General features: G+C 49.4%; 99 protein-coding genes, 1 tRNA gene and 1 pseudogene. 37 read left to right on the top strand and 64 right to left on the bottom strand.

The features are described 5' to 3' along the window. Positions 1-204: 204 nt before the first annotated feature. The gene (locus tag QN379_RS11570; RefSeq protein WP_322239459.1) at positions 205-765 is read right to left on the bottom strand and encodes a gamma-glutamylcyclotransferase; all 561 of its coding nucleotides are present in this window, start codon (positions 763-765) and stop codon (positions 205-207) included. A gap of 275 nt (positions 766-1,040) precedes the next feature. Here QN379_RS11570 and QN379_RS11565 point away from each other — a divergent pair, with 275 nt between their 5' ends. Next, the gene (locus QN379_RS11565; protein WP_322239461.1) at positions 1,041-1,928 is read left to right on the top strand and encodes a 1-aminocyclopropane-1-carboxylate deaminase/D-cysteine desulfhydrase; all 888 of its coding nucleotides are present in this window, start codon (positions 1,041-1,043) and stop codon (positions 1,926-1,928) included. A 101-nt stretch (positions 1,929-2,029) separates the two neighbouring features. Here QN379_RS11565 and QN379_RS11560 read toward each other — a convergent pair whose 3' ends face one another. Together QN379_RS11560 and QN379_RS11555 are read right to left on the bottom strand one after the other, a co-directional pair. Further along, positions 2,030-2,923 carry an EamA family transporter gene (locus QN379_RS11560; protein ID WP_416186837.1) on the bottom strand — a complete coding sequence of 298 codons (894 nt, stop codon included), beginning with the start codon at positions 2,921-2,923 and terminating at the stop codon, positions 2,030-2,032. 292 nt (positions 2,924-3,215) lie between these two features. Further along, complete coding sequence (locus tag QN379_RS11555; RefSeq protein ID WP_322239463.1) at positions 3,216-3,506, bottom strand: HU family DNA-binding protein; 291 nt, start codon at positions 3,504-3,506, stop codon at positions 3,216-3,218. Between the two features lie 250 nt (positions 3,507-3,756). Here QN379_RS11555 and QN379_RS11550 point away from each other — a divergent pair, with 250 nt between their 5' ends. Continuing rightward, the gene (locus QN379_RS11550; protein ID WP_322239465.1) at positions 3,757-5,031 is read left to right on the top strand and encodes a DUF2863 family protein; all 1,275 of its coding nucleotides are present in this window, start codon (positions 3,757-3,759) and stop codon (positions 5,029-5,031) included. Between the two features lie 256 nt (positions 5,032-5,287). Here the strand turns inward: QN379_RS11550 and QN379_RS11545 are convergent, their stop codons facing one another. From QN379_RS11545 to QN379_RS11530, 4 genes are all read right to left on the bottom strand, one after another. Beyond that, positions 5,288-5,776 carry a hypothetical protein gene (locus tag QN379_RS11545; RefSeq protein ID WP_322239467.1) on the bottom strand — a complete coding sequence of 163 codons (489 nt, stop codon included), beginning with the start codon at positions 5,774-5,776 and terminating at the stop codon, positions 5,288-5,290. A gap of 296 nt (positions 5,777-6,072) precedes the next feature. Then, a complete protein-coding gene (locus QN379_RS11540; RefSeq protein WP_322239469.1) occupies positions 6,073-9,138 on the bottom strand; it encodes an efflux RND transporter permease subunit in 3,066 nt (1,021 codons plus the stop codon). 20 nt (positions 9,139-9,158) lie between these two features. Continuing rightward, positions 9,159-10,343, bottom strand: a complete 1,185-nt coding sequence (locus QN379_RS11535; RefSeq protein WP_322239471.1) for an efflux RND transporter periplasmic adaptor subunit — start codon at positions 10,341-10,343, stop codon at positions 9,159-9,161. Between the two features lie 187 nt (positions 10,344-10,530). Further along, entirely contained in the window at positions 10,531-12,060 is a 1,530-nt protein-coding gene (locus QN379_RS11530) for an efflux transporter outer membrane subunit (RefSeq protein WP_323506678.1), read from the bottom strand. 380 nt (positions 12,061-12,440) lie between these two features. Between QN379_RS11530 and QN379_RS11525 the strand changes: the two genes are divergently transcribed. The 5 genes from QN379_RS11525 to QN379_RS11505 all read left to right on the top strand — a co-directional run bounded on the left by QN379_RS11525 (position 12,441) and on the right by QN379_RS11505 (position 17,084). Continuing rightward, complete coding sequence (locus QN379_RS11525; protein WP_322239474.1) at positions 12,441-13,166, top strand: TetR/AcrR family transcriptional regulator; 726 nt, start codon at positions 12,441-12,443, stop codon at positions 13,164-13,166. Between the two features lie 178 nt (positions 13,167-13,344). Further along, positions 13,345-13,968: a paraquat-inducible protein A gene (locus QN379_RS11520; RefSeq protein WP_322239476.1), complete on the top strand. Its 624-nt coding sequence runs from the start codon at positions 13,345-13,347 to the stop codon at positions 13,966-13,968. Beyond that, on the top strand, positions 13,965-14,789 hold the full coding sequence (locus QN379_RS11515; RefSeq protein ID WP_322239478.1) for a paraquat-inducible protein A: 825 nt from the start codon (positions 13,965-13,967) through the stop codon (positions 14,787-14,789). The genes QN379_RS11520 and QN379_RS11515 overlap by 4 nt, the downstream gene beginning before the upstream one ends. Further along, positions 14,782-16,413 (top strand): intermembrane transport protein PqiB, encoded by a 1,632-nt coding sequence (locus QN379_RS11510; protein ID WP_322239480.1) that lies wholly within the window; start codon positions 14,782-14,784, stop codon positions 16,411-16,413. The genes QN379_RS11515 and QN379_RS11510 overlap by 8 nt, the downstream gene beginning before the upstream one ends. After that, positions 16,410-17,084: a PqiC family protein gene (locus QN379_RS11505; protein ID WP_322239482.1), complete on the top strand. Its 675-nt coding sequence runs from the start codon at positions 16,410-16,412 to the stop codon at positions 17,082-17,084. Before QN379_RS11510 ends, QN379_RS11505 begins: the two co-directional genes overlap by 4 nt. Positions 17,085-17,223: 139 nt before the next feature. On the opposite strand, the gene ampC is transcribed toward QN379_RS11505, so the two are convergent. From ampC to QN379_RS11490, 3 genes are all read right to left on the bottom strand, one after another. After that, a complete protein-coding gene (ampC, locus tag QN379_RS11500; protein ID WP_322239484.1) occupies positions 17,224-18,408 on the bottom strand; it encodes a class C beta-lactamase in 1,185 nt (394 codons plus the stop codon). A 302-nt stretch (positions 18,409-18,710) separates the two neighbouring features. Beyond that, entirely contained in the window at positions 18,711-20,063 is a 1,353-nt protein-coding gene (locus QN379_RS11495; RefSeq protein WP_322239486.1) for a TAXI family TRAP transporter solute-binding subunit, read from the bottom strand. Between the two features lie 4 nt (positions 20,064-20,067). Then, positions 20,068-21,258, bottom strand: a complete 1,191-nt coding sequence (locus QN379_RS11490) for an acyltransferase (RefSeq protein ID WP_322239488.1) — start codon at positions 21,256-21,258, stop codon at positions 20,068-20,070. A 222-nt stretch (positions 21,259-21,480) separates the two neighbouring features. Between QN379_RS11490 and QN379_RS11485 the strand changes: the two genes are divergently transcribed. Then, positions 21,481-21,705 carry a DUF3820 family protein gene (locus tag QN379_RS11485; RefSeq protein WP_322239490.1) on the top strand — a complete coding sequence of 75 codons (225 nt, stop codon included), beginning with the start codon at positions 21,481-21,483 and terminating at the stop codon, positions 21,703-21,705. Between the two features lie 101 nt (positions 21,706-21,806). Here QN379_RS11485 and QN379_RS11480 read toward each other — a convergent pair whose 3' ends face one another. The 5 genes from QN379_RS11480 to alkB form a co-directional block, all read right to left on the bottom strand. Continuing rightward, entirely contained in the window at positions 21,807-22,301 is a 495-nt protein-coding gene (locus tag QN379_RS11480; RefSeq protein ID WP_416186838.1) for an acyl-CoA thioesterase, read from the bottom strand. Positions 22,302-22,424: 123 nt separating this feature from the next. Further along, positions 22,425-23,525, bottom strand: a complete 1,101-nt coding sequence (locus QN379_RS11475; protein WP_416186839.1) for a lipocalin-like domain-containing protein — start codon at positions 23,523-23,525, stop codon at positions 22,425-22,427. After that, the gene (locus QN379_RS11470) at positions 23,525-26,107 is read right to left on the bottom strand and encodes an FtsX-like permease family protein (protein ID WP_322239492.1); all 2,583 of its coding nucleotides are present in this window, start codon (positions 26,105-26,107) and stop codon (positions 23,525-23,527) included. The genes QN379_RS11475 and QN379_RS11470 overlap by 1 nt, the downstream gene beginning before the upstream one ends. 19 nt (positions 26,108-26,126) lie before the next feature. Then, positions 26,127-26,807, bottom strand: coding sequence for an ABC transporter ATP-binding protein (locus QN379_RS11465; RefSeq protein WP_322239493.1), 681 nt, complete (start codon positions 26,805-26,807; stop codon positions 26,127-26,129). A gap of 228 nt (positions 26,808-27,035) precedes the next feature. Further along, positions 27,036-27,695 carry a DNA oxidative demethylase AlkB gene (gene alkB / locus QN379_RS11460; RefSeq protein ID WP_322240721.1) on the bottom strand — a complete coding sequence of 220 codons (660 nt, stop codon included), beginning with the start codon at positions 27,693-27,695 and terminating at the stop codon, positions 27,036-27,038. 492 nt (positions 27,696-28,187) lie between these two features. Between alkB and QN379_RS11455 the strand changes: the two genes are divergently transcribed. The 8 genes from QN379_RS11455 (at position 28,188) to QN379_RS11420 (ending at position 36,658) form a co-directional block, all read left to right on the top strand. Then, the gene (locus tag QN379_RS11455) at positions 28,188-29,669 is read left to right on the top strand and encodes an ABC transporter substrate-binding protein (RefSeq protein WP_416186889.1); all 1,482 of its coding nucleotides are present in this window, start codon (positions 28,188-28,190) and stop codon (positions 29,667-29,669) included. 28 nt (positions 29,670-29,697) lie between these two features. After that, positions 29,698-30,636 (top strand): ABC transporter permease, encoded by a 939-nt coding sequence (locus QN379_RS11450; RefSeq protein WP_322239497.1) that lies wholly within the window; start codon positions 29,698-29,700, stop codon positions 30,634-30,636. 9 nt (positions 30,637-30,645) lie between these two features. Further along, entirely contained in the window at positions 30,646-31,572 is a 927-nt protein-coding gene (locus QN379_RS11445; RefSeq protein ID WP_322239499.1) for an ABC transporter permease, read from the top strand. 13 nt (positions 31,573-31,585) lie between these two features. Continuing rightward, on the top strand, positions 31,586-32,545 hold the full coding sequence (locus tag QN379_RS11440; RefSeq protein ID WP_322239501.1) for an ABC transporter ATP-binding protein: 960 nt from the start codon (positions 31,586-31,588) through the stop codon (positions 32,543-32,545). Positions 32,546-32,626: 81 nt separating this feature from the next. Then, complete coding sequence (locus tag QN379_RS11435) at positions 32,627-33,592, top strand: oligopeptide/dipeptide ABC transporter ATP-binding protein (protein WP_322239503.1); 966 nt, start codon at positions 32,627-32,629, stop codon at positions 33,590-33,592. 48 nt (positions 33,593-33,640) lie between these two features. After that, complete coding sequence (locus tag QN379_RS11430) at positions 33,641-35,251, top strand: gamma-glutamyltransferase family protein (RefSeq protein ID WP_322239505.1); 1,611 nt, start codon at positions 33,641-33,643, stop codon at positions 35,249-35,251. Positions 35,252-35,528: 277 nt separating this feature from the next. Then, positions 35,529-35,738 carry a hypothetical protein gene (locus tag QN379_RS11425; RefSeq protein WP_322239507.1) on the top strand — a complete coding sequence of 70 codons (210 nt, stop codon included), beginning with the start codon at positions 35,529-35,531 and terminating at the stop codon, positions 35,736-35,738. Positions 35,739-35,830: 92 nt separating this feature from the next. Further along, the gene (locus QN379_RS11420) at positions 35,831-36,658 is read left to right on the top strand and encodes a GntR family transcriptional regulator (RefSeq protein WP_322239509.1); all 828 of its coding nucleotides are present in this window, start codon (positions 35,831-35,833) and stop codon (positions 36,656-36,658) included. Positions 36,659-36,700: 42 nt separating this feature from the next. On the opposite strand, the gene QN379_RS11415 is transcribed toward QN379_RS11420, so the two are convergent. Then, entirely contained in the window at positions 36,701-37,522 is an 822-nt protein-coding gene (locus QN379_RS11415) for a M55 family metallopeptidase (RefSeq protein ID WP_322239511.1), read from the bottom strand. Positions 37,523-37,891: 369 nt separating this feature from the next. On the opposite strand from QN379_RS11415, the gene QN379_RS11410 reads away from it, so the two are divergent. Beyond that, a complete protein-coding gene (locus tag QN379_RS11410; RefSeq protein WP_322239513.1) occupies positions 37,892-38,089 on the top strand; it encodes a hypothetical protein in 198 nt (65 codons plus the stop codon). Positions 38,090-38,155: 66 nt separating this feature from the next. Here QN379_RS11410 and QN379_RS11405 read toward each other — a convergent pair whose 3' ends face one another. The 7 genes from QN379_RS11405 to QN379_RS11375 all read right to left on the bottom strand — a co-directional run bounded on the left by QN379_RS11405 (position 38,156) and on the right by QN379_RS11375 (position 47,160). Further along, positions 38,156-39,229 (bottom strand): P1 family peptidase, encoded by a 1,074-nt coding sequence (locus QN379_RS11405; RefSeq protein WP_323506677.1) that lies wholly within the window; start codon positions 39,227-39,229, stop codon positions 38,156-38,158. Continuing rightward, positions 39,229-40,113 carry a glutathione ABC transporter permease GsiD gene (gene gsiD, locus QN379_RS11400; RefSeq protein ID WP_322240723.1) on the bottom strand — a complete coding sequence of 295 codons (885 nt, stop codon included), beginning with the start codon at positions 40,111-40,113 and terminating at the stop codon, positions 39,229-39,231. The genes QN379_RS11405 and gsiD overlap by 1 nt, the downstream gene beginning before the upstream one ends. 53 nt (positions 40,114-40,166) lie before the next feature. Then, the gene (gsiC, locus tag QN379_RS11395) at positions 40,167-41,087 is read right to left on the bottom strand and encodes a glutathione ABC transporter permease GsiC (RefSeq protein WP_322239516.1); all 921 of its coding nucleotides are present in this window, start codon (positions 41,085-41,087) and stop codon (positions 40,167-40,169) included. A gap of 260 nt (positions 41,088-41,347) precedes the next feature. Then, the gene (gene gsiB, locus QN379_RS11390) at positions 41,348-42,916 is read right to left on the bottom strand and encodes a glutathione ABC transporter substrate-binding protein GsiB (protein WP_322239518.1); all 1,569 of its coding nucleotides are present in this window, start codon (positions 42,914-42,916) and stop codon (positions 41,348-41,350) included. Positions 42,917-43,109: 193 nt separating this feature from the next. Beyond that, positions 43,110-45,020, bottom strand: coding sequence for a dipeptide ABC transporter ATP-binding protein (locus QN379_RS11385; RefSeq protein ID WP_322240726.1), 1,911 nt, complete (start codon positions 45,018-45,020; stop codon positions 43,110-43,112). A gap of 26 nt (positions 45,021-45,046) precedes the next feature. After that, a complete protein-coding gene (locus QN379_RS11380) occupies positions 45,047-46,060 on the bottom strand; it encodes an isoaspartyl peptidase/L-asparaginase (RefSeq protein ID WP_322239520.1) in 1,014 nt (337 codons plus the stop codon). Further along, positions 46,057-47,160 (bottom strand): MurR/RpiR family transcriptional regulator, encoded by a 1,104-nt coding sequence (locus tag QN379_RS11375; protein ID WP_322239522.1) that lies wholly within the window; start codon positions 47,158-47,160, stop codon positions 46,057-46,059. The genes QN379_RS11380 and QN379_RS11375 overlap by 4 nt, the downstream gene beginning before the upstream one ends. A 144-nt stretch (positions 47,161-47,304) precedes the next feature. Between QN379_RS11375 and QN379_RS11370 the strand changes: the two genes are divergently transcribed. Together QN379_RS11370 and QN379_RS11365 are read left to right on the top strand one after the other, a co-directional pair. Further along, a complete protein-coding gene (locus QN379_RS11370) occupies positions 47,305-47,952 on the top strand; it encodes a hypothetical protein (protein ID WP_322239523.1) in 648 nt (215 codons plus the stop codon). Positions 47,953-48,275: 323 nt separating this feature from the next. After that, positions 48,276-48,351: transfer RNA gene (locus QN379_RS11365), tRNA-Lys, on the top strand. 749 nt (positions 48,352-49,100) lie between these two features. Here QN379_RS11365 and QN379_RS11360 read toward each other — a convergent pair. Then, positions 49,101-49,745, bottom strand: coding sequence for a LysE family translocator (locus tag QN379_RS11360; protein ID WP_322239525.1), 645 nt, complete (start codon positions 49,743-49,745; stop codon positions 49,101-49,103). Between the two features lie 686 nt (positions 49,746-50,431). Between QN379_RS11360 and QN379_RS11355 the strand changes: the two genes are divergently transcribed. Further along, positions 50,432-51,502: a flavodoxin family protein gene (locus QN379_RS11355; RefSeq protein ID WP_322239527.1), complete on the top strand. Its 1,071-nt coding sequence runs from the start codon at positions 50,432-50,434 to the stop codon at positions 51,500-51,502. Positions 51,503-51,949: 447 nt separating this feature from the next. After that, entirely contained in the window at positions 51,950-52,279 is a 330-nt protein-coding gene (locus tag QN379_RS11350; protein WP_322239529.1) for a hypothetical protein, read from the top strand. A gap of 321 nt (positions 52,280-52,600) precedes the next feature. Here QN379_RS11350 and QN379_RS11345 read toward each other — a convergent pair whose 3' ends face one another. Further along, complete coding sequence (locus tag QN379_RS11345; RefSeq protein WP_322239531.1) at positions 52,601-52,969, bottom strand: DUF2784 domain-containing protein; 369 nt, start codon at positions 52,967-52,969, stop codon at positions 52,601-52,603. Between the two features lie 415 nt (positions 52,970-53,384). Between QN379_RS11345 and QN379_RS11340 the strand changes: the two genes are divergently transcribed. Further along, on the top strand, positions 53,385-53,453 hold the full coding sequence (locus tag QN379_RS11340) for a VOC family protein (protein WP_323506680.1): 69 nt from the start codon (positions 53,385-53,387) through the stop codon (positions 53,451-53,453). A 430-nt stretch (positions 53,454-53,883) separates the two neighbouring features. On the opposite strand, the gene QN379_RS11335 is transcribed toward QN379_RS11340, so the two are convergent. Then, the gene (locus tag QN379_RS11335; protein ID WP_322239534.1) at positions 53,884-54,156 is read right to left on the bottom strand and encodes a hypothetical protein; all 273 of its coding nucleotides are present in this window, start codon (positions 54,154-54,156) and stop codon (positions 53,884-53,886) included. A gap of 631 nt (positions 54,157-54,787) precedes the next feature. Here QN379_RS11335 and QN379_RS11330 point away from each other — a divergent pair. The 4 genes from QN379_RS11330 to QN379_RS11315 all read left to right on the top strand — a co-directional run bounded on the left by QN379_RS11330 (position 54,788) and on the right by QN379_RS11315 (position 56,661). Further along, on the top strand, positions 54,788-55,417 hold the full coding sequence (locus QN379_RS11330; protein WP_322239535.1) for a PEP-CTERM sorting domain-containing protein: 630 nt from the start codon (positions 54,788-54,790) through the stop codon (positions 55,415-55,417). Positions 55,418-55,662: 245 nt separating this feature from the next. Next, positions 55,663-55,917 (top strand): type II toxin-antitoxin system HicA family toxin, encoded by a 255-nt coding sequence (locus QN379_RS11325; RefSeq protein WP_322239538.1) that lies wholly within the window; start codon positions 55,663-55,665, stop codon positions 55,915-55,917. 217 nt (positions 55,918-56,134) lie between these two features. Then, positions 56,135-56,251: a toxin-antitoxin system HicB family antitoxin gene (locus QN379_RS23685; RefSeq protein WP_322239540.1), complete on the top strand. Its 117-nt coding sequence runs from the start codon at positions 56,135-56,137 to the stop codon at positions 56,249-56,251. Positions 56,252-56,469: 218 nt separating this feature from the next. Next, positions 56,470-56,661, top strand: a complete 192-nt coding sequence (locus tag QN379_RS11315) for a hypothetical protein (RefSeq protein ID WP_323506675.1) — start codon at positions 56,470-56,472, stop codon at positions 56,659-56,661. Positions 56,662-56,706: 45 nt separating this feature from the next. Here the strand turns inward: QN379_RS11315 and QN379_RS11310 are convergent, their stop codons facing one another. The 4 genes from QN379_RS11310 to QN379_RS11295 form a co-directional block, all read right to left on the bottom strand. After that, positions 56,707-57,108 carry a hypothetical protein gene (locus QN379_RS11310; RefSeq protein ID WP_322239542.1) on the bottom strand — a complete coding sequence of 134 codons (402 nt, stop codon included), beginning with the start codon at positions 57,106-57,108 and terminating at the stop codon, positions 56,707-56,709. 283 nt (positions 57,109-57,391) lie between these two features. Beyond that, positions 57,392-57,553 (bottom strand): hypothetical protein, encoded by a 162-nt coding sequence (locus tag QN379_RS11305; protein ID WP_322239544.1) that lies wholly within the window; start codon positions 57,551-57,553, stop codon positions 57,392-57,394. 63 nt (positions 57,554-57,616) lie between these two features. After that, on the bottom strand, positions 57,617-58,663 hold the full coding sequence (locus tag QN379_RS11300) for a nucleotidyl transferase AbiEii/AbiGii toxin family protein (RefSeq protein ID WP_322239546.1): 1,047 nt from the start codon (positions 58,661-58,663) through the stop codon (positions 57,617-57,619). Next, positions 58,656-59,252 (bottom strand): DUF6088 family protein, encoded by a 597-nt coding sequence (locus QN379_RS11295; protein WP_322239548.1) that lies wholly within the window; start codon positions 59,250-59,252, stop codon positions 58,656-58,658. The genes QN379_RS11300 and QN379_RS11295 overlap by 8 nt, the downstream gene beginning before the upstream one ends. A gap of 189 nt (positions 59,253-59,441) precedes the next feature. Here QN379_RS11295 and QN379_RS11290 point away from each other — a divergent pair. Continuing rightward, positions 59,442-59,801 (top strand): annotated as a pseudogene (locus QN379_RS11290) (helix-turn-helix transcriptional regulator); the annotation flags it as partial. Here the strand turns inward: QN379_RS11290 and QN379_RS11285 are convergent. The 3 genes from QN379_RS11285 to guaB form a co-directional block, all read right to left on the bottom strand. Next, the gene (locus QN379_RS11285) at positions 59,802-61,058 is read right to left on the bottom strand and encodes a tyrosine-type recombinase/integrase (protein WP_322239550.1); all 1,257 of its coding nucleotides are present in this window, start codon (positions 61,056-61,058) and stop codon (positions 59,802-59,804) included. It lies immediately after the preceding pseudogene. 299 nt (positions 61,059-61,357) lie between these two features. Next, positions 61,358-62,935 (bottom strand): glutamine-hydrolyzing GMP synthase, encoded by a 1,578-nt coding sequence (gene guaA / locus QN379_RS11280; protein ID WP_322239552.1) that lies wholly within the window; start codon positions 62,933-62,935, stop codon positions 61,358-61,360. 371 nt (positions 62,936-63,306) lie between these two features. Continuing rightward, a complete protein-coding gene (gene guaB / locus QN379_RS11275) occupies positions 63,307-64,767 on the bottom strand; it encodes an IMP dehydrogenase (protein ID WP_322239554.1) in 1,461 nt (486 codons plus the stop codon). Between the two features lie 190 nt (positions 64,768-64,957). Here guaB and QN379_RS11270 point away from each other — a divergent pair, with 190 nt between their 5' ends. Continuing rightward, entirely contained in the window at positions 64,958-65,485 is a 528-nt protein-coding gene (locus tag QN379_RS11270) for a DUF4124 domain-containing protein (RefSeq protein WP_322239556.1), read from the top strand. Between the two features lie 256 nt (positions 65,486-65,741). Here QN379_RS11270 and QN379_RS11265 read toward each other — a convergent pair whose 3' ends face one another. Together QN379_RS11265 and QN379_RS11260 are read right to left on the bottom strand one after the other, a co-directional pair. After that, positions 65,742-66,119, bottom strand: a complete 378-nt coding sequence (locus QN379_RS11265) for an RnfH family protein (protein ID WP_322239558.1) — start codon at positions 66,117-66,119, stop codon at positions 65,742-65,744. Between the two features lie 9 nt (positions 66,120-66,128). Beyond that, the gene (locus QN379_RS11260; protein ID WP_322239560.1) at positions 66,129-66,569 is read right to left on the bottom strand and encodes a type II toxin-antitoxin system RatA family toxin; all 441 of its coding nucleotides are present in this window, start codon (positions 66,567-66,569) and stop codon (positions 66,129-66,131) included. Positions 66,570-66,634: 65 nt separating this feature from the next. Here QN379_RS11260 and smpB point away from each other — a divergent pair, with 65 nt between their 5' ends. Continuing rightward, a complete protein-coding gene (smpB, locus tag QN379_RS11255) occupies positions 66,635-67,084 on the top strand; it encodes an SsrA-binding protein SmpB (protein ID WP_322239562.1) in 450 nt (149 codons plus the stop codon). A 134-nt stretch (positions 67,085-67,218) separates the two neighbouring features. Here smpB and QN379_RS11250 read toward each other — a convergent pair whose 3' ends face one another. The 3 genes from QN379_RS11250 to ppsA form a co-directional block, all read right to left on the bottom strand. Beyond that, positions 67,219-68,145: an SPFH domain-containing protein gene (locus QN379_RS11250; protein WP_322239564.1), complete on the bottom strand. Its 927-nt coding sequence runs from the start codon at positions 68,143-68,145 to the stop codon at positions 67,219-67,221. 17 nt (positions 68,146-68,162) lie between these two features. Further along, positions 68,163-68,630, bottom strand: coding sequence for an NfeD family protein (locus QN379_RS11245; protein WP_322239566.1), 468 nt, complete (start codon positions 68,628-68,630; stop codon positions 68,163-68,165). 144 nt (positions 68,631-68,774) lie between these two features. Continuing rightward, the gene (gene ppsA / locus QN379_RS11240; RefSeq protein WP_416186890.1) at positions 68,775-71,183 is read right to left on the bottom strand and encodes a phosphoenolpyruvate synthase; all 2,409 of its coding nucleotides are present in this window, start codon (positions 71,181-71,183) and stop codon (positions 68,775-68,777) included. 303 nt (positions 71,184-71,486) lie between these two features. Here ppsA and QN379_RS11235 point away from each other — a divergent pair, with 303 nt between their 5' ends. After that, positions 71,487-72,332 (top strand): pyruvate, water dikinase regulatory protein, encoded by an 846-nt coding sequence (locus tag QN379_RS11235; RefSeq protein WP_322239570.1) that lies wholly within the window; start codon positions 71,487-71,489, stop codon positions 72,330-72,332. 103 nt (positions 72,333-72,435) lie between these two features. Here the strand turns inward: QN379_RS11235 and QN379_RS11230 are convergent, their stop codons facing one another. The 16 genes from QN379_RS11230 to rpsB all read right to left on the bottom strand — a co-directional run bounded on the left by QN379_RS11230 (position 72,436) and on the right by rpsB (position 88,680). Then, positions 72,436-73,224 (bottom strand): RNA methyltransferase, encoded by a 789-nt coding sequence (locus tag QN379_RS11230; RefSeq protein WP_322239572.1) that lies wholly within the window; start codon positions 73,222-73,224, stop codon positions 72,436-72,438. 72 nt (positions 73,225-73,296) lie between these two features. Further along, entirely contained in the window at positions 73,297-73,923 is a 627-nt protein-coding gene (rnhB, locus tag QN379_RS11225; RefSeq protein WP_322239574.1) for a ribonuclease HII, read from the bottom strand. A 206-nt stretch (positions 73,924-74,129) separates the two neighbouring features. Beyond that, a complete protein-coding gene (lpxB, locus tag QN379_RS11220; protein ID WP_323506674.1) occupies positions 74,130-75,344 on the bottom strand; it encodes a lipid-A-disaccharide synthase in 1,215 nt (404 codons plus the stop codon). Further along, the gene (gene lpxA / locus QN379_RS11215) at positions 75,289-76,077 is read right to left on the bottom strand and encodes an acyl-ACP--UDP-N-acetylglucosamine O-acyltransferase (protein ID WP_322239579.1); all 789 of its coding nucleotides are present in this window, start codon (positions 76,075-76,077) and stop codon (positions 75,289-75,291) included. The genes lpxB and lpxA overlap by 56 nt, the downstream gene beginning before the upstream one ends. Positions 76,078-76,082: 5 nt before the next feature. Next, a complete protein-coding gene (gene fabZ / locus QN379_RS11210) occupies positions 76,083-76,589 on the bottom strand; it encodes a 3-hydroxyacyl-ACP dehydratase FabZ (RefSeq protein ID WP_322239581.1) in 507 nt (168 codons plus the stop codon). Further along, positions 76,582-77,637, bottom strand: coding sequence for a UDP-3-O-(3-hydroxymyristoyl)glucosamine N-acyltransferase (lpxD, locus tag QN379_RS11205; RefSeq protein WP_322239583.1), 1,056 nt, complete (start codon positions 77,635-77,637; stop codon positions 76,582-76,584). Before lpxD ends, fabZ begins: the two co-directional genes overlap by 8 nt. A gap of 23 nt (positions 77,638-77,660) precedes the next feature. Next, positions 77,661-78,182 (bottom strand): OmpH family outer membrane protein, encoded by a 522-nt coding sequence (locus tag QN379_RS11200; protein ID WP_416186840.1) that lies wholly within the window; start codon positions 78,180-78,182, stop codon positions 77,661-77,663. 59 nt (positions 78,183-78,241) lie between these two features. After that, positions 78,242-80,629, bottom strand: coding sequence for an outer membrane protein assembly factor BamA (bamA, locus tag QN379_RS11195; RefSeq protein WP_323506673.1), 2,388 nt, complete (start codon positions 80,627-80,629; stop codon positions 78,242-78,244). A 106-nt stretch (positions 80,630-80,735) separates the two neighbouring features. Continuing rightward, a complete protein-coding gene (gene rseP / locus QN379_RS11190) occupies positions 80,736-82,103 on the bottom strand; it encodes an RIP metalloprotease RseP (RefSeq protein ID WP_322239587.1) in 1,368 nt (455 codons plus the stop codon). Further along, positions 82,103-83,272 carry a 1-deoxy-D-xylulose-5-phosphate reductoisomerase gene (gene ispC / locus QN379_RS11185; RefSeq protein WP_322239589.1) on the bottom strand — a complete coding sequence of 390 codons (1,170 nt, stop codon included), beginning with the start codon at positions 83,270-83,272 and terminating at the stop codon, positions 82,103-82,105. The genes rseP and ispC overlap by 1 nt, the downstream gene beginning before the upstream one ends. A gap of 8 nt (positions 83,273-83,280) precedes the next feature. After that, positions 83,281-84,114, bottom strand: coding sequence for a phosphatidate cytidylyltransferase (locus tag QN379_RS11180; RefSeq protein WP_322239591.1), 834 nt, complete (start codon positions 84,112-84,114; stop codon positions 83,281-83,283). After that, positions 84,114-84,878 carry a polyprenyl diphosphate synthase gene (uppS, locus tag QN379_RS11175; RefSeq protein ID WP_322239593.1) on the bottom strand — a complete coding sequence of 255 codons (765 nt, stop codon included), beginning with the start codon at positions 84,876-84,878 and terminating at the stop codon, positions 84,114-84,116. Before uppS ends, QN379_RS11180 begins: the two co-directional genes overlap by 1 nt. 228 nt (positions 84,879-85,106) lie before the next feature. Beyond that, entirely contained in the window at positions 85,107-85,667 is a 561-nt protein-coding gene (frr, locus tag QN379_RS11170; RefSeq protein ID WP_322239595.1) for a ribosome recycling factor, read from the bottom strand. A 173-nt stretch (positions 85,668-85,840) separates the two neighbouring features. After that, entirely contained in the window at positions 85,841-86,557 is a 717-nt protein-coding gene (gene pyrH, locus QN379_RS11165; protein WP_322239597.1) for a UMP kinase, read from the bottom strand. Positions 86,558-86,851: 294 nt separating this feature from the next. Then, a complete protein-coding gene (gene tsf / locus QN379_RS11160; protein WP_322239599.1) occupies positions 86,852-87,733 on the bottom strand; it encodes a translation elongation factor Ts in 882 nt (293 codons plus the stop codon). Between the two features lie 194 nt (positions 87,734-87,927). Next, complete coding sequence (rpsB, locus tag QN379_RS11155; RefSeq protein ID WP_322239601.1) at positions 87,928-88,680, bottom strand: 30S ribosomal protein S2; 753 nt, start codon at positions 88,678-88,680, stop codon at positions 87,928-87,930. A 374-nt stretch (positions 88,681-89,054) separates the two neighbouring features. Between rpsB and map the strand changes: the two genes are divergently transcribed. The 3 genes from map (at position 89,055) to QN379_RS11140 (ending at position 93,412) form a co-directional block, all read left to right on the top strand. Beyond that, a complete protein-coding gene (map, locus tag QN379_RS11150) occupies positions 89,055-89,858 on the top strand; it encodes a type I methionyl aminopeptidase (RefSeq protein WP_322239603.1) in 804 nt (267 codons plus the stop codon). 200 nt (positions 89,859-90,058) lie between these two features. Beyond that, positions 90,059-92,611 (top strand): [protein-PII] uridylyltransferase, encoded by a 2,553-nt coding sequence (locus QN379_RS11145; protein WP_322239604.1) that lies wholly within the window; start codon positions 90,059-90,061, stop codon positions 92,609-92,611. A gap of 54 nt (positions 92,612-92,665) precedes the next feature. Next, positions 92,666-93,412, top strand: coding sequence for a pseudouridine synthase (locus QN379_RS11140; RefSeq protein ID WP_322239606.1), 747 nt, complete (start codon positions 92,666-92,668; stop codon positions 93,410-93,412). 140 nt (positions 93,413-93,552) lie between these two features. Here QN379_RS11140 and QN379_RS11135 read toward each other — a convergent pair whose 3' ends face one another. Together QN379_RS11135 and QN379_RS11130 are read right to left on the bottom strand one after the other, a co-directional pair. Further along, a complete protein-coding gene (locus QN379_RS11135) occupies positions 93,553-94,023 on the bottom strand; it encodes a DUF1854 domain-containing protein (RefSeq protein WP_322239608.1) in 471 nt (156 codons plus the stop codon). A 13-nt stretch (positions 94,024-94,036) separates the two neighbouring features. After that, a complete protein-coding gene (locus QN379_RS11130; RefSeq protein ID WP_416186891.1) occupies positions 94,037-96,298 on the bottom strand; it encodes an ABC transporter ATP-binding protein in 2,262 nt (753 codons plus the stop codon). A 356-nt stretch (positions 96,299-96,654) separates the two neighbouring features. Here QN379_RS11130 and cphA (QN379_RS11125) point away from each other — a divergent pair, with 356 nt between their 5' ends. Next, on the top strand, positions 96,655-98,853 hold the full coding sequence (gene cphA, locus QN379_RS11125) for a cyanophycin synthetase (RefSeq protein WP_322239612.1): 2,199 nt from the start codon (positions 96,655-96,657) through the stop codon (positions 98,851-98,853). 191 nt (positions 98,854-99,044) lie between these two features. Beyond that, positions 99,045-101,615 (top strand): cyanophycin synthetase, encoded by a 2,571-nt coding sequence (gene cphA / locus QN379_RS11120; RefSeq protein ID WP_322239614.1) that lies wholly within the window; start codon positions 99,045-99,047, stop codon positions 101,613-101,615. 203 nt (positions 101,616-101,818) lie between these two features. Here the strand turns inward: cphA (QN379_RS11120) and def are convergent, their stop codons facing one another. Continuing rightward, positions 101,819-102,355 carry a peptide deformylase gene (def, locus tag QN379_RS11115; RefSeq protein WP_323506672.1) on the bottom strand — a complete coding sequence of 179 codons (537 nt, stop codon included), beginning with the start codon at positions 102,353-102,355 and terminating at the stop codon, positions 101,819-101,821. A 361-nt stretch (positions 102,356-102,716) separates the two neighbouring features. On the opposite strand from def, the gene QN379_RS11110 reads away from it, so the two are divergent. Continuing rightward, a complete protein-coding gene (locus QN379_RS11110) occupies positions 102,717-103,820 on the top strand; it encodes a hypothetical protein (RefSeq protein ID WP_323506671.1) in 1,104 nt (367 codons plus the stop codon). A gap of 238 nt (positions 103,821-104,058) precedes the next feature. Then, positions 104,059-104,406 carry a hypothetical protein gene (locus QN379_RS11105; protein WP_322239620.1) on the top strand — a complete coding sequence of 116 codons (348 nt, stop codon included), beginning with the start codon at positions 104,059-104,061 and terminating at the stop codon, positions 104,404-104,406. A gap of 705 nt (positions 104,407-105,111) precedes the next feature. Here the strand turns inward: QN379_RS11105 and galU are convergent. The 7 genes from galU to QN379_RS11070 form a co-directional block, all read right to left on the bottom strand. Further along, positions 105,112-105,987: a UTP--glucose-1-phosphate uridylyltransferase GalU gene (gene galU / locus QN379_RS11100; RefSeq protein WP_322239622.1), complete on the bottom strand. Its 876-nt coding sequence runs from the start codon at positions 105,985-105,987 to the stop codon at positions 105,112-105,114. 311 nt (positions 105,988-106,298) lie between these two features. Continuing rightward, positions 106,299-108,497, bottom strand: coding sequence for an NAD-dependent DNA ligase LigA (gene ligA / locus QN379_RS11095; protein WP_322239624.1), 2,199 nt, complete (start codon positions 108,495-108,497; stop codon positions 106,299-106,301). A 390-nt stretch (positions 108,498-108,887) separates the two neighbouring features. Continuing rightward, positions 108,888-110,456 (bottom strand): FGGY-family carbohydrate kinase, encoded by a 1,569-nt coding sequence (locus QN379_RS11090; protein ID WP_322239626.1) that lies wholly within the window; start codon positions 110,454-110,456, stop codon positions 108,888-108,890. A 20-nt stretch (positions 110,457-110,476) separates the two neighbouring features. After that, positions 110,477-111,604 carry an alcohol dehydrogenase catalytic domain-containing protein gene (locus QN379_RS11085; RefSeq protein ID WP_322239628.1) on the bottom strand — a complete coding sequence of 376 codons (1,128 nt, stop codon included), beginning with the start codon at positions 111,602-111,604 and terminating at the stop codon, positions 110,477-110,479. 54 nt (positions 111,605-111,658) lie between these two features. Further along, positions 111,659-112,654 carry an ABC transporter permease gene (locus tag QN379_RS11080; RefSeq protein WP_322239630.1) on the bottom strand — a complete coding sequence of 332 codons (996 nt, stop codon included), beginning with the start codon at positions 112,652-112,654 and terminating at the stop codon, positions 111,659-111,661. Then, positions 112,632-114,131, bottom strand: a complete 1,500-nt coding sequence (locus tag QN379_RS11075; protein ID WP_323506670.1) for a sugar ABC transporter ATP-binding protein — start codon at positions 114,129-114,131, stop codon at positions 112,632-112,634. Before QN379_RS11075 ends, QN379_RS11080 begins: the two co-directional genes overlap by 23 nt. Positions 114,132-114,198: 67 nt before the next feature. Next, entirely contained in the window at positions 114,199-115,086 is an 888-nt protein-coding gene (locus tag QN379_RS11070) for an ABC transporter substrate-binding protein (RefSeq protein WP_322239634.1), read from the bottom strand. Positions 115,087-115,343: the final 257 nt, after the last annotated feature.

The raw sequence follows: 115,343 nt of genomic DNA, 5'->3' as shown, positions 1-115,343 counted from the left end.
CCAGAATCACTGCCGTCATCATGGCGCTGATTGCGCTGCAAGTACTTTAGAAGGTAGCTAAACGCTATACAGATCCCGCTGCGGCAGCTTCCCTTGCCCGCTCTGCGTCATAGACTTTCAGATGTGCGTAAGCAATCCGCAAAGGTGACGGACTCTGTCACATCTTACTTCGTGGCAGACCTGAGTTATCAGGTCTGCCTGATGTCACAATGCGATCAAATGGCGCTCAATTTCAAACACATGCGCATCTTCTTTACCGAGCGCTCTGAGTGCTTCTGCCAGACCAACGAGATAGTCTTTATTGTCGCCGCTGGGACCAGCGGATGCGGCGATTTGTCGTGCAATCTCCAGCTCGGTCGCCGGTCCGAGGAAGGCCGAATTTTCTTCTGTCGCGATATAAACCAATCCCTGAGCGCTTGTGCCATCTTCAAATACCATCTCTGTGTAGAGACGCAGGTAACCGTTCTTTTCGCGAAAATCAAGCTGCTCTAAAATATCTGGCGTAATAAGATAGGCCATTCCTTCGCAAACTGCGTCAGTTTGCGGTATCAGCGTCACCACTCTGCCGGGCGCATCAAGCGTCCCGCGATGATCGTATGAGCCTTGCCAGAAGCGTCGGCTCCAATGTTTAATATATGCAGGCCGTCGTTCGACAAACGGAAAATCAACTTTGAATATCAACGATCCATAGCCGAATAACCAAACACTGGAATGTGCATTAAAACGATCCATCAATTTATTAATAGCCGTTGTATCAGCAGGCATGGCCAAACCTTTTAGCGCTTATTAGTAATCGTGTTAATAACCAACTACGGGGATTCAGAAACATGAAATTAGTTATCTATTAATTAAAACCTAATACTACAGAAATCTTTCTATGCTTGCTTGTCAAAATTAGCTGAAAGGTTGAAAAAACATAATCTGATCGTACACACTTTAAAGCCACACAAACGCATTTGACAAGATTAGTCGGGATTGCCATTTCCCTAAAAAACATCTATAAACTCTTCACCCTTCTTTATTATGAATGCTCTGCCCTCATGCCTTTTTTTGCCCCGCCGTCACCGCTTCACGCCATCGCATTACCATCGTTGATTGGGCGGGCGGTATGGATTAAACGTGATGACTTATACCATCCAACAGTCTCCGGAAATAAATTTCGCAAGCTTAAATATCCACTCATCGCGCTTAAAGGCCGCAAAGTTACACTGACCACGATGGGTGGGCCTTGGTCGAATCATCTGCATGCACTTGCTCATGCGGGCGCTTTGTTTGGATGGCCAACGCGCGGATTGGTACGTGGAACCGAAGCAATGAATACAGCAACGTTAGATGACTGTCGACAACTCGGGATGGAAATTCAATTTGTGACACGCGAAGACTATCGCGCGCTACGTGATATAACGGATGAATGGCGACGCTACCTATCCGAAACAAACGATGACGTCTGGTTTCCAGAAGGCGGTAGCTCGGCCGCCGCACTAAAGGGCGTAGCGGAACTAGTCAACGAACTTCCCTTTATTCCAGAAGTCATGATGGTGGCTTGCGGCACTGGTGCTACGATGGCAGGATTATTAGCAGGCATGCAGGGCAGAGGACGTGTAATCGGCATCGCCGTACTCAAAAATGCAGGCTATCTCCATAAAGAAATTGCATTATTACTGCAACAAGCTGGTTATCCATCCTACACAAATTATGAGCTTATCACCGATGCGCATCATGGCGGCTATGGAAAAGCACCGCCAGAATTACGACAATTTTGTCGCGATTTTTCGCAGGAAACTGGTATTCCTATAGAGCCGGTCTACACTGGAAAGCTTTTTTTTGCTTTGCGAAATATGGTCCACGCTAATGCATTTAGAGATGACGAACGCATTGTCGCTGTGCATACAGGAGGACTACAGGGAGCACGTGGATTTGCCGACTGACAGATCGCTTCGTATCGCCTTGGGCGTTACTTCTATAATGCTAAACCGAGACTTGCATTAGACGATCCGACGAATGTTGTAGGTTATACATTACTCAGATTTCACTTTCGCGTTCTGCCTATCGCGCCCGTAATGCCCATTGAGCTCACAATAATGCACAACACCGCAATTCCCTGCGATGACGTCAATCCTTCTTTTAAAAACAGATAGCCGGAAATCGCGCCCAAGGCAGGTTCAAGGCTCATTAGCATACTAAAAGTTTTGGACGGCAATCTTGTTAGCGCGATCATCTCAAGGCTGTAAGGCAGAGTCGACGAAAACAACGCTACCAGCAACGCAGTCGGCAAGATCGATAATGAGAACAAGTCAGTTCCCGCATGATAAAAGCCAATAGGAAATATAAAAATGGTCGCCACCAACGCACCTAATGGGACACTCATGCGGCCATTCGCATCACCCGCCTTTTTACCCGCGATGATATAAACAGCCCAGCAGGCGCCAGCAAACAACGCAAATAAGATGCCCGTCGTGTCTAGCGCCCCTGACAATTGTCCGATCGGCAATAACAGATACAACCCAAAGACGGCCAATCCTAGCCAGATCAGATCAGCAGGACGGCGCGAATAAAATATGGCAACGGCTAAAGGCCCAGTGAATTCGATGGCGACTGCTGGCCCCAACGGTATTGTTTTCAACGCCATGTAAAACGCGAGATTCATACAACCTAACGCGGTGCCATACATAATGATAGGACGCCAGGCGATCTGCGTTAACGGGGTTCGCCAAGGGCGAAAAATGGCACATAAAAAAATGGCTGAGAATCCGATGCGTAAAGCCGTCACACCTTCGGCCCCAATACCAGCGAATAAGCTTTTAGCCAGCGCAGCGCCGCCTTGCAGCGATGACATCGCGACTAGCAAGCAGACTATCGAAAGCGCTTTGCCTTGGCCCTTCGCCACCGACTGGACTGCGGGTGCTTCAGAAGAATGCTGCATGAATAGTCTTTTTTGAGTCACTACAAAAGAAATAACCAGCACATAACCAGTAAATACCAAGTAAATAATAACCGGCATCCGCTTAGATCACTTTGATGCATTTAAGAAATAGGGAAGATAGTATCCTTGATTTGCCGTTAACTCACCAGTCGACCAGCTATTCGAACCAAAGAGTAAACAGTCTTGATCGTAGCCCAACTGATCGATGCAACATGGAACGTTAACAAGCTCAGAAGAAAAAAAATGGCGAACGTTGGTTCGCCATTTTTTTAAATCAGCCCAACAGAAAAATTTATTTTTTCTTTTTTGCACCGTTAACAGCGTCTTTAAATGCTTTACCTGCGGTGAATTTGACCGTCGTTGCTGCTTTAATTTTGATCGCTTCGCCTGTACGTGGATTGCGTCCGGTGCGAGCAGCACGCTTACCACTGCCGAATGTACCGAATCCAATTAATTGTACGGAGTCGCCCTTTTTTACCGCTTTAATGACGTTAGCAATCAAAGAATCGACAGCACGTTTAGCGGCTGCTTTTGATAGTTCACAATCTGCAGCAATACCTTCAATCAATTCATTTTTATTCATTTGGTGACTCACTCTATAGGTTGATAGAAAGAAAATTCTAGCACTGCATTGCCTAAAAGAAAATGAAACGTCGGTTATCAGGGCAAAATAGATGAAAATACACCCTATTTAACATAAATGCACACCCTCAACGCCTGTTCCTCTCCTGAAATTGCCGTGTTAGGGGATAATTACGTCTACATTCCTGCATGCGCAACGACCTCTTTATTGTTACGCCAACAGATTCTTGTATTCACTTAATCAAACAATCATGCCAAAAAACAAGCGCCCAATACCCCGAAAATCCGCCCCTTCCGACGAAGAAATTCAGGATGCTTTAGTTCAGCAACTGTGCGATCTGTCTATCGGTCTGGCCGAGCAGGAAATCGGCGCAAGCAACGAAAATAACGAATCGGATGGTTCAAATGGACCATCAAACGATACCTTAAAAGAACAAGAGCGCGAAGTATACAAGATCATTAAAAAAAGTCTGCATCAAAAGAAAGACGACGTCTTATACGAATCGCTAGACCGCTTAAAACACGCAGACACGGCCGTCTACCAATTGCTAAAAGAGCGCATTGAAGAGGCTGCAGAAGTAGTCTTAACGCGTCGTGATGAAGGTATTACAGTTGAAATCAATGCATTTTTAATCCCTATGTTCGTACGCACGATCGGTGGCCTAGAGTGCGCGCAGTCATTTCAAAATCAGGATGCCTTCGATTTGCTGACCAAAAGTTTGCAAAAGGCGCAATTGGAAAGTCAGGACGCCACGGTCGTTCTGGTTAGCTACGCCTATCATTTGGATGAAATCGACAGCATCACTTTTAGCCACATCAACGCCATGGTGCGCGAAGCGCTGGCATCGATGACCGACAAAAAAGCGGCTGCGACACCCGCTATTGAGAGTAGCTTTGGCGGTTGGCCTGACAGCGATTTCGGGCCGGATGATATCGCGGTCGAACTGCGCTTTTTGCTTGGCTTTACGTTAAAGACTGCTGATGACGCGTTTTATCACGTCCCGGATGAGGACGCTGCCGTTGACGCTTATTTTGAAGCGCGTGAGAAGCGTTTCCAAAGTTGGACAGAGCAAGCCGCACCGCTCGTCAAGCAATGCCTTATCACCGATGACCGCGAAGTCGATGTTAATTTTCTCTATCAGGATCTATTTCATGGCGGCAAAGAACGCGGTATCGCCGAATACTTTATGCTGCAAATGATGTCGGAATTAAATCACGGTCTGGAACAGCAAGGTGTCAGTGCAGAAAATACTACCGCCATTATCGGACCGGCGGAAGTTCGCGGCGACGTGGTTTTGCGCGTGAATTTATATAACGAATCCGATGGGGCGTTGATCGCATCGTCAGAAAAACCTTCCGCGGTTACCCGTGAACTAGGTATTGAAATCGAAGATACCTACGATGCACTGACGACAATCGGCGTCAGATCGTTGTCGATTGCGATGAAATTTGATGTTTACGGACAAGCTATAGACGTTGAGGCTTATGTAGAAGGGGAAGCCGAAGCTGAAAAGAAGGCTACATAGGCCGATAAAACGCAAACGCGAGTACGCACTAAAAAACTAGCGCGTTGTTCGTATTTGTCTGGTATTCATCTCGTATTTATGGCGTCTCGGTGTTTCTGCGACCACATCTCGGCTAGCCTTTAGTGACGAGAGCAGTTTTAATTCGAGAAGAACCAAGCGCACGCTCAGCAATGCTGGTGCGCTTGACGGCAGCCTTTTAAACCGCCCATCTCCTCAAGTCAACTCAGATAACTATCAACTCCATCATGCAAGATCATTACTGACTGCCGCTCGGCATCGCACCAGAGGGTGGAATGATTATCACAGGGGGGCCTACCTCGGTGGTCACACTCTCTCTTAAAATCCCACCAGACTGAGAACTTCCTCCGACTACGCCACCCGGCTGCATACGCTGAACACAATCCGAACGATCTTTTTCAGGCAATGCATCGCAACGGCTCAATCTATTTTTCTCGAGTTGCGCTTGCGGATCGGTCAACTGACCTTTTTTTGCTGCCTGAAGTGCCGCGCCAGCTTCACGCAGGCAAGTAGGCCGGTCTTCATTGGATGTACCGTTCATACAGGCGGTGCGTTGCCTTTGATAAGCGGCATTCGCATTCGATTGATTGCTATCTGCGGCTTGTACGGAAGTACCAAAAAGCATCGCCAGTAATGCAGCAAGGGCCAAAAATGAGGCACGAAAATGTTTGAACTTGCTTTGTGATGATGTATTTGATGTCTGGATCAGGTATCGAGGGGAAAGCATAAAAACCTCCTTTTAATAGCGGCCAATAGATATCTGGCTGCTGAAGACGAATTATGTTGCGAATATCGATGATGCCAGTGTTGGACTTCTTAAGATGTAATAAATTGTCTCAAACCAATTAAAGCCAGAAACAGAGGAGCACTAAAACGTTTGTGTGACATATACCTCGTATTGGTGGGATACGTACTATTGCATCCCACCAAACCAAACTTCAACCACCGCTCCCGATGATTGAAGCCCATTGAAGCTGAGCTTAGCCTTGTGACCATTAAATTTCTGTGATGTTCAATCGATTCTTAATCTGCCTGCAATAATTTTCCCGGAGCGGCTTTTTTTGCAGCAACCGCCTGATGATCTTCAGCCAGGAACAAATACATGGCAGGAACAACAAACAGCGTGAATAATGTGCCGATTGACAGGCCGGTAAAAATCACCAGCCCCATCGCATGCCGCCCCGCCGCGCCCGCGCCAGATGCGATCACCAGCGGTAATACACCAAAGACCATGGCCGCAGTCGTCATCAAAATAGGCCGCAACCGCACAGCGGCAGCCTCTTCAATCGCCTGCCGTTTACCTACGCCGGTTTTTTGTAGTTGATTCGCCACCTCAACAATCAAAATACCGTGTTTGCTGATAAGCCCCATCAGGGTCACCAAACCGACTTCGGTATAAATATTGATCGAAGCAAATCCCAAAAAGATAAACATCGTGGCCCCGAACAATGCCAGCGGCACGGACACCAGAATCACAATTGGATCGCGGAAACTTTCAAACAATGCAGCCAACGCCAGAAACACAATAATCACCGCAAATAGCATAGTCACGAGGAACCCGCCCGACTCCTGCATGAACTGCCGCGACTGTCCCGAATAATCAACCGTATAACCGCTCGGCGCGACCTCGGCGACTGCGCTGCGCATGAAAGCCAACACATCCCCTTGTGAGGAACCAGAAACGCCTGAAAGCGTGACCGAATTGAGCTGCTGAAAACGACTGATCGCTTCCGGCACTACGTCGTATTTAATATGGGCAACAGTGCTCGCTGGAATCATCGTACCGGTTGGCGTCTTGATGTAAAAATTCAACACCTCGGACGGATTTAAACGGTTGACTTGCAAGACCTGTGGAATCACCTTATACGAGCGCCCCGCGATCGAAAAATAATTGACGTAACCACCGCCCAGCGCAGCACCTAACGCAGCGCCCACATCTTGCTGCGTCATACCAAGCGCGGCAATCTTATCCCGATCCACCACCACTGTCGCCTGCGGTTTATCGATCTTCAGGTCAGTATCGATAAAGTAAAATTTGCCGGAAGTCCGCGCCTTGTCCAATACGAGTTGTGCGATGGTATTGAGATTTTCGAAAGGCTCGGTAGTGGTGATAACAAACTGCACCGGCAATCCAGACGAGCCCGGCAAAGCGGGAAACTGAAACGCTGCAATTTTTGCACCGGCAATCTTATTCCACTGCGCCTGCAAATCTTGTTGAATTTCCTTGGCGCTGCGGGTTCGATCTTCCCACGATTTCAATAGCATGCCGCCAATACCGGCATTCACGGTAGGCACACCGGTTATCTGGAACATTTGGCTATACTCAGACATGCCCTTGCCGACCTTGAAAACCTGGTCCGCATACCTTTGCATTTGATCCGAGGTAGCCGTTGGTGCACCGACGACCTGAGACAAGACGATGCCCTGATCTTCTTCCGGCGCAAGTTCCGATTGCGACATCTTGAACATCAGGCCAAGCACCACCATCAATATCACCGCCATCACAATTAACACCGGCCAGGTATTCAACAATGAATGCAAGGTGCGCTGATAAGTGTGATGGACCTTTTCAAATACCCGATCGATTTTTTGTACAAAGCGCCCCGTGTCCTGCTCCGGACGGAAGAAGCGCGAACACATCATTGGTGACAAGGTCAAGGCGACCACGCCCGATACAGCCACCGCACCCGCCAGCGTGAACGCAAACTCCGTGAATAACGCACCGGTCAGACCACCCTGAAAACCAATCGGTACGTACACCGCAATCAGCACCACGGTCATGGCCAGAATCGGACTACCAAGTTCACGCGCGCCCAGCAACGCGGCATCCATCGGCGACTTGCCTTCCTTCATATGCCTGTCAACGTTTTCCACCACGATAATCGCATCATCCACGACCAGACCGATCGCTAGGACGATGGCCAGCAGGGTCAGCAAATTGATGGAGTAACCCAATGCCAACATCACAAAGAAGGTACCGATCAACGACAACGGCATCGCAATCACCGGCACCAACACAGCGCGGACACTGCCGAGGAAAAGGAAGATCACAATCGTTACAATCAACAGCGCCTCAACCAAGGTTTTAATAACCTCTTTAATCGAGGTATTGATGAACGCAGTTGAGTCGTACACAATTTCGCCCGTCAAGCCCGCTGGCAACTGTGACTGAATACTCGGAAAAACGGCGCGAACACGTTTAGCAACGTCCAGAATATTGGCATCTGGCGCAACTTTGATACCAATGAACACTGAACGTACGCCGCTAAAGGCTACGTTGAAATCATAGTTTTCAGATCCAAGCGAGACTGTCGCCAGATCCTCCAGTCGAACCACGGAATCACCACTGTTCTTGATGACCAGTTTCTTAAACTCATCTACCGAATGGAGATCGGTACCAGCGGTCAACGGTATCGTGACCATTTGACCTTTGGTTGATCCCAGCGCCGCCAAATAATTATTATTCGCCAGGGCCTGACTGACATCCGCAGCTGTCACGCCATAAGCAGCCATTTTTGTAGCGTCAAGCCACGCTCGCAGCGCAAACAAACGCGCACCCAGCAACTCGGCTGTCTGCACGCCATTTACCGAATCCAGCTTAGGCTTGACCACCCTGCTTAGAAAATCGGTCACGTTATTGGTCGGCAACGTGTTGCTGTAAAAACCCAGATACATGGCATCCGTGGTCTGACCTGTCTGAACGGTCAGTACTGGTTGCTGCGCCTGCGCTGGTAACTGATTTTTAACCGAGCTGACTTGGGTATTAATTTCGGTCAAAGCCCGATTGGCATCGTAGTTCAGCCGCAAAGTTGCCGTGATGGTTGAGACGCCACTACTGCTGGAGGACGACAAATAATCGATCCCCTGCGCCTGCGCAATCGCCGACTCGAGCGGTTGCGTAATAAAACCCGCTATCGTCTGCGCATCAGCGCCGTAATAGGTAGTCGACACGGTAACAACGGCGTTCTGCGTTTTTGGATACTGATTGATCGGCAAGCTAAACAGTGAGCGCAATCCCAGCACCACCAGGAGCAAGCTCACCACCATGGCCAAAACAGGTCGGCGGATAAAAATATCGGTGAAATTCATAAAGGATCGCCTTGGTGGCCTCAGTGTTCCTGCGGAGTCGGGTTTGGATTATCGAGTGGCTCGACCGTATTGTTAATGACTACAGCAGTACCGTTTTTCAACTTCAATTGTCCACTGGTAACCACACGTTGGCCTTCCTTCAGACCGGTCAATATCGCGACCTGATCACCTCGCGTTTCGCCGGTTGTCACAAAAACCTGCTGGACTACAAGATCGCCTTCTTTAGGCGCGTTGGCCGCATCTTTAGGTGCATCCTTAGGTGCATCTTTAGAGCCATCTTTTTGTGGCGGTTTCTTCTCGGCCGGCGCGATAACGAACACAGTGGACCCGTACGGGTTGTATGTAATCGCGGTTTGCGGCAGCGTCAAATACATCTTCTTGCCACCTATTTCAACGTTCACATTTGCAAACATACCTGGCAATAGCTGGCGCTTGGCGTTAGACACCGTAGCCTCAACCTGCACATTTCGCGTAGCCGGATCCACCTTGGAACTGATGGCGGTGACCTTACCACTGAAGGCGGTATTGGCGTAAGCGTCGTTCGTCAGATTTAATACCTGTCCAACCAATAATCCACCGAGTTGTTTTTGCGGGATATAAAAGTCAACATAGATTGGATCAATCGTTTGCAGCGTCACAATCTTATCGCCAGGATTGAGATATTGCCCCGGATTAACTGTCGTTATTCCTAACTTACCCGCAAATGGAGCGCGAATGGTCTTCTTATCAACCGTGGCAGATTGTTGGTCGGCTAATGCGCGCTTGCTCTTTAAATCGGCCATATCGCTATCGATCTGCGCCTGACTAATCGCCTGCACTGCAAGCTGTTGTTTGTCACGCGCTAATACCGAGGCCGCAAGTTCAGCATTGGCTTGTAGAGAGTGCAATTGGGCAATGTCGGAATCAGCGTTCAGTTGAACCAGCAACTGTCCGGCTTTAACATCCTCACCTGACTTGAAATTGACTGTGCGTACCAACCCCGCAATTTCGCTCGTCACATCAACGCCTCGCACCGCCACCATCGTGCCGACCGACGATAAATGCGGCTGCCATTCAACGTTTTTAATCGTCGTAGCCGAAATCGTTTGAGCGCCTTGTTTGGGCGCACTAGCGATCAATTTTCTGATATGAAGAAAAAATCCAAGAGCCAATAAAGCAATCAAAAAGATCACCGCTCCAAGCATAATGAGCATGCGTTTAGTCATGGATACTTCCCTTTAGCATTCTGAATTCAGATGTTATTTGTTGATTTTTGTTAGGTCTATTGCGTGCAGGGTAAAACAGGCATAACGTCTACATTATTGCCGCTTTCGGCTCCGGGTACTAAGTACTGAGTACTAGGGTCACCACTAAAGTAGCTGTCACAGCCACATTGTCCAACGTGCAGATCGATCAATCTTCTTTAATAGGAACAGGCAAGGTCACCCCTGTGGACGCCGCTGCCAACGTGGCGCGATTCCACCAGCCGCCGCCAAGCGCCTGAAACAACGCGGCGCTGTCGGCATAACGTGCCGCTTGCGCCTGAACCAACCCGACTCTCGCCTGTTGATAAGTGCGCTGTGCGTCGAGTAGCGTGAGATAACTAATTGCACCAAGCTTAAATTGTTGCGTGCTCAGGTTCAAAGATTCCCGCGACAGGGATTCGACTTCGGCCTGTTGCTTCAGCGTCGATGCGTCTAAATCTAACGCTCGCAGTGAATCCGCCACATTTTGAAATGCAGTCAGCACGGTTCCGCGATAATTCGCCGCAGCCACATCGTACGCAGCAATCGCCGCCCGCCGTTTGGCGGTCAGTGCGCCACCATTAAAAATCGGTTGAGTCAGTCCTGCGGCCAAACTCCAAATCGCCGCACCGCCAGTAAATAGCTTAGGAAACTCAGTGGCAACCGGACCATAACTTCCGGTCAAATTGATTTGTGGATAGAGATTGGCGGTGGCGACACCAATTTGCGCACTGGCCTGGTGCAGCAAGGCTTCGCTGGCGCGAATATCCGGTCTTTGTCGAACCAGCGCCGATGGTAACGATACCGGCATTTCTTGTGGCAGTTGCAACGATCCCAGATCGAATTCAGACAAACCCGCTTCGCTTGGAAGCTTGCCCGCGTAGACGGATAATTGGTTACGCGTTAAAGCTAATTTTTTTTCAAGCGGCGGTATCGTCGCGCGCGTCTGCGCGACCGTATTGCGCTGAAGCAGAATGGTCGAACGCGCGATAGCACCAAGGCTGAACTGTTTCTCAATCACGTCTAACTGCTGCTCTTGTGCCTTGAGTATCTCGCGCGTAGCCTGAAGTTGAGCCCGCAATGAGGACTCCTGAATCGCGGTTGTCACCAAATTTGATGTCAGGGTCAAATAGGTCGCTTCTACCTGAAACTGTTGATAGTCAAGACTAGCCTGCAGCCCTTCCAGCTGACGACGGTTAGCGCCGAATACATCCAACGTGTATGACACGTTGACTGAAGCGTTATACAAATTAAAAATTCCTGAACCTTGGCTGTTTAGTGGACTAGCCTTCTCACGCGTAGCGCCAAGTTGGCCGGAGACACTAGGAAAAAGCAGACTGCCAGTTTGGGCGCGCAAATTTTCCTGTGCTTCACGCAACGAAGCTTGGGCAGAAGCCATGCTTGGACTACGTTTAAGCGCGTCACGAATCATTTGATCAAGCGCAGCAGATTGAAAGAGTGACCACCATTGTGCCGGAATATCTTGCCCAATGGAAAAACTCTGTGCAATCCCTGCAGGACCGGGCGCAGCGTCAGTTTGTTGCGGAAGCGACGTCGGGGTGTAATGATCACCAACGTCAGGTACATCGGGGGCCTTGAAATCAGGACCCACGGCACATCCGGCGAGCAGCAGCAACATAGCCACACTCAACCGTGCACGCGCAGTCAGATAAGAACCTCCGCTTATGTGCTGGCGCATGGCCTGCAATCCAGCCTTATGCGCTCGGTTTCTTAGCTTATTACGTGGTCGATTTGTAGGGATCATGGTTCTTATCCGACTGTGTGATATACCGACACCATAGCTTGAAAGAGTTAATTCAAATAACAGCAACTTATCGCAGATTTTACCTAATTTTTCTAATCTTTTCTGACAGAGAATAACCGCTTCTCTGGCCTGTGCTCGCTGTTAAAACAAGTTAAGCACTGGTAATATTGTGAGGCTTTTAACTACGTTTGTTGTTTCTTTAACCTTGGGGAAAATTGGTTAAAGGTTGATCTCACTGACGACCTGAGCAAGATACTAAAAACGAAGTATGTTAATGTAGCATGAATTAAAAAAACCAAACGTTTTATTTACCCATGAAAATAACAGCTCCAAAAGACAGACAAAAAGTGGCGCAGGAATCGGTCCAGGACCTGGCCCTTACTGCTCCAGCTACTATTATCAAAAAAAACCGTGTTGGCCGACCACGTTTAGGCACGGAGGCAGAACGCCTCGATCTTCTGCTCGATGCCGCGACGACGGTCTTTTTGGAAGAGGGCTACGGGCTAGCAAGCATTGCCCAGATTGCTCGCGCTGCCGGTGTGTCCACGCGTACCATTTACGAGAATTTTTCCAATAAGTCTGCACTTCTGATCGCAACGGTTAAACGATTAGTCGTCAATGAGCTGACCAAAGTCATTGAAGACGGCGTACTCGAGACCTGCACACCAGACGCGGCGCTCACCAGACTCGGCACCGTCATTCTGACGCGGGTCACTTCTCCGGATGCCATTAGGCTGTACCGCCTGGGTTTGGCGGAAGTTGCACGAAATCCAGATCTGGCAGAAACTGTTTATCAGGCTGGGCCGATGCATACTGAATCACTGGTTGCTGGTTACCTTAAGGCACAAGTCTGCCGCGGAACGTTGGAAATAGATGACCCAGTGAAAGCGGCCAGATTATTCATCGGCATGGTCACCGCAGCCCCGCTTCAAATTGCGTTATTTGGTTTAACGCAACGAATAGGCCAAACTGAACTAGACCAACATATTAAAAGCGCGGTACAGTTATTTCTTAGGGGCACATTGCCGCGAGAGAAATAATGGAAACTATGATGAGAGTCAAAACGCGAGCCATATAAAGAACCCATATGTCTCCTTCACCATGAATCCCCATTAATTCATTCCACCCGGCGCAAACATTCGCGCCTTTACCCAAGAGTTTAACAATCGAGCAATATTTTTCCACCCTGTTTTTATCGATCAATATGCCAGACCCAACATGCGCGAACTCCCAGACCTGATCGCTTGCGAAGGATGTGATGCTGTTTATCATAAGCGGACTCTGCACAACCGTGAGATCGCGGTTTGCTTGCGCTGTGGTACAGAACTGGCGCGCGATTCATCGCACACGCGAGCACGTATATTGCCGCTGGCTGTCGCTGGCCTGATCGTGTTCATCATTGCAAATGCCTTTCCGATTGTTGAAATTGAACTACAGGGACTGACCAATCAAACGACATTGTTTGGTGCCGTGCTGGCCTTAAGCGCGGAAGGCATGTCGCTGGTCGCTTTTTTAGTATTGGCAACCACTATCCTCTCGCCTCTTCTACAGTTGGTCATACTCATCTATTTGCTAGTTCCACGTTCAGAGGCGCTACAACCTCCCGTATTTCGCTGGTTGCTGCACACGATGCAAACGCTGCGCCCTTGGGGCATGATCGAAGTATTTTTACTTGGCGTGCTGGTAGCTATTGTTAAGCTGTCAAATATGGCCACCGTCCTACCGGGCATCGCGTTATGGGCTTTCGCCGTATTGACAATATTACTGGCAGCAATTATTTCATTTGATCCGCGCTACCTATGGCAAACAACGTCGCAATATGAAGACGGAGAAACGCCGTGAGTACGCCAATGTCATACCCAGCTGCGTCTGATGCCAGAGCCGAGATTAATGGCGGCGTTATAGACTTCCAGGATGAGGAAGAAGTTAGCAAAATCGCACTTCCAACTGCGGTCAGCCTTGGTTTGATTTCCTGCCATCATTGCGGCACAGTATGGAAAGAAGTAAAAGAACACGAACGCTGTGGCCGCTGTAAAGCCACGCTGCATACGCGTAAGTCAGATAGCATCAACTGCACCTGGGCGCTGCTTATCGCCGCTTGCATCATGTATATTCCAGCCAATCTGATGCCGGTCATGATCACCCGAACGCTTCTCAGCGTTCAGCATGACACGATCTTGAGCGGTGTCATTTATTTTTGGATATCAGGAGATTGGGAACTTGCCGGCATTATTTTTATCGCTAGTTTTTTAGTGCCGTTATTTAAACTAAGTGCCATGATATTGCTGACCATCACGGCGCAACGACAAAGCAGATGGCGTCGTTTCCAGCGCGCAAAGCTATATCGTATTGTGGAACTGATTGGGCGCTGGTCAATGCTGGACGTTTTTGTCGTATCGCTACTCGCGGGACTGGTGCAGATTAGTGGCTTCGCCAGAATTACCGCCGGCGTTGGCGTAGCGGCATTTGGCTCGGTAGTGATCTTGACCATGCTCGCCTCACTGACCTTTGACCCACGACTTATATGGGACCAAGGGGACCAAGGGGACCAAAATCCCGAAGAACCGCATCAGGATCGGACGCAAGACCAAGCTTCGGAAGTCACTGACATGGCAGACGCCACAGACAGACAAGAGAATAAACGGAAAGAACGCAATGACTGAAGAAAAAGAAAATCCTTCGCTACCCGACCTGCCGACGCCGCGGATGAAACGCCAGCGTAACTGGTTGCCGTCTCTTGTATGGTTGATTCCGATTGTTGCCGCCTTAGTCGGTCTGACGCTGGTGGCAAAAATAATCGTCGAACGAGGTCCGGTTATTACCGTCACGTTTATTACCGCAGAAGGTCTGGAGGCGGGTAAAACCAAAGTGAAATACAAAGATGTGGATATTGGGACGGTTGAAAAAATTACGCTTAGTAAAGACCACTCTCATATTATCGCGACAATACAATTACTTAAAGAGGCCAAAAGCTTTACTGCGATGGATGCCCGCTTTTGGGTGGTACGCCCGCGCGTTGCCGCATCCGGCATATCCGGCCTTGGCACCCTACTCTCTGGTGCCTATATCGGTGCCGATGCGGGTAACTCCACAGAGACCAAAGACGAATTTACCGGACTTGAAGTCCAACCCATCGTTACCCGTGACTCTACCGGCTTACGCTATCTGTTACATGCCAGCGATATTGGATCGCTGGATATTGGCTCGCCAATTTATTATCGCCGCATTAAAGTCGGCCAGGTCGCCGCTTACGATCTGGACAACGATGGCAAAGGTGTCACTTTACGTATTTTCATCAACGCTCCTTACCAGAAGTTTGTTGGCGCAAATACGCGGTTTTGGCATGCCAGCGGATTCGATATGCAAATTAGTTCCAGTGGGTTTAAACTTCGCACCGAATCGTTGGCAACGGTTGTTTTGGGCGGGATCGCCATGCAATCGCCCGACGATAATATTGGAACGCTGGCGAAAGAAAATACCGCATTTGGATTGGCAGAAGATCAAAGCGCCGCAATGAAACCAGCCGACGGCCCGCCTCAGACAGTCTTACTTTACTTTAACCAGTCGCTACGAGGACTATCGCCAGGTGCCACGGTTGACTTCCGAGGCGTCGAACTAGGTGAAGTCAAATCGATCGGAGTCGAATATGACACCAAAAAACGTGAGTTTCTGATGCCGGTACTCATCCAGATCTATCCTGAACGATTAGGACGCCGGATGATAGAAGACGAACGGGAATCCCCTTATACCCAGCAGCAACGGTTGCAATATATGATCAGTCGCGGACTGCGGGCGCAACTGCGGACTGGCAATTTGCTTACCGGTCAGATTTACGTCGCACTCGACTTTTTCCCCAAAGCACCGGCGGTAAAATTTGATGTCACAAAAGCACCATTAGAATTGCCAACCATTCCAAACAGCCTGGACGAAATCCAATCTCAAATCGCTGATATCGCGCGCAAATTGAGCAAAGTACCATTCGACCAAATTGGCACCGATCTCCAGAAAACGTTGGGAACACTCAATCGCACTCTGACCAATACGGAGAAATTAACCAACACATTGAACACCGATATTGCACCAGACGTTTCCGCAGCAATGAAAGATCTGCGCAAAACTTTGTCCGCTGCACAGCAAACGTTATCGTCGGACGCACCTCTACAGCAAGATATTCGTCAAACCTTGCAAGAACTATCGCGCTCGGCGGCTTCATTGCGGGTGTTAACCGACTATCTGGAACGCCATCCCGAATCTTTGATCCGCGGCAAGCAAGAGGACAAAAAATGACATTCCCCCTATTTCGTGCGTATCAACCCGCGCATCGCCTTGGTCTTAAGCACGCCCATAAATCTGCGTTTTATGGCCTCGCTGCCATCGCCGCAGTCACGATATTAGCCGGATGCTCGGTGACGCCAACACGGTTCTACACGCTCGCAACGCCATCCGCGGTTCGTGCATCCAAGCCCGTTGTGGCACAACAAAGCATCTACATTGAAGTGCCTGCGGTTGGCGTGCCAGAACGTCTGGCGCGACCGCAACTCGTGGTGCGTGCGCAAAATACCCGGGTCGATATTCTGGAGCAGGATCGCTGGTCATCGCCATTCAATTACGAACTCAGGGATGCGCTGGCAAGCGGACTGGCAGACCGACTGAGTGCGGTCGACGTCACCCGTGGCGGTCGTCCATCTGGCGCACCTGGCTATCGGATTGCGATTGACTTGCGTGAATTCGATGCAGCACCGGGGGATAAGGTTCACGCGTTATTCGGTTGGACCATCACACGCTCTGACGATGGCCGCAGCACTTCGTGTCAGTTAGCGGTTGCGGAACCAGTGAATGGCGGAATCGACGGGTTGGTTGCGGGTGTCCAGCGTGCGATAGCGGAAACCGTGGAGGCTATCGCGGTAGACGTGGGCACATTGGCAGCGGGTAATCCCAGCCGGTGCAAAAGTCTTTAATGAGATTGTTTTAGCCTGACCTTGCAAAAAAACTTATTACTAAAAAAACACGCAATGGAACGTCAGCAACTCCTTGCGTGCTTTTCAGTGGAGACGTGATGTTTCGCTAACTTAGCCGGTACTAGAGAGGGATTAGCGACTATTTTTTTGATCCGCTCTGACGATTCAATTGATCTAATATTTGATAAGCAGCGGTCACTCTTTGATCCACCGGATAGGACTTGTTTGCCAGGATCACAATCCCTATTTTCTTTGTCGGAATAAAAGCAGCATAAGATGAAAAACCATTAGTAGAACCCGTTTTGTTAATCAGCACATCTTTTTTTGGCTGCAACGGCGGATGCAAGGCCGTTGCTATAGATCCATCATAGACGAAGGACGCGGCGTTTCCAGCTAGTAATTTTTTCAGTTCCACCGGATAAGCATACTGTTCCCAGATCAAATCCTGCGTAAACTCGCCCGTCGTGAAATATCCTGTATGCGTAGCGGTCACTGCTCGCTGCAATGTGGCATCAAGGTGGATCACCGCCATATTGGCTTCAATAAATCGAATCAAGTCGGCAGAATCAGTTTTCACTCCATAAGCTTCTGACGCCAGAACGCCGGGATTCACTCTGACCGGCACATCCTTTGTTGTGTAGCCTTGCGCATAATCCTTTTGCTGATCTGCTGGCACATTGATATAACTGTGCGTCATCCCCAACGCAGGAAATAAATTCTTTTCAAGCGCATCTTCAAAAGACACGTTCATACTCTTGGCGGCAATTACGCCGAGCATGCCAATACTGACATTCGAGTATTTTCTGTAAGTGCCCGCGGCGTGCGTCGGCTTCCAGAGCTTCAAATAATCCATCAACTGGTCGGTATTATTAATACTGTCCGGCACTTGCAGCGGAAGGCCACCGCCAGTATGTGTGCCGAGATTAAGAAGACTGACGTTATCGAAACTGCTGCCTCGCAATGAAGGCAAATACTTGCTTGCACTATCCGTTAGCAAAAGACTGCCATTAATTTGCGCATAAGAAGCCAGTGTTGCCGTAAAGGTTTTGCTAAGCGACCCGATTTCAAAAAGAGTTTTGTTGGTAATGCGTTGCTGCGTCTCCTTTGAAGCCAAGCCATAGTTATAGAAATAACTCTCTCCATTAATCGTGACGGCAATCGCCATGCCCGGGATACTATATTTTTGGATGAGCGGCGCGACAGCATTGTCCACGACATCTTTTATGGTGGCTTGTTCGGCATTACCTGCAGCAAAACTGCTGTTTGCCAAAAAAAATGATAGAAAATATAAAATTTTTATCCTGCTTATTGCACTTCCACGCATAGGTTAAACACCCTTCAATTTCAAATAAAAAGATTTATTAAAAACGTCTCGCTGACATAACTCTGACGCAAAAGTGATCCTTTATCAAGATCGGAAATTCACCACTTTGCACAGCAAATCGGCAATATCCTCGCTTGCTCAACTTGCTCAACTCGCTAGCATGGATGAAGTTCAGATCAATCTAGTCAGTAATGAAATCCGCGCATAACCGGATTATTGACCAAGCCATTCATGAACCGGCGAATCATATTGATGACATTTTATTGCCGCGTCAGGGATGATTGGAAAGGCGCAGTTGGACTTTAATGATTATTGGCCAGTCTGGACCGGACGAAGCCTATATGTTCCCGGAGCACATAAAATTGATCGGCAAAAGCTAGTGGCATTTTCATCCGATTAACAGATTCTTCAATATGATCGAGCCGTTGCAGCATATCGGCACGCTCTTCCGGAGTCTGCGCGGTTGCCCCACGCTCGAGCGCTATCAACGAACCGTACCAGCGATAAATCCGTGATTTTATGCGCCAGCCATAGAGCAAAGGAACCAGACGAAATGCGGGGATCAGAAGCAATATCAACGGCAGCAATATCACCACAGTGCGATCAACAAGGCTAGCCAGCCAGTATGGCAATGTACGATAAAAAAATCCTTTACCTGACTTGTAATACCGCGTTGCATCGTCGCTGATCCGAAATTCGTGCGCCAGCGGAGCGGGAAACTCATTAGCGCGTTGCAATATGTTCGCACCGCTATGCACTTCCTTGAGGGCGTCAATGAGCAAGTCAGATAAGGCCGGATGCAAATCATCCCGTGCAATCAACTCAGCAGTCGGTGCTATGAGTTGAATATCGCGGTTAGGAATATTTTTTCCAAAATCGAATACCCCCTTAGGAATTTTCAACTCATTCAGATAAGCAAAGCGCCGCGCATAAGCACTCGCCTGGGCAAAATCCAGCAGGCGAATACCGGGCGCTCGCAGTAACCTACCCATAGTTGGCGGCGCAGCGGAGTCACCCATCAAGAATGCTGCATCGATCGTATCATCCGTCAGTGCCTTGGCCGCTTCATCCCCGCCCATATCCAACAGTGCAGTGTTGCCGCCCGGGACAATACCATTTGCCTTCAAAAGAGTGAGAGCGAGCACTCGCGATCCACTTCCTTGCAGACCGATTGCCACGCGCTTGCCTTTTAATTCGGATAGCCGATCAATGGATTTTTTGCCTCGATAAAATACCGACACCGGAACGTACGCAATACTTCCCAGCGACATCAAACGATCTGTCGACATATCTGCCGCCACGCCGCCTTGCACAAGTCCGATGTCGACGCCAGTGGTTGGATCGTTCAGTTTTCGGAGATTATCCAGTGATCCTTCAGACGTGACGATGATGAGCTTGACGCCGTTTCGGGCTAATATCTTGCGATATTTTTCCGCATCGTTCCAGAAATTACTATGCTCCGGTCCGGTCGAAATAGTGAGTGTTTTGGGCGGTGCCGGATCGATCAACCAGATCGCCAGCCAGATCCCGATGATCCCAAGCAAAACAATCGGACCGAAACTGATCGCAAGATCGCGCCACGAGATCGCGACAAAGCGCGTCTTGATGTTTTTAACAGATTGCTTATATTCAGATGCAGTGTTTGGAATCGCCATGAACCTATTTTAACGTTGAAAGCGTCGGTTGCAAAAATTGCGGTGCATTACTATCAACCAGCGGACGTCGCAGTGTGCCCCATGAAAGGCGGCCAAGCGGACACTGCACCCAACGATAAAACGCAGCACCAGCCAAAATACTTGCCATCCACGCCACCAGCATACCGATCGCTTGCAATAGCGGCCTTGTCGCAACAAAGCGGGTAAAAATCGCGTTCACAACCAAACAAACCGGAAAATGCACCAAAAATATACCATAGGAAATATTCCCACACCCGCGAAAACGCGACCACCATTGTTTTCCGACAATAATATTGGACTGACTGCTAAGCCGACTAATCCAAATTAAAGCACACGCAATGACCAAAGCAACCGCAATGCGGCTACGAAAATCGATGAGTAGCGCGCCGGTTGCTGGCAACAATATCGCCGTAAGCAGAAGCGCAACCGACAGTGGCCGACGCGCCGGATCGCGTGCCCACCAGGCAATGACGCCTAAACCGTAGCTTCCAAAAAAATATACTGCCCAGGAATCCCATCGCGCATCCCGATTAAAGTATAGAAGTGATAAACAAACGCCGCCGATGATCATCGCGGGCACAAGCCATGGCACGCTGCGCCGCGCAGCCAGCTTGCCCGCCGACCACAGCATCAGCGTTAACAAAGCATACAACTGAAAGTCAATCGCAACATACCAGGCACCGGCCGATATCGACTCATACCCTAATACGGTATGGAGTAACAGAACGTGCGCAGCCATTTGCGCGAACGTGGGCATTGCAGAGATAGAGGAATGCGTCATCCACACACCAGCCAAAATCGACGCGCCGACTGCCAATCCTGTCGCGACCATAAAAGGCGGCACTAAACGAATATAACGCCGCCATACCGTGTGTAACGGGTCGATGAAGCCCGGCGCACCTTTTGGGGAGAGCGATTTCGCAGCTAAAAACCCACTGGTCACAAGAAAAACCTGTACCGCGATCCGCGCGTAAGATTCCAGCCAACCGATAAAAGTGGGCGCGAAAGGTCTGACGTAGTCCGACATAGGGCCATAAAATGCCAAATGGTGCAGCACGATCAACTGTGCGGCGATGATCTTTAAGAAATCAATAAAGCCGCTTTGGAAGCCGTGGCTATTACTGTTTTTTAGATCGGAATTCGATGGCCCGGGCAAAGGCGGAAGATCGCGCATTTTTACTTGTTTTTATAACGACTGGGCGCTCATGATACTGTTTACGTTGTGCCTGTCTAGTAAATTAATTTTTACACCCGATATTTTCTGAATGACAATTCTTACTCATGAACAAGAATGGTAGGACGGGAGCAACATAACCATTAATATTCACCGCAAAATAAGTTGCACATTATGTTATACCTAGCCGGTTTGACCACGCACTAAGCCCCGACATTTAAGATGAACCCCGACCATTTACCCCTTTTAGTGAGCCGCGAAATGCCCTTCGGCAAATATAAAGGTCGCTTGATTGCCGATTTGCCAGGCCATTATTTGGGCTGGTTTGCGCGGGAAGGTTTTCCATCCGGGGAACTGGGAGGGCTATTAGCGCTGATGTATGAGCTTGATCACAATGCACTAAGGCATCTGCTTGACCCGTTGCGGACCACAGCCAGACAAAAATAACGCTCTCTCGGCCGCTATCGTTAACAACAGGCAATCATCAACGCGCCATGCCGCTGCGGCAGATTAACCCATGACGCGTAAAGAATCACGCCAATCCTGGTTTAACGTTTGGTTTCGATTTTTTTGCGGAATTCTCTGCGAACTATTGCATTTTGAAAACGTTGTATTTGCTCATCGGTGACAGGAACCAGCGGTGCTACGGGGATAGGCTTACGATGCTCATCGACTGCAACCATTGTAAAATAGCAACTATTTGCATGGCGAATCAAGCGTTTCTGGATATTTTCGGTGACAACTTTGATTCCGATTTCCATGGATGTGGTGCCCGTGTAGTTGACCGACGCCAAAAAAGTGACCAATTCACCCACATGAATCGGTTCGCGGAAAACGACCTGATCGACCGATAGCGTCACCACATAAGTAGCAGAATAACGGCTAGCGCAAGCGTAAGCCACGCTGTCGAGATACTTTAGTACAGTGCCACCGTGCACATTACCCGAAAAATTTGCCATGTCAGGCGTCATCAACACGGTCATCGTGAGTTCGTGCGAAGGAGAAGCGATCATTGTGAGTTCCGGGGAGGGAGAAGCATTCATAAAACCGTACCTTTAATAATATTGCGAATTCTATTGATATTGTTTAACACGCATACGAAGTTACTTTTTTTCATATTATGCCGCAGATAGCATGCCAAACATCGCAAAGCCACTGCACCGCGCTCAAAATTTCAACGGTTTCACATAACCGGTCAATTCAAAATAGCCGCGCCCAACCGGCTTGCCTGCCCTGCTGACCGTCACAGCGCCCTCCCAATAGACCGATCCGGTCGACTGTCGTGAATCCAGTTCCTGATCGTCTTGCAAGGGATTCAGCGCCCATTCAACCGTTCCTGTACGCAACACGGATTGCACCGGATAACTGGCATCCGTGCGTGGCGAGCGCCAATTGCGCTGCGGTAAAAACTGCACCTGATCCTGGTTAAACTGCGTCGTTTCTCCATTCGCCTCACGCAACACCGCATGCGCCCACACTTTGGCACCGTTGCGACTACGAATTTGAAATGCCATCAACGCCACGCCATCGTCCAGATTAGCACCCAGCCAATCCCAGCCAGAGGCATCGGCCGCCAACACGCTGGTCGACCACTCATGATCAAGCCAGGCCGTTCCCGTCACCACTTCCTCACGACCAGCGCGTCCAATCGTGCCACTCACACGTAATTGTGGTTCGCTATAGTAATAACTGGCCTGTGCCGGCAAAGGCCCCTTGCGAGAATAACCGTTCTCTCCTTGTAATAAAGGAGCTTGTGTTGGCGTCAAAGCAAACTTCAGGGTGAAATCCCGCGCCTCAACGGTGACTTGATACCTACCATCAACGCCGCGCACTAGCCGCCAATTATCCAGCGCCACATCAGTATTACCTTCTTTTGCATACGCAAGACCAAAACCGGCGCGGGCGCTCTTTTGATCATGTAACAACTTACCCAGACTAGGATCGGATAACGCGGCGTGCGCGATGATTAATTGGGTTGGCGCAAAAGCACTGGGGTTAGCATGATCGTTATCCGTGGCGGACCGAAAAAAAGTGATCTGAAATCCCAATGGCTTACCGTCCGGTTTGGTCAGCCAACCAGTGGCGTACCACCATTCCGTGCGAAAATCCGGATGCGCACCAGTATCGCGGGGCAGCGAGACTGCATGATCTGGTGTTACCTGAGAAAACTGCGGCGGCGCGGCATCTGCCATACGCATTGATGTCGCTACCGATACGGAAAACATCATGAACAAAACAGCTAACCAACGTTTGCAGACCGTGTGCATTACCAATCTTCCTTTACAGCGCGTACCGCATCAATAGCCACCGCCCGCAGTCCTGATACGACCGCCGTGATCGTGGCAGAAATCAGTAGCAACAGCGCGACCGAACCGAGACTAAGCCACGGCATATGTAGTTGCATGGTCCAATGAAACGACTGCGGGTTAACGATAAAAACAAGGATCAGACTGATTGTCCATCCCAGCAAGAAACCGACCGCAATCCCCGCAGCGGTTAGTAGACCACCTTCCACCGCCAAGACGCCCAAAATCTGCCGCCGCGTCACACCGACATGACGCAACATGCCAAATTCCTGCGTGCGAGCCAAGGTCTGCGCCGAGAAGGTCGCTGCCACGCCAAACAGACCAATTACAATCGCAACGATCTCCAACAAATACGTCACGGCAAAGCTGCGATCAAAAATTTTAAGACTAATGTCGCGAATGTCACCCGGCGTAGAAAACTCCAGCAACTTGCCAAATGACAACTTGCGCATTGCCGCTACCACCGTAGAGAGTTGAGCGCCGTGCTGCAGAGTAATCGCTGAATCCGTCGCATCATTATCCCCGCTCAGTCGACGATAATCGTTCAGTTGCAACTCAACAGTCCCGGTTTGCCGCGCATAGTCGCGCAAAATACCTGCAACCACAAAATGTTGTGCGTGCGCGCCAATCGGTAGTTGAACCCGCTGACCCAACTTGTATCCATAACTATCTCGCATCGCCTCAGATACCCAGATCGGTAACGCATCAGATGAAATTGCTGATGGAAGAATATTTTTACCGATTAATGGCAGACTTTGCGCTGGATCTGATACATCAATTTCACGCGCGACTAATGTCACAGGCGGACGCGCCGAATCGAGTGTCAAGGTGGAAGTGTGCGAAAACCTGGCGCGCTCAACACCTGGAATGGCCGCCAGCAAAATCTGCTCACCACGTCGCATTGATCCGGTATCGCCATTAGTTGCCGAGCGCACGTATAAATCGGCCGACAGCAATCCTGTCAGCCAGTCGTCAACCGACACCCGAAAACTCGACACCATGATCGCCATCGCTACAATTAAACTAAAGCTTGAGAGCACACCGCCCAACGCGATCGAAGCCTGACCCGGCACATTGGCAAGACGCGCCACCGCTAAAGTCCAGATGACACTACTATGGCCACTCACTTTTTGGACGACAGGAAACACCAGCGCCGATAATCGCGGCGTCAGCGCAATGCCGCCGATCAACAACAATGCCACAGCGATGTAACCGAAGATCGGCAGATCAAACAACGGCGGCATCTGCGTCAACAGCCCACCAACCATCAGGCACAGCAACGCAGGCCACGCCGTCGCAAGACGCCCTAACGCAGTTTCTTCGCTACCCGATTTTAGTGCCGCGGCAGGCCTCGCTCGGGATGCTTCGAGCGCTGGCACCAGACTGCCAAGTAGTGCAATACCAGTGCCAAGCAGCAAAAAAATACCCGCTGCGGGTGCATCGACCTGCACGCGTGGTTCTACGCCACGGAAAAAACCGCCACCCAAATCACCACCGAAAAAATGTAATGCCGCTGCCGCCATCACGTATCCCAACAGCAATCCTAAAAGCGATCCCAATCCTCCTAGCAAACCGCCTTCCAGCAAAACCTGACGCAGCAACTGACCACGTTCCAAACCCATCACACGCAATAATGCAAACTGCGCACGGCGTCGAATCACCGATAACGCCTGTGTCGAAAATACCAAAAATGCGCCGGTGAACAGCGCCACCAATGCCAGCACATTCAGGTTAACCCGATAAGCACGCGACATATTATTCGTGCGATCTTCCTGATCCTGATTTTCCTGAACCTGCAACCGGCCTTGCATCTGCGTCTGAAGCGCACGTCGAAATACCTCCCGATTGACACCGGGTGACAATCTCAGATCGACGCCCGACAATTGTCCTAAACGGTCAAACCGCCATTGTGCCGCGCCGATATCCATCACCGCAATGCGCTGCCCTTCCCTTGCTCGCACCAAACCGCCAGCGACGCGCAAATTAACTGTTCCGGTGCCATTGCGCAACGCAAGTTGATCGCCCGGCCGCACATTGAGCCATTCCTGTGCTGCTGTAGAGAGAAATATCGCATCGTCAGAAAGCGTATCAAATGGATGCGTCGGGTCCGGCACGCCGATTAAGTCAGGTGCAATAAGAGCGGCTCGAAAGACATCAATTCCCAAGACTTTCAATGCACTGCGCTGTCCCGGTACAGTGACATCGAGTTCCAATATAGGACTTGCCAGCGCCACCCCTTTTTCACGTGCAATGACTGGATACAAGCCCTCGTTGAAGAGCGGCTGCACGCCACGAATCTGGAGATCGGATGCACCAGAGAGACTCCTCGCCGCGGCCGAAAACTCGTTAAATGCCGCGCCATTGATTAAGTCGACGGCATAACCCAACGAGACCCCGAGCGCGATAGCAATGATCGCCACCAGCGAGCGCACCGGATGCGCGCGCCATTCAGCACGCAAGAGCCAGCGCGATAATAGACGGGTCGGACTGAAGCCAGACCGGAATCGGTCAATGGCGGGCGGTTTCTCAATCACTTGACTCATTGCCCGATTTTCGAAGAGGTCATGCCGCGACTCGCAAAGGATGCAAACCACTTGCAGTCAACTCAAGAATACGATCCGCGGTGGCGGCCGCTGCCATCGAATGCGTCACCATGATCGCCGATGCACCGTTAGCTTTGATTTCGTTGCGTAGTAAAGTCAACACATCATGCGCAGTTTCTGGATCGAGATTACCGGTTGGTTCATCGGCCAGAATAAGTTTAGGGCGATGCACTAGCGCACGGGCGATCGCAACACGCTGCATTTCTCCGCCAGACAATTGGCGTGGAAAGTCGTTACCTCGTCCCGCCAGACCAACCGCTGCCAGCATCTCAGTGGCACGTTCAAACCCCACCCCATTCAACAACAGCGGCAACGCCACGTTTTGTTGCAGGGTCAAATGCGGAAGGACATGAAAAGCCTGAAAAATGAAGCCGAGTTTTTTTCGCCGTAAGCGTGTAGCCGCATCGTCATTCAGACTAGACATAGCGACACCATCAATCAATACCGCTCCTGAATCCGAGACATCAAGCCCGGCGATCAAATTTAACAGGGTCGATTTACCGACGCCGGAATCACCCATCACAGCGACGTATTCTCCGGGCTGAAGCACAAAGTCGAGATGCGCCAGAACGGTGCGTCCATGACCATAAGATTTTTGCAAACCGCGACATTCCAGCGCGGGAACCGTGGCTTTATTCATAGTTACGCATAGACAGTGTTAATTCTATTGGCATGACATCTAACAAAGATTGAATTGTGTGGAAAATAGAAATAGGAAAATGTAAGCGCGCATTAGATAAACTTATGCAATCACTATGAGTGTAGCGGATTCGGCGCAAAGTCACCGGCCGCCGAATTTAAGCGATTAAGACTAATCACTATCACCCAAATAGTACGCACCAATTCACCATTTCAGGGACCTGTTCGGTTATTTGCTTACTTTTCGAAACGTCAGATTGATACGAAACGCACCCGTCAATGGATGCACCCCGTCTTTGATCGGCAACACGCCGTGAAAATACAGTCTGGCCGGACCGCCCCACACCACCACATCCCCGTGCGTCAACTGCACGCGCAGTGGTTTGTCCTCACGTCGCAGCCCGCCAAATTGAAAATTTGCCGGAAGACCCAATGAAACCGAAACGATAGGCGCGCCCAGATCGGGCTCGTCCTTGTCCTGATGCAACGACATCTTTGCACCCACCGCATAGCGGTTAATAAGGCAGGCGTCCGGTACAAAACTCGGATATCCGGCAGCAGTCGCCGCCTCTATCCCCAATCTGAGTAACGCGTCTGGAAGCGGTGGCCATGGCAATCCTGTCTGTGGATCTGTAGTGTTGTAGCGGTAACCAGTTCGATCTGCCAGCCAGCCAAATCCCCCGCAACTCGTCATCGCTGCCGACATCTGAAAGCCACCCGGCGTCACCATGTGACGAAACGGTGCTTGTCCCACAACATCAGTGAGCGCCGCAAAAATCACGGTTTCATAGGTCAAAGCAAAGTGTCGAAGCACCACAGCACCGGGGCAAATTGTTTCTTTCCAGACACGGCTTTGCTCTGCATGGTCGAATAAATTCAGCGTCATGATCAATCCACTTGTTTTCGTTACAAATAGCACCAAGGCACGATAGAAAGATGCGAATCGACCAAAAGGAGCATTTTCAATCTTACCAATAATGATAAAAGAATTTTACCTCCGCTTTATACTTAGCTCTCGTGCATGACATCAGAACTCATTTAAAAATATTTTCTTTTTTGTGACGGGTATTTCCCAAGCACACAATTAATAATATTATAAAAGCCCTCAATTTAGCGCCACTACGGTGCTAAATCAGTCCCAAGATGGTGCCTTGTGCACGCATTAAATGCAACCGCGCACCAAGCTGAATCCGCAGTTAACATTCACCTATCACCAATCAAGTCTTTTAGATTATTGCATGTCCACGACCATGTATACATCAACGACGACATCAACTAATATACCAACGGACACACCCATTCACGCAGGCAACTTACCGTTTGCATCAACATCGATTATCACAATTAAGGGTCGACAATGGCGAAGCGTTTGGCATCACTAATGGTTTATGGGGTCTATGGCGTCTCTGGTTTGTTGGCTGGCATCGGCGGTTCTGCCAATGCGATGACCATCAATATTTCTCTGGATAACGATCCCGGCAAACTTGATCCGACCCGCTCATCGATGATCGCCGAGCGCATGGTGTATCAAAGCATCTTCGACAAATTGCTCGATCTGGACGAGACTGGCAAGATCATTCCCATGCTGGCCCAGCGCTGGACCATTTCGGATGACAAAAAAACCTATACGCTCTTTCTGCACAAGGGCGTCAAATTCCAGGATGGCACACCGTTTAATGCCAAAGCGGTGGAATTTAATCTGCGCCGCGGACAGGAAAATAACTCCCTTCGCAAAAATGATCTCAAATACATTAAGCAGATCACAGTCGTGGATGACGCGACGGTGAAGCTTGAACTGAGCGAGCCGTTTGCACCGTTTTTATCGATCCTCACTGATCGTGCGGGCATGATGTCATCACCCGAAGCCGTGAAAAAATTTGGCGACGACTACGTCAATAATCCGGTCGGTACGGGTCCCTTTATTTACAAGGGCCGTCTGAAAGGCGCCACACTAACGCTGGATAAAAATCCCAATTACTGGCAACCCGGCTTGCCTAAAGCGGATCAGGTGGTCTACAAGATCATGTCCGACGTCAACGTCGCATTCAATAATTTGCGCAGCGGTCAGGTGGATATCACCAATCGTTTTCCGTACAAAGAACTCAGCAACAGCAATCCCGGTGCCAAATATACGGTCATCAACAAACCTTCACTCGGCTTCCGTGGTTTCTATTTTAATACTTCCAAATCGCCATTCGATAAAAAAGAAGTACGCGAAGCGATTGATATCCTGATCGACCGCGTTGCTATTGCCAAGGTGGTCTATAACGGCGCTGTATCTCCCGGCCATTCACCCTTCAGCAAATCCCAATTCGCTAACGGACCTTTGGATCTTCCCCCAAAAGTCGATCTGGCAAAAGCCAAGGCGTTGTTAAAGGCCGCTGGCAAAGAAGCTGGATTCTCGTTTCGCTTGACCTTGCCGACCACGCCGGAAGAGTTACAAGTCGGTCAGATGATACAAGGCATGCTGCGCCCTGCCGGCATCAGCGTCACGCTAGAAAAAGCCGACTTGGCGACCCAAATTGAATCTGGCAAAGCGGGTACTTATGAAGCGCTGATGGTTGGCTGGAGCGGCCGCCCCGATCCCGATCAGAATATCTATGATTTTGCGGTCACCAACGGTTCGCTGAATTATTCCAAATACGGCACCAAAGAAGTCGATACGCTGTTGCAGCAAGCGCGGATCGAAAGTGATGACGCAAAACGGAAAGTTTTCTATGATCAGGCGATGCAGATTCTGGTCAGCGATGTGCCGTATGTTTATCTGAATCATGACAACGTCCTGTTCGGTATTGCGAAGGCCGTCAAAGGATTCAAATTCGTGCCCGATGGCGTGATCAGAACTGTGACGCTTTCCAAATAGACCTCACCGATACAAGTTACCCAAACCCATGCCTAAGATTTTGAAACGGATTTTGCTGGTTTTGCCGACGTTGTTGCTGGTAAGTATCGTGATTTTTTCGTTGCTTGCCATTTTGCCTGGTGACCCCGTAACCGCCATCCTAGGACAAGAAGCCACGCCCGAAGCAGCACTTGCATTGCGGGCGCAACTGGGGCTGGACAATCCTATCTATGTGCAATACGGGCATTGGCTTTGGGCAGTTTTACACGGTGATTTAGGACGCTCCTTTGTTGACCATACTCCGGTAGTCGATAGTCTGATGCAACGACTTCCCGTGACCATCGAGTTGGCACTGGGAAGTTTTCTGGTGGCCGTTCTGATTGCCGTACCGGCCGGGATCATGGCGGCTGCCCGTCCTCGCGGTGTTGCCAATTATGTCAGCACATTTATCGCATTGTTTGGCATGTCCGTACCGCATTTTTGGCTCGGCATGATGTTCATCGTATTGTTTGCGGTCAAGTTAGGATGGCTTCCCGCATCTGGTTACGTCCCTTTTATGGAGGACTGGCGCGGCAATCTTCTCGCCATGCTGATGCCGGTAGTGGCAACGGGATTGCGCGAATCGGCGATCCTTATGCGGATGGTGCGCAGCAGTCTGCTGGAAGTATTAAACGAAGATTACATCCGCACTGCATTCTCAAAAGGTTTAAAAGACTGGCAAGTCGTCATCGGTCATGCTTTGCGTAACGCGATGATCCCTGTGGTGACCGCGAGCGGCTTGATGGTCTCTGGCTTGCTCGGCGGTTTAGTCATTACTGAGAGCATCTTTGGGATTCCCGGAATGGGAAAAATGATCGTCGATGCCATCTTCCAGCGCGATTATGTGACAGTACAAGCCGGTGTCATGGCGGCGGCCTTGATGGTCATCATCGTCAATCTTGCGGTAGATCTGCTTTACAGCATGATCGATCCGCGTATCGCTAAATAGAGGATACGCATGAATCAATTGCATCAACCTCTTGCCCAAACCGGGCAAACCGGACAGACCCAACCAGCAAGTCCGGTCAATGCACTCCCGCAAGTAGTGCGCTTTGCCGCCTTGCGCCGCTTCGCAGCTAACCGTCTGGCTGTGGTCGGCGCGGTAATTATCATGCTGCTGATTTTGATCGCCATATTTGCACCGTTGATGGCGACGCATGACCCCATTTTTGATCAGGACTACGGCAACATTTTGTCGTCCCCTAGCAGCGCGCACTGGATGGGAACCGACGACTTAGGGCGCGATATTTTTTCACGCATGGTGTTCGGAGCGCGAATCTCGTTGCAAGCGGCGCTGATTGCTGTCGGACTGGCTTTTTTTATCGGCGTACCAATCGGTATTGCAAGCGGTTATTTCCGCGGATTTTTGGATGAATGGATCGTGATGCGGGTGGTAGATGCTTTGCAAGCTTTCCCTTCATTAATTCTCGCGCTAGCCCTTGCCGCAGCGTTGGGCGGTGGTTTTTATAACGCGATGGTCGCCATTGGGATTGGTTTTATTCCGGCCTTCATCCGACTCGCCCGCGGGCAAGCAATGTCTATCCGCAATCTGGATTACGTCATGGCGGCGCGCTCGGTCGGTGCCACCGATCTACGTATTATGCGACGCTACGTTTTGCCTAATGCAATGGCGCCGTTGGTCATTCAAGCGACATTTGCGATGGGCTCGGCGATCATTGCCGAGGCTGGATTATCGTATCTGGGCATAGGCGCAAGACCGGAAGACCCAAGTTGGGGCTCGATGCTGCATATCGCGCAGGGTTACCTGAATACCAATCCGACATTGGCATTGTGGCCCGGCATAGCGATTTTTACCGTCGTGCTCGGATTCAATCTTCTCGGCGATGGCATTCGTGAAGTCTTTGATCCCAAATTAAGTCGCTAAAGAAAGCTGATCCATGCTGGAAGTCAACAATCTCAAGGTCGAATTTAAAAGCCATGGCAAATCCGTCGCTCCGGTAGATGGCGTATCGTTCACCGTCGGCGACAACGAAACCGTCGGTTTACTTGGCGAATCCGGCTGCGGAAAAAGTGTCACTGCCCTTTCCGTATTGCGGCTATTTCCCATGGCGAGTAAGCCGATATTAAGTGGTGACGTGCGCTACGGTGGACGCGATTTGTTGGCGGCCAATGATGCAACGATGCGCAGCATTCGCGGCAAAGAGATCGCGATGATCTTTCAAGAGCCGATGACCTCACTCAATCCGCTCCATCGTATAGGTACGCAGCTTGGTGAAATGCTCCGCATGCATACCACGCTTGACCGTCAGCAGGTTGATGCGCAGGTCATCGCCATGCTACAACGCGTCGGCTTGTCGCGCGCAACACAGTTAATTGACGATTATCCCCATAGTCTCTCGGGCGGTATGCGCCAACGTGTCATGATTGCCATGGCCCTTTTATGCAAGCCAGGACTATTGATTTGCGACGAACCGACTACGGCGCTGGACGTGACCATTCAAGCGCAAATCCTGGACCTGATGCGCGACCTTAAGCGGGAACAGGGAACGTCCATTTTAATGATTACGCATGATCTCGGCGTAGTGGCGGAAATGTGCGAACGGGTCGTGGTTATGTATGCCGGACAAGTGGTAGAACAAAGCACAGTGCGCGACCTGTTCGACGCGCCTGCCCACCCTTACACGCAAGCTTTAATGCGCGCACGCCCGGCGCTGGATAGCATTCCCGGCCAGCCGCTCATGGCAATCCCGGGATCGGTGCCACTGCCGGGATCAGTCGCAACGGGTTGTCGCTTCGCGGCACGTTGCCCCAAAGCAGACGACCGCTGCCGTGCGTTAATGCCAGCGCTACAACCAGTCAAATCCAATCACTTGGCGCGATGCTGGTATCCGGGCTGATCCCATCAAATCCTTGCCGAATTTGAAGCCGACTTTAAAGGCGAATTTAATGCCGAATTTAACGACTATGCCGACACTCACATGACTTCACCAACGTTACCGCTACTGCAAGTCTCTGGACTCAAAAAACATTTTCCATCAGGAACCCGCGGTTTGCCGCCGGTGAAGGCGGTCGATGACGTTTCGTTTGAGATCGCCGAAGGCAAGACGCTTGGATTGGTTGGGGAATCCGGTTGCGGCAAATCGACAACCGGACGCAGTGTATTGCGCCTGATTGAACCAACTGGCGGCGCGGTTCATTTTATGGGTCAGAATCTTGGTGGATTATCAGCGTCTAAATTGCGTGCCATGCGCCGCAATATGCAAATGGTGTTTCAAGACCCGTTTGCCTCGCTCAATCCACGCATGACAATCGGCGAAGTGCTGGAAGAGCCATTGATCGTGCATCAACTGTTTGACCGAGCAACCCGTAAACGTAAAGTCGCAAAAATACTGGACGTGGTAGGACTCAGCCAATCCTATGCTGGCCGTCACCCGCATGAGTTCTCGGGCGGACAGCGGCAGCGCGTAGGGATTGCCCGCGCCATCATCACGCGTCCCAAACTGGTGGTCGCTGACGAGGCGGTATCGGCATTGGATGTCTCCATTCAAGCCCAAATTCTCAACTTGCTGTTAGATTTGCAAAAAGAATTGGGACTCACCTATTTATTTATCTCCCACGATCTAGCCGTGATTCGCCACGTCAGCGATACCATCGGCGTCATGTATCTGGGGCGCATGGTTGAGTATGGAAATTGCGAGTCCGTTTATAAAGCACCGAAGCATCCCTATACGCAAGCGCTACTATCCGCGATTCCACGTGAACATCCCGATCAGATTCGCCAGCGCATCGTATTACAGGGCAGCATTCCCAGCCCGACCGCGCCACCGACCGGTTGCCATTTTCATCCCAGATGCGCATCTTGCATGGACATCTGCAAAACGCAGGCCCCGCCGCCAGTTCAAACCGCTCCCGGCGAATATGTGACTTGTCACCTTTATTCTTAGCCACCTTATTGTTAATATCCTTTATAGCTAACCGCCTAGAAAGAATGTATGCCATCCTTCAACACTAATCACTATCCCTACGCTTCCCGCCGAAGTGCAGTCTTCGCCAATCGCGGCATGGTGGCAACATCGCAACCCTTGGCTGCGCAAGCTGGTTTACAGGTTTTGCAAGCTGGTGGAAATGCCATTGATGCAGCCATCGCTGCGGCCGCCGCGCTGAGCGTGGTCGAGCCAACCGCTAACGGTATCGGAGGCGACGCCTTCGCCCTGATCTGGCACAAAGACAAGTTGCACGGGCTCAACGCCAGCGGCGCGGCGCCGCAGGCCATTTCGCTCGAAGCCCTTAAAGCCGCGGGACATACCAGCATGCCAAAATACGGCGCATTGCCGGTGACTGTGCCGGGGACACCGGGCGCGTGGGCCACCATGGCAGAACGTTTTGGCAAGTTGCCGTTGACCCAGTCGATGGCTGGTGCGATCACTCTGGCGCAAGAAGGATTCCCCGTTTCGCCGATGATCGCCGTAGCTTGGGAAGCGGCGCATAAAGGCTTCACCATCAACCTGAAAGAAGCACACTTCAAGCCATGGTTCGACACCTTCGCCCCGCAAGTCCGTGCGCCCCGTGCTGGTGAAATCTGGCGTTCCGCAGACCACGCCCAAACGCTACGCACTATCGCTGAAGATAACGCCGAAAGTTTCTATCGCGGTGCCTTGGCAGAAAAAATCGCCGCCTGTGTACGTGGTGCTGGCGGCTATCTGGATGTCGCCGATCTGGCCGCTTACAAACCGGAATGGGTCGATCCGATCAGTGCCAATTATCGTGGCTATGACGTATGGGAAATTCCGCCAAATGGTCATGGCTTGGTGGCGTTGCTGGCACTGAATATATTGAAGGGATTTGATTTCAGCGAGCGTGATGCGTTGCTGACCTATCATCGTCAGATCGAAGCGATCAAGTTGGCTTACGCTGACGGTCTGACACATATTGCTGATTCTGGTCACATGCGGGTGTCGGTTAAAGATTTGCTGTCCGATGGTTATGCCGACGAGCGTCGCAAACTGATCGGGCAACGCGCTAACTTGCCTGTGGCTGGTGAACCGCCGCGTGGGGGAACCGTTTATCTCAGCACCGCTGATAACGAGGGCAATATGGTGTCGTTCATTCAGAGTAATTACATGGGCTTCGGTTCTGGATTGGTCGTGCCGGGCACTGGCATCGCGCTGCATAATCGTGGTAACAACTTTACTTTGGACGCTTCTCATCCTAATTGCCTGGGGCCTGGCAAGCGGCCTTATCACACTATTATTCCTGGCTTTCTGACCAAGGATGGGCATGCGGTTGGGCCGTTTGGTGTGATGGGAGGCTTTATGCAGCCGCAAGGACATGTGCAGATGGTGATGAATACGGTGGATTTTGGCTTGAATCCGCAGTCTTCACTTGATGCACCGCGTTGGGAATGGGAGACTGGTAACAAAGTTAGTATTGAGCATACTACTGTTGAACCGTTGTTTCGTGGTTTGAGTGGGTTAGGTCATGATGTTGCCTGGTCTGGTAATCAGCTTGGATTTGGTCGTGGGCAGATTATTTGGCGCGATGAGTTTGGTGTGCTTTGTGGTGGTACGGAGCCGCGTTCGGATGGGTGTGTGGCGGCTTGGTGACGTTGGTTTTTTTGACGTTTGAATGTTGATTTAAATTTTCTTTTAAGTAGTGTCGATTTGGTTAGGTTAGGTTAGGTGGTTGTTTAGGTTAGTTGGTTGTTGAGACGGTTGATGCTCCGTGGATGCTTGTCGGGGGTAGCCCGACAGCTAGTTACTTTTTCTTGCTTCGCCAAGAAAAAGTAACCAAAAAGAAGGCGACCGCAACGACGCCGCCCTGCGGGTTCCCAAGTATTTCAGCCGCCAGTCGGGTTGAAAGACCAACTCGCTACGCTCAAACATGTCTTCCAACAATTCCCGACTGACAGCTGAAATACTTGGCAGCGTCCATGACGGAGTACGTCAAGGTCAACTTCAAGAACAACCGCAACGTCAAAGGTGGCTGCGCCTGCAAGGTCAAAGGCAACGTCAACTGTGGCTGCGCCTGCAAGGTCAAACGCAACTGCAACTGCAACTGCAACTGTGGCTGCGCCTGCAACGGCCTTTATAGTTGATGTGATTTAGTTTTGTACTAACCTCATCTACAAGCTTTATATGAATACGCACTTTAGACTGATTTTCGATAACGACAAATAAATCATCATGAAGAAAATCTCAATCACCCGCGTTTTATCCGAGTTACCTGACTCGTCTGAATCGGTTCCAGCCATTACTGGTGGTGAGCCTGTTAAATCAGTTTCACTGCCTGAATATGTCTATGCAAAGTTACGCGAAGATATTTTTGAGATGCGGCTGTTGCCGGGTGATCAAATCACGGAAACTGATATCGCAGCTCATTTCAAGGTATCCCGTACACCCGTGCGTGAGGCTTTGCAACGTTTACAGGGTGACGGTCTTGTGCAAGGCTATGTGCGTGGCGGTTGGGAAGTTGTGCCGATCAATTTAAAACGTTTCGAAGATTTATACGAATTTCGTAAACTGATCGAAGTACACGCGGTCGGCCGCCTTTGCGCTGGATTAGCCGGAGGATTAGCCGATGGTGGCGCGGTCAATGGTGCCTTGATCGATAACCTCAAAGCGATCTGGTGTGTGCCGGTGAGCGAACGCTTGACTGATGGCGGCCAGGTCGCTGCTATGGACGAGGTATTCCATCAAACCTTGGTGCGTGCGAGTGGAAATCTGGAAATGGCAAGTGCTTTTGACCGCCTGACTGATCGCATCCGTATCGTACGGCGTTTAGATTTTGTCTACGGTGATTGCGTACAATCAACCTACGATGAACATGCGGCGATTTTGGCGCAAATCAGCGCGTACGCGGGTGGGGAAGCTATTCGACTGATAACGGAACACATTGAAGGTAGCCATGCCGAAGTGAATCAAATTACGTTGCATAGCCTTCACAGCGCACGTGCCGCGGCGTCAACCGAGCGAGTGCGTTATGCGGCGGTAAAGGTATTGCGCAATGCTTGATCAGGTATTTAACACCATTATTCTGACACCGTCATTTCGCGCTTAGTTACGCAACATAAAAGACATCGCCGACAAGCTATTTAATATCCTGACAGCGTATTGCACAGAGGGTGCAGAGAAGCTCACATTAACACCATCAATCCTCTGCAATATCGGCAGTTGACAGAAACAATCTGCCAGCGCAGGACTCTGCGTTTGTAGCTTGCAGGTGATCTGTGGCTGTAGAACGAACGGAGCGGCGTCTTTAATCGTGTGCATTGCGGCTTCGGCGCCTTCGGCTAGCAACGTAACAGCACGTTGTGGCGATATCGAGATGCCGCTGGTATTTCCTTGCGCCATTTTTACGCTGATCAGATTGGCTTGTGGAAATAGCAGTTTGGCCTCATCAACGAAGATATCGTCACCGCTGCCAAAAATCACCGGGACGCCGAACTCTCCGGCCAGTGCGCCGTAGATTCCAGCCTCTCCTAACTCCAGATCATTGAGCCAGACTCGGGCGAAGGCGAAGCTGTTGATGGTGTGCGCGAGGATACCGCTACTTTGTGAGCGGCCGTGATAGCCGACCATCATCACCGCGTCAACGCCGGTCTCGACGCCGCTCATCATTCCTAGCAGGCGGGGTTTGCCGAGAATTGCGCTGGCGGAGGGGTGCAATAGATCCGGTAGGAGGTTACGAAAACCGCCGTGTGAGTCATTGACGAGGACTTCTGTTGCTCCTCCGGCGAATGCGCCCTCGATTACTGCGTTGGCTTCTAGTGTCATTAGGCGTCGTGCACGTTCGTACTCGGGATTACCGGCGCGGGTTTGTTCGGGATGGAATACGCTGGCAATGCCCTCTATGTCTACCGAGATAAGTATTTTCATTGTGGTCATTCTTAATTAGGTCTTCTATTGCGATGGTTTGAGTCGTCTGTAGCTGAAACGGTTGCGGCTCCGCGGGTGCTTGTCAGGGATTAGCCCGGCGGGCTTCCTCGCCGAGAAAGTGCAACGATAAGGACACGGCTCTTTCGGGTTGTTGTATCAAATACAGTCGTCGTTAATTATTGCGGTTGCCGCTCCGTGGGTGCTAGTCGGGGGTAGCCCGACAGCTAGTTACTTTTTCTTGCTTGGCTCGGCGCCCCCCACCAAGAAAAAGTAACCAAAAAGAAGGCGACCGCAACTGACGCTGCCCTTCGGATTCCCAAGCATTTCAGCCGCCAGCCGGGTTGAAAGACCAACTCGCTGCGCTCAAACATGTCTTCCAACAATTCCCGACTGACAGCTGAAATACTTGGCAGCGTCCATGACGGGGTAGGTCAACTTCAACTTCAACTTCAACGGCAACGGCAACTTCAGCTTCAAGAACAACCGCAACTTCAAAAGTGGCTGCGCCTGCAAGGTCAAGAGCAACGTCAACTGTGGCTGCGCCTGCAACTGCAACTGCCTAAATAGTTGATGTGATTTAGTTTTGTACCGATCTCATCTACAAGCGTTATATGTTAATACGTCTTAATTGAATTAATTACGTTTAGTAGTATCGTCACCAGACGCCGCCACATCCCGCAACGATCTGCGCAGATGACCGTCCCGCCCTTCCACTGTTTCAGCTGCAAACAAGGCATTAACTATCGCTTGTTCAGTGCTCTCAGCCACGGCCTGAAACAACGGATCAAGCACGCTATCGTGCAGCGTTGTCCATTGTTGTGTCGCGCAATCGGGACGGTATGAAACCGTTTGCGCGGTCGAGAACGCTAGCGCTAGGTCGCCGCTGCCGTGTCCGTAGTTGGAGCCGGCGCGACCAAGACCGATACCGCAGCGCGTGGCTAGACGTCTTAACTGACGTGCATCCAGCGGTGCATCGGTTGCGATAATCATGATAATTGAACCCATTTCCGGCGCGTCGTTTAGAGGCAACCAAGGATGGGCCAAATTGAGTTGATGCAGTTGTTCGCCGATGTTGATGCCGGCCAGTGTCAACTCAGGGAGTTTGCCGAAGTTCGCCAATACTAATGCGCCGACACAATATTGTTGACCATTAGCGCCGCCAATGTTGGCGTAGCGCGATGCAGAGCCGATGCCGCCTTTCAAGTCAAAGCAGGACATGCCACGGCCTGCACCCACGGAACCTTGTAAAAATATCGGTTCTGCGGCGTTCAATGCATGCTGGTAATGCTCGGTAGTGACCGCCATCGCCTGAATATCGTTGAGGTAGCCATCATTACATTCAAATACCAACGGATTGAGAGTGGGATCAGCGCGCCCGATTTCGGGATTCGTTTTGATCGCTGAGATGATCTGTGCGGTGGCGACCGTGCCTACCGACAGCGTATTGGTCAACGCAATCGGCGTCTCCAGCACGCCTAGTTCCTGCAACTGTACCAAGCCGATACTTTTGCCAAAACCATTGAATACCACGGCTGCGGCAGGCACTTTGTCGCGGAACGGGTCACCGTCGTGGGGGCGGATGACTGTCACGCCGGTCTGTATCGCACCTTGCATCAAAGTGACGTGACCAACAGTGACGCCAGCCACATCGCTGATCGCATTGTTGGGGCCGGCAGCGAGCGAGCCGATGATAGGAATGGATAGCATCAGCGACGATCGATCTTAGGGTCCAAAGCATCCCGCAGACCATCTCCTAGCAGATTAAATGCTAGCACCGTAAAGAAAATTGCCAGACTCGGGAAGATCGCAATATGTGGCGCTGTCATCATGTCGGCACGTGCCTCATTGAGCATCGCGCCCCACTCCGGCATCGGCGGCTGTGCGCCCATACCAAGGAAAGACAGACTCGCTGCGGTAATAATCGAGGTACCGATACGCATCGTGAAATATACCACCACAGCCGACACCGTACCGGGAAAAATATGCCGCAAGATAATCGTGCGATCATTCGCGCCAATACTGCGCACCGCCTCAATAAAAGTCAGATGCTTCAATACCAGCGTATTGCCGCGTACCAGGCGGGCAAAGGTGGGAATGCTGAAAATAGCCACCGCGAAGATGACGTTCGACATACCGCTACCCAAGATCGCAACGATACCGATGGCCAGCAAAATGCCGGGGAAAGCGAACAATACGTCGCAGATACGCATAATGATGCGATCGGCCCAGCCTTCATAATAGCCCGCGATCAGACCGAAAAATGTACCCACGATTGCGCCCACCGCCACCGATGAAAATCCTGCGGCAAGAGAAATCCGCGTACCCATCAATATACGGCTAAAAATATCGCGGCCCAGAGAGTCGACACCGAACCAGTGCGCCAGCGATGGACCGGCATTTAGTGCATCATAATCAAAATAGTTTTCTGCGTCATAGGGCACCAAATACGGTGCTGCTATTGCCAACACGATCAAAAACAATACGAAGCAACCGGCTGCGACGGCCAGATGTTGCTTCTTGAACTTGCGCCAGAACTCACTCCATGGTGTCCGAATAGAAGTGGGAAGCGGGGCTAAGACAGCAGCCACAATAGCGGCACTGCGGACGGATGGAAGATCGCTGGTTGGGTTCGACACGGCCGGCCTCACTTGTAACGGATGCTCGGATTGATGACGGCATACAACATGTCAACGATCAGATTAATAAAGATGAATTCGAGCGAGAACAACAGAATCTCCGCCTGAATAACCGGATAGTCACGCATATCAACCGCGTCAATCAGCAGCCGCCCCATGCCCGGCCAGTTAAAGACCATTTCCACCACGATAGAACCGCCCAGCAAAAAGCCGAATTGCAGGCCCATCATCGTCACGACCGGAATCAGCGAATTGCGCAAACAATGTTTAAGAACGACAACAGTTTCAGAAAGTCCCTTGGCTCGTGCGGTTCTCACAAAATCTTCTTGCAGAATCTCTACAAAAGATGCACGGGTAAAACGCGCCATCACCGCAGCGACTGCCGCGCCAAGGGTTAGCGACGGCAAGATATAGTGACGCCAACTATCTGCACCAATCGTCGGCAACCAGCCAAGCTTGACCGAAAACAGTTCCATCAACAGCATGCCAAGTGCAAACGCCGGGAATGAAATCCCAGACACTGCCAATGTCATGCCTAGTCGATCAGGCCATTTATTGCGCCATACCGCAGAGACGATGCCAATGAACAAACCAAAGAATACCGCCCACACCATGCTGGTCACCGTCAGCAAGAACGTAGGCCAAAACCGCTCCGCAATCTCCTGACTCACCGCACGCTTGGTACGTAGCGAATGTCCGAAGTCACCCCGCAAGGCATTGCCGAAATAATTCAAAAATTGCTGATGAATCGGCTTATCCAGACCAAGATCGTGACGAATCATCTGCACCGTCTGGAGATCCGCTTCGGGTCCCGCAACCAGACGCGCAGGATCGCCCGGTAACAAATGGACGAACATAAACACCATGACCGCAACAATCAGCAAGGTCGGTATCAGGCCCATCAGGCGTTTTAATACATAAGGAAACATGGCACGTTCTGGTAAATGGTGAATCTGCAATTTCTACAGAGCCAGCCGGGATGAGTGATGTTGCATGATGTTGCGTTATTTTTTTGCACTATCTGGCGAGCGGTCTTGCAGCCGCAATATGGCATTAGCGGCATTAGCAACTTTTACGGCATTACTCCAAGTCTGCGACCACCCCATCGCCTTTTCCTGCTGGTACAACTTTATTTGATGGGAGTGAATGATGTGTTTTTATTCCATTCATTCCCATCAGCAAGTGACGACTATTTCAATTCTATTTCGTCGAAATTGAACGATCCATCAGGCATCACAAACATACCGCTCAGATTTTTGCTTCGTGCGTACAGCAATTTTTCAGTCACGAGGAAAGCCCAAGGTGCATCCTTCCAGATTTCAGTCTGCGCATCTTTGTAAAGAGCAGTTTTTTGCGCACGGTCAGTGGTAGTGAGCGCATTGGCGATATCAGCATCCACCTTGACGCTCTTGTAATAGGCGGTATTGAACAACTTAGGTGGGAACGATTCCGACGCTAATAATGGACGCAAGCCCCAATCCGCCTCGCCAGTAGACGACGACCAACCTGTGTAATACATCCGTACCGGCGCCGTGGCGGGATTCGGTGAACTTTCCACCTTCTCCACACGTTGTCCGGCTTCCAGTGCCATGACCTTCACTTTGATACCAACCTGCGCCAACTGCTGCTGAACAAACTGAATGATTTTCTGCGCTGTTGTGTGGTTATAGGCTGACCACAACTCCGTTTCGAAACCGTTCGGATATCCCGCTTCAGAAAGTAATTGCTTGGCTTTTTTAATGTCGTAAGGCCAAGGACCGGTTTTCAAGGCGTAATCGACGCCTTGTGGCAACACGCCATCTTGCGGCACGGCATAGCCATTAAAGGCAACTTTTACCAGCGCTTGTTTATTGATCGCGTAATTGATCGCTTCGCGTACTTTTGGGTTATCAAACGGCTTTTGTTGCGTGTTCATCGAAATGTAACGTTGCACAATCGATGGCGAAGAAATCAAATCCAAATTGGTCTTGCTCTTCAGCAAATCAGCTTGTTCATAAGGCAGTGGAAACGCAAACTGTGCCTCGCCGGTTTGCATAATCGCGCTGCGGGTATTGTTATCGATGACCGGCTTCCAGGTAATGCTATCAATCTTCGGATAACCTTTTTTCCAATAGCCGTCAAACTTGGTCACTTTCAAATAATCGGTTTGCTTCCATTCCACAAATTTGAAAGGGCCAGTACCGACCGGATGGAAAGCAATTTCCTTGTTACCGTATTGCTTCAAAGCAGTCGGTGAAATCATCGCGGCAGAAGAATGTGCCAGCGTATTGATAAATGGCGAGAAAGGTTCTTTCAACGTGATCTTGGCTTCGTAGTCATTGACAACATCGACCTTAACAATCCGATTGAACAGATTAAACCGTTTAAGTTTATTATCCGGATTGATCACCCGTTCGAGCGACATTTTGACCGCATCTGCCTTGAAATCAGTACCGTCCTGAAACTTCACATTTTTGCGCAGGCGGATGGTGTACACCAAACCGTCTTTGCTAACGTCATAACCTTCTGCCAGCACATTCACCAATTTCAAATCTTTATCAAAGCCAAACAAACCTTGATAAAACGACTTAATCACTGCTTGTGACAACGTATCATTACTATCATATGGGTCCATCGTAGTGAACGTCGACGCGACTGCCAGCGTGACATCTTTGGCGGCAAAAGCCTGCCCCGCTGCAAGTTGTGCTGCCAGTGCGACTGCGGTGCTGACTAGCACTTTGCCGATCGGTTTTCCATAAAAATGTCGCGCTGAAAGCATGTTATTTCCCCTGGTTCAGATTTAATTCAAGATTGGTTAGGCAGATACAAATGACTATTAAAGCAAAAAAAACAAGAAAAATAGTGGACGAATCACGCCCCAGAATTAAGCGCAGAATTGACGCCTTATTCATTCGCTAGTGCAGCTAAGAAAGTAACGCACTCGAGGCGATTTTGCATAAGTTGCATCCTATTTAAAAAGCGCCACCTACCTTATGCATAGCCACAAAGTGTCCCGGGCCAACTTGCCTCAACGGCTCAACCAACGGCAGATCGCCGACTGCACGAATGGGACTAGGAATTTCATCCTGCTGCAACGCGCGTTTCCGATGACGCTGAGTTGGATCAGCGACCGGCACGGCAGCCATTAACTTGCGGGTATAAGGATGCTGCGGATTTTCAAAGATTGCACGGCGCGGACCAATCTCCACAATTTGTCCGAGATACATGACCGCCACCCGATGACTGACGCGCTCCACCACAGCCATATCATGTGAAATAAAGATGAACGAAATACCTAATTCTTGCTGCAAATCCAGCAGCAAATTCACAATCTGCGCCTGTATCGACACATCCAGTGCCGAGACTGATTCGTCCGCAATCACTATCTTGGGATTCAGTGCTAACGCACGCGCGATACAAATGCGCTGACGCTGACCGCCAGAGAATTCATGCGGATAGCGCTGTGCATGTTCCGGCAGCAAACCTACCCGCTCCAGCAAATACGCCACCCTGTCTTGTGCGCCTTTTGCCATGCCATGCACCAACAGCGGTTCCATGATGGAGTATCCCACCGTTAAGCGTGGATCAAGGGAGGCGAACGGGTCTTGGAAAATAAATTGAATCTCACGCCGCAGCGAACGCAATTCCGAGCGCGGCAAAGTCGCCAGATCACGACCACCAAACTCCACGCTTCCGCTGGTGATATCCACCAGTCTCAACAACGAACGTCCAGTGGTCGATTTGCCACAGCCCGACTCGCCAACCAACGCCAATGTCTCACCCGGATAGAGATCAAAACTAATTTGTTCGACCGCATGCACGCGCTGCCTAACGCGACTGAAAATACCGCTTTTTATATCGAAGCGCGTCGTCAAATTGCGTACTTTTAGCAACGGCTGTTGCGTCGGATCTGCACCGGGAATCGACCGGACCAACTGCGCTGCATCGGCCAGGTCCACGCTCATCGACGGTACAGTTCCAGCGATGGCAATTCGCTCCGGCAAGTCGGTCCCTTGCATTGCACCAAGACGCGGCACTGCCGCCAGCAACGCACGCGTATAGGCATGCTGCGGTGCTGCAAAAATCCCGTGTACGACCCCTTCTTCGACCTTTTCACCCTGACGCATGACAACTACCCGGTCTGCGATTTCTGCAACGACGCCCATATCGTGGGTGATGAACATCACGGCCATTTGCATTTCATCCTGCAAAGCGCGGATTAGTTGCAATATCTGGGCCTGAATCGTCACGTCCAGCGCCGTAGTTGGCTCATCCGCAATCAACAGTGACGGCTTGCAAGATAGCGCCATCGCGATCATTACGCGTTGGCGCATTCCGCCAGATAATTGATGTGGATGCCGATCCAGCATCCGCCGTGCTTCTGGAATCCGCACGATCTCCAGCATACGTAATGCTTCAGCGCGTGCAGCAGAAAAGTCCTTGCCCTGATGCAGTCGAATCGACTCAGCGATTTGCTCACCCACCGTAAACACGGGATTAAGTGACGTCATCGGCTCCTGAAAAATCATCGCGATTTCTGCACCACGGATGTGCCGCATCGTATTTTGATCGGCGCTTGCCAGATCAATGGCGCTGCCATTACGACGGTGAAACATCATCCGACTGGTGTTGGATATCTTGCCGCCACCATAATCAATCAAGCGCATAATCGCTTGTGAAGACACTGACTTACCGGAGCCCGATTCACCCACAATCGCCAATGTTTCCCCCGCATCAACATGGAATGATAGCCCTCGCACTGCTTCGACCGACCGCTCCGAGGTCACAAAACTGACCCCAAGCTGATCCACGGTCAACACACGGCGCGCAACTGGATTGCGCAACTCTTCAGACGCTGGCACTTGGTGCGCTGATTGGGTCATGGTCGTCATGGTGGTCATGATCCGCGTCATTGGCTATCTGACTTATAAATTGCCGTCAGCGGCGATTCGCCGACTCTTGCGACGCCGCGATACATACCTTCAGTATTAAAAGGAAACGTCACATTACCTTTTGCATCGATAGCAATTAACCCGCCACGACCGTTATAACGCGGCAACAATTCCATCACCACCTGTTCGGCCGCATCTTTTAGCGATAGTCCCGCATACGCCATCCGCGCTGAAATATCATACGCGGCGACAGTACGCATAAAGGCTTCGCCCGTTCCGGTAGCCGAAATAGCCGCCGTACGATTGTTGGCGTAACAACCCGCTCCAATGAGCGGCGTATCGCCCACCCGGCCTATACGTTTATTTGTAATCCCGCCAGTCGATGTCGCCGCCGCCAAGTTACCGTGCGAATCAAGCGCTACCGCCCCAACTGTTCCAAATTTATTATCCGGATCGATGGGCGCAATCTCGGCAGCAGCGTTGCCAGCAGCTTCGCTAGTCGCATCATGATCCAACAACATCATGCCGCCCTGATTACGCGCACGTAGCCACTGCGCATGACGCGCTTCGGTATGAAAATAAGCAGCATCGACAACCGCAACACCATAATCCGCCACAAAACTTTCTGCACCCGCACCCACCAACAAGATGTGTTCGCTATGCTCCATCACGGCACGTGCCGCCAATATCGGATTGCGCAGATGGGAAACATTGGCAACCGCACCGGCAGCCAACGTCGCGCCATCCATAATCGCTGCATCCAATTCGTGCGTTCCTGCGGACGTGTAGACCGCCCCTTTGCCGGCATTGAACAGCGGGCAATCTTCCAACATACTGACCGCAGTAGCAACGGCATCTATTGCGCTGCCGCCATCCGCCAATATTTTTTGACCAGCGCGAAGGATGTCATTCAAAACTTGGTGATACGCCCGCTCTTGCTCGGTATTCATCGCGCTGCGCAAAATCGTACCCGCACCACCGTGGATGGCGATCGTCGCGGAGATGGCTGAAGTTGAAATTGCGGTTGTCACGTTAGCTCAGCCTTTTTGGGAAGTGATTTGATTTTTCCTGTCTTAGTAACAGGTAATTTAGTAGCAGCCGACTTAGCACCGGCAGACTTAGTATCCGCAGACTCATCAGCGGCTACTTTTAGCAGCGACGATTTCTTATTGGTTTTGCTGGCCTTCACAACTGGCTTACTTTGTTCAGCGTCAGACTTTTCCTGCCAGTCCGGATAATGCAACCAAGGCAGCACAAATTCAGTCATTTTCGATGCAGCATGGACGGAGCGATCCGCCCGATGCGCAACCGCGTCGCAGGTTGCCTGAATCAGCGCCAGCGCCGCAGCATCCGAAGTTGGCGACAATTGACGCTCGGTCTGCGCATACAACGTCACATCGGCCAACGGCACCAACGGCGAAGTTGGCACATCGGTAAACGCCAGCAACTGCGCGCCGCGCTCCTTCGCCAGCGTTGCCAGCGTGATCGTATCCGAGACATAACGCGGGAAAGCCATCGCAATCACCAGATCGCGTTGATCCACTTTAAAAAACTGACGCGCTGTCTGCGACGGGCCGCCTGGCCCAGCCACCGACAACACATTGCGACAATACGGCTCCAATCCATGCGCCGTGATACCGGCCAGATGCGCACTTGCCCCAAACCCAAGCACAAAAATGCGCTCCGCCTTGAGTATCATGCTGACCGCCCGATCACACAGTTCCGGCACCAGCGCCCGCTTGGTCGCCTCCAGATTCTGAATATCCGCAGCCAGCGCATTCGCCATGATTTCTGCACTAGTCGCCGCCCGCCCAACCTGATCGCGCAGCTTTTCAACCGGTGCTAACGACGATGCAAAATCCAATACCAACGCCGCCCGAAACGCGGGATAGCCATCAAACCCAAGAGCATGCGCAAAACGATTTGCCGTCGCCAGAGAAAAGCCAACAACGTCAGCCAGTTCATCAATGGTCATCGTCGCCGCCCGAAAGACATTCGCCAAGACGTAATCAGCAGCCTTCCGGTGCGCCTTTGACAGCTCGGGATAAACTTTGCCTATACGCTGGGCAACGGCGCTATGACGTTGCCATGCATTTGCAGTGTGATGTTGCACCCGATATCTCGCTCTCATTATTAAGTTATGTAAATATATTCTCAAAACATTTTTATGTAAAGAAAATTTATTTTCATTTTTAAAGCGTTAAAAATTGCACAGAACTATGCAAAAAATAGGTGATTTCATGCTTAAATACACAATATTGCGTATAAACAAGAAATGCAAAAAAATGCACCGCTGAGGCATAACCTGAAGAGTAAAAGTAGAGAAAAGACAGAGCAAAGGCAAAATATGCGCAGCCACGTAACAGGAAAAATCATCAGCTTTGCTTTAGCGCTCGGCGTCGTTAGCGCCCTATTTTGGGTGATGTCGACATCAATAAATTTACCGCAAAAAGACAAACCACAGCCATCGCCGCAAACCACCGACACTCCGAGCAAAGCTAGCCTCGCTCCAAATAATCCTCCAAATCGAGAGCCAAACCAAACAATCCAATCCGATCAGCAGAACCAAATATACAAATGCAGAACCAACAATCGGGCAAGCTACTCGGATCAAAAATGCGGCGATACGCAAAGAACGACCACCGTTAACATCCACGAAACAAGCGGCGGATTTATCAGCCCAGATCCACACACCATCGCGGACACACGCGCAAAAATAAGAACAGAAATGCAGCAGCCAGGTGCAACCGCCATCGTCTCTGACTCAACGACGAATAATCCTCCTTATGAATGCACGTATCTTGCTGCGGAAATTAACGCGATTGACGCTGCGTCGAGAGAACGTCATACAGGACAAGAGCAACAGCGACTTCGGTTGAGACGAGAAGAGGTGAGGACGCGGGAGTTTCGTTTGGGATGTTGAGGTGTGTGATTCACGCACACTCGTTTCACATTCCTAAAACAAAATCGTCGCGATAATTTTGCGCATGAATCCGCTCTTTGGGCGTTGCAAAATAAACTGCAAACTCTTACAAAAGTAAAGTTTTGTCTGCAATTTTAGCCAAGCGCTTCGCTTGCAGAAATGTATAAAGAATATCGGCCCAAAGCGCACTAAAAAGTAACGGAGCCTGACCGATTAAACGCCCTCTAAGCGCTTGCTCTTTGATTATTTTAAAGAGACTAAGCCAGAAAAAAACAGAAGCACTAGTACAAATATTGAACAGAGGATATAATTCCACCCCTGTTGGGGCGTTAGCTCAGTTGGTAGAGCAGCGGACTCTTAATCCGTAGGTCGTGTGTTCGAATCACACACGCCCCACCAAGCTACATAAGGCTCTCCGAGATATAGCGGGAACCTTTTCATTTTTTGTGGTGGGGGAAATTTTGTCTAATCTTCTCAATCGCAGCCTTAAGCGAGTCATTCGCAAGGTGCGCATACCGCTTTGTACTGCTTGCAGACTTAAATCCCAATACAGCGCCGACAGTATATTCCCCGAAAGATGGAAGGCTCGGACGAATGTAAATTTATCTAACCGTCTGTTGATATCCTATTCTGAATCTTGCATGATTTTCTCTCCTTGGGATCAACTTACTGCGTAACGTGAGTGATTTTTATGGAATGGGCGGGGACAAATTATTAAAAAAGTGATCACCGTGTTTACCTAACACACACAAAATCGAACAAAATGTTTCCAAGGAAGGAAATTTCAAGGTCTGTGTACTCCTAACCGATCACATAGCTCATAACGGTTTGTCGCCAGAACAGGCGGAACAAATCGCCCAACAGATGGCGCTTGGGCCGGACTACTTTAAGGGGTATATGGTATCGACTGAGGTGAATCGTATAGGCAGAAGTGATCCGTCCATCGTTGAAGCGCTTGGTTAGAAACTGGAGTTAGCGCCCTTTCCGTCGACGCCGAATGTCATTTGATATTTTAATCAACTGCCTGCTTTCGACCCGAAGCGGTCTTTCGACTTGCCGGAAACGAGTAACTCAATATTTACGTAAAAAAACTACCTTCGTTTGTGTGAAGTTGAGAATCTACGTGACTAATCGCTTGATAAATACCTTTAAGTAGGGCGCCGTATAAAGGCCAGAATCAGGCCAAATACGATCAACATTGCACCACTTATAAGATTGAACCATCGAAATCTTCGAGCGTTATTCGTCAACGTTCCGAGCCGTGCGCCGATACCCGCATAAATGGCAATGGCTAACAATTCAAACAATAAGAACGTCGTACCGAGTATAAAAAAGCTAGTCGCGTATGCCGAACGATCAACAAATTGCGGGAAAAATGCGGTAAAAATTAGAATTGCCTTTGGATTTCCCGCTGCGACGAGAAATTCTTGTTTCGCAAGTCGCCGTAGCTTGTCCCTTGGAAGCTCGGCGTCGAACTGAGTTTCTTTAACTGAATCTGATAGGTGAACGGGTACAGAGCGGAGCATTTTTACGCCGAGCCATACGAGGTAAGCTGCACCACCAAATTTCAATAAAGTGAAAAGTGTTTCTGATGCAATCAGAAGCGCTCCTAAACCAAAGCCGGAGATTGATATCATCCCAGCAAAGGCGAGCAATCTTCCAAATGCCGCAAGTATTGAATAGCGGACGCCATCACGAGCACCATTGGATAAGGACAGTACGTTATTTGGGCCGAATGCCATATTTAGAGCAAAGCAGGCAGGAAGAAAGAGCCAGTAATTTTGAAACGACATTTTATTCACCTCTCTTTAGCTAACTGTATTACCGTTGTTAGCCGATTGTACGCATTTGGTAACTGGCGGTTTAGACCCGAAGCGCATGTTCGGACATTCTGGAGAACGGTCATGTATCGTCGGGTGCAAAAGTGTCAACCTATTTCAGGACGGAAGCCCACAAAAAAAAGCCCGCATGACCTTTCGGTTGCGGGCTGAATCCAAACCTTTGCGGTGTTGGAGGAGACAGCTAAACTTTAACACAAAAATGGTGCGGTGCAATATGGTAAAAATACGGTAGTGCCAATTGCCTAACCATAACGCGGACTATGCGGGGCGCTGTTTCAATCTGGCGTGGGGTACAAATACCCTAAAAATGGCGATGGGCCTTTTAGAATTATGATTTATTCTAGATCGAAAAAAACAACAATGCGTATAAAAAACTGCAACAATTCATTTCCTTGTCGCAAATAATATTAAAAAATCCATTGATTCAGATTGCTTTTCACCTTTGCTGACACTACGATAAATCAAATGCGTGCGGATTCTGCAACCCAAGACGAGCGCGTGTAAGTCTGCAATCAATGATTCAGAGAACGATAGACGAATGATTGCTCTGATCGTCCTATTTCTTGATACAGCATCGCTTAGCGAGGCTTTTCACTGCACTAAAACCGCCCGCTCCCACACCCGATCTGGAGATTATTGTGACGGAACCACGCAAAGGCCAAGCGCCTGCAGTGTTAAAAAGAGATGAGTTTCACCTTGAATTTCGTCGCTCTTTTATTGATCCCACGTTTGATGTGGTGAAGTCGGAAATCGATAAAGTCGAGCAAGTGGCGTGGGAAAACTATATCAATGGCAACAAATCACCCATCACTGCAAAGGCGGGTCCCGAATTTGAGGACCCTGATTATGATCTGTCGGTGGAGTGGAAGGCGACCCGCGATGCTTTGATTGAAGCGGAGGATCGACAAAAGAATCCTGCGACGAAATCGCGGGTTTTGTTGATTTGTGGTTCTGCGCGCAATGACGGCAGTTGTCCTGGCGAGATATCCAAAAGTTTTCGGCTAGTTAAGTACGCTACCGAGACGTTGGAAGCACGCGGTATTGAGGTGGATTTGCTGGATCTGAGTCTGCTCATTTCGGACTATGACAAGCATATTTATCCTTGCAAAGCCTGTGCTTCTACAGCGATGCCGTTGTGTCATTGGCCGTGCAGTTGTTATCCCAATCATGGTCAGCGGCAGACCAATGACTGGATGGCGGATATCTACGAAAAATGGGTGTCGGCGCATGCGATCATTATTGTGACCCCGGTTTATTGGTATCAGACGCCGTCGGTGTTGAAACTAATGATAGACCGGTTGGTGTGTGCTGATGGTGGCAATCCCGATCCGACCACAACGTCGGGCAAAGATGCGAAGAAAGCCAAGGATCTGGAGTTGAAAGGATGGCCGTATCCGAAGCATCTGGCGGGCCGTGGTTATGGTCTGGTGGTGCATGGTGACGTGGCGGGGATTGAGGGCGTGCGGCGCGGATTGTCGGATTGGCTGGATTGGATGGGCCTGATTGATGCGGGTGCATCGTCGCGGCTGGACCGGTTTATCGGCTATTACGAATCGTATGCAGAAAGCCATGAGGTTTTGGACCGTGACCTGGCGGTGCAACAAGAGGTGCGTAACGTTGCCAGCGCTGTGGCGAATGCGGTGGTCAAAATAAGGGAGGGGAATTTTACGCCGCCGGATGCGGATTTGAAGCGCCCTAGGCCTAAATAGGGTTGGCTTTATTGGACGGCGTTTGCAGCTTACAAACGATTCAGCGGAATCTTGCTCTAAAAGTTTGCGCTTGATGGATATATCCGCTATCGTCTGCTGGTCTCCGAGAAAAAGGAGAACGGGTTTGATCGCTCGACAATGTACAAGGCGCACAACGGCGCAATGCCGTTTTTTTGTGCGACTTTCCTTCGCTCGTCCTTAATGGGCGGTGGTGGTGGGGATACCTTCGGGTATGCCGGTATCCTTGTACGCCGGTCGATCAACCTTATCATTTACCGCCCACCCCGTTTGATCGCGGGGCGCGGTCTAACCGTACAAGGAATCAATAATGTCTAGTACCGTCACATTTACTACCCCCCACTTACAAATCACGCCACGCCTTGCCCACCAAGCCAGCGCCCGTTTCATTCAAACGATTGCCGCTAACATTATTGGGAGGATCCAATCATGAGCGATCCGAGCATGAATGATCCGTCATCGTCTCCAAAACCAGAGTCATTGCATCAAGCGTTTTCATGGTTACCGGCCCGCCATCAATCAGATGAGCCTGCGCAGTTTTATGCCATGACAAAGGATGTCTGCGAAGGTATTCAGACCTGTGTCGATTTGGCCCATTTCAGCATCATGGACAGAGATAGTGATACGACGCCAATGCTGAATGTGGACGACACGGATGGGTTGCTGTGCTTGGCGATAACGTCGTCTCAGATGCTGGCGCACATTGCTTCTCTGCGGATTGATGGGTTGGATGTGTGTGCGCGTAAGAGGCGTCAATAATCCTGCTTTAAAGTGGCCAGTCTCACCGCACGTGCTCTGATTTTTTTAAGCATTTCGAAAAAAAAGAAATTCACAAACCGCAAGCAACATTGGCCTCAGATCAGCGGACTGGGCTGATCTCGGCTTGATGATACCAAGGTGAAGCAACTGCTCACCTTGGGTTTGGTCGGCTTGCGCCATCTATTTATCGGTGATTTCTGGCGCAATAACTAGATCAGTCCAGCGTATTGTTGATTTGGGTAATTTCGCAATATACTGATCTGTCGCGCCAAGAGCACGCGCCGGATCAGCAATTTTCTTAGCACAGCGACTGCGCAAGCATCATCGCGGCTTATTGCGGGTGATGAAAAGCCAGCCATAGATGCCGAGATTGACAATTATGACGACACAAGCCAGTAATAACTGGATGTCTCTGGATAAACCGGCGGGATAGATAATCGCCAGGAAATAATGTTCGACGAAGTCACCCGCATAGCCCGATTGACCAGCTTTGACGCGCAGGAAATTCTCGATATAGGTAAGAGGACAAATGCGCCCCGTAAGCTCTACAAAAAATCCCCATGCAACGGCTGGCAAATGCGCGACGATGAGCCAACGCCAGCGCACCACTAACGCGGCTCCGAGAAGGACGAACGCGATAAAAGTGAGATGAAATAGCAGTACTGCGTCGGCGGCTAGTCGATAGAGCATGATCTCAATGGCACGCGGTGGGCGGCCAAACCTTTTATAAATAACACTGTAAACACACATTTATCTATGACACCACGATCTGGCGTGTAATTTGCCCGCGTCGGCGAATTTATGCGAAAGACGTTTGTGTCACCTTCATAAAACGTTGAATGGGAATGCATTTGACATCTTAGCGCCATCCTTTAGTTTAGTTGCAATCTATGCAGCCACTCAGGTTGACGATGCACTATTTTTTGATCCGGTTGAGGACTTCGCTTCGTTGGCTGAGCAGAAATAGGCTAGGCTCAGGCAACATTGGGCGAGCGCACCGTATAGGTCAGATGGATAACTCAGGCAATTTAAACCTGCATCGTCAAAGTTAGCAAGATGCGTCAGATAGCTGCGCGGTACGCCCCAACAACAAGTGAGGTAAAACATGCTGGATCACATTTTTGTTTCGGTCAGCGACATGCAGCAATCAATCGCGTTCTACGAAAAACACTGATACCACTTGGCATTAGCCACGTGATTGACTACGACGGGGCCAAGGGACCTGCGGGCCATCCTGACCTGAAAGGCTTTGGCCGCGACGGCCGTGTATTCTTCTGGCTGCGGCACGGTACTGCAGATGCCCGCGCAATCCATGTCGGCTTTGTCGCCGATAGCGAACCGGTAGTGGATACGTTCTATGCTGCAGCCATCGCAGCAGGTGCTACCGATAACGGCAAACCTGGCGCTCGCCTCTACTACGACCCGCGCTACTACGCTGCTAACGTTTTCGATCCCGATGGTTACAGCCTTGAGGCGGTGTACAAGAGCTGGCAACACCCGTAGTCATGAGAGAGAATCCTCAATGACTACGAACTTGTGCGTTATGGCGTGATTAGCCCATTGAAGAGCACCGTATTGATGCTCTTGTGATGACGAGGTTACGGTTAATACACCAATGAGGCCGCAAACTCAAGTGCGCTTCTAAACTGAGGGCGGCTCTTATAAGTGAGTGCGGCGTAGAGTTTCAGTCTGTGCTTAAAAGCCTTCCGATTCGTCACCGCATTGCTACTTGAGACGATAGAAAAATAATCGCACGCCTCGTTGACGACGGCCTCCATTTCGCGGTCAACGTTTTGTCCTGAATCCGCCTGAGTGGCCAATTGCTGCACTTGAGAAACATAGAGTTTGATCAAACTTTCATCACGAGACGCTTGCATTCGCTACTCCAATAAAAAAATGTAATCGATCCTACGACTCTGTACCCACTTGTCGAGTGAGACAGCAAGTTAAGACATCTCTCAACAGAAACAGTTATCATTTTAACATTATTTATTTATATACAACGTGTTTAATATTGAAATTATCGGTCTACGGAATAATTGAGAGCTTTGAAGTGAACATTCCTCGAAACGCGAGAGCGGTCACGGATTTAGTTATTTTAGCTATGCACACAATGATGATGATCAGGAATTCTCTCTCGACGGATCACTTGGGATGGAAGCCCCACGGCTACGAATCGACAGTAATCTTCCAATAAGTTGATGCATCAGCAGCGATGCCCTGGTCGATGGTACGTTCCAATTTAGTTGGCAATCCTGTTCGCAATGATCAGCGTCCATCCAGCAGATTTCTTGGGCGCAGGATTCGGTAGTTTTGGTCTGGATCATGCGCTCACACAAAATCAGAAAAAGAAAACGGCTAACAGTAAGTCGATATTCTTTACAGCTACAACCTTTTTTGACAGGGGTTGCGCGTAAGTATCTGATTGTTATATCAATAATTTTTAGGCATCTTTATTGCTTATCTAACTCCGATAGTATTAATTTTTACTTGACCATAAAACTAAAAATGAAACTTTCCCACCTGACTTTCCTCGCCGCCGCATTATTTAGTCTTGCCGCCGTGTCAAATAACGCGATTGCGGCCGCGATAACCTCGTTAAGCGGTACCGCGGTTACTATCCCTGTCACTCAGACGTCGAGCGCAGGCCCGATTGCGGTCACGCCCAACATTACATGGTCCAGTACGACCGCGTATTCGGTATTTGGCTACAATGCCAGTTATGGATTTGGAAACAATGGAAACTGGAACGCAAATCTTTCAATGGTCGGTTCGAATTCAGCCAGTGATACGATGACATTTTCATTCCTGGCACCGGTAGCCGGTTTTGGCGGCTTCCTGAACTACGCTCCTGGTTATGGCCCAACGGCCATTTCAACGTACGATGCGATGAATACTCTCTTGGAATCTACCCTACTGACATTTACAACTAATGGCTCGACTAATTCTGGCGAATTTTTAGGCTTTCTCGATACAACAGCAGATATCAGCTCTTTTACATTACAGGGTGCATACATTGGCGGGGCGAACTTTATCGTGGTGGATGGAGACGTTCCTGAGCCGGCTTCCTTAGCACTTTTGAGCTTGGGCTTGTTAGGTTTTGGCTTGGCGCATAAGCGTAGACAATCAGTCGCTTAGATTGCGTAATCCTTCTGCGTGAAGGCTTACCAGATTGGAAGCAGAATGAAGTGTCGACGTTGCCTGGCAATGTTGCATTGCCGTTTATTGTTAAAAAATATTATTAGAAACGCTGCCTGAAGTTTCTGAAACTCCCAACCAGTAAACGCCAATTTCTTACTCGTCCCCGGGGAGCCATTGTTACGGCATCTCGCAGCGTTTTAAAGATAACAGGTCTGCAATCACAATGTGCTATCAATTAGCGCATGAAAGCAAAACACCGAAGAACGTTACAAGCGGTATTTACCAAACCAACCTTGCCGTTTATTATTTTTTCTGACATGGAAGCGCTAATCATTGCGGTCGGAGGCGAAGTGCGCGAAAGCGAAGGGTCTCGCGTTGTGTTTGAATTAAATGGCAAACGCCTATATCCCCACCGTCCACACCCCGGTAAAGAAGCCAAGCATTATCAAGTTGAAGAACTCCGTGAGTTGCTTACTTCACAAGGAATCACACCATGAACAATGCAATGATTTATAACGGTTACACCGCCCGTATAGAGTTTGATCCACGCGACAATATTTTTGTGGGCCGCGTGCTGGGCATCACCGACAGCATCAGCTTTCACGGCGAAACGGTCACAGAGCTCAATGCTAATTTTCATCAGGCGATTGCGCATTATTGTGCCGATTGCAAAGCCACTGGTCGCCCCCCGAAAAACCAGCGTCCGGTAAACTCATGCTGCGCGTGCCGCCAGAAGTGCATGCTTCTGCTAGCATTGCCGCACAAGCATCCGGCAAGAGTCTGAATCAATGGGCCAGTGAAGCATTGGCACGGGCTGCGCACGCTCTATAGCGTGAATGCCAAGTGCCCATCTAATCGGCATAAGCTACGATCTGCGCACCAACTCTTATTGGATTTAAGTACGGACGATCACACCTTGATTTAGAGACCCGTTACTAAAACACTGCCCGTAGGTCGACATCTGCTCACGACCGATGCACCTATTTTTTGTATAAACAAAAAATACCTGACCTAAAGAATTTTTGTTTATACAATAAATCGAATGAACCATGAATTCGATACAGCCAACGCCAACGCGCATGGCATCGGCCAAAAACGTACCAAGGGCTATACCATCAAAAACGTTTACCAGTCACTTCACCGAAGCACCAAAGTATACGCGCTCCACCAACGACAAAGCCTGCTTAACGCGGGCTTATAAGGTTTTGGTGCGGGTTGCTACCACCGTTTACCGGCGCTAAAATCACTCCCATTGGATCATCAATGAGGTTCGCCGACCCGCATGGTTAAAGGGTTTGGCTGTGGTCGATATGGCGTCCCAGACGATGCCCCCCCAATCCCACCTGTTTATTCGGGGGATTCTTCTCCAACAGCAACCACAACGAACGAATCAGATTCTTGATCATCAATTCGATATGTTGACGGTATAAAAAGACGATGGGATAGACCAGAAAATCCAGGTGCCGGCCTGTCCCTGCCGCTCGATCCACAAGCATGTCCGCAGCATCCCTGTAGCCTGTTGCGTAGACCGACCACTTGTCACCATACAAGCGATGGTTAAGCTGCGCGCTGTCAACCCATGAACCGCTTTTGAAAAGCTTGTCGCCGGGCACCGGGAACAAGACTCCACTGATCAGATCTGAGGGATCGTCCAATCGCGGTTCTTCATCATCGCCGGGAGTTGTCATGGCCTGACCTTATGTCTATCGAACAGACGTTCAAAGAAATCGATCACTATTTTCTTGGCCTGCGGCCCTACAATCCATGCCAAACGCGAGCACATCCTCTCCCCGCATTGACATATTGCGATGGTCTTTCCACCGCAAGCGCTGGACCCATGTTTGAAAGCCGTGAACTCTCCAAGGTAGGAAGTTCCCAAGATTTCACCTAGATCGCCGGAACGAATGGGCTTTGTCGTGGGCAGCTTCTCTTCGATGAATTCGGCCATCGCAGTCTTTCCCAACGTCTTCATTAGGTGGGCGACACGTGCGCCTGACGCGTATTGCGAGGGGATAGCTTTGCTAGCGCCTTAACGGCAGCATTTACTCTCTTCGGTTCAGCATCGAGAACCGTCATCTCGTGGCCGTTGACACTCTCCTTGGTGGATATACACCATTTTGCGAACTGCGTCATTCCCCTCCCCGATTTGTTGTAGTTTTCTTAAAATAGTATCAGATTAATCACATAGGTAACGGTTTACGCAGGTTCGCCAGGAGGAACATCTTCAGGAGACGAGGGCACATTTGCCTTTTGCTGAATGATTCGGCATCGTTCCAGCAGAACCTCAAAAGGCTCAGCGTCATCCAGGAACAAGCCGTCATCGACCATGTGCTGATAGTCGGAAGCAAGCGTAACCAGCGCACCGTCATCTGGTACAAGTTGCAGGCCGCCAGAAACTGCCGCGTGGTAGTCGATCAGTTCGCCCTGCGGGGATTTCTCGGCGAAGAACATGTTCTTATGATCGGCAACTGCTTTACCGAGCGCAGTGTCTGCGATAGCCGCATCCACGAAACCGGCCGCATCCAGCCGAGCCACGTCATGCCAATGACGAGCAAAACGTTCACCCCCACGGAAAGCACCCTGGGCACAGAAGACATGGATCGCCGTGGCCTTCTCCCAAAAGGTGCGCTCGGCGCGCATCACCTGCGGCGTGGCCATCGGGAATACGAGCATCGGCAGGTATGCAGCCGCATCGCACTGGATAAGGCGTGGTTCGCTGGGCTCGCCGGTAGAGCGGGCACCGAATTCCAGCATGACAGCCGAGGCAACGTAGCCCGTACCTGCTATCAACGGAACGTAGTCGATAAAAACCTTGTCATGTTCGGCCCGTACCGATGCGGGTAGAGACTGCCGCTCAAGGTCCTGCTTGAGCCTTGGCACAATTTCGCTAGCAACCCATTCTGCCAAGCGCGCCCGGATCTCTTTGCTCCATTTCTTTTCTTGGCTCTTGCTGGCTGGCAGCGGTGCGTCGGCGTCTCCGACTAGATCACCTGCGATTGCGCGGATATCGTAGGTCAGATCGACATCCTCCGAAAACCGGCGGATGACACCATAGGCCTTGGACAGAGATGTTCCACCCTTGAAGACCAGATGACCAGCATGGGGACCATCGAACAGGTGTCGTAGCGACCAGACGACCCAGATATCTTTTTCAAGCAGATGAGGCAGGCGGCCGGAACTGCTGGCAGCCGCGTTGAGCGCCTCCAGACGCTCAACAGTGGAGAGTTCGAAAAACTCAGCCATGCGCCAGCAAAGCGCTAACTTCTTGCGCCATCCAGGTCGGCAAGCGCGCACGCGCCGATGCGACTTCTTCGAGTTCGGACGGTTGCAGTTTGGACCGAAGCTTACGTAGTGCTTCGCCAGCCTTCTCAGGCCCCAGCCAAGCGAGCGCCCGCACTACTTCTCCAGCTGGACGGCCAGGAAAGATCAGTTGCCAGATTGGCGCGTGCCGGAATTCGACCGTTTGCGCGCCGACCTTCAGACGCCGATTGCGCCCGGATGTCAGATAGATGGCCTTCATTGGCACTTGAGTGGTGAGGCCAAGCGCATTGGCTGCAGCTGCCCCATGGGGCACGATTGTTTCCCCACGCTGACTAGCCAGTCCTTCGACCAGTTTGTTGGTGGACGGCGCATGCGTCCCGAAACGGCTCTCCACGGGCAAAACGTAAATACCTCGCCCAGCCCGCAACAAGGCACCGCGCTTCACCAGGCGAGAGAGCACTTGATCGACAGCAGCCCTGCCACCCAAATGCAGAAGCTCCTTAGCGACCAAAGGGGTGCCTTCCGGCAACCCGGCTGCGTATTCCAGTACTTGTTTGGCAATGGTTTGCATAATGAAACACCCTATTTGGTAGAATTATGCGAAAACTTCTGACACTTGTCAAGTTGGCTGACGGATGACTTGGCAGCGCCCGCCCATGTACGCCCTAGCGAGTTGTCTACAAGACTGCCTATAGTCATCATTGCTCTACGTGACCAATTCCGAACGATGAATGATCATCGCCCCGTGAGGGAACAAAAGATGGATAACCAAGATTCAGGCCAACTTGACCGCATCAACGCTCGCAGCACGTCGGCCGAACCGCCTTGCGGCGTCGACGGATACGAAGAACGCCACCAACTTGTCGTTGCCCACCCTCTCCCCTTACGGCGCACCATCCGCCGACCCGAACTGCACCAGTTGGTCCCGCTCGCTGATACGACGATCTACGATATGGAGCGCCGTGGAGAATTTCCGAGGCGCTTCAATCTGACGCCGCGTTGCGTGGTGTGGGATCTTGCGGAGGTAGAGGCTTGGCTGGCGGCGCGCCGCCAAGCCTCGGATGCAGATGCGCTGAAACGCACCCCTTCACCGGATGTACGCCAACGCAAGCGACGCCCGTCAAACAAGCGCCCGAAGCGTAGGCACCGACAGCGACGCAGGGAGCAGCGTGGCCGTATAAGCACCAGCTCCCACCCAAGCATCAACCATATTCGCCCACTCCTGCAACATGTGCCGACGCTGCTCACCGTATTCCGCTTTGTTGTAAATGGCTCGCGACGAACGTCCGTCCTCGTGCGCCAAGGACTTCTCGATCCAATCACGGTTAAAGCCAACTTCGTTGAGCAATGTCGATCCAGTTCGCCTCAGGTCGTGCACTATGAACGGTTCCAGTGGGAGGCCGGTTGTTTTCGCCCGCTCAGCCACGATCTGCGTGACCCGATTCAACGTTGCCTGGGACATGCACCGACCCGCGTCGTAACGCGACGGCAGCACGTACTTGGAGCCGCCAGCGCAAGTGTGCAGCGCCACCATGATGTCGATTGCTTGCCGGGATAGATAGACGTTGTGCGGATTGCGGCCCTTCATGCGGGACTTCGGAATGGTCCATAGAGCCCCCTCGAAATCGACCTCATCCCAAGTCGCCTGGATCAACTCGCTCTTACGCACTAGGGTGAGGAGGATCATCCGTAGCGCCAGCCGGATGGTAGGGTATGTCGCCACTGACTCCATTTGGCGGTGCATCAACCGGATTTCGGTTGGCGTGAGCGCCCGGTCCTTCGGAACAAATGTAGCAATGGATGCCGCCCCCACATCGTCCGCAGGATTGGCGACCTTCTCACCGTGCAGGATCGCAAAGACGTAGATCTGTTTGACGATGTCGCGGACATGGACGGCGGTAGCCAGCGCTCCCCGAGCCTTGACCTTCTGGCAGAGCGTTCGCAGATCGTCGGCGCTGATCTCGCCGAGCAGTCGATTTTTGAAAACCGGCGTGATGTCGCGGTCGATGATGCTCTTGCGCATTGAGCGCGTGGTCTCCGCCATCTTGGCACCCGCCAGCCATTTGACGGTAAACTCGCCGAAAGTCTTGGCCTCGGTCAGACGGCGTTTTTCGCGCTGCTTCTCCATTGCTGGGGACTTGCCGTTGCCGATTGCCCGCTTGGCATCCAGCAGCTTCTCCCGGGCCATCGCCAGCGAGATACCCGCCGGACCATAGCGGCCGATAGTCAGCGCCTCTCGACGACCATTGAGACGGTAGTCGTAGCGGAAAGTGATCGTTCCCGCCGTTGATACCGTGACGTACATACCGTCACGGTCGGCGAGCTTGTACGGAGCCGCGCCAGGCTTGAGGTTTCGGAGTGCGGTGTCGGTAAGCATCTTGGGTTTTCTCCTGTTCGAGACGGTTTTTACCGTCAAGGGTCAGAAGACCTAAAGATGCCCGAAAACCCGCATGAAACCTAGCTTTCCGGGGTGATTTTTACCGTCAAGACCGAAATAGTCATAACGGTAAAAATCTGGGTCTGAATCCGAGGTCAAAATCTTACCGTCAGCTTTACCGGCAAGTTATTTTGCTTGGGGTCGATAGCTACCGATAGCTACCGTGACGTAAATTATTATAAATCAATAACTTACGTCACTTTTTCGATAGGCACCGATAGTCCCCGAACAACCTCAAATCACTCCCACTCAATCGTTGCCGGAGGCTTGCCTGAGATGTCGTAGACGACACGATTTATGCCGCGTACTTCGTTAATAATCCGATTCGATACACGCCCCAAAAGCTCGTACGGCAAATGTGCCCAATGTGCTGTCATAAAGTCTTGGGTTTGCACGGCGCGTAAGGCAACGACATACTCGTAGGTGCGCCCGTCGCCCATGACGCCAACGGATTTGACCGGCAAAAATACGGCAAACGCCTGACTGGTTTTGTCGTACCAGGACTCACCGCTCTCGTCTTTGGTATTGCGCAATTCTTCAATGAAAATCGCGTCAGCACGGCGTAACAGATCAGCAAATTCTTTTTTGACTTCACCCAAAATGCGCACGCCTAAACCTGGGCCCGGGAACGGATGACGATAGACCATGCCATGCGGCAGACCTAATGCGACGCCGAGTTTGCGGACTTCGTCTTTGAAGAGTTCACGCAATGGTTCGAGTAATTTCAGATTCAAGGTTTCTGGTAAACCGCCAACGTTGTGATGACTCTTGATGGTGGCGCCCTTTTTGCCCTTACCAGCGCTTTCGATGACGTCTGGATAAATCGTTCCTTGCGCTAGCCATTTGGCGTTTTTTAGCTTGGCTGATTCGACCTGAAAAACTTCGACGAATTCACGACCAATGATTTTACGTTTGGCTTCAGGATCAGTTACACCCGCCAGATGCCCCATGAACTGGGCGGTAGCATCGACACGGATGACTTTGACGCCGAGATTTTCGGCGAACATTTCCATAACCATGTTGCCTTCATCGAGACGCAGCAAACCGTGATCGACAAATACGCAGGTCAACTGATCGCCGATAGCGCGATGGATCAGGGCTGCGGCGACACTACTGTCGACGCCGCCGGACAAACCGAGAATGACCTCATCCGTACCGACTTGCTTGCGGATTGACTCTACCGCTTCGGCGATGTAATCGGGCATATTCCAATCAGGCTTGCACCCACAAATATCCACAACGAAACGTTTAAGGATGGCCTCGCCCTGCTCAGTGTGCGTGACTTCAGGATGGAACTGAACGCCATAAAAGCGACGCTCTTCATCGGCAATACCAGCGATCGGGCAATTCGTGGTCGATGCCATCAACTTAAAACCTGGCGGCATCTGCTCCACTTTGTCGCCATGACTCATCCATACTTTCAGCATCCCGTGTCCGTCTGGCGTGACGAAATCAGTGATTTCATTGAGCAGCGCGGTGTGACCACGTGCCCGTACTTCGGCGTAACCGAATTCACGCACTTTGCCCATTTCGACCTTGCCGCCGAGTTGTTCGGCCATGGCTTGCATGCCATAACAAATACCAAATACCGGCACGCTCAATTCAAATACTGCTTGCGGCACGCGTGGCGTATCGCCTTCGGTCACGCTGTTCTGTCCACCGGAAAGAATCACGCCAGCTGCACCGTAATTGCGAATGAATTCGTCTGATACATCGTACGGATATACTTCGGAAAATACACCCGCATCACGCACACGACGTGCAATCAACTGGGTAACCTGAGAACCGAAATCGAGAATGAGTATTTTTGAGTGCATGATGTGCGCCTAAATAGCATAAAAAAATAAATAAGACTTACGCAAAATCGCCCCAGTGGCAGTGCGCCTTTCTGGACGCCTAGCGTGCCGTCTTGGTCAACACGCTTTGTTGGGATGGTTTTGCGTAAGTCCTGATAAAAGGTAAATTCCAATCTGGTACGATAATATGCGCATGCAATGCAGAGAGCGCTAGCTTTCATCCGACTACAAACAAAATCAAGTTAAAACCGCAACTACGTCGACCTTTATGACAACAAGTTACGTGCACTTAAGCCGAAACCACAAGCGCCACGTATGGTAAAACCACACGTGGCGCGACGTTCACAGGCCAAGCTGGGGATCGGTGGTAAAACCGTTCACCAGAATATCGGTCACTCAGTCCGATAGTTCGGCGCTTCCTTGGTGATCTGCACATCATGCACATGCGACTCACGCATGCCAGCCGATGTGATTTGCACGAATTCAGCCTTGCTTTGCAAATCTTCAATTGTCGCGCAGCCACAATAACCCATGGATGAACGGACACCGCCTATCATCTGATACAGGATGGTCAAGACGCTGCCTTTGTAAGGTACGCGTCCTTCAATCCCTTCAGGGACAAACTTATCGGCCTTGCTTGCCGAATCCTGAAAATAGCGATCAGCAGATCCATCCGACATCGCGCCCAAACTACCCATGCCACGATATGATTTGTAGCTGCGCCCCTGAAACAGAATAACTTCGCCAGGCGCTTCTTCGGTCCCGGCAAACATGCTGCCCATCATCACCGTCGAGGCACCGGCTGCGAGTGCTTTGGCAATATCGCCAGAGAAACGCACGCCACCGTCCGCAATCACAGGCACGCCGGTTCCCTTGAGAGCTGCAGCGACATTTGCAATCGCCGAAATTTGCGGTACGCCGACGCCAGCTACGATACGGGTGGTGCAAATTGAACCTGGGCCAATACCGACTTTAACGCCATCTGCACCATGCTCAACCAACGCCAATGCTGCGGCGGCAGTGGCGATATTGCCGCCAATGACATCTACACCGGGAAAATTTTGTTTGACCCATCTCACGCGATCCAAAACACCTTTTGAGTGACCGTGCGCAGTATCGACAACGATAACGTCAACGCCTGCTTTGACCAACAGGGCTATGCGCTCTTCATTATCAACACCAACACCGACCGCCGCACCCACGCGCAACTTGCCCTGATCATCTTTCGATGCCAGCGGATGAGTTGTTGATTTTTGGATGTCTTTAACGGTAATCAAGCCCCGCAACTCAAACGCGTCGTTGACGACCATCACGCGCTCAAGGCGATGCTTGTTCATCAGTCGCTTGGCTTCGCTTAGATCAGCACCGTCCTTGACGTACACCAATCGATCCCGAGGTGTCATCTTGGCGCGGACTTGCGCGTCCAGTTCTTCTTCAAAGCGCAAATCGCGGTTGGTAATGACACCAACCAGACTTTTGCCTTCGACTACTGGAAAACCGCTGATACCATGCTGTTCAGATAGCGCAATAACGTCACGAATAAGCATGGTTGGTGGAATGGTGATTGGATCACGTACCACACCGGACTCAAAACGTTTGACCTTGGCGACTTCTCGCGCTTGCTCCAGTGCCGTCAAATTTTTATGGATGATACCAATGCCACCTTCTTGGGCCATGGCGATTGCGAGGCGAGCCTCGGTAACCGTGTCCATTGCTGCTGACAATAGCGGTATGTTCAACACAATGTTACGCGTCAAACGTGTCTTGAGTGTAGTATCTTTAGGGAGTACGTCCGAATAAGCCGGAACCAACAGCACGTCATCGAATGTGAGTGCATTTTGAACAAGACGCATAGCTTTTCCTATAGGCGCAAAACCGAATTATACAGAAATCTTGACAACTCGTCGCCTATGTAACGCTTTTTAGCGTAACTATTCGCTTCTCTGTGCTCCTCTGTTTCACTCGCTGATTGACATGGCAATCAAAGCATGGCGAAATCAGACTCTGACTTGATCGCCGACTCTTGTAAGGTTTTGGATAAAAATGATCCAACTTCGTATAAAACACTTTTTTATCACTACCGCCACGTTTTGCCTGTTGGGCATTGGTAGCGCAGCTTTAGCACAATATGTGTGGCTCGATGATAAAGGTTCGAAACAATATTCGGATATGCCGCCACCTACTTCCGTACCGGCCAAACGCATACTGAAGATGCCGGGAAATTTTTCCATTCCCTCCGCCGATATCAGCCCAAATAAAGCCGAAAGGAGCGACACGCAAAATGGCACTCAAAGCATGGAAAAAGTTCCGCCTACGCTGGCGGAGCAAAACGCTGCTTTTAACAAACGTCAGAGCGATCAGGCTGAAAAAGACAAGAAAGCCGCTGATAATGCCAAAATCGCAGCAAATAAAGCCAAAAGTTGCGAAAGCGCCCGGGCTTTTCAGCGGAACCTCGACTCTGGCCAACGCATCGCTCAAGTGGACAAAAATGGACAGCGTGCTTTTTTTGACGATAGTCAACGTAACCAGGCGTCGCGTGACAACAGGCAAGTTTTGGACGAGTGCAAATAGATCTACACTTATGCCGTGAGTCTAGGAGACTTGGTTGCAACGTGATCGTATAGTTGAAAATTGTCGGCGCTGTAAGCATAACTGTAATGTATTTATGCTGAAAAACAAAAAACAATCCATTGGGGTGCCGAGCGATTTCGGGCGCCGGAACCGGCACCGACTGCCTTGCGAAGCCTTGGCTTATGGAATAAAACTCTGAAACGTGGTCGCTGGCTAGCGACGGTACTTGAAAGCAATTTTCTCCCGTTAACCCGTTTTACGATTTCTCATGGGATTTTTTGTCTGCCCGTTTCCGTCTCGATTCCTTAGGATCTGCAATCAGAGCGCGATAAATTTCAATTCTATCCAGTTCCCGTACAACGGTATCGAGCGTTTTGAGCTTGCCGAAAATACCGACGCGACAAAGGTCTAGGTCAATTTCAGGACATTCATCTAGCAACCCGCTCAAGATAATCGCATCTTGTAGCAAGGTGCCTTGCGGCACACTCAAAGTGCGGATTGGCTGACTGGTTGGCGTGCCATAGCAAACCTGAATGCGGATCAACGCTACGCTGGAATCTGCCTTCTCCGAGTTTGCAGACGCATCAATGATTTTAGTGTCAGGGGCCGTGACCTGATACGTATTAGTCGTCATATCCGCATCTCACGGATTGTCGCCGTAAACAGTTTCAGCACGTTTGCAAAACGAGTCTACAAAACTATTGGCGATCATACTGAACACTGGACCGATTAATTTGTCCAAAATTTTATTTGAAAATTCATAGTGCATATCGTACTCAATCTTGCATGCATCTGCTCGTAACGATTTAAACGTCCATGTGCCTTCCAGATGCTTGAAAGGCCCTTCCACTAGCCGCATTTGCATTGAGACCGGGGCATTATTGATATTTTCAGTAGTAAACGACTGCTTGATGCCGTGATAGTGTATGTTGAGGGTCGCGATTAATTTGTTATCGTCCCGCTCGAGCACCTTAACACCGCCGCACCATGGCAAGAATAGCGGATAATCTTCCACGCGCTCGACAAGGGCGAACATTTGTTCAGCGCTGTATCCCAATAATACCGTTTTGTGTACAACTGCCATTAGCTTCAACCATTTGATAGAATCACAACTTGAAATTTTAACCGACCTGCACCATCTTTGACTACATGAGTATTATTGACAACAAAAAAGCTTTTCATGATTACTTCATTGAAGAGCGTTTCGAAGCCGGCATGGTTCTTCATGGCTGGGAAGTAAAAGCTATCCGGGCAGGACGCGCTCAGCTAAAAGAAGCCTACGTGATTATCCGTGACGGTGAAATTCATTTGTTTGGCGCGCATATCAGCGCCTTGCTGAGCGCCTCTACGCACGTCCATCCAGAGGCAGTACGTACCCGAAAATTGCTTTTGCATGCCGAAGAGATCAAAAGACTGATCATCAAGGTAGAGCGTTCAGGTTTTACAATGATACCGCTGAATTTACATTACAAAGGCGGCCTCATTAAATGTGAAATTGGAATCGGCAAAGGTAAAAAGCAACATGACAAACGCGATACGGAAAGACAACGTGACGGCGAGCGCGAAGTGCAAAGTGCGATGAAGCAACACCGACGTTAAGAGTTTTCTTCCATAAAGAAAGTCTGTTTAGCATCGGGGCTTTAAATGTCAACAGCGCCATCAAAACGTTTTGCTGGCGCTATTTTATTTTCTTCTGCGTAGAGACTTAAAATTTTTGTATTAAAGGTTTTGCGTTAAGGCTTTCTCACGCCACCCTGGGATTTAACCACTTGCATCGCTGTGCTTATCAAGCCACTGATATCGCCCAAATTTGATGGGATGATAATAGAGTTGTTGGTTTTTGCAAGTTGGCTAAATGCTGCGACGTATTGTTCGGCTACCTTTAGATTGGCAGCGTCCGTACCACCGGGTTCTTGCAATGCTGCTGCTGTTTTACGAATAGCTTCGGCACTGGCCTGAGCGATTGAAAGAATTGCAGCAGCCTGACCTTCAGCGCGATTGATTGATGCCTGCTTTTCACCTTCTGACTTGGCGATCGATGCTTCACGCTCACCAGTGGCAATATTAATTTGCTCTTGCTTGCGTCCTTCAGAGGCAGCAATCAATGCACGCTTCTCACGCTCGGCAGTAATTTGGGCCTGCATCGCGTGCAAAATTTCTTTTGGTGGTGTCAAATCCTTGATCTCGTAACGTAAAACTTTTACGCCCCAGTTAGCGGCCGACTCATCAATCGCGTTCACGATCGTGGTGTTAATGTGATCACGCTCTTCAAACGTTTTATCGAGTTCCATCTTACCAATTACCGAGCGTAAAGTCGTTTGCGCTAATTGTGTAATCGCAGCAAGATAGTTTGATGAGCCATAAGATGCGCGCATCGGATCGGTAATCTGAAAGTAAAGAACACCGTCAACTTGCAACTGCGTGTTATCACGCGTGATACACACTTGCGGCGGAACATCGAGTGGGATTTCTTTTAGAATATGCTTGTATGCAACGCGGTCGATAAAGGGCAAAACGATGCTCAGTCCTGGTCCAAGCGTTGCGTGGTACTTCCCTAAACGCTCCACAACCCAAGCATGCTGTTGCGGCACGACTTTGACCGTTTTCATGACAAACACGATAGCGATAAAAAATATAATTAACGTTACGCCCTGGAACATAGTAAATCCTTCCTCTATTATTTATTTGAATGACCGGCCACAATTAAGCGACTGCCACGTATTTCCTGAATAAAGAATTGCCCGGAATGCGCCACTTCTCCTTGGGCCAATTCAACATCCCACAACGCACCACGGTACTTAACCCGTGCTGTATACAATCCAACATCGGCTGCATCGCCGCCAACGTTTTCTTTCATCCAATGCGCGACATTGATGGTCTGCCCGATGTCTAAATTGACATTGCGATCCTTGGCAGAGTCGATCTTTTCACGCTTACCAAATTGACTACGCCGCACCACAATTGTCCCCGCAACCGACACAATGGCAGCAATCACGAATTGCCACTCCAAATCGGCACCAAGCCAAGCCACTAGCGCACCAGCAACCATACCGATGGCGATCATCAACAAATAAAAGGTTCCGGTAAACAGTTCAGCCAACACGAGAGCGCCGCCTAATAAAAGCCATCCTATCCAAGGCATCATAAATTACTCCCTTGCAATTATTTGTTATTAGTTTAACGCACAAAAAAAAATGCGAGCATTTTGCTCGCATCTTTATGGAAAAAAACTTAATTGAAGCAGCTTTAAAACCTGCTTCGAGGTCAAATCAACCTACAGATGGCAATGTTATTGCGCTGCAGCGAGATTCTTCCATGTATCAATGACAGTATCGGGATTAAGCGAAATTGACTCGATACCTTGCTTCATCAACCACTCGGCAAAGTCTGGATGATCAGATGGACCTTGACCACAAATACCGACGTACTTCCCTTTTGCCAGACAGGTCGCGATGACCTTGCTCAACAACACTTTGATGGCAGGATCACGTTCGTCAAAGTCAGCTGCTAATAACTCCATGCCAGAATCACGATCAAGACCTAGGGTTAATTGAGTCAGATCGTTGGAACCGATGGAGAAACCGTCGAAATGCTCAAGAAACTCTTCAGCCAAAATAGCGTTAGAAGGCACTTCACACATCATGATGACGCGCAAACCGTTCTCTCCACGTACGAGGCCATTTTTACCCAGTAAGCCAATGACCTTTTCGGCTTGGCCAACTGTACGCACGAACGGCACCATGATTTCAACGTTAGTCAAGCCCATGTCTTCGCGCACACGCTTCATCGCCTGGCATTCCATTTCAAATGCTTCAGCAAAATCTTTAGACAAATAACGTGCAGCTCCACGGAATCCCAACATCGGGTTTTCTTCATCTGGCTCGTAGCGTGAACCGCCGATGAGTTTTTTGTACTCGTTCGATTTGAAGTCTGACAAACGCACGATCACGGTCTTAGGCCAGAATGCTGCGGCGATAGTCGCAATCCCTTCAGCCAACTTATCAACATAAAACGCTTTAGGTGACGCATGACCACGCGCTACCGATTCAACGGCTTTCTTCAAATCTGCGTCGATATTCGGGTACTCCAGAATCGCCCGTGGATGCACACCAATATTGTTATTGATGATGAACTCAAGACGCGCCAGGCCAACACCGCTATTTGGAATCGACTGAAAGTCAAAAGCCAACTGTGGGTTACCGACGTTCATCATGATTTTCAATGGCAGCTTCGGCAATTCACCGCGTGCCACTTCAGTCACTTCTGTTTCCAGCAGGCCGTCATAGATCTTGCCTTCATCACCTTCAGCACAAGACACCGTGACAAAAGTACCATCGACCAGAACATCGGTTGCATCGCCGCAGCCAACGACAGCCGGAACACCAAGCTCACGCGCAATAATCGCCGCATGACAGGTACGACCACCACGGTTGGTAACAATCGCAGCAGCGCGCTTCATGACCGGCTCCCAGTTAGGGTCGGTCATGTCGGCAACCAATACATCACCCGGTTGCACACGCTCCATATCCGCAGCATCGTGAATCACGCGAACTGGGCCAGCGCCGATTTTTTGTCCGATAGCACGACCGGTTGCCAACACGTTACTGCTACCTTTGAGCTTAAAACGTTGCTGTGCATCAGTTGGTTTTTCTTGCGACTTCACGGTTTCTGGACGTGCCTGCAAAATATAAATTTTGCCATCGCGACCATCTTTGCCCCATTCGATATCCATCGGACGCTCGTAGTGCTTTTCGATAATGGTGGCGTACTTTGCCAACTCAACGATTTCAGCATCATCGAGCGAGTAACGATTGCGCATTTCAATTGGTACGTCAACGGTGCGGACCGAACGGCCAGCTTTTGCTTCGCCAGTGAATTCCATCTTTATCAGCTTCGAGCCGATATTGCGACGAATAATCGGCAATTTGCCTTTTTCCAGCATTGGCTTATGGACGTAAAACTCGTCGGGATTAACCGCGCCCTGAACCACTGTTTCGCCCAAACCATAGCTCGACGTGATGAACACGACGTCTTTAAAGCCAGATTCGGTATCGAGCGTGAACATCACACCAGCTGCTCCCAAGTCCGAACGCACCATGCGCTGCACGCCCGCTGAAAGGGCAACTTCAGCATGAGTGAAACCTTTATGGACACGATATGAGATCGCACGATCGTTATACAACGACGCGAATACATGCTTCATCGCTTCGAGAATATTTTCGATACCGACCACGTTGAGGAAAGTTTCCTGCTGGCCCGCAAACGATGCATCTGGCAAATCTTCAGCTGTCGCTGAAGAACGCACGGCAAAAGACATCTCGCTGGACGAATCAGCAACCAGGCGCTGGTAAGATTCTTGAATATCTTTTTCAAGCTGCGGTTGAAATGGCGTAGCAACGATCCATTCACGAATTTCAGCACCGGCTTGCCCTAGCGCCCGTACATCTTCCACATCTAATGTTTCAAGACGATCGGCAATGCGTTGCGCCAATGACAATCCGCCGTTGGCACTGTAAGACAGAAAGTCTCGGAAAGCCTGCGCCGTAGTAGCAAAGCCACCCGGAACCCGCACTCCAGCGGTTGCAAGCTGGCTAATCATTTCACCCAGCGATGAATTTTTTCCGCCGACGGTATCAACATCCGTCATTCGCAGATTTTCAAAGGGAACAACGTAAGCCGCTCCCTGGGCAGCGCCCATCTGTATTGCATTTGACATAACAACCTCTAGTTTGATGATAAGAAATCTTTAAGTGCATGCGCGTAACCATTCTCTTTTGTTATGCTCTGGCAGGTCGCGCTAATTTATCTGTTGGTCGCCATTTTATGTCAATTCGCAACTAAAGTGAGAACTAGACTAGTAACAGAATGTGCCCATTGTGAGCAATTTGATCATCAAGGCTCTTTATGCCAAGGTCTTGTATCGTGTACTCTATCACTGCGAACAGTATTAGGATTTAGTTAGATTTCCCTCTTTTTAACCGGTTTTTTTCTCATATACACTATGTCAGACGCTCCAACGCTTCCACTGCCAGCCGCAAACCGCACTGTCTTTTTTGTTTCCGACGGCACCGGCATTACCGCCGAAACGTTCGGGCATTCGGTCCTGACACAGTTTGAACTGCGCTTTAAGCAGGTGCGGCTGCCGTTTATCGATACGCTCGATAAGGCTTACGAGGCGACGCGCAGAGTCAACGAAGCATTCGCTACAGATGGCAAATTACCAATTGTTTTTTCTACATTGGTAAAAACAGATTTGTCAAAAGTCATACAGCAAGCCAAGGCTATGCATATGGATTTGATTCAAACTTTTGTCGAGCCACTGGAAAAAGAGTTAGGAATTAAATCAACTCATACCGTCGGTCGCAGCCATAACACTGCAAATTCCGAGGAATATAAGAATCGAATCGAAGCAATTAATTTTTCGCTGGCGCATGACGATGGGCAGTCGAACAAAAATCTGGCCGATGCTGACGTTATTCTGGTTGGTGTGTCACGCTCAGGCAAAACACCAACTAGCTTGTATCTGGCGATGCAATATGGCATTAAGGCGGCAAATTATCCGTTGATTCCCGAGGATTTCGTCCGCGAAAAATTGCCAAGTGGCCTAATGCCATTTAAACAAAAAATCTTCGGTCTGACTATTTTGCCGGAGCGACTGTCCGAAATACGTAATGAACGACTTCCAGGTAGTAAGTATGCCGCGCTTGCTAACTGCCGCTATGAAATCAATGAGGCGCAAGCCATGATGCAACGTGAGGGAATAAGGTGGATGTCATCAACCACCAAGTCAATTGAGGAGATCGCCGCGACCATCCTGCAGGAGATGAAAACAGAAAATGATGGATAGTATGAGTCGATCAGCCAACCAATCTGCTTACCGGTATTATCCCGCTATAACGAGGTAATGCTTTATTCGAATCAACGTAGCTTGATGACATGGCTGGCAACCATTAATTAGGCTGTGATTGGCGCACTTGCTCAAAAAAACAAATAGCGGCAGCGGCGGCGACATTGAGTGACTCCATTTGTCCCAAATGGGGAATAACAACCCGCTCGCTGGCTTCTGCCAATAAATCCTCAGCAACGCCCTGCCCTTCATGACCGAACAGCCATGCCACAGGCGTTTTCAGGTCTGCCTGAAACAGACTCTTTTGGGCATAGGAACTGGTTGCCAAAACCGGTATTTGTGCATGCGTGACAATCGCTAACAAATCGACATTCTCAAAAATCTCAAGCAAAAAATGGGCCCCCATACCAGCACGTAGTACCTTTGGCGACCAAGCATAGACAGTGCCAGACGAACAATAAACCTGTTTGATGCCAGCGGCGGCGGCGCTACGCAAAATAGAACCGAGATTACCAGGGTCTTGCAGATTATCGAGCAACACCGCAGATTGGGTGATGGCGTCCGGCACAAAAAATTGCGGTGTATCGACGACAAATAATAGCCCTACTCCATGCTCCACCTGGCTCAGAATAGTAAACTGCGCGTCAGAAAAGGCAACACACTGAACGCCTCCTGACTCACAACGAGCAATCAAAGCTGCCGCTTCCGGGTGCAACAATGCGCTTTCGCTAGCAACGCATAACGATGGGAAGCCGTAATGTTGTAGATATGACTCGGTTAAGTGGACGCCATCCAGCAAAGACTTACCCAACTTGCGCCGCGTTTGTGAGCGGGTAGCCAGCAGTTTCAATTCTTTATACAGAGAATTATAGGGGGAGGTAATCAGTTTCATATTGGCGAAAGGTGAGGATTGCAGCTAACTTGTGGCACATCGGACATTTTAAGACGATTAAGGTACGCGAACTTAAACTGCACGTTCAAGCAACAACATTGCGCGAACCGGAGCATACGATTTACGATGGACTGGCGATACACCGTGTACACGCAGCCGCTCCAGATGTAATGCGGTCGGGTAGCCTTTGTGCTGATCGAAGGCATAGAGCGGATATTGCGCGTGCAAAATGTGCAACGCCGCATCACGCGCAGTTTTAGCGAGTATCGATGCAGCCGAAATCGCTTGAACCTTGTCATCCCCCTTCACAATCGCCTCGGCACGAATGCTCATAACCGGACAACGATTGCCGTCGATCAGCGCGAGCGTCGGTGGCATCGACAACCCTTCGACAGCACGCTTCATCGCCAGCATACTTGCCTGCAGAATATTTAGGGTATCGATCTCTTCCTCGCAGCATTCCGCAATCGACCAAGCTAACGCACACTCTTTAATTTGCACCGCCAATAGTTCGCGTCGCTCTGCTGTCAACTTTTTGGAATCACGCAGGCCGATAATAGGACGGGATGGATCAAGTATGACGGCTGCAGCAAAAACCGGCCCCGCGAGCGGTCCACGCCCTGCCTCGTCAACGCCACAAACAATCTCGTCTGGGTAGTCATAATCAAATAGCGGCAGATCAATGTCAGAAATTTTCAAATTAGTGTCCAACTATCTATAAAAAAATTCATAATAGTGCAATGTCGATACGATATCGGCAGACAAGGCGGCTTAGAAATCAAAGACACGCCAGCACTTTAACTTTACCAGTCACGGTCTTCAACTCTGGCAGAGCGCAGCATAACTCGCAACGCCTGGTCATTTAAGCAGCTCAATACATCGGGTATAATAATAAGAAGACATAATTAATACTGATCAATGATTTTCAATACTGCTTGTGCACTCTCGTTCGCGGTGTCGCGTAACAGCGCGATGTGCATCTCAGTAAAACGCTCACGCAACATCTCTTGAAGCGCTACGTCTTGCAATTGGCTCCACAACGCGTCAGCAAGCTTTTGCGGCGTTGCCGCATGCTGCAATAACTCTGGCACCAGAAATTCCCGGGCCAAAATATTTGGTAGTCCGATCCATGGCTGATAGCTCATGTGGCGCAATATTTCCCAAGTGGCACGCATCATCTTGTAAGCAATCACCATCGGTTTTTTGTACAGCGCGACTTCGAGCGATGCCGTACCGGATGCCACCAGAACAGCATTCGCTGCTTCCATTGCAACATGTGACTGACCATCAAGCAATTGGATTTCAACATCTTGCAAGCCAGCTTCTTTGATCAACTCGATAAACAAAGCGCGCTGTTTCGGGCCGGCCATTGGCGCTATAAAACATATATTTTTATCACGCGCTGCCAGCATTTTGGCAGCACCGACAAAACTGACTGTGTTGTAACGAAGCTCCGACATGCGGCTGCCCGGCAAAATTGCCACGACCGTAGCATTGGCTGGCAATCCTAGCGTGACACGTGCCCCCGCGACGTCCGGCACCATTGGAATGACTTGCGCGAGCGGATGGCCCACATAAGTTGCAGGAACTCCAGCCTGGCGATAAATTTTTTCTTCGAATGGAAATATCACCAGCATATGCGAACCGGAGCGTGCAATTTTCTTGATCCGCCCGCCACGCCAGGCCCAAATTGATGGACCGATAAAATGGACTGTGGGAATACCCGCGTGATTGAGTTGCGTTTCTAGTCCAAAATTAAAATCGGGAGCATCCACCCCAATAAAAATATTTGGCTTTTCGATGAGTAAGCGATCTCGCAAAGCGACCTGAATTCCTTTTAGCTCTCGATAGTGGGCGAGTACTTCAAATAAGCCGTTTACCGCTAGCTTATCCATCGCCCAATGACTAACGAATCCATAATCTGCCATCTTGGGACCACCGATGCCGTACATCAAAGCCTCCGGCAATTGTGGTCGCAACCCAGATAACAAACAACTCGCTAACAGATCGCCCGAGGTCTCTCCGGCCACCATTGCAATCGAAACAGGTGATATGTCCGGCACGTTAGCGAATAATGCCGCGTTGAGAAGAGCTGATGAATTCGCGCAGCATGCGAACATACTCGGCTGAGTCAGGAGACTTTAACTCTTCTGCCTCTAGCGCAGCTTTGGCTTCCTCTAAAGGTAATCCTGAACGATAAATCAATCGATAAGCACGCTTAATCGTCATGACCTGTTCGCTGCTAAAACCACGTCGTCGCAAGCCTTCGCTATTAATCCCCGCAGGAACTGCCCGATTACCGGCAGCTGTTACAAACGGGGGGACGTCCTGGCTGACTGCCGCAGTAAATGCAGTCATTGCGTGAGGGCCGATACGGCAAAATTGATGTATTGTGGTGAATCCCCCAAGCAAAACCCAGTCGCCCACGTGCACGTGTCCTGCCAATGTCGCATTATTTGCTATGACTGTATGACTGCCAATTTGACAGTCATGTGCAACGTGAACATAAGCCATTACCCAATTGTCATCACCTAACCGCGTGACACCGACATCCTGCGATGTCCCCAAATTGAGCGTTACAAATTCGCGGATTGTATTGCCGCTTCCAATCTCAAGGCGCGTCGGTTCGCCAGCGTATTTTTTGTCCTGTGGCGCTGCACCAATCGAGCCAAATTGAAAAAATGTATTATCACGACCAATGCTGGTATGCCCCTCAATCACAACATGTGGCCCAACCTTGGTTCCGGCATCGATAGTGACATTCGGCCCAATGATCGAATAAGCACCGACTTCGACCGTACTATCAAGTACAGCGCGGGAATCAACAACTGCGGTAGAGTGAATTCGACTCATCGAAATCACGCAGAAATATTAGCCGGAGCAACAGGAGCGACGGCATGTTCAGGCGTTACGGCATGGCGCATGGTGCACATAAATTCTGCCTCCACAGCAAGCTCTCCATCTACAGTGGCAATCGCTTTGTATTTCCAGATTCCACGTACCACGCGCAGAATTTCAACCTCTAGTTTGATCTGATCCCCGGGTTCGATAGGGCGACGGAAGCGCGCCTTATCTATACCTAGAAAATAGACCACAGTATTTTCGTCCGGTTTGCGGCCTTCACTCAAAAAAGATAATAACGCGGCTGTTTGCGCTAATGCCTCAATGGTTAATACACCGGGCATAACCGGTTTGTTCGGAAAGTGACCGTTAAAGAACTCTTCGTTGATCGTGACATTTTTGATAGCAGTAATCGATTTACCACTTTCCCAGCGCAATACCCGATCCACCAGTAATAACGGATAGCGATGCGGTAAGTATTCTTTAATCTGGCAAATATTGAGACCGTTATTAAGACTATTCATTATCTTTTTCTGTAAGCTGTTTAATGGAATTTTCCAAGGCCCGGATTTTCTGTCGTGTGGCGCTCAAATTGCGCACCAGCGCTGCCGATTTTTCCCAATCGCCATGCTTTGCAATTGGATAGAAACCCGTGTATTGACCTGGCTCCAAAATAGAACGTAAGGCGAGTGTACCGGCTGAAACGTGCACATGATCAACGATGGTGATATGACCATGTATCATAGCCGCGCCACCGATAGAGCAATATTTCCCAATCTTAGCGCTACCGGCAATGCCTGCACATGCAGCAATAGCAGTGTGCGCACCGATATGGCAGTTATGGGCAATCTGGATCTGGTTGTCCAGCTTAACCCCTTCTTCAATAACGGTATCGGATAAGGCTCCGCGGTCAATCGTCGTGTTTGCGCCAATTTCAACATCGTCCCCGATCATCACACGACCGGTTTGTGGAATTTTAACCCAAGTTCCTGCATCGTTCGCAAAACCGAATCCATCGGCGCCGATTACCGCACCCGAGTGGATGATACCGCGCTGACCAATTTCACATTCTGCATAAATCGTGACATGTGCATGTAATCGGGTCATCGACCCTATTTTTACAGCACGACCAATCACACAGCCCGGGCCGATATACGCATGATCAGCAATCACCGCCTCTGCATCAATAACAACGTTCGCACCAATACATGCGGTCGCCGCTATGCTTGCAGATGGATCTATAACGGCAGAAGGATGAATACCGGCATTCACCAATGGCGCATTTAGTTCCACAAAAATTTGCGCAACGCGCGCAAAGTAAGCATAGGGATTTGTAACAACAATACGTGTTCCCTGAAAGCTTACACTGAGGAAGGCATCATCCGCCACAGACAAAACGATGGCCGCTGCCTGACTTTGGATTGCTTGAGATCGAAACTTGGGATTGGAGAGAAATGTAATTTGTGTTGCCGTTGCATCACTTAACGGCGCAATGCCGGATATCGCAATATCCGCATCGCCAATTAACTGGCCGCCCAAGCGTTCGACCAGTTCTTTCAGCCGAATGCTCATTGTGGCCTCATTTAAAAACTAGATTACTTGTTGAGTGCTTTCAGCACTTTATCGGTAATGTCAATACGTTTATTCGCGTATACAGCATCCTGAAAGACGATATCGTAATTTTCAGCATCTGCAATTTGCTTAATTACCTTATTGGTCCGCTCCAGCACAATGGCCAACTCCTCATTCCGACGCTGGTTCAGATCCTCTCGAAACTCACGTTGTTTACGTTGAAAGTCTTTATCCAGATCAGCTAGTTCGCGTTGACGCTTTAATCGCTCAGATTCCGGAATTGTTGCAGAATCCTTATCTAACTTGTCAGACATACCCTTCAGGCGAGCAGCCAGATCCTGCAAATCTTTATCGCGCTTGGAAAACTCAGCCTGAATTTTAGCGTCTGCAGCCTTGGCAGGTGCAGCCTCACGGAAAATCCGTTCGTTACTAACAAAAGCGATTTTTGAACCCTCCTGCGCATAAACAGCCGCGCTCGAGGTCAGACAAAGTGCCAAAACCGCAGCCAATTTCAGCGATCCGAATGATGTAGTAAGAGACTTCAAAGCCGTTCTCCGCTATTCAAATTAAACATTATGCCATTCTTGTACAACAGTGCCATTTCTTAGAATCCTGTGCCTAACTGAAACTGGAAATGTTGCACTTTATCAGAAACACTTACACCATCTATAATTTGAGTTTTAGCATTCAAAGGCATACCCCAACTCAACTTCAATGGGCCAATCGGAGAGACCCAGCTCAAGCCGAAGCCAGTTGAGTACCGCAAGTCTTTGAAAGACATTGGCGTCTTATCAGCAAATACCTGACCGCCGTCCAGAAACGTAAACCAACGTAACGTACGATCATTGCCAGAACCAGGGAACGGAAACTGCATCTCGAGGTTACCAAATATACGCTTAGAGCCACCAAGTGAGTCGCCATATTGATCGACCTTCGAGCCGAGTGTTGAAGCTTCGTAACCGCGTACGGTTCCAATACCACCAGCATAATAGTTTTTGAAGACTGGGTAAGCCTGACCAAATAGCCCTGCACCGTAATCAACTTCGCCGTTCATTGCCAATGTCACGGCATTACCAAATAGCGGTTGGAAGTATTGATGCTGATAACTTGCTCTGTAGTAACGCAAAGTACCAACAGCAGATACTTCCAGATTAGCACGCTGATAACGGCCCTTTGTCGGAACCAGAGCGCTATCACGACTATCACGTTGCCAAGCTACAGTCAGAGGGAAACTAGTTGTCGCTGCCGAACTTGGACTTCTAAGGAAGCCCGTCGCAGGGTCAATTCTGCCATTACCGAAATCGGCCACATATTGCTGATAAAGGCTCGGGCTCAGACCATCCGCATATACTTTGGTATTTTCAACACCAATGCCGAAGAAAATCGTGTCAAGTTCTGAAAACGGAACACCGAACTTGACATCACTACCAAGAGTACGGACTTTATAGTCACCCTGCGTGTACACGGAAGGACTCACTGTGCGCAAGTACAAATCATACGTCCGACTGACGCCGTCGTCGGTGAAGTACGGATTGGTCTGCGATACGGCAATAGTCCGATTAGTGTGACTAGTGTTGACTTCCAAGCCTACCGTGTTACCACTACCAAACGCATTCTGTTGCTGAATAGAACCGGTTAAGCTGACTTTGTCGGCTTGTGAAAAACCTGCACCAATCATAATGTTACCGGTCGGCTTTTCGGTCACCGTCATGTTGACATCAACCTGATCCGTGGTCCCTGCGACTTCTGGCGTATCAATATTCACATCTTTAAAATAACCCAGGCGATCAACCCGATCACGCGATAATTTAATATTTGAACCGTCATACCATGAATCTTCAAATTGACGGAATTCACGACGCACCACTTCGTCACGGGTCTTGGTATTGCCAACCACATTTATGTGGCGCACGTAAACCCGTTTACCAGGGTCGACCATAATGGTAAACGCGACTTCCTTTTTATTCCGATCTAATATCGGATTAGCATTCACATTAGCAAATGCATAGCCGAAATTACCAAGGCGCTCTGAAATTTTCTTCGTAGTGTCGGTTAACTTCTGGCCGGAAAATACCTCACCTTTTTTCAGTTGTATTAATGACTTAAGCTCGTCTTCACGACCGAACATCTCACCTTCCAACTTGACATCAGATACTGTAAATTTATCGCCTTCATTAATATTTAAGGTAACGTAAATATCTTTTTTGTCTGGTGTAATTGATACTTGGCTAGAATCAATCTGCATTTCGATATAACCACGGTTCAAATAATACGAACGCAAGGTCTCTATGTCGCCAGCCAGTTTTTCTTTGGAATATTGATCAGCCTTGGTGTACCAGGTAAACCAACCTGGCGAACGCAAATTAAGTTGTTCTCGTAACTTATTGTCAGAAAAGACTTTATTTCCAACAAAATTAATTTGCTTGATGCGAGAAACGTCTCCTTCATCAACCGCAAAATTAATGTTAACGCGATTTCGCTCAACTGGCGTTACCGTCGTTGTGACTTTCATACCGTACAAACCACGCGACAAATACTGACGCTTCAACTCTTGCTCCGCGCGATCAACTAAAGCCTTATCGTAAATACGCGACTCACCGACGCCGATCTGCTTCAGGGCTTTGGTGAGCTGGTCTTTATCAAATTCTTTGGTTCCAGAGAATGCAACGCCAGCAATTGCAGGTCGCTCCTCGACCATAATCACTAGTACATTGCCATCCGACTCCACTCTGACGTCTTTGAAGAAACCAGTGGCATACAGCGCTTTAATGGAAGCTGTTGCCTTTTCGTCGTCGAAAGTTTCACCGACACGCACCGGGAGGTAATTGAAAACGGTACCAGCCTCGGTCCGTTGGATACCTTCGACACGAATATCCTTGATCACAAAAGGCTGCACAGCCAGCGCCTGTCCTGAACAGAGAGCGAAGGCCGCGATTGCGATCAAACGACGGGGAAGAATCGACAAAGGGAAATGCTGGGAATGTAATTTCATTAGCGATCGTTTGTTATCAATGTCCTCGCCGACCACGATTGTCGGACAAGAAGAAAAAACTTGAGATGAACCTCACTATTTGAGAAGCATGTAGCGAGGCTCAACACTAAAATATAAGGCGAACGATGTCATTAAACATAGCAACTGCCATTAACGTCATCAAAATGCCAATACCTGCACGTTGAGCAATTTCTCCAAAACGTTCAGGAACGGGACGTCCGGTCAAAACTTCCACCGAATAATACAGCAAAAGGCCCCCATCTAAAACCGGGATAGGGAGCAAATTCATGACACCTAAACTGATACTAATAAAAGCAATAAAGCTGAGATAACTAATTGCGCCAATACGTGCAGTTTGCCCTGCGTAGTCCGCTATAGTAATCGGACCAGTAATATTTTTCCAGGAAACCTGACCAACCAACATTTTTCCCAGCATTTTTAAGGTCAAAACGCTGCTATCCCAGGTTTTTTCGGCACCTTTTACCAGCGCTGCCAACGGCGTACTACTGGCAACAATCATTTCTGGCGCTAATGGTACCTCTACTTTAATCTGGCCGAATGTCTCGCCTTTATTTTCTTGCCGGGCTGGCGTCACTTCGAGTTGAAAAACCTGACCCTCACGCAATCCTGCGATGGTGAGCTTTTTATCTGGTGAGGAACGTACCTTTTCAACTAATGCCAAGCCATCATCAACCGCAAGACCATTAACACTCGTAATTAAATCACCCTCACGTAACCCAGCCTTCATAGCAGGCCCATCAGGCATGACTTTGCCCAGTACCGCTTTTGGTCGTGCCAGTGAAATCCCCAACTTCCCTAAAAAATCACCCTCTAGCTCCTTAGCGCTAATACTGTTTAACGGTAAAGTGACAGTATCCAATACATTTCCGCCTGAAGGTCCAGTATTCAGGTGCTGAACATCCAGCTTCACACTACCTTTTTCAAGCGCAACCTGCATCAGCTTCCAGCGAAGGTCTGACCAAATCTGAATAGGCTCACCATCCACCGCGGTCACCAACTCACCACCACGTAAGCCAGCTTGATAGGCTACAGATTGCTCTGGGACGGCGCGTAATTTAGGTGTCGGCTCTGGGATGCCATGGATGTATAAACCAGCGAATAACAAAATAGCGAGCGCAAAATTCGCTAGCGGCCCAGCAGCAACAATCGCTATACGCCGCCATACGGACTGATGCGTGAACTCACGCTTAAGATCTGCCGGAGACATGGCGCTAATGTCTTGCTCGCGCGCATCAAGCATTTTTACATAGCCGCCTAATGGCAACAGGGAGATCGCCCATTCGGTCTGATCTGGCCCAAAGCGGCGTGAGAAGATCACTTTTCCCATCCCGACAGAAAAACGCAAAACCTTCACGCCGCACAAACGTGCGACCGAGTAATGACCGAGTTCGTGAATGATGACTAATGAACCCAACGCCACCAGAAAAGCTAAAATTGTTTGTATGAAGGCCATCAGGAGATTAATGAGCGAACTGCAAGACGAGCCAGATGATCCTGCTCAAGCAGTGAGTTAATATCGGTTACCGTGCATAACGGCAACTTGTCCATAGTACGGGCGATTAATTGATCTATCATGCGAAATCCGATTTTTCCATCAAGAAACGCTTCGACAGCGACTTCGTTCGCTGCGTTTAATACCGTCGCCGCTGATCCCCCTGCCAACAGCGCATCATACGCGAGTTTCAAACAAGGGAAGCGAGTCAGGTCAGGCTTAGTAAATTGCAATTGACCGATTATAGTCAGATCAAGTGGAGCAACGCCAGAGGAAATACGCTCAGGGTAAGCCAAAGCATAAGCAATCGGCGTGCGCATATCAGGATTACCTAATTGCGCTAAAACAGAACCGTCCACGTAGGACACCATCGAATGAATAACACTTTGGGGATGGATCACCACCTCAATTTGACTCGCTGGCGTACCAAACAACCAATGCGCCTCGATGACTTCGAGGCCTTTGTTCATCATGGTCGCTGAATCGACTGAAATTTTTCGCCCCATTACCCAGTTAGGATGGGCAACTGCTTCTGCTGGCGTGACTAATTCGAGCGTCTCGACCGCTCTTCCGAGAAATGGACCACCAGATGCCGTCAACAGAATCTTGACAATTCCCGCAGCGCTCGGATCACGCTGATATCCGTGTGGCAGGCATTGAAAAATCGCATTATGCTCGCTGTCAATCGGCAAAAGCGTTGCGCCACTGATGCGCACGGCATCAATAAACAACTGGCCCGACATGACGAGCGCTTCTTTGTTCGCCAACAGGATTTTTTTTCCGGCATATGCTGCTGCCAGCGATGGTGCCAATCCTGCGGCACCAACAATCGCAGCCATGACCGTGTTGCAAGACGGTGAACTCGCCACTTCGCACAAGGCTTGCTCACCGTAAGAAACCTGTGTTTTTAAGCCTTTTGAAAGCAGTAGCCGTGACAATTGAGAGGCCGCTTGCGCAGTACCCACAACAGCAACCTGCGGCCTGAATTGTTCGCACTGCTCTGCCAGCTGCTCAATCCTGCTATGCGCGGTCAACGCGTAAACGGCATACCGCTCAGGATGGCGCGCAAGCACATCGAGCGTGGATACACCTATTGAGCCGGTTGAACCGAGAATTGTAATATTTTGCATGAGCGACCTTAAAACCAGTAACCCAATAATGCTACCAACGGGAGCACAGGAATCAACGCATCAATTCGATCTAAAACGCCGCCATGCCCCGGTAACAGTTGACTGCTATCCTTAAAGCCGGCACGGCGTTTTAATAATGACTCAAATAAGTCCCCTATTACACTCGCCATTACCAATATTGTCATGACACCAAATAAGCCAGGCCAACCCCACACCAGGAATAGCTGCACAGGAAAAGTATCTGCTAACGGTATCGCTGCAGGAGAAACGCAAATGAGGCTGGCGATCACCAACACAAATACCCAGCCTCCAATCGCCCCCTCCCACGATTTACCCGGCGAAATGGACGGTGCTAACTTACGTCTTCCAAACGCTTTGCCACAAAAATAGGCGCCAATATCTGCAACCCACACGATGGCCATCACTGAAAGCAAGTAAATTGGAGAATGCAGGAAAAGTCCGAGGATAGCAAGAAAACAACCAAAAATCGAGATCGCGTAGGTGAATCCAACGATGCGATTACCAACACTGTTGAGCGCCGGCAATCCTAAACCCAAAGAAGGCGTAAAACGCAGACACCAAAGCGCTACGCAAAGAGCAAATAGCGAACCCAGATTGGCACCATTGCCTTTTACCAATACCAAAATGAGTAAGATCATTGTAGCAGCGGCACAAGCTAACGCACGCTGGCCAGTGACGCCAAAAAGCCGCGCGCACTCCCAAATGGCAGCGGCAAAAAAAAGTACGGCGACAATAGCAAACGCAGGAAAAAAATTGAGATAAAGAATCGGCAATAACACTGCCAATAGTAACAACGCTGTAATTACACGCGTTTTAAGCATCAAGACGCCTTTTTATGTTTTACCAATTGCTCACTGGTACGCCCAAAGCGACGCTCACGCTGCTGATAAGAGGCAATCGCCTTATCTAGTTCAGCGGCGTCAAAATCAGGCCAATAAGTATCCGTAAAATAGAGTTCGCTATACGCTAATTGCCATAGCAAAAAATTGGAAATCCGCTGCTCACCGCCAGTGCGAATAAATAGGTCTGGTTCCGGCGCATAAGCCATAGCCAGATGCTCAGCGAGTTGATCTTCAGTAAACGACAACCCGTTGTCAGGGATACCTTGGGCCAACATCTTTTTTACAGCCTGCATAACGTCCCAACGACCACCATAATTTGCACAAATGGTGACAGTTAAATTGGTATTGTTCGCAGTTTTACGCTCAGCATTGGCAATCATATCCCGCAACTTAGCGTCAAAACGACTCAGATCACCAACCACCTTCAGACGAATTCCATTGTTATGCATTTTTCCAACTTCACGTTCGAGCGCGGTAACAAAAAGGCGCATTAATAATGACACCTCTTCTTCAGGACGTCGCCAGTTCTCAGAACTAAATGCAAACAAAGTGACAAACTCGACACCAAGCTTGGCACATGTCTCTACAATATTACGAACCGCCTCGACGCCTTTACCGTGCCCCGCAAAGCGTGGCAAAAATCGGCGCGTAGCCCAACGGCCGTTGCCATCCATAATGATAGCTATATGCCGAGGCACTACCGCACTTGACGGCACTGAAAGCGTCGAACTTGAATAAGTCATGAAAAATGAAATAAGAATGATTGTTTAGAGCCTGCTGCTTCGAATCGTCCGTAAAATTCTCGGTACCGATTTAGAATCTTACTACGCAGACTTGATCGGAATGCGGGAGCAGCACAAAAAATTTCACTTACAGAAAAATTTCTTCTAGTAAACGTCTGTTCATGTGCCGCTCGTCAATCCATTGATGGCTGCTTACAAAATATCCTGAATCGGACATCCAGCAATACTTTACACCGTCAAAATTTCTTTTTCTTTATCTACGACCTGCTTGTCTACATCGGATACCGCTTTGTCTGTCAGCTTCTGAATTTCATCTTGGGCGCGTCGCTCGTCATCATCGGAGCACTCTTTATCTTTAACGAGTTTTTTTAGCCCTTCATTGGCGTCTCGACGAATATTACGTATAGCAATTTTCGCATCTTCTGCTTCGCTTTTGACGAGTTTGACCATTTCTTTACGACGTTCTTCCGTCAATGCCGGAGTCGGAACACGAATGATCTCTCCTTGCGTCGATGGATTCAGGCCTAAATCAGCTTCCCGAATCGCTTTTTCGATGACAGCAATCATCTTCTTTTCGAATGGCTGTACACCGATGGTACGGGCATCAATTAAGGTCACACTTGCGACCTGGCTCAAAGCCGTGGGGCTACCGTAATACTCAACTTGAACATGGTCCAATATGCCGGTATGGGCACGGCCGGTACGTACTTTGGCCAAATCTGCGCGCAAAGTCTCAAGGGACTTCTGCATTCTCAGATCGGTACTTTTTTTAACGTCAGCAACGCTCATGCTGCTCTCCTATTCGTAAGCCTTAGGCTTTAATCTTTGAATAACTTAATTTAAAAAACTGCCTAATATTCAGCTATACCGTCCACTAAACATTCCAAGATATCATTCTAGAATGAAGACCCTGCGGAGATACCATGCAGGTCCACCCTCACACGCGTGAACAGGTTGATATTTTAAACGTGAACCAGCGTACCCTCATCTTCACCCATAATCACGCGCAGTAACGCGCCCGGTTTATTGATAGAAAATACTTTAATGGGTAGCTTTTGATCGCGGCACAACGCAAACGCCGTTGCGTCCATTACTTGCAGATGCTTAGTAATAACTTCATCAAAAGTAATAGTGGTGTAGCGTGTCGCGGCAGGGTCTTTTTGAGGATCTGCGCTGTAGACGCCATCAACTTTGGTCGCTTTAAGCACTATTTCGGCGCCAATTTCGGAACCGCGCAACGCCGCCGCCGTATCCGTAGTAAAAAATGGGTTACCAGTACCTGCTGCAAAAATCACTACTTTATCTTCTTCCAGATATTGCAACGCTTTTGGTCGTACATATGGTTCTACCACTTGCTCGATACTGATCGCCGACATGACGCGTGCAGTCAATCCGGCTTGACGCATAGCATCTGCCAGCGCTAGTGAGTTCATCACTGTTGCCAACATGCCCATATAATCTGCCGTGGCGCGATCCATTCCTTCTGCACCGGGTGCCACACCGCGGAAAATATTTCCGCCGCCTATAACAATCGCCAGTTGCACACCTAGCGCTGCAATTTCGGCAACATCGGCAACCATACGATCGATAGTCGCTCGATTGATGCCATAGGCATCATTGCCCATCAGGGCTTCACCGGAGAGCTTAAGGAGAACACGCTTATATGCTGGTTTGGTCATGGTCTGAGTCCTTCGTTCTATCCGATTAACAATTAATTATTACGTATTTTTATTATTACACTAGCTATTCGAGGCTACTATTTTTTAAATTAGCCACCTCGATATTTACTACGATCATGCATTACAACTTAGCTGTACAAATTACAACTTTGCGCCTGTAAAGTAAATCCGCCCCATTAAACTGCAGGCGATTTGCAGTCACAAAATGCTTGTCGCGCCATTTAGTCCACGTATGGATCAAAAAATTCCCGACAACAGAAAAAACGGGCCTTCCGGCCCGCTTTTTCCTATTATTTAAGCTTGTCCGGCTGCGGCAACCGTTGCCGCAACCTCTGCAGCAAAGTCATCTACTTTTTTCTCTATGCCTTCACCGACCACAAACATCGCGAACGACTTAACGCTGGCATTTGCCTCTTTAAGCATTTGTTCGACGGTTTGTTTGTCGTTTTTTACGAACGACTGATTCAATAAAGAAACTTCTTTCAAGAACTTCTGTACCGAGCCTTCAATCATCTTTGCAGCGATTTCAGCAGGTTTGCCAGATTCTGCAGCCTTCAAAGTCGCTACCGAGCGTTCTTTTTCGATCAGTTCCGCTGGCACTTGATCCGAAGACAACGATACTGGCTTCATTGCAGCAATATGCATAGCAACATCTTTTCCGACTTGCTCATTCGCAGCGTCGTACTCAACCATTACACCAATACTGGTGCCGTGAATATAAGAAGCGAGTTTGGCAGTGGTTTCAAAACGCTGAAAACGACGAATCGACATATTCTCACCGATACGACCAATCAATTCTGTACGACAAGATTCGACAGTACCTCCATTCAATGGCAAGGCGGATAAAGCAGCGATGTCAGCTGGATTATTTTCCGCTGCCAACTTGGCGCAAGCGTTAACCAATGCGATGAATTCGTCATTTTTGGTTACGAAGTCTGTTTCGCAGTTAACTTCTACCAAAGCGCCAACGCCGCCAGTGATATAAGCAGCAACAACGCCTTCGGCTGTAATCCGGGAGGCTGCCTTCGAGGCTTTTCCACCTAATTTAACACGCAAAATTTCTTCTGCTTTGACCATGTCGCCTTCGGCTTCCGTCAACGCTTTTTTGCATTCCATCATTGGCGCATCAGTTTTTGCGCGCAGTTCACCAACCAGTGCTGCAGTAATTACTGCCATATTATTCTCCTAGAATTGGGGCGGGTAAGGCGCTTTCGCCATCTGGTCGCTTAAGTCTCTTGTGAGGCTAAAACCGTCAAGAACTAGACCGAACCATCATCCGCACACCAGTCAAAAATATTCGGGATATACAAAAAAAGGGGCCATCGCTGCCCCCTTTTTTTGGTTGAAGTGTGTTACCTCAATCTCAGGATTTACGCCTGATCGTTAACTTCAACGAACTCGTCACCAGCATTAGCCTTGATCAACTCAACTACATCATTAACAGCGTTAGCACGGCCTTCAATGATTGCATCAGCAACACCACGAGCGTACAAAGCAATTGCTTTAGACGAATCGTCGTTACCAGGAATAATGTAAGTTACGCCTTCTGGTGAGTGGTTGGTATCAACAACGCCGATCACCGGGATTCCCAGTTTTGCGGCTTCAGTGATAGCGCCTTTGTGGTAACCGACGTCGATAACAAAGATTGCGTCAGGAATGCCGCCCATATCCTTGATACCGCCAATAGCTTTTTGCAATTTGATCATTTCACGCTGGAACATCAAACCTTCTTTTTTGCTCAGATTTTCTACTGAACCGTCAGCGATCGAAGCTTCCATTTCTTTCAGGCGCTTGATCGAAGTCTTGATGGTTTTGAAATTAGTCAGCATACCGCCCAACCAACGTTGATCAACGAAAGGTGAACCTGAACGTGCAGCTTCAGCAGCGATGATTTCACGTGCCTGACGCTTTGTACCAACAAACAGGATGTTGCCGCGATTGGATGACAATTGGCGAATATACTTCATCGCTTCTTGGTACATACCAAGGGTTTTTTCGAGGTTGACAATGTGAATTTTGTTACGATGACCGAAGATGTAAGGTGCCATCTTTGGGTTCCAAAAACGAGTTTGGTGACCAAAGTGAACACCGGCTTCCAGCATTTCGAGCATTGTTACGGACATAATTTTCTCCAGGGTTGGGTCTGGAATCTGCTCAGTCACCAGATTTGTATATATACATATACAAGAAGGGCACCCTTTTCGAGCGGATTCGCGATTTAAAACAACGAGTTACGACGTTACTATCTTTAGTGCTAAACAAAATAATGCAACGCTGCCTGAATAGCAATTCCAGCCAGCCCAAGATTCTACCTCAAAACAGGGTAATGCTTCAAGTACCCAATGCCTGTTTACAGCGAAGCTAAGCCAGCTCGACTATAATTAGGGCTAAATTAGGCAAGCTGCCGAATCTCAATTTAGCTGGGACTACCATTCCCTCTATTTTTTATGATTCTTTCGACATTATTTTGTCATTCTTTTCCCACATTTATTCACCTATGTCCTCTATTTCAATTAAAACATCCGAAGATATCGCCGGTATGCGGATTGCTGGCAAACTCGCCTCGGAAGTTCTTGATTACATTACTCCTTACGTTAAAGTCGGCGTCACTACCGGTGAACTGGATCGTCTTTGCCATGAATACATGACAAATGTTCAGGGAACCATCCCAGCGCCATTGAACTATTGCCCCCCAGGTTACACGCCCTATCCAAAAGCAATCTGCACATCAGTAAATGATGTGATTTGTCATGGTATCCCTGGCGATAAGGTTCTTAAAAACGGTGATGTCGTGAATCTTGACATTACGGTTATTAAGGACGGCTATCACGGCGATACAAGCCGCATGTTTTATGCTGGCGAACCGTCAATCATGGCAAAACGTCTCGGTGATGTGACATATGAATGCATGTGGCTTGGGATTGCCAAAATTAAACCCGGCGCGCATTTGGGCGATATTGGCTACGTCATTCAACAACATGCAGAAAAAGCCGGATACAGTGTTGTTCGCGAATTTTGCGGGCACGGAATCGGCAAGGTATTTCACGAAGAGCCTCAAGTGCTGCACTATGGACGTCCTGGCACTCTCGAAAAATTAGAAGCAGGAATGATTTTTACCGTCGAGCCAATGATCAATGCCGGGCGCCGCGACGTTCGCGAAATGGGCGACGGCTGGACCATCCGTACAAAAGACCGTAGTTTGTCGGCTCAATGGGAGCACACAGTTCTGGTGACGGAAACAGGTTATGAAATTCTGACAAAATCGGCTGGAACGCCACCGCCGCCGGCTTTCATCGTGTAAGCTGGCGCTACAAAATTTATTGCCATATTAATCATTGCGTTACTCGGCAGGCCGGTTTCAATCCTGGATTGACAACTGCCTCCCGAGTTTTTCGTTAATGTGCGCTTGTCATTTGGCGCGGGAAGTAATCGTATCATTCGTCAATATAGCAATCGTTCCAGCTGTCCCAACCGCCTTTTTCCGCTCCCTTTAGCAAAGCTATGTCGACACTTGCCAAAACCCTAAAAAATCAACTCAAAACTGAACGGCAAACGGTCATCAATGCTTTTTTAGTCAACGGCAAACCCGAACCGCTACTGAAGCAATTACGACAAAGTGTCGATACCGCTCTGACGTTAGCGTGGAAAATACTCCAGTTACCCGCCTCCGCCTCATTGGTTGCAGTAGGCGGGTATGGTCGGGGGGAGTTATTTCCGCATTCTGATGTCGATCTATTGATTTTATTAGAAGCGGTACCCGATGCTGAGCTAAAGAACAATCTGGAACAACTTGTTCAATTATTTTGGGACATTGGCCTGGAAATTGGCCATAGCATCCGTACGATAGACGAATGCATGACCGAAGCTGCTGCCGATATCACCGTCAAAACCAGTTTGCTCGAGGCCCGACTGGTCACTGGCAACAAGCACCTTTTCTCTGAGTTACAAAAACGGTACGACGCAGCGATGGACCCACGTGCCTTTTTTCAAGCAAAAAAACTGGAAATGCGGCAACGCCATGTGAAGTTTGAAGATACCGCGTTCAGCCTTGAGCCCAACTGCAAAGAAAGTCCGGGCGGCCTGCGTGATTTGCAGGTGATATTGTGGGTCGCCAAGGCCGCGGGCCTAGGTGACTCATGGACTCAGCTTGCCAAGCGATCTTTGATTACAGCCACTGAAGCACGGCAGCTAAGACAAAAAGAACGCGCGTTCAAAGACATCCGCATTCGTCTGCATATTCATACTAATCGCCGCGAAGATCGACTGGTGTTTGACGTCCAGACACCAATCGCTGAAACCTTGGGTTTCAAGACAACCGAGACCCGACGCGCCAGCGAATATCTGATGCAGCGCTATTATTGGGCCGCTAAAGCGGTCACACAGTTAAATTTGGTGCTTTTGCAAAATATTGAAGGGTATCTGTTCCCACAGCCCATAGTTCCTCGGCCAATTAACGAACGTTTTAATCAAATAAACGGGCTAATTGACATAGTCGCGGATAATCAATTTGAGACCATGCCGTCCACGATGCTCGAACTATTCTTGCTTATCGCGCAGGATACCAGGCTTAAAGACATGACCGTGCGTACGCGCAGGGCTCTATGGCATGCGCGCGCAAAGATTGATGCTGCGTTCCGTCGAAATCCCTACAATCGCTCATTATTTTTGCAAATTATTCAAGCACCGCAAGGAATAACCCATGCTCTACGCGGGATGACTGAGACCGGTGTTTTGGGGCGCTACCTCCCCAATTTTCGTCGCATCGTAGGTCAAATGCAACATGACCTGTTTCACGTCTATACAGTCGACCAGCATATTTTAATGGTGGTTCGCAACGTGCGCCGCTTTACGATGAGCGACCATGCACACGAATATCCCTTTTGCAGCCAGTTAATTGCCAACTTTGCGCGCCCCTGGATACTTTATGTAGCGGCGCTTTTTCACGATATCGCAAAAGGTCGCGGCGGCGATCATTCCCAACTCGGCATGGCCGATGCCAGCCAATTTTGTCAGCAGCACGGATTGACGGCAGAAGACACCGAGCTCGTGGTCTTTTTGGTGCAACAGCATCTGACGATGTCTCAGGTGGCGCAAAAGCAGGATATGTCAGATCCTGACGTTATTTTGCAATTTGTTAATACGGTCAAGGATGAACGTCATCTAACAGCGCTCTATTTACTGACCGTCGCCGACATCCGTGGAACCAGTCCCAAGGTTTGGAACGCCTGGAAAGGCAAGTTACTAGAGGACTTATATCGCATCACCCTAAGAGTATTAGGGGGTGAAAGCCCCTCCACTGATCGTGAACTAAAGAATACCCAAGAAGATGCATTGAGGACATTGCGCTTATATGGCTTGCCCAATGATGCGCATGAGCCATTGTGGGCGCAACTGGACGTAGCGTACTTTCTACGCCACGATGCCGCCGATATAGCCTGGCAGACGCGTTCTTTCTACACACTCGTCAATAGCCCGAAACCGATCGTTAAGGCCCGGCTCGCGCCAATCGGCGAAGGCTTGCAAGTGGCTGTGTACACGCCCGATGAAACCGATTTGTTTGCACGTATTTGCAGTTATTTTGATAGCAAGAATTTCAGCATTCTGGATGCGAAGATTCATACAACCAAACATGGATATGCCCTTGATACATTTTTATTGAGTGCGCCGTTGTTCGCCAAACATTATCGCGATATTATTAATCTGATTGAGCACGAACTGACCGAGCAACTTGAGGCGCGTGGTCCACTACCTGCGCCGACTCGTGGTCGGTTGTCACGGCTGTCACGTACCTTTCCGGTTACGCCAACAGTTGACTTACGGCCAGACGAACGGGGACAATATTATTTATTGGCTATCACTGCCAATGACCGCGCTGGTTTGCTTTATTTGATCGCGAACGTACTCGCCAAATACAAAATTAATTTACATACGGCCAAAATTATGACGTTGGGCGAACGCGTCGAGGATGTATTTTTAGTCGATGGCAATGCGCTCAATCATAATCGCCTGCAACTACAACTCGAAACCGATTTACTCGATGCTTTGCAGATTTAAGCCTTATTTTATTTTGCTTTCACCATTTTTTACCTTTACCTGATTTGCATCTTTATGACTGAACCGTTACGCCTTTCCAAACGCATGTCCGAACTCGGCCTGTGCTCACGCCGCGAAGCCGATGAATGGATCGCCCGTGGCTGGGTGCGTGTAGATGGCATCATTATCTCTGAGCTTGGCAGCAAAGTACTTCCACATCAACACGTCACAGTAGAGCGCCAGGCCAGCGCCGAACAGGCAAAGCGCGTCACTATATTGATCAACAAACCAATGGGTTATGTCAGTGGTCAGGCCGAAGATGGCTACAAGCCAGCTGTCGTTCTGGTCAACGGTGCCAGTCGTTGGAAAGAAGATAAATCCGTGCAGGAATTTCACGGTAGTCAATTGCGTCATCTGGTTCCTGCTGGTCGGCTGGATATTGATTCCGTTGGTTTACTGGTTTTGACGCAGGACGGTCGAATTGCCAAGGAACTGATTGGCGAAGACTCGTCCATCGATAAAGAGTATCTGGTTCGCGTCCAATATCCGCATGGTGCAAAGTTGCCTGACAGCGATCTGCGGCGACTTAATTTTGGCCTTTCTCTGGATGGCAAGCCACTAAAACGGGCCATCGTCAAATGGCAAAACGAAGATCAACTGAGCTTTACGCTACGAGAAGGTAAAAAAAGGCAAATTCGTCGCATGTGCGAACTTGTCGGCCTGAAGGTAACGGGATTGAAGCGAATCCGAATCGGCAAAATCACGCTTGGAGATTTGCCGACAGGAGAATGGCGTTATCTGAATCTTGACGAAAGTTTCTAAAGGGCAAGTCACATTCTATTGCAGAATGTGCTTTCCCTGAATATCAAACTTCGAGCGGTATAGTGACAGCGAAAGCATAATCTCAAAGAAAGCGACGTTTTCAAACTTCCGCTTTTCAGGAAAAAAATAGCCAAATAAATTTATAAAAATCGATCTAAAATTTTACGGCTTACTTTATCCAGAGCGTGCATATCCCTGATCACAAAATGTACGCCGTGGTTATCCGCGATAAGCAAGGATGCGCCAACTAGTCGACGGATATCTTCCTCGCCCTTTAACGTAAAAATAGCGTCACCTCGGTTCGTTGTTACAGTCCAGCTACTCGGCGTTGAATAGCTCGATACATGTTGAATGCGTGTGATTTCAGGCATAAACTCGCGACTTGCCAACTCGTGCTCGACCATTGCGCGGGAATCATCCGGCAAATCACTTAAATGATCGATCCATGCAAGCTCCTGCCCATTCGCGGCCACAATTGACAGGCCTTCGTCGGCTGCGCTAATCGGAAACGCCCGCACTGGCAAAACGCCCTGATAGACTTCACCCTCGGCCGCAGTAAATACCAGTCGGCCAAACGCATTTAGACTCAATCGAAAATCATGCAGTGTCATTTTTATTGTCATCTTAATCGATAGTCTCAGGAATTTTACCGGTAATGCTATTCCAGTTTTCCAATTCCGGTTCTTCATCAACGTTGCGTAATTGGGCCTGATACAGGCGGTAATATGCACCTTCACTCGCCATCAGTTCATCATGATTACCGACCTCAACGATCTCCCCACGATCCATTACTACGAGTCGATCTGCTTTTCGTAACGTTGACAGACGATGCGCAATAGCGATGGTCGTACGGCCTTGCACCAGATTATCCAGTGCCTTCTGAATCTCTTTTTCAGTACTTGTATCGACGGACGAAGTCGCTTCGTCCATGATTAAGATACGCGGATCAATCAACAAGGCGCGCGCAATCGAAATACGCTGGCGCTCACCGCCTGACAGCGCCTGACCCCGTTCGCCGACCAGAGAATCGTAACCTTGTGGTAAACGCAAAATAAATTCATGCGCATGCGCGGCGCGGGCTGCGGCCACCACTTCTTTGCGGGTCGCCTCGGGCTTGCCATAAGAGATATTGTCAGCGATGGTTCCGAAGAAAAGAAATGGTTCTTGCAGGACGAGACCGATATTGCGACGATATTCGGCAATAGGCAAGGCCCGAATATCCACGCCATCGATCCTGATCGCACCTTCGGAGACATCATAAAAGCGACAAATCAGATTGACCAGCGTGCTTTTTCCTGAGCCACTATGTCCAACCAAGCCGATCATCTCGCCCGGTTTAATGGACAAATTCACCCCCCGCATCACCGACCGATTACCGTAGCGGAAGCCGATATCACGCAGTTCAATGGCGCCTTGAACATTCTCAAGATGCACCGGATTGGCTGGTTCGGGAACGCTCGAGACGTGATCGAGAATTTCAAAAATGCGCTTAGCACCGGCGGCGGCTTTTTGTGTCACCGAGACAATTCGGCTCATCGAATCCAAACGCGTATAAAAACGACCAATATAAGCGAGGAAAGCCACCAAAACACCCACGGTTATCTGATTTTGTGAGACTTGCCAAATACCGAAGGCCCACACCACCAACAACCCTATTTCGGTCAGAAAGGTAACCGTTGGAGTAAATAACGACCAGATTTTATTGACCCTATCGTTGACCAGCAAATTATGCCGGTTGGCTTCCTTGAACCGTGAAGCCTCGCGTTTTTCCTGAGCGAACGCTTTAACTACTCGTATTCCTGGAATCGTGTCGGCCAGAACATTGGTCACTTCCGACCAGATACGGTCTATTTTTTCAAAGCCGTGACGCAAGCGGTCACGTACCAAATGGATCATCCAGGCAATAAATGGTAACGGCAGAAGCGTAACCAACGCCAACCAAGGGTTAATCGAGATCAAAATCGCTGCGGTCATCAGCATCATCAACACATCAATTGCGAAATCGAGCAAATGCAACGATAAAAAGACACAAATACGATCAGACTCAGATCCGATACGCGCCATTAAATCACCAGTGCGTTTTCCACCGAAGTATTCTTGCGATAAACGCAACAAATGTTCGTAGGTCGACGTGCGTAAATCCGCACCAATACGCTCACTGACAATCGCTAAAATATAAGTCCGCGCCCAACCCAGTGTCCATGCCACCAAAGCAGAACCCAACAAACCGGCCATATACAGTCGAACGAGGCCGACGTCGATTGGCTTGCCATTTTGATATGGGATAAGAATATTATCCATTAACGGCAACGTCAGATACGGCGGCACGAGGGTCGCGGCGGTCGATGCCAGCGTTAGCAAAAAGCCAAATATCAAAGACCATTTGTAAGGCTTGGCAAATCGCACCAACCGAAACAAGGCCCAGCGCGATGATACTGCGCCCTTTTTTTCTGGACAGATTGCACACGAATCCTCACCCGGCGGCAGTGGAGCCTGACATTGGGCGCACACTCCTTCATCCAGATGATGTACCGGTTGCCCAGACAAATATGCTTCTAGTTGCTGCTCAAAATGGTTGATCAATCGCAAAGCAATGACATTCAATCCCAGCGTGTAGCGCCAGCATGCCAACCGTTTTTGTGGATCGATGAGTTCAAGGCTTCCTATCCCTGCGTGATCGAAGTGACGTAACGACAGTCCATCTGAATAAAGCCATTGTCCCCACTCTATGTCGCCTGACATTTTGGCCAATACACGACGATCAGTCACGACCACCAAACCACGCGTAAAATGTAATGCGGAATCGATATCCACTTCTAACCAAGCAGCGATCTTTTCTTCGGGCGCTAGTTGTGGTGCGACCTCCACACTCCAACGATCGGGCATAGATTGCATGATATTTTTGGAATGTAAAATCGAGCTAAGGTGTTCGCTTGTCATCTGAACCGCATGGTACATCCCTTAGTAGGATGAAATGGAATGAGTGGAATGTTGCTTATTCGCTTTTGATAAGCAACAATAACGTCACATTTTGTGTGATGTTTGATGCAATGAATCAATTACGGTGGCATATCATTTAATAGACAACTATTATTCTGCCGTATTTTAAGGGTTTTCATAAGCTGATTGCGATCAATAGACATTATTTATTTTTTATTTTGTGTAAACCATTTAACACTTAAAGCGTTAAAACCAATTGGGTATTTCTGCAGCGTGCGATCCCATGGCCTTCCTAGATACTCATGAAAAACATAGAATTTCTCCGAATTACGTCCCTACGCGGACCAAATATATGGACGTATCGTTCAGCGCTAGAAGCTTGGATCGATATCGGAGAACTGGAAGATTGCCCTTCCAACGTCATTCCAGGCTTTAACCAGCGTCTGACAAGCTGGTTACCGTCGTTGATCGAACATCGTTGCAGCTACGGCGAACGTGGTGGTTTTGTGCAGCGCCTGACTGACGGCACCTGGCCCGGTCATATTTTGGAACATGTCACTTTAGAATTGCAAAATTTAGCCGGTTTACCGGGCGGTTTTGGCAAAGCGCGTGAAACATCCAAGCGCGGCGTTTATAAAGTGGTCGTCCGCGCACGTCACGAACAAGTCACTCGCGCCGCTCTATACGCCGCACGCGATCTTGTGATGGCAGCGATTGAAGATCGTCCATTTGACGTTTCCGCCCAGATCACCATCTTACGAGAAATGGTTGATTCGCTATGTCTTGGGCCAAGCACCGCCTGTATAGTTGATGCAGCCGATCAACGCCGCATTCCTTCGTTGCGACTGTCAACCGGCAATCTGGTACAGCTTGGTCATGGCGCGCGCCAAAGACGCATCTGGACCGCAGAGACGGATCAAACCAGCGCCATCGCAGAAAGTATTTCACGCGACAAAGATCTGACCAAAAGCTTGTTGCAAGCTTGCGGCGTGCCGATTCCGGAAGGACGCCTGGTCGACAGCGCCGAAGATGCATGGCTGGCCGCTGAAGATATCGGGTTGCCTGTCGTGGTCAAACCCACCGATGCTAACCACGGTCGTGGCGTTTTCATCGACTTAAATACCCGCGCCGAAGTCGAAACCGCCTACGCTGTTGCGCTGGAGGAAGGTAGCAGTGTCATCGTCGAGCGTTTTGTGCGAGGCAACGAACATCGCCTGCTGATTGTTGGCGGCAAGTTGGCCGCTGCCACACGCGGCGAACCGCTGTCAGTGACTGGTGACGGCAAATCAACTATCAGCGAACTAATCGACAGTCAGTTAAATAGCGATCCCCGACGCGGCGATTTGGAAGAGCATCCCCTTAATCCGATCATTTTGGATCAAGAACCTATCATCAGAATGGAGCTGGAACGTCAGGGTTATTCCTCCACCACGATTCCACCTGAAGATAAGCAAGTACTCATTCAGCGCACCGGTAACGTATCAATCGACGTCACTGCAAAAGTTCATCCTAGTGTCATCGCTGCGGCATCACTGGCAGCACGCATTATCGGTCTGGATATCGCTGGCGTCGATTTGGTGGCAGAAGATATATCCCAACCCCTGGAAAAACAACGCGGTGCGATTGTCGAAGTCAATGCTGGACCAGGGCTGTTGATGCATCTGAAGCCAGCCGAAGGCGAGCCGCAACCGGTCGGACAAGCCATCATTAATCACCTGTTCTCAGGTGAAGAAAATGGTCGCATTCCAATAGTTGGTGTCGCTGGTACGCATGGCAAAACTGTGGTTTCTCACTTGATCGCTCGTCTGCTGAATCTGAATGGACAGCATACCGGCCTGGCATGCAGCGATGGCCTTTACTTCAACAATCAACAAGTTGAGAAAAGTAATTGCGCGCATTGGACCGGCGCGCATCGGGTATTGCTTAATCGTGCGGTAGAAGCTGCCGTATTCGAAAATGGCGGCACGACTATATTAGCCGAAGGGTTGGCCTACGATCGTTGTCAAGTCGGTGTGGTGACTAACATCGCCGCAAATGACCAACTACCTGAATACTATATTGACGATGCAGAGCAAATGGCAAAGGTACTTCGGACCCAGGTCGATATTGTCCTGCCGACCGGCGTTGCCGTTCTGAACGCGGCAGACCGTTTAGTGGTTCCAATGGCAGAGTTGTGCGATGGCGAAGTTATTTTCTTTGGTATCGATCAAACGCTACCGGTGATCACCGAACATCTGGCCCAAGACAAACGCGCCGTATTCGTTCGTCAAGGACAAATCATACTGGCAAGCGGCAAGGATGAAATCATGTTGGCGCGTGTCGCTACCATCCCATTGACTGCCGACGGTCAACCGACCTTTCAGACAGAAAATGTATTGGCAGCAGTCGCAGCAACCTGGGCCCTTGGTATTTCGGTGGATTTGATTCGTGCGTGCATCGAGACCTTTAATATGGAACAAGTTGTGCCACATGCCAAATCACGAAAAAAACAATTGGCGTAATCAATTCACCAGCACACGTAAATATGTTGTGTAAGAAATATAAGAGCATGATGTGATGTTGCGGTGATTGATTTGGCATTGCCCTTAAACCAAGACATTTTATGTTTGGATTGCCAGGATTTACATTTGGCAACCCACATTAGTACCCATTAAAATTGGTCTAACAGACCAAAAAATCAGGAAACTTGTTAATGGACGTATCACGTATCCGAATTCTACGCGGCCCAAATTTATGGAGCCGCCACACAGCGATTGAAGCAATCGTGTCTTGCGCTGAAGCAGAGCGATCGATTGCCGGAATGGTCGGTTTCGAGACTCGGCTGCGCGCTCGCTTCCCCCATATCGGGTTCCTTGAATCGACTGGCAGCGACGACAAGATTTCAATGGCACACGCGCTGGAAAGTGCCGCGCTTGGTCTGCAATCGCAAGCCGGTTGCCCTGTCACGTTCAGTCGGACCGTTCAAGCCTTGGAATCCGGTGTTTATCAAGTTATCGTTGAATACACCGAAGAAGCAGTCGGCAAACTCGCTTTTGAATTAGCCCAAGCTTTATGCAATGCCGCCGCCAACAATCAGCCATTCGACTTGGCCGATGCATTGGCCCGTTTGCGAGACCTCGACGAGGACGTGCGTTTGGGGCCAAGTACCGGTTCGATCGTTGAAGCTGCGATAGCCCGAGGTGTACCATTCCGTCGCCTCACCGATGGTAGCATGGTGCAATTTGGCTGGGGTAGCCGCCAACGTCGTATTCAGGCAGCAGAAACCAGCGCTACTAGCGCGATTGCAGAATCGATCGCGCAGGACAAAGAACTCACCAAGATGCTGCTTAACGCGGCGGGTGTTCCTGTCCCGCAAGGCCGCGTTGTTTCAAACGCTGCCGATGCATGGGACGTTGCGCAAGAAATCGCCAGCCCGGTTGTGGTCAAGCCACGCGACGGTAATCAGGGAAAAGGCGTCGCCGTCAATATCAACACGCGCGAGCAGGTCTTCGCTGCCTTCGATGTCGCCGCAAAAATCTGTTCGGATGTCATCGTTGAGCGCTATCTGCCAGGACACGACTTTCGCTTACTCGTGGTCGGCAAAGAAATGGTTGCTGCCGCCAGACGCGATCCGCCGCTCGTTATAGGCGATGGGGTCCACACTGTTCGTGAACTGGTCGACAAAGTTAACAGCGATCCCTTGCGCGGTGACGGTCATGCGACGCCCCTCACCAAAATTCGCTTCGACACCATCGCTTTGGCAACACTAGCCAAGCAAAATTACCAGGCTGATACTATCCCGCCAACAGGCGTGCGTGTAGTTTTACGCAACAACGCCAATCTGAGCACTGGCGGCACCGCCACCGACGTTACCAATGACGTCCATCCACAAATGGCTGCGCGCGCGGTCGCCGCAGCGCAAATGGTAGGGTTGGATATTTGTGGTGTTGATGTCGTCTGTAACAGCGTCCACAAGCCACTGGAAGATCAAGAAGGCGGCATCGTTGAAGTAAATGCTGCACCAGGCCTGCGCATGCACATCAGCCCTTCCTACGGCAAAGGCCGCGCGGTCGGCAAGGCCATTATCGCAACCATGTTCAGCGCCCATGACGATGGTCGTATTCCATTAGTCGCAGTTGCCGGAACTAACGGCAAAACCACCACCGTGCGCCTTATCGCTCACCTGCTAAGTTGCAAAGGCCTGCGTGTCGGCATGACCAACTCAGATGGCGTGTATATCGAAAAGCAGCGCATTGATACCGGCGATTGCAGCGGTCCGCGTAGCGCTCGCAACGTCCTGATGCACCCTGACGTCGATGCAGCGGTATTCGAAACCGCCCGCGGTGGCGTCTTACGTGAGGGCCTTGGCTTTGATCGCTGTAACGTCGCCGTTATTACCAATATCGGCATGGGCGATCATCTTGGCCTGAGTTTTATCAGCACAGTGGAAGACCTTGCCGTAGTCAAACGCGTGATTGTTGAAAACGTCGCCCCTAACGGTGTTGCAGTATTAAATGCCGGTGATCCGATGGTCACTAACATGGCGAAAGTGTGCCCAGGTTCCGTCACCTTTTTTGCCCATGATAATAGCAACCCGGTGATGACGACGCATCGCGCACAAGGTAATCGCGTGGTCTATCTGGATGGTACAGATATCGTCGCGGCCCAAGGTACTAACGAAGTGCGCCTGCCATTGGCTGAGATTCCATTAACCCGCAACGGTGCTATTCGTTTTCAGATCGAAAATGTGATGGCAGCAACCGCAGCAGCGTGGGCTTTAAAACTCGATTGGGAAATCATTCGGACCGGACTGCGCACATTTATCAATGATCCAGCTACCGTACCAGGCCGTTTCAATGTATTCGACTATCGCGGTGCAACGGTGATCGCTGACTACGGTCACAATCCGGATGCGATTGTCGCGCTGGTTCAGGCGGTTGAAAACATGCCCGCGAAACGCCGTTCTGTTGTCATTAGCGGTGCAGGTGATCGTCGTGATGAGGATATCCGCCAGCAAACCCAATTGCTGGGTGACGCTTTCGATGAAGTCATCCTTTATCAAGATCAGTGTCAACGTGGGCGCGCCGATGGTGAAGTATTGGCGCTGCTGCGAGATGGCTTAAAAAATGCGCGCCGTACCACCGCCACCCAAGAAATTAATGGTGAATTCATTGCTATCGACACTGCACTGTCAACATTAGGTGAAGGTGACTTATGCCTGATTCTCGTAGATCAGGTCGAGGAAGCGCTGGAACATATTGCAAAGCGAATTGCCGAGGGATAGATACTGACATCCTCGACTGATAAAAAAACGGGCTAACCTTATCGAAAGGTTAGCCCGTTTTTTTAGTGCTTAAACTTGTTAAGTAATGATAACTTCATCATTTCAAACAACCCTTTAATACATAACAATGATGCTTATGACGTGATTATCAACTTAAATTGGCCATGATCCTACAAAATGACATCTTGTACGTCAGAGTTTCGTCAGTCGTCATCATCCGGATCTAACTCTGGAAACAACACAGAAGTATAGCCAAAAAGTGCTAAATCCTTGATCCGCATTGGATACAAAACGCCATCTAAATGATCACACTCGTGCTGAACAACCCGCGCATGAAATGCATCAACCGTGCGACTAATCGGGGCACCGTACTGATCGACACCTTCGTAATGCAAATTAGTCCAACGCGGCACCACGCCGCGCATCCCTGGCACTGACAAGCAACCTTCCCAGGCGTCATCGGTGATATCTGACAAGGGCCGCAACACCGGGTTGATCAACACTGTCTCGGGTACTGGCTCAGCCTCAGGATAGCGGACACTATTTTTAAAACCAAAAATAACGATGCGTAAGTTGACGCCGATTTGCGGTGCGGCCAAACCAGCACCATTTGCCGCATGCATGGTGTCAAACATATCGGCGATCAGCGCTTCTAGCTCGGAGGTATTAAAGTCGGTGACCGGTTCTGCTTTCAACAGCAGACGCGGATCACCCATTTTTAGAATTTCACGAACGCTCATAGAATCAATCGAGAAGCAGAGTATTGGAAGGACCTTATTTTAACCTCAGTTCAGTGAGATTCGAAAGTAATGAAATATTCCTTTGAAACTACATTCTCGGTTTACAGCACGATTGGTTTGCAGCACAGCCGAGCATACCTTCAGCTTCACCTTCCCAATACCGTCCTGCTATCGGTTTTGGAAGCGTGATGTCAATTTATGTTTTCTTCGTATTAATGTTCCGATAAATTTTTCAACTTCCGTATCTAAGTCGTTTCCCTAAGCACTGCGCGTGCGCTCGTAATTTTGCACTAAATTCTTGTATCTTGCGTTTTGGCAGCTATCTGGGAACGACTTTTTTAATATTTTTTATCGGATCAATATGCATCGCAATATAAGTAGTAAATTTTCTCAATTTCCGGGTTCTTTTCTCTTTCGAATTCTTACAATTTTTTGCCTGTCTGCGACACTGCATGCGGCGCCGCTCAATCCGCCGAAAACTGATAAACCTTTTGAATTTTCCCTATCCGGATTTTCTAAAGATATTCCTGAACCTTACACGCTCTATCGCGATGGGCAATTCGTTAAACATGGACTTACCGATAAAGCGGGAAAGGGTTACATTAAAAATTATATTAAAACGAGTTGTTACGTCATTCTATTGAGCAATGACCAACGTCTAAAAGTGAATCCAAAGGGAAAAGAGTGCAACGAATATAAATTACCGATCGATATTGAAGATGATGCTGCGACAAAAGCAAAAAAAGAAACAGATAAATTACGCGAAGAAGAAATGCAGAACGATTATAAGAAGCAAGCTGCTGCCAACGATGATGAGCTAGCCTGGTTAGGAAAATTACCACCTATCTGGTCAAGTGAGGTTTTTGAAGAGCGAACTTCAAAATTATTTGAAAAAATGGGCATTGATATGGATGTCGGCACCATTGATCTGAATCAGTTCGCATGCAAAAATCCCGCTCAGATTGGCGACATTCCTGACATGGACGCGGTGAACGAGTTTTTGGAAGCAACTATTGCAACACTCTCAGATCCACATTCTAAGAAGGGAAAATATTATGCAAAAAATATTAATACCATCTGGAGGAATCTAGTATCAGCTGCGGCAAAAGGGAATTGGTTGGCACGCGTACAAATTTATCGACTATTAGGTAGAAAGCACCACGATAAAATGAGCTACCTTGAACGGTATCGTCTATTGCAGGTAACGGAATGGTTGCAAGAGAAAAAAATTGGCTCACTTTATGGTTTATTCGGGGTTGCTCTGGAAGCGACTGGATTCTCGGACAATGGTTTTTTGGATCGATTCTCTGCAATGAAAGGTAGCTACGGATCGCAATACGTATTAGGTACTTCGCTGCTTAGTGACCCAGATCCTAAGCTGCAAGAAACAGGAAAAAGGATGATAAATTGTGCCCGCTCTGCCCTACCTGCATTTGCAAAGCTATATAAGCCTGCGCCCAAATAGGGTTGGACTTTTGGGCATTGATCACCGACTCGCACAGCGCAACGTGGCTCAGTCGGATGACGCCGATGTAAGCCTAATTGCATTCACATAAATTCTGCCTAATCTCAAAAAAAATATGACCATAAAAGCATACCAGCACACTCGAAGCTTATGGAAGGGGGCTCTCATATCACCGTTGATAGTTCCCTTGTGTATGTGCATTTACCTCGTGGCCTTCTTTATAGGATGTACAGATGAAGTGTCTATTGCAGTCTTCTATGATTTGCGGCTAGCGCTATTTGCTATCATGTGCATTGGCGGCTTTTTCACTTACTCCATCACCTTTGTATTGGTTGTGCCGATGGCTCTATGGCTGCGGCGAAAACAGGCCCTATCGTCAGTGCGCCTGTGCATCTGGTGCGCTGCGCTCGGGCCTGTGACATTGTTCCTTTATGCACGACTACTAAACGGATCTTCTGCAGAAATTAACTATGAAGAAGTCCTTTTCGGTATTGGGTTCGGTCTGTGCTCGGGTATTGTTTTTTGTGCGGCTTCGGGCGTGAGGCTGCTGGCCCGCCATTCTCAAAAAAATCAAGACGCAGCATGAATTACCCCGGTCAGCGGTGCATGGCGCGCCAACTGCGACGTGTCACACCCGCACGTGAACTTTGTTCACGCACATCGCGATCGCATCCGCTATTTTGAGGAAGACAAACCATTGTGGTGGGGCTTCATGCATGAGTAAAAGGAAAATGATCCGCGCCTGGTTTAGACCCTGTTGAAGACCAAACCTGCTTGGGTAGAAGCCGGGACGTTGCACCAGAAAACTGATCCTTTGGTGTGGGATTACCTGTTTAGTCCCGTTTGATATAACCGCGTTTTAAAAACAGATTCGGTTTTTTCCTGCTGCCATTTTTTGAGGGCTTAAATCGGGGTTTTTCCATCAATCGCCGGTTGCGGGATATGGTGGATGGTAGAACCCATGCAGTTTATCTCCCCATGAGAGCAGTGTCCGGTTCAAGATTATTGCACCGAAAACTGCTAATCAGGGCATCTAAGCGCGCCTTTGCTCTGAAGTAAGGCCAACTACGAATCGGGATATGATTGCACGGTACTAAACAGCTAGTCTGTAACACAGCCACTTGTTTTTTCCACGCATCTGATCGGAAATATCTTAAAGAAAGTTTTTTTCATGAGATTTTTTTTGAAACCCTCACGGCAGTCCACGCTGACCTGCTCCGCATTATGTAGAGAAGCGCTTGTGAGAATCACAGGCGCAATACTTCAGGGTTTAGAAGGTGCCGAAGGAAATTTACTGAAATTGTTTCAGATATTCAGCGAACTCAGGACCGGTTTCATGGTGCTTGAGGCCCATTGCCAACGTTGCTTTCAGATAGCCTAATTTCGAACCACAATCGTAGCGCTGACCAGCGTAGCGGTATGCTAATACCTTTTCTTTTTCCATCAATGCCGCAATACCATCGGTTAATTGAATTTCACCGCCAGCGCCCTTACCCGTCGCTTCCAGACAGTCGAAAATACCATTCGTCAGTACGTATCTTCCGACGACCGCCAATGTAGACGGTGCATCCGCAGGAAGTGGCTTTTCAACGATACTATTTACGCGTTCCAAATTTGGTTTAAAAGAGTCAATACTGACGATCCCGTATTGTTTAGTGTCCGCGCGCGGCACATCCTGCACTGCCAATACGCTACTACCCTCTTGCTCAAACACGTCGGTCATTTGCGCTAATACCGAGCGCTGGCCCGCGTCGACATCCATAAAGTCATCTGCCAACAATACCGCAAACGGTTCATCACCAATGACAGGGCGTGCGCACAGTACCGCGTGCCCAAGACCCAACGGTGCCGATTGACGGATAAAAATACAATTTACGTGCTTAGGAATAACATTACGCACCAGATCCAGCAGCCTGATTTTTCCGGCTGCTTCCAATTCACTTTCAAGTTCATACACGGTATCGAAGTGATCTTCAATCGCTCGTTTGTTCCGACCGGTAATAAATACCATATCAGTAATACCCGCAGCGACAGCCTCCTCAACAGCGTACTGAATTAAAGGTTTATCGACAATCGGAAGCATTTCTTTCGGCTGCGCTTTGGTGGCTGGCAAAAAACGGCTACCCAACCCGGCTACCGGGAATACTGCTTTTCTAATTTTTGTCATGATCGCTTTCTAAAAGAGTGCGTAAATCAATTTATGCGGAGGCTGTTCGATGAAGTCTTCCGCGTTACTAAGCTTGGACAAAGCTTGCCCTGTATCAGCGTGCCTTAAACCCTTGACGACGAAACTGGCCATTCTCGCTAGTGTCCAGCTCCTCTGAACGCGTTCAGCTAGGATTGCTTTTCAGAATAAATTTCTATTTAACTAAGAATTTGACTTGGTTTTCGCCGGGAGGTTCGCAAAACAATCTATCCCATTGATCAAAGACTGTAGCCCAGTGCCTTGATTATGCGTCAATTATTGTCTGTATAACATTAAAAAAGAGGAGTTTGAATGTTAATTAGTTCCAGCCATTGCACCTCGGTCAGTATCGTCAGATTAAGTTCACGCGCTTTCTTTTCTTTTGAACCCGCGCTTGCACCGACAATTACAAAGTCGGTTTTTTTAGATACCGATCCTGCGACATTGGCGCCCAATGCTTCTGCTTGGGCTTTCGCTTCGTTACGACTCATCGTGTCCAGATTTCCTGTAAAAACAACTGTTTTTCCAGAAACGGCAGAAAGCGCGGAAGGGCGCTCGAAATCTATAACAGTAACAAGTGGCTCTGCGGATGCTTGATTGCCGGTCAGCGCGTCAAGCACCTCACTGTTATGCGGTTCAGCAATAAAACCAAGGATGTCATTCACCATACTTTCTCCCAACCCATTGATTGAGAGTAAGTTGGCGTAGGCTTCCGAATCGGGATTTTGCGCAGCATCCATAGATTTGCGCCACTCATCCAGTGACAAATAATGTTTAGCAAGCAGGCGAGCGGTGGCCTGTCCCACCTGATGTATTCCCAAGCCGTATATAAATCGATCCAGAGAAATGACTTTAGCGCGCTGGATTGCAGCAAACAATTTCGCCGCAGATGTATCACCCCAACCTTCCCACAAACGTAGCGGCGGTAGCGAGCGGCCATCTTTGTCGCTCTTGCCATCCCGATCTTCCAAAGTGAAGATATCAACTGGCGTTTTAATCAGCCCTCGTTCATAAAAAAGTGCAATATTCTTCTCGCCCAAGCCCTCGATATCAAATGCATCCCGAGATGCGAAGTGCTTCAAACGCTCAATTACTTGCGCGGCACACACTAATCCACCAGTGCAAAAACTCCCTGCATCACCGTCCTCTCTCACCACCAGGCTATCGCACACAGGGCAATGCGTCGGAAAAATATAGGGAATGCTGCTTTCGGGACGTGCGTCTTGCACCACGCCAATGATCTGGGGAATTACATCACCCGCGCGTTGAATAATCACCGTATCACCGACACGTACATCTTTACGTTGAATCTCATCTGCGTTATGCAAGGTTGCTCTCTGCACGAGGACGCCACCAACACTAATGGGTGCCAAATGGGCAACTGGTGTGATTTTTCCTGAGCGCCCAACCTGGCACTCAATTGCATTGATTACCGTTTGCGCACGTTCCGGAGCAAATTTCCAAGCAGTTGCCCATCGTGGCGATCTGCTGACGAAACCAAGCCTGTTTTGCCAATCAAGGCGATTAACCTTGAGAACAATCCCGTCAATTGAAAATCCAAGCGATGAGCGCTTGCGTTCAATATCTTCATAGTAAGTGACAAGCGCACTCAGTGAGGTTTCAGTCACCTCCACCAGACGGCTTGGTTCGTTCAGCGCAAAGCCCCAGGTTTTAAACTTGGCGCGCGCTTCCCATTGCGTGCCAGCGAAAGCTTCTGAAATTTCACCCCAAGTGTAGGCGTAGAAACGCAGCGGTCGCTTGGCGGCGATGCTTGCGTCTAGCTGACGCATACTCCCGGCGGCGGCATTGCGTGGATTCGCAAAGATTTTTCCACCGACCACTTCTTGTTCAGCGTTAAGTTTTAGGAAACCATCATCGGTCATGTAGACTTCGCCGCGGACCTCCAAAATTGCAGGCCAACCATCACCATGTAACTTCTTTGGTATATCGCTAATGGTCTTGACGTTGGCGGTAATATCTTCGCCCACGCCACCACTTCCCCGCGTGGCCCCAGAAACCAGTATTCCGTTCTCGTAACGTAATGAACAAGACAAACCATCAATCTTTGGCTCACAATCGATCTCAACGATAACGTCTGAGTCTTTGAGTTCGCGGAGAAAATTTCGAACTCCGTCGAGCCAGCCTTGTATATCGTCTTCGACAAAGGCATTATCCAACGACAACATCGGTACACGATGGATGACTTTCTTAAATCCTTTAGCTGGCTCAGCCCCTACTTTTTGCGACGGACTATCAGAGCGTATCAACTCGGGAAAGCGGGCTTCAATGGCGTTATTACGCTGCCGCAACGCGTCATATTCAGCGTCACTTACTTCCGGCGCATCTTCTGCATGATAGAGATTATCGTGATGAGCAAGCAGATCCGCGAGCTCGGTAAGCTCAGACGCAGCTTCCTGTGCTTCCAACTGCTGCACCGGTGTATCAAAGTTTGAAGTACGACTTAACGTACGATTTTGTGCTAATTTTGTCATTGTGTCCGTCCCGAGCGCCAGAAATCCTGTATTAAATATTGCATACTTTGTTATGGCCGTTGCTCTATTTCTAATACCTTTAAGTATACAGGCGAGCGCAACAAAAAGCTTTTGCAATACGAGATAACTAGGGACGTGGCCAACTATGACGTTGGTGTCGATCTTACGCAACATGACCTTGATAGTGCAGAGGCGCTAATAACGGAAAGATGAAGAGTAGGATTTCTTATTATTATTTTTTGTAGTTTTTGATTATTGCATTCAAGTGCAGCTGGGATTGGGCTTTTTATGCACTACTGGTGCAACTAACGGTCCCACGATTTTTTTGGGCGCACATGAGAATCTGCTGATTTCTTTGCTTACCGCAGATTCAAGTATTTTAGTTTCACCTTATACGCACGTGTCCCCGTCAAACCCGCCCGCATAATCGCTCTGAAGTCTGTGCATTATCGGTTTCAATGCGGGATAAAGGTCAACATAAAGCGCATATGCCTTGCGATAAATCTGACTATCCGTTGGATTAGGTATAGTTCGGGAAACCAGCGTCACCCAACCTTTTTCCGCCGTTTGGTTATCCACCAATCCAACACCAACAGCCGCAAGCAGCGCCGCTCCCAAAGCAGCTTCTACATTCTGTTCAATGGTGTAGACGGGATAACCAGTAACGTCGGCAATGATTTGCATCCATAAATCTGAATGCGCAGCGCCGCCGACCACAATCAGTTTGGCATCGAGAGACTGTGCTCCTTTTGCACCTGCCTCAATATTATGTTTGAGGGCGAAACTGACGCCCTCCAATACGGCCCGATAAAGATGTGCTCGTGTATGAAACAGGCTTAGACCGACGAAAGCACCACTGGCCTTTGCATCCCAGATTGGGCTGCGCTCTCCCATCAAGTAAGGCAAAAATAGGATTCCGTCCGATCCCGCAGGAATCTGTTTCGTCTTTTCTTCCAGAATTTGATGGACATCGCCAGCCTCCACATACTTTGCCGCCTCAATCTCCGTCTGACAAAATGTATCCCGAAACCAACTTACGGAAGCGCCAGCCGTAATTGCACCACCAAAGATATAAAGATCTTTTTGGCTGTTGTGGACGTGCGGCATGCTAATCAGGCCGTGACGCGCATCGACTTGCTGATTAATATAGCCCCAACACATACTGGTGCCGATCATGGCCACATGATTTCCTGCCCGAGTCACGCCCGCTGCAAAGGTCGCAACAGCTGCGTCAACACCGCCCGCCACAACTGGTGTGCCGGCGGCAAGCCCAAGACACGCAGCCAGTTCAGACCGCAATCCACCCACCACATCGCTGGAATCGACCAGACGCGGCGGCATCATTGCAAGAGGAATACCGAATTCAGCCAGCAGTTCTTTCGACCAGGCGCGTGCTCGCACATCATAGATACCGCCAATGTTCCCAGCCGAACTATGATCAATCGCCACTTCTCCACATAGCAAGTAGTTAACATAGCTATTTGGCGGAAGAAACAAATGCGTCCGTTGCCACACATCCGGGCGATTATTCTTTATCCACAGCATCTTGGTAAAGCCATAGTAACTATCAACCGAATTGCCAGTGATATCGAATAGTCGCTCCTGATCGATTGTTTCCTTAATCCACTTAACTTCTTCATTGGCGCGTCGATCCATCCAGATAAGACACGGATGCAGTGGTTTCATCCACGCATCAACCGGGATGCCCGCACCGCCGTATAAACTACTGACGCAGACCGCTTTGATCTGTTCAGCGGGTAACCCACTTTTTTCTACTACCTGCTTGATGCACTCCATGACCGCCTCGCACCAGACCGAAGGCCATTGCTCGGCCCAAAGCGGTTTTGGCGTATCCAGTTGATAGCCCTTGGCGTGCTGAGCAATAATCCGACCAGCGCTATCAACCAGCAATGCCTTGGTACTTTGAGTACCTATATCGACGCCAATAACGTAATCCATGCGGTAATCCATGCGATGCCTTAGGTAGACGTTGGTTTGAGCAGCACTTTGATCGAATCAAGCGAATTAGCAAGAGCGAATGCTTTTTCCCACTCATCCAGTGAAAAAGTGTGTGTAACTATACCTTCGGAAGTGACCAGACCTCGGTCAAACAAATCAATGGCAACCGGATAACAATACGGTCCCAGATGCGCGCCACGGATATCAAGCTCTTTACGGTCGCCGATAATTGACCAGTCAGCGCTCGTTTCCTTCCCGAACACACTAAATTCTACAAAACGGCCCAATTTTCGAATTAGCTCAAGACCCTGAGTGACACCGGCCGGCACGCCTGTCGTTTCAATATACACGTCACAACCATAGCTATCGGTAAGCGAATCAATAATCACCTTTGCATCATCGTCAGACGGGTTAATAACCATATCCGCGCCCATTTGCAGCGCCGCATTCAAGCGTTCGGGAACTAAATCAATGACCACCAATTTTTTAGGCGTTTTTAAACGTGCAACCTGTACCATCATCAAACCGAGTGGACCGGCGCCAGCAATGACGACTACATCATCAAACTGAATGTCTGCACGATTGATAGTATGAATAGCGCATGCCATCGGCTCAATCAAAGCCGCATCTTCCAACGACAGACTGTCTGGAATCTGATGCACGATCGCAGTCGGTGGAATACGCATGTAATCTGCCATTCCACCGTCTGCGACATCACGCTGGAAGCCGAAAATATTGTGCACTTCGCACATCCAATATTTTCCTGATTTACAGTATCGGCATTTCTCGCAAGGCACAATCTGTTCGGCAATAATACGGTCGCCGATCCTAACACCAAAATGTTCCTCCCCGCCCTCCCCCGCTGCAACTACGTAACCGAAAAACTCATGGCCAGGAACGACGGGGGGCTTAACCCACGATGGCTGTCCCTCACCACCCCAGAACATGGCTGCGCCAGAGTGGCACTTGCAGTCACTGGCGCAAATACCACAGGCTGCAATCTTGATCACCAGCTCTTTGTAGCCGGCAATCGGTCGCCTGATTTTTTGCAGTCGGTAATCCTTCGGCCCGTGGCAGACCACTGCTTGCATAGTATTTTTAAAGAATGTCACTTTTTCTGATTCAGCTTGAATTTTAGTTTCCCCCATGATTAATTCCATAAAATAGTTAACTGTATGATTGCCCACAGAGGACAATCAGGCTTATTTGCTTGCGCTGCGACTAATGTAAATAGCGAGCAGAATAATGACGCCCTTTATAATATTCTGGAGGTAAGGAGATACTCCCATCATATTCAGGCCATTGTTGAGTACGCCGAGCATCAATGCGCCAACCAACGTGCCGAGAATGGATCCGCGGCCGCCATTGATTGCGGTTCCTCCCATTACGACTGCCGCAATCGCATCAAGTTCGAACGAGACGCCCGCGTTAGGCTGACCGCTCATTAGTCGCGATGTCAGCACCAATCCGGCAATTGCCGCAGTAAAGCCACTAATCGCGTAGACCATAAGTTTGTAACGAGGAACACGCACACCACTTAACCGCGTGGCCTCCTCATTGCCACCGATCGCGTAGATGTAGCGACCAATCGGCGTGTGGTCAAGTACGATATAGGCAATAACGAACACCATTAACATGATCAAAATGGGCGTCTGGATGCCGGCGACACTGCCCCGACCGAAAAATTCAAACCAGTCAGGTAAGCCGCCAATCGGATAGCCACCGGTATAAATCAACGCCAGTCCACGGGCAATGCCCATCGTGGCGAGAGTAACAATAATCGGCGGCATCTTGGCATAGGCGACAAAAAAGCCATTTGCCATTCCAAACAGAATCCCCGCCACCAGTCCGATGAGGATAGCAAACACTGCCGGTATGCCTGCCACCATAAGACCAGCAGTGATCGTTCCGGTAAGCGCCATAACAGCCCCGACAGACAAATCGATACCACCGCTTAAAATCACGCACGTCATGCCGACCGCTATGATCGCGTTAATAGAAACTTGCCGCGCGATATTGACAAGATTAGCAGCAGACAGAAAGTCGTCAGTCGTGGCGGTCACAACCAGACAAACGAGAAGCAGCCCTACAAACGGAAAAAAGGCAGGAGATTTTTTTAGTTGTTCCAGTAGCCCTGTAAATGAATACGCAGGTTTTTCTGAAAAATGACGTGCATTAATGTTTACCGGTGGTTGCATTGCGCATTACCTCACTCGAATTGATAGAATCCGCCGCTAGCACTTTGACGATTGATCCTTGTTTGAATACCGCCACTCGATTACACATACCGATTATTTCTGGTAACTCTGAAGAAATCATGATGATCGAATAGCCGTGTAGCGTTAACTCCCGCATCAGACTATAAATTTCGGCCTTTGCCCCAACGTCAATGCCGCGTGTCGGCTCATCAAAAATAAGAATCTTGCAATGATGATTAAGCCAGCGAGCGATGATCACCTTCTGCTGGTTACCTCCGCTCAAGGTTGATACCAAAGCGTTCAAACTGGATGTTTTAACACCGACTTTGTCGATCATTAACTGGCTCGCGCAGCGCTCAGCAGTCCTATCGATCAAACAACCCTGACCCACGTATTTGCCTAAATTGTTGATAGATATATTGTCTTTAATACTGAAATCGATAATCAGGCCTTCGGATTTTCTACTCTCAGGCAAAAGACCGATACCACTTTCCAGAGCCTCGGCAGGGTCGCGCAAGGCAGCTAACACACCATTCACGTACACCGTCTTATGCGCGGTGGGATCGGCACCGATGACCGCACGCGCCAGTTCGGTGCGACCCGAACCGACCAGACCCGCAAAACCGAGAATTTCACCTTCGTAAAGGGTGAAGCTATTACTCGGCCCATCCTTATCGATGCGTACGTCCGTTGCCTCCAGCACCACGCGTTCAGAATACCGATGTACTGGCTTGGGCGGGAAGTTACTTTCTAGTTTCCGGCCTACCATCATCTCCACCAAACTATCGACATTGGAAGCTAACGTATCGACCATCCCCACGTATTTTCCATCGCGTAAAACAGTGATCCGATCACACACTTCAAATATTTCGTCCATGTGATGCGAGATAAAAATCATCGCCACGCCATCTTCTTTAAGATCACGCATAACGCTAAAAAGATGCTCTGCTTCCATGGGTGTGAGCGTCGCTGTGGGTTCGTCCAAAATAAGAATTTTGGCGTTTAATGCCAATGCTTTAGCTATCTCGACGAACTGCTGTTGGGCGATACTGAGTTTGCTAATACCGACAGAAAGGTTGATATTAATTTTCAGCTTATTAAATATCTGCTGCGCCTTTTGACGCATGCTTGCCTTTGATAGCAAACCAAACCCGTTCGTCAGCTCGCGCCCCAAAAAAATATTCTCCACGGCATTCAGATACGGCACCAAGCTGAATTCCTGAAAAATAATGGCGATGCCAGCACGGATTGCATCGTTATAACTATAAAAATTTTGTAGATTGCCATTCACAAAAATTTGACCATTATCAGGACGATAAATCCCACTGAGGACTTTCATCAAAGTTGACTTGCCGGCGCCGTTTTCGCCCAATAGGGCATGAATTTCTCCCTTATTAACAGACAAATTAATATCGGACAACGCCTTCACACCAGGAAAACTTTTTGAAACATTTTCCAATTTCAAAATCGTGTTCATTGTCGCCTCGCACAATCGATCAAAAATCAGAGCGCACTCTCACCATGACGTCGTGAGAGTGCGACGACTACCAACGGAATGTGTTAGCAGCGGCCTTATCCACCAACTTGACGTCAACCGGCACAGTGGGCGGCACGTTTGCTCCCCATTTTTTTGCTAATGCAATCGCGAGGGCCAGCCGTATCTGGTCGCGTGGATATTGCGCTGCGGTTGCAATAAATCGGGAGTTATTTTTTTGGATTGCCGCAATCGCTTCTGGTGCACCGTCCACGCTCACCAGCTTGACATCTTTGCCACTAGCTTCAATGGCCGATAGCGCGCCCATCGACCCAGTGTCATTAACGCTAAACATACCTTTTAGTGCGTGATTTGCTTGCAGGATGTTTTCAGTGACGGTCAGCGCCTGATCCCGCTCCTGCTTACCGTTCTGGATGGTAACAATCTTAATTCCGGCAAACTTTGACAATGCCGCCTTACAACCTCGCACCCGATCAAGAATCGGGACCACAGGAATCCCATCAAGAATCGCCACATCTCCACTGCCATTAAGACTCTTGGCAAGATAAGTGCAGGCCATCTGACCGGCATCGAAATTTTTGGACCCGACAAAAGAATCCACCGGACCGTCCGCATGCGCATCCACCGCTACCGTCACCACCCCCGCGGCGTGTGCAGACTTAACGGCTGATTGAATACCTACCGAATCGGTTGGGTTAATCAACAAGATATCGACCTTCTTCTGAATCATATCCTCGACATCACTAATTTGCTTGGAGACATCATGTCGGGCATCGGTCACTATCACCGTGGCGCCAATGCTGGCCGCAGCATCCATCAATCCTTGCTTCATGGTGACGAAATACGGATTATTTAATTCTTGAAAAGACATCCCGATTTTTAACGGTGCAGCTGAAGTTGATGGTGAAAAGGTTATTGCACAAAGTATTACTGTCATGCATAGCGCTAAATTTTTTTTGCAAATCATAACGATCTCCTCTGTTTTTTTATTTAAATGATGCCAATGAAACGGCATGAAATTCTGGTTTATAAAAAACTTCCCGATAACCAGGAAATCATGACTTTACTGGTAGAGCAATTGCAGCCCTTCCTGTCGCATATGTTTAAGATAAAATTCATAAAAATGCACCCTCCTAAAAGTTGAAAAACACTTTCACTAACGTCCCAGGACGCATCTCTGACCTCACATAACTC

This window comes from Glaciimonas sp. Gout2 (genome assembly GCF_035018905.1).
GTDB lineage: Bacteria > Pseudomonadota > Gammaproteobacteria > Burkholderiales > Burkholderiaceae_D > Glaciimonas.
This window is presented reverse-complemented; position numbering and strand designations above follow the sequence as displayed.

Bases quoted from the DNA above. Each gene is read 5' to 3' on its own strand.
- QN379_RS11570 (WP_322239459.1), bottom strand. From the start codon at position 765: ATGCCTGCTGATACAACGGCTATTAATAAATTGATGGATCGTTTTAAT.
- QN379_RS11565 (WP_322239461.1), top strand. From the start codon at position 1,041: ATGCCTTTTTTTGCCCCGCCGTCACCGCTTCACGCCATCGCATTACCA.
- QN379_RS11560 (WP_416186837.1), bottom strand. From the start codon at position 2,923: ATGCAGCATTCTTCTGAAGCACCCGCAGTCCAGTCGGTGGCGAAGGGC.
- QN379_RS11555 (WP_322239463.1), bottom strand. From the start codon at position 3,506: ATGAATAAAAATGAATTGATTGAAGGTATTGCTGCAGATTGTGAACTA.
- QN379_RS11550 (WP_322239465.1), top strand. From the start codon at position 3,757: ATGCCAAAAAACAAGCGCCCAATACCCCGAAAATCCGCCCCTTCCGAC.
- QN379_RS11545 (WP_322239467.1), bottom strand. From the start codon at position 5,776: ATGCTTTCCCCTCGATACCTGATCCAGACATCAAATACATCATCACAA.
- QN379_RS11540 (WP_322239469.1), bottom strand. From the start codon at position 9,138: ATGAATTTCACCGATATTTTTATCCGCCGACCTGTTTTGGCCATGGTG.
- QN379_RS11535 (WP_322239471.1), bottom strand. From the start codon at position 10,343: ATGACTAAACGCATGCTCATTATGCTTGGAGCGGTGATCTTTTTGATT.
- QN379_RS11530 (WP_323506678.1), bottom strand. From the start codon at position 12,060: ATGCGCCAGCACATAAGCGGAGGTTCTTATCTGACTGCGCGTGCACGG.
- QN379_RS11525 (WP_322239474.1), top strand. From the start codon at position 12,441: ATGAAAATAACAGCTCCAAAAGACAGACAAAAAGTGGCGCAGGAATCG.
- QN379_RS11520 (WP_322239476.1), top strand. From the start codon at position 13,345: ATGCGCGAACTCCCAGACCTGATCGCTTGCGAAGGATGTGATGCTGTT.
- QN379_RS11510 (WP_322239480.1), top strand. From the start codon at position 14,782: ATGACTGAAGAAAAAGAAAATCCTTCGCTACCCGACCTGCCGACGCCG.
- QN379_RS11505 (WP_322239482.1), top strand. From the start codon at position 16,410: ATGACATTCCCCCTATTTCGTGCGTATCAACCCGCGCATCGCCTTGGT.
- ampC (WP_322239484.1), bottom strand. From the start codon at position 18,408: ATGCGTGGAAGTGCAATAAGCAGGATAAAAATTTTATATTTTCTATCA.
- QN379_RS11495 (WP_322239486.1), bottom strand. From the start codon at position 20,063: ATGGCGATTCCAAACACTGCATCTGAATATAAGCAATCTGTTAAAAAC.
- QN379_RS11490 (WP_322239488.1), bottom strand. From the start codon at position 21,258: ATGCGCGATCTTCCGCCTTTGCCCGGGCCATCGAATTCCGATCTAAAA.
- QN379_RS11485 (WP_322239490.1), top strand. From the start codon at position 21,481: ATGAACCCCGACCATTTACCCCTTTTAGTGAGCCGCGAAATGCCCTTC.
- QN379_RS11480 (WP_416186838.1), bottom strand. From the start codon at position 22,301: ATGAATGCTTCTCCCTCCCCGGAACTCACAATGATCGCTTCTCCTTCG.
- QN379_RS11475 (WP_416186839.1), bottom strand. From the start codon at position 23,525: ATGCACACGGTCTGCAAACGTTGGTTAGCTGTTTTGTTCATGATGTTT.
- QN379_RS11470 (WP_322239492.1), bottom strand. From the start codon at position 26,107: ATGAGTCAAGTGATTGAGAAACCGCCCGCCATTGACCGATTCCGGTCT.
- QN379_RS11465 (WP_322239493.1), bottom strand. From the start codon at position 26,807: ATGAATAAAGCCACGGTTCCCGCGCTGGAATGTCGCGGTTTGCAAAAA.
- QN379_RS11455 (WP_416186889.1), top strand. From the start codon at position 28,188: ATGGTTTATGGGGTCTATGGCGTCTCTGGTTTGTTGGCTGGCATCGGC.
- QN379_RS11450 (WP_322239497.1), top strand. From the start codon at position 29,698: ATGCCTAAGATTTTGAAACGGATTTTGCTGGTTTTGCCGACGTTGTTG.
- QN379_RS11445 (WP_322239499.1), top strand. From the start codon at position 30,646: ATGAATCAATTGCATCAACCTCTTGCCCAAACCGGGCAAACCGGACAG.
- QN379_RS11440 (WP_322239501.1), top strand. From the start codon at position 31,586: ATGCTGGAAGTCAACAATCTCAAGGTCGAATTTAAAAGCCATGGCAAA.
- QN379_RS11435 (WP_322239503.1), top strand. From the start codon at position 32,627: ATGACTTCACCAACGTTACCGCTACTGCAAGTCTCTGGACTCAAAAAA.
- QN379_RS11430 (WP_322239505.1), top strand. From the start codon at position 33,641: ATGCCATCCTTCAACACTAATCACTATCCCTACGCTTCCCGCCGAAGT.
- QN379_RS11425 (WP_322239507.1), top strand. From the start codon at position 35,529: ATGTCTTCCAACAATTCCCGACTGACAGCTGAAATACTTGGCAGCGTC.
- QN379_RS11420 (WP_322239509.1), top strand. From the start codon at position 35,831: ATGAAGAAAATCTCAATCACCCGCGTTTTATCCGAGTTACCTGACTCG.
- QN379_RS11415 (WP_322239511.1), bottom strand. From the start codon at position 37,522: ATGAAAATACTTATCTCGGTAGACATAGAGGGCATTGCCAGCGTATTC.
- QN379_RS11410 (WP_322239513.1), top strand. From the start codon at position 37,892: ATGTCTTCCAACAATTCCCGACTGACAGCTGAAATACTTGGCAGCGTC.
- QN379_RS11405 (WP_323506677.1), bottom strand. From the start codon at position 39,229: ATGCTATCCATTCCTATCATCGGCTCGCTCGCTGCCGGCCCCAACAAT.
- gsiC (WP_322239516.1), bottom strand. From the start codon at position 41,087: ATGTTTCCTTATGTATTAAAACGCCTGATGGGCCTGATACCGACCTTG.
- gsiB (WP_322239518.1), bottom strand. From the start codon at position 42,916: ATGCTTTCAGCGCGACATTTTTATGGAAAACCGATCGGCAAAGTGCTA.
- QN379_RS11385 (WP_322240726.1), bottom strand. From the start codon at position 45,020: ATGACCCAATCAGCGCACCAAGTGCCAGCGTCTGAAGAGTTGCGCAAT.
- QN379_RS11375 (WP_322239522.1), bottom strand. From the start codon at position 47,160: ATGAGAGCGAGATATCGGGTGCAACATCACACTGCAAATGCATGGCAA.
- QN379_RS11370 (WP_322239523.1), top strand. From the start codon at position 47,305: ATGCAAAAAAATGCACCGCTGAGGCATAACCTGAAGAGTAAAAGTAGA.
- QN379_RS11360 (WP_322239525.1), bottom strand. From the start codon at position 49,745: ATGTCGTTTCAAAATTACTGGCTCTTTCTTCCTGCCTGCTTTGCTCTA.
- QN379_RS11350 (WP_322239529.1), top strand. From the start codon at position 51,950: ATGAGCGATCCGAGCATGAATGATCCGTCATCGTCTCCAAAACCAGAG.
- QN379_RS11345 (WP_322239531.1), bottom strand. From the start codon at position 52,969: ATGCTCTATCGACTAGCCGCCGACGCAGTACTGCTATTTCATCTCACT.
- QN379_RS11335 (WP_322239534.1), bottom strand. From the start codon at position 54,156: ATGCAAGCGTCTCGTGATGAAAGTTTGATCAAACTCTATGTTTCTCAA.
- QN379_RS11330 (WP_322239535.1), top strand. From the start codon at position 54,788: ATGAAACTTTCCCACCTGACTTTCCTCGCCGCCGCATTATTTAGTCTT.
- QN379_RS11325 (WP_322239538.1), top strand. From the start codon at position 55,663: ATGAAAGCAAAACACCGAAGAACGTTACAAGCGGTATTTACCAAACCA.
- QN379_RS23685 (WP_322239540.1), top strand. From the start codon at position 56,135: ATGCTGCGCGTGCCGCCAGAAGTGCATGCTTCTGCTAGCATTGCCGCA.
- QN379_RS11315 (WP_323506675.1), top strand. From the start codon at position 56,470: ATGAATTCGATACAGCCAACGCCAACGCGCATGGCATCGGCCAAAAAC.
- QN379_RS11310 (WP_322239542.1), bottom strand. From the start codon at position 57,108: ATGACAACTCCCGGCGATGATGAAGAACCGCGATTGGACGATCCCTCA.
- QN379_RS11305 (WP_322239544.1), bottom strand. From the start codon at position 57,553: ATGACGCAGTTCGCAAAATGGTGTATATCCACCAAGGAGAGTGTCAAC.
- QN379_RS11300 (WP_322239546.1), bottom strand. From the start codon at position 58,663: ATGGCTGAGTTTTTCGAACTCTCCACTGTTGAGCGTCTGGAGGCGCTC.
- QN379_RS11295 (WP_322239548.1), bottom strand. From the start codon at position 59,252: ATGCAAACCATTGCCAAACAAGTACTGGAATACGCAGCCGGGTTGCCG.
- QN379_RS11285 (WP_322239550.1), bottom strand. From the start codon at position 61,058: ATGCTTACCGACACCGCACTCCGAAACCTCAAGCCTGGCGCGGCTCCG.
- guaA (WP_322239552.1), bottom strand. From the start codon at position 62,935: ATGCACTCAAAAATACTCATTCTCGATTTCGGTTCTCAGGTTACCCAG.
- guaB (WP_322239554.1), bottom strand. From the start codon at position 64,767: ATGCGTCTTGTTCAAAATGCACTCACATTCGATGACGTGCTGTTGGTT.
- QN379_RS11270 (WP_322239556.1), top strand. From the start codon at position 64,958: ATGATCCAACTTCGTATAAAACACTTTTTTATCACTACCGCCACGTTT.
- QN379_RS11265 (WP_322239558.1), bottom strand. From the start codon at position 66,119: ATGACGACTAATACGTATCAGGTCACGGCCCCTGACACTAAAATCATT.
- QN379_RS11260 (WP_322239560.1), bottom strand. From the start codon at position 66,569: ATGGCAGTTGTACACAAAACGGTATTATTGGGATACAGCGCTGAACAA.
- smpB (WP_322239562.1), top strand. From the start codon at position 66,635: ATGAGTATTATTGACAACAAAAAAGCTTTTCATGATTACTTCATTGAA.
- QN379_RS11250 (WP_322239564.1), bottom strand. From the start codon at position 68,145: ATGTTCCAGGGCGTAACGTTAATTATATTTTTTATCGCTATCGTGTTT.
- QN379_RS11245 (WP_322239566.1), bottom strand. From the start codon at position 68,630: ATGATGCCTTGGATAGGATGGCTTTTATTAGGCGGCGCTCTCGTGTTG.
- ppsA (WP_416186890.1), bottom strand. From the start codon at position 71,183: ATGGGCGCTGCCCAGGGAGCGGCTTACGTTGTTCCCTTTGAAAATCTG.
- QN379_RS11235 (WP_322239570.1), top strand. From the start codon at position 71,487: ATGTCAGACGCTCCAACGCTTCCACTGCCAGCCGCAAACCGCACTGTC.
- QN379_RS11230 (WP_322239572.1), bottom strand. From the start codon at position 73,224: ATGAAACTGATTACCTCCCCCTATAATTCTCTGTATAAAGAATTGAAA.
- lpxB (WP_323506674.1), bottom strand. From the start codon at position 75,344: ATGTTCGCATGCTGCGCGAATTCATCAGCTCTTCTCAACGCGGCATTA.
- lpxA (WP_322239579.1), bottom strand. From the start codon at position 76,077: ATGAGTCGAATTCACTCTACCGCAGTTGTTGATTCCCGCGCTGTACTT.
- fabZ (WP_322239581.1), bottom strand. From the start codon at position 76,589: ATGAATAGTCTTAATAACGGTCTCAATATTTGCCAGATTAAAGAATAC.
- lpxD (WP_322239583.1), bottom strand. From the start codon at position 77,637: ATGAGCATTCGGCTGAAAGAACTGGTCGAACGCTTGGGCGGCCAGTTA.
- bamA (WP_323506673.1), bottom strand. From the start codon at position 80,629: ATGAAATTACATTCCCAGCATTTCCCTTTGTCGATTCTTCCCCGTCGT.
- rseP (WP_322239587.1), bottom strand. From the start codon at position 82,103: ATGGCCTTCATACAAACAATTTTAGCTTTTCTGGTGGCGTTGGGTTCA.
- ispC (WP_322239589.1), bottom strand. From the start codon at position 83,272: ATGCAAAATATTACAATTCTCGGTTCAACCGGCTCAATAGGTGTATCC.
- QN379_RS11180 (WP_322239591.1), bottom strand. From the start codon at position 84,114: ATGCTTAAAACGCGTGTAATTACAGCGTTGTTACTATTGGCAGTGTTA.
- uppS (WP_322239593.1), bottom strand. From the start codon at position 84,878: ATGACTTATTCAAGTTCGACGCTTTCAGTGCCGTCAAGTGCGGTAGTG.
- frr (WP_322239595.1), bottom strand. From the start codon at position 85,667: ATGAGCGTTGCTGACGTTAAAAAAAGTACCGATCTGAGAATGCAGAAG.
- pyrH (WP_322239597.1), bottom strand. From the start codon at position 86,557: ATGACCAAACCAGCATATAAGCGTGTTCTCCTTAAGCTCTCCGGTGAA.
- tsf (WP_322239599.1), bottom strand. From the start codon at position 87,733: ATGGCAGTAATTACTGCAGCACTGGTTGGTGAACTGCGCGCAAAAACT.
- rpsB (WP_322239601.1), bottom strand. From the start codon at position 88,680: ATGTCCGTAACAATGCTCGAAATGCTGGAAGCCGGTGTTCACTTTGGT.
- map (WP_322239603.1), top strand. From the start codon at position 89,055: ATGTCCTCTATTTCAATTAAAACATCCGAAGATATCGCCGGTATGCGG.
- QN379_RS11145 (WP_322239604.1), top strand. From the start codon at position 90,059: ATGTCGACACTTGCCAAAACCCTAAAAAATCAACTCAAAACTGAACGG.
- QN379_RS11140 (WP_322239606.1), top strand. From the start codon at position 92,666: ATGACTGAACCGTTACGCCTTTCCAAACGCATGTCCGAACTCGGCCTG.
- QN379_RS11135 (WP_322239608.1), bottom strand. From the start codon at position 94,023: ATGACACTGCATGATTTTCGATTGAGTCTAAATGCGTTTGGCCGACTG.
- QN379_RS11130 (WP_416186891.1), bottom strand. From the start codon at position 96,298: ATGCCCGATCGTTGGAGTGTGGAGGTCGCACCACAACTAGCGCCCGAA.
- cphA (WP_322239612.1), top strand. From the start codon at position 96,655: ATGAAAAACATAGAATTTCTCCGAATTACGTCCCTACGCGGACCAAAT.
- cphA (WP_322239614.1), top strand. From the start codon at position 99,045: ATGGACGTATCACGTATCCGAATTCTACGCGGCCCAAATTTATGGAGC.
- def (WP_323506672.1), bottom strand. From the start codon at position 102,355: ATGAGCGTTCGTGAAATTCTAAAAATGGGTGATCCGCGTCTGCTGTTG.
- QN379_RS11110 (WP_323506671.1), top strand. From the start codon at position 102,717: ATGCATCGCAATATAAGTAGTAAATTTTCTCAATTTCCGGGTTCTTTT.
- galU (WP_322239622.1), bottom strand. From the start codon at position 105,987: ATGACAAAAATTAGAAAAGCAGTATTCCCGGTAGCCGGGTTGGGTAGC.
- ligA (WP_322239624.1), bottom strand. From the start codon at position 108,497: ATGACAAAATTAGCACAAAATCGTACGTTAAGTCGTACTTCAAACTTT.
- QN379_RS11090 (WP_322239626.1), bottom strand. From the start codon at position 110,456: ATGGATTACGTTATTGGCGTCGATATAGGTACTCAAAGTACCAAGGCA.
- QN379_RS11085 (WP_322239628.1), bottom strand. From the start codon at position 111,604: ATGGGGGAAACTAAAATTCAAGCTGAATCAGAAAAAGTGACATTCTTT.
- QN379_RS11080 (WP_322239630.1), bottom strand. From the start codon at position 112,654: ATGCAACCACCGGTAAACATTAATGCACGTCATTTTTCAGAAAAACCT.
- QN379_RS11075 (WP_323506670.1), bottom strand. From the start codon at position 114,131: ATGAACACGATTTTGAAATTGGAAAATGTTTCAAAAAGTTTTCCTGGT.
- QN379_RS11070 (WP_322239634.1), bottom strand. From the start codon at position 115,086: ATGACAGTAATACTTTGTGCAATAACCTTTTCACCATCAACTTCAGCT.